The 111,213-nt window shown below is 71.6% G+C and carries 111 protein-coding genes, 1 pseudogene and 1 riboswitch (2 of these 113 cut by a window edge); of the genes and pseudogenes, 54 read left to right on the top strand and 58 right to left on the bottom strand.

What is annotated here, in order from left to right; all coding sequences use genetic code 11:
- Both QRT05_RS02235 and QRT05_RS02230 read right to left on the bottom strand, forming a co-directional pair.
- Positions 1-894: the 5' end (the start) of a DUF6049 family protein gene (locus QRT05_RS02235; RefSeq protein ID WP_289444843.1), read on the bottom strand. The gene continues 1,227 nt to the left of window position 1, outside the view; 894 of the gene's 2,121 nt are visible here — the first part of the coding sequence; it begins with the start codon at positions 892-894; its stop codon lies off the left edge, out of view.
- Complete coding sequence (locus tag QRT05_RS02230; protein WP_289444841.1) at positions 891-1,442, bottom strand: NUDIX hydrolase; 552 nt, start codon at positions 1,440-1,442, stop codon at positions 891-893. The genes QRT05_RS02235 and QRT05_RS02230 overlap by 4 nt, the downstream gene beginning before the upstream one ends.
- On the opposite strand from QRT05_RS02230, the gene QRT05_RS02225 reads away from it, so the two are divergent.
- A complete protein-coding gene (locus tag QRT05_RS02225; RefSeq protein WP_407650281.1) occupies positions 1,425-3,044 on the top strand; it encodes a CCA tRNA nucleotidyltransferase in 1,620 nt (539 codons plus the stop codon). The two genes, QRT05_RS02230 and QRT05_RS02225, sit on opposite strands and share 18 nt — an antisense overlap.
- On the opposite strand, the gene QRT05_RS02220 is transcribed toward QRT05_RS02225, so the two are convergent.
- A complete protein-coding gene (locus QRT05_RS02220) occupies positions 2,930-4,699 on the bottom strand; it encodes a SpoIIE family protein phosphatase (protein ID WP_289444838.1) in 1,770 nt (589 codons plus the stop codon). The two genes, QRT05_RS02225 and QRT05_RS02220, sit on opposite strands and share 115 nt — an antisense overlap.
- Before the next feature lie 174 nt (positions 4,700-4,873).
- Between QRT05_RS02220 and QRT05_RS02215 the strand changes: the two genes are divergently transcribed.
- Positions 4,874-5,149 carry a hypothetical protein gene (locus QRT05_RS02215; protein WP_289444836.1) on the top strand — a complete coding sequence of 92 codons (276 nt, stop codon included), beginning with the start codon at positions 4,874-4,876 and terminating at the stop codon, positions 5,147-5,149.
- On the opposite strand, the gene QRT05_RS02210 is transcribed toward QRT05_RS02215, so the two are convergent.
- The 4 genes from QRT05_RS02210 to QRT05_RS02195 all read right to left on the bottom strand — a co-directional run bounded on the left by QRT05_RS02210 (position 5,130) and on the right by QRT05_RS02195 (position 9,846).
- Positions 5,130-6,437 carry an MFS transporter gene (locus QRT05_RS02210; protein ID WP_289444834.1) on the bottom strand — a complete coding sequence of 436 codons (1,308 nt, stop codon included), beginning with the start codon at positions 6,435-6,437 and terminating at the stop codon, positions 5,130-5,132. The two genes, QRT05_RS02215 and QRT05_RS02210, sit on opposite strands and share 20 nt — an antisense overlap.
- Positions 6,438-6,658: 221 nt before the next feature.
- Positions 6,659-7,624, bottom strand: a complete 966-nt coding sequence (locus tag QRT05_RS02205; protein ID WP_289444832.1) for a type IV toxin-antitoxin system AbiEi family antitoxin domain-containing protein — start codon at positions 7,622-7,624, stop codon at positions 6,659-6,661.
- Between the two features lie 486 nt (positions 7,625-8,110).
- A complete protein-coding gene (locus tag QRT05_RS02200) occupies positions 8,111-9,202 on the bottom strand; it encodes an inositol-3-phosphate synthase (RefSeq protein WP_289444830.1) in 1,092 nt (363 codons plus the stop codon).
- Positions 9,199-9,846 (bottom strand): PadR family transcriptional regulator, encoded by a 648-nt coding sequence (locus QRT05_RS02195; protein ID WP_289444827.1) that lies wholly within the window; start codon positions 9,844-9,846, stop codon positions 9,199-9,201. The genes QRT05_RS02200 and QRT05_RS02195 overlap by 4 nt, the downstream gene beginning before the upstream one ends.
- Before the next feature lie 552 nt (positions 9,847-10,398).
- Between QRT05_RS02195 and QRT05_RS02190 the strand changes: the two genes are divergently transcribed.
- From QRT05_RS02190 to rplI, 5 genes are all read left to right on the top strand, one after another.
- A complete protein-coding gene (locus tag QRT05_RS02190; protein WP_289444825.1) occupies positions 10,399-12,714 on the top strand; it encodes a transglycosylase domain-containing protein in 2,316 nt (771 codons plus the stop codon).
- Positions 12,715-12,892: 178 nt separating this feature from the next.
- Entirely contained in the window at positions 12,893-13,186 is a 294-nt protein-coding gene (gene rpsF, locus QRT05_RS02185; RefSeq protein ID WP_123371858.1) for a 30S ribosomal protein S6, read from the top strand.
- 90 nt (positions 13,187-13,276) lie between these two features.
- Positions 13,277-13,786: a single-stranded DNA-binding protein gene (locus QRT05_RS02180; protein WP_289444818.1), complete on the top strand. Its 510-nt coding sequence runs from the start codon at positions 13,277-13,279 to the stop codon at positions 13,784-13,786.
- A gap of 83 nt (positions 13,787-13,869) precedes the next feature.
- Positions 13,870-14,106, top strand: a complete 237-nt coding sequence (rpsR, locus tag QRT05_RS02175) for a 30S ribosomal protein S18 (protein WP_028051084.1) — start codon at positions 13,870-13,872, stop codon at positions 14,104-14,106.
- A gap of 14 nt (positions 14,107-14,120) precedes the next feature.
- A complete protein-coding gene (rplI, locus tag QRT05_RS02170) occupies positions 14,121-14,570 on the top strand; it encodes a 50S ribosomal protein L9 (protein ID WP_289444812.1) in 450 nt (149 codons plus the stop codon).
- A gap of 77 nt (positions 14,571-14,647) precedes the next feature.
- Here the strand turns inward: rplI and QRT05_RS02165 are convergent, their stop codons facing one another.
- The 6 genes from QRT05_RS02165 to QRT05_RS02140 all read right to left on the bottom strand — a co-directional run bounded on the left by QRT05_RS02165 (position 14,648) and on the right by QRT05_RS02140 (position 21,530).
- The gene (locus tag QRT05_RS02165) at positions 14,648-15,367 is read right to left on the bottom strand and encodes an ABC transporter ATP-binding protein (protein WP_289444810.1); all 720 of its coding nucleotides are present in this window, start codon (positions 15,365-15,367) and stop codon (positions 14,648-14,650) included.
- Positions 15,354-16,349 (bottom strand): ABC transporter ATP-binding protein, encoded by a 996-nt coding sequence (locus QRT05_RS02160; RefSeq protein WP_289444808.1) that lies wholly within the window; start codon positions 16,347-16,349, stop codon positions 15,354-15,356. Before QRT05_RS02160 ends, QRT05_RS02165 begins: the two co-directional genes overlap by 14 nt.
- Positions 16,346-17,572: a branched-chain amino acid ABC transporter permease gene (locus QRT05_RS02155; protein ID WP_289444806.1), complete on the bottom strand. Its 1,227-nt coding sequence runs from the start codon at positions 17,570-17,572 to the stop codon at positions 16,346-16,348. Before QRT05_RS02155 ends, QRT05_RS02160 begins: the two co-directional genes overlap by 4 nt.
- On the bottom strand, positions 17,569-18,606 hold the full coding sequence (locus QRT05_RS02150; RefSeq protein ID WP_289444804.1) for a branched-chain amino acid ABC transporter permease: 1,038 nt from the start codon (positions 18,604-18,606) through the stop codon (positions 17,569-17,571). The genes QRT05_RS02155 and QRT05_RS02150 overlap by 4 nt, the downstream gene beginning before the upstream one ends.
- 76 nt (positions 18,607-18,682) lie before the next feature.
- Entirely contained in the window at positions 18,683-19,924 is a 1,242-nt protein-coding gene (locus tag QRT05_RS02145) for a branched-chain amino acid ABC transporter substrate-binding protein (protein ID WP_289444803.1), read from the bottom strand.
- 262 nt (positions 19,925-20,186) lie between these two features.
- The gene (locus tag QRT05_RS02140; protein ID WP_289446094.1) at positions 20,187-21,530 is read right to left on the bottom strand and encodes an MATE family efflux transporter; all 1,344 of its coding nucleotides are present in this window, start codon (positions 21,528-21,530) and stop codon (positions 20,187-20,189) included.
- Positions 21,531-21,880: 350 nt separating this feature from the next.
- Here QRT05_RS02140 and dnaB point away from each other — a divergent pair, with 350 nt between their 5' ends.
- Both dnaB and QRT05_RS02130 read left to right on the top strand, forming a co-directional pair.
- Entirely contained in the window at positions 21,881-23,257 is a 1,377-nt protein-coding gene (gene dnaB, locus QRT05_RS02135) for a replicative DNA helicase (protein WP_289444801.1), read from the top strand.
- A 109-nt stretch (positions 23,258-23,366) separates the two neighbouring features.
- Positions 23,367-24,041, top strand: a complete 675-nt coding sequence (locus QRT05_RS02130) for an alpha/beta hydrolase (RefSeq protein ID WP_289444799.1) — start codon at positions 23,367-23,369, stop codon at positions 24,039-24,041.
- Positions 24,042-24,186: 145 nt separating this feature from the next.
- On the opposite strand, the gene QRT05_RS02125 is transcribed toward QRT05_RS02130, so the two are convergent.
- Complete coding sequence (locus QRT05_RS02125; RefSeq protein ID WP_289444797.1) at positions 24,187-24,573, bottom strand: winged helix-turn-helix transcriptional regulator; 387 nt, start codon at positions 24,571-24,573, stop codon at positions 24,187-24,189.
- 146 nt (positions 24,574-24,719) lie between these two features.
- Here QRT05_RS02125 and QRT05_RS02120 point away from each other — a divergent pair, with 146 nt between their 5' ends.
- Both QRT05_RS02120 and QRT05_RS02115 read left to right on the top strand, forming a co-directional pair.
- A complete protein-coding gene (locus tag QRT05_RS02120) occupies positions 24,720-25,580 on the top strand; it encodes an SDR family oxidoreductase (RefSeq protein WP_289444795.1) in 861 nt (286 codons plus the stop codon).
- Positions 25,581-25,960: 380 nt separating this feature from the next.
- The gene (locus QRT05_RS02115) at positions 25,961-26,716 is read left to right on the top strand and encodes a hypothetical protein (protein WP_289444793.1); all 756 of its coding nucleotides are present in this window, start codon (positions 25,961-25,963) and stop codon (positions 26,714-26,716) included.
- A 132-nt stretch (positions 26,717-26,848) separates the two neighbouring features.
- Here QRT05_RS02115 and QRT05_RS02110 read toward each other — a convergent pair whose 3' ends face one another.
- The 3 genes from QRT05_RS02110 to QRT05_RS02100 all read right to left on the bottom strand — a co-directional run bounded on the left by QRT05_RS02110 (position 26,849) and on the right by QRT05_RS02100 (position 28,846).
- Positions 26,849-27,643, bottom strand: coding sequence for a DinB family protein (locus QRT05_RS02110; RefSeq protein ID WP_289444791.1), 795 nt, complete (start codon positions 27,641-27,643; stop codon positions 26,849-26,851).
- Positions 27,644-27,753: 110 nt separating this feature from the next.
- Positions 27,754-27,981, bottom strand: coding sequence for a DUF6480 family protein (locus QRT05_RS02105; protein ID WP_289444789.1), 228 nt, complete (start codon positions 27,979-27,981; stop codon positions 27,754-27,756).
- Between the two features lie 214 nt (positions 27,982-28,195).
- Positions 28,196-28,846, bottom strand: coding sequence for a hypothetical protein (locus QRT05_RS02100; protein WP_289444787.1), 651 nt, complete (start codon positions 28,844-28,846; stop codon positions 28,196-28,198).
- 216 nt (positions 28,847-29,062) lie between these two features.
- Between QRT05_RS02100 and QRT05_RS02095 the strand changes: the two genes are divergently transcribed.
- Positions 29,063-29,512, top strand: a complete 450-nt coding sequence (locus QRT05_RS02095) for a hypothetical protein (protein WP_289444785.1) — start codon at positions 29,063-29,065, stop codon at positions 29,510-29,512.
- A 138-nt stretch (positions 29,513-29,650) separates the two neighbouring features.
- Here QRT05_RS02095 and QRT05_RS02090 read toward each other — a convergent pair whose 3' ends face one another.
- Positions 29,651-30,250 carry a YdeI/OmpD-associated family protein gene (locus QRT05_RS02090; protein WP_289444782.1) on the bottom strand — a complete coding sequence of 200 codons (600 nt, stop codon included), beginning with the start codon at positions 30,248-30,250 and terminating at the stop codon, positions 29,651-29,653.
- Positions 30,251-30,373: 123 nt separating this feature from the next.
- Positions 30,374-31,276: an alcohol dehydrogenase catalytic domain-containing protein gene (locus QRT05_RS02085; RefSeq protein WP_289444780.1), complete on the bottom strand. Its 903-nt coding sequence runs from the start codon at positions 31,274-31,276 to the stop codon at positions 30,374-30,376.
- A 251-nt stretch (positions 31,277-31,527) separates the two neighbouring features.
- On the opposite strand from QRT05_RS02085, the gene QRT05_RS02080 reads away from it, so the two are divergent.
- The gene (locus tag QRT05_RS02080; RefSeq protein ID WP_289444777.1) at positions 31,528-32,280 is read left to right on the top strand and encodes a class I SAM-dependent methyltransferase; all 753 of its coding nucleotides are present in this window, start codon (positions 31,528-31,530) and stop codon (positions 32,278-32,280) included.
- Positions 32,281-32,301: 21 nt separating this feature from the next.
- Here QRT05_RS02080 and QRT05_RS02075 read toward each other — a convergent pair whose 3' ends face one another.
- The 6 genes and pseudogenes from QRT05_RS02075 to QRT05_RS02050 all read right to left on the bottom strand — a co-directional run bounded on the left by QRT05_RS02075 (position 32,302) and on the right by QRT05_RS02050 (position 36,287).
- Entirely contained in the window at positions 32,302-32,736 is a 435-nt protein-coding gene (locus QRT05_RS02075; RefSeq protein WP_289444775.1) for a GNAT family N-acetyltransferase, read from the bottom strand.
- A gap of 233 nt (positions 32,737-32,969) precedes the next feature.
- Positions 32,970-33,323 (bottom strand): annotated as a pseudogene (locus QRT05_RS02070) (alpha/beta fold hydrolase); the annotation flags it as partial.
- A 54-nt stretch (positions 33,324-33,377) separates the two neighbouring features.
- The gene (locus QRT05_RS02065) at positions 33,378-33,641 is read right to left on the bottom strand and encodes a lipase family protein (protein ID WP_289444773.1); all 264 of its coding nucleotides are present in this window, start codon (positions 33,639-33,641) and stop codon (positions 33,378-33,380) included.
- A gap of 45 nt (positions 33,642-33,686) precedes the next feature.
- On the bottom strand, positions 33,687-34,499 hold the full coding sequence (locus QRT05_RS02060) for an alpha/beta hydrolase (RefSeq protein ID WP_289444771.1): 813 nt from the start codon (positions 34,497-34,499) through the stop codon (positions 33,687-33,689).
- Between the two features lie 12 nt (positions 34,500-34,511).
- Positions 34,512-35,345, bottom strand: coding sequence for an alpha/beta fold hydrolase (locus QRT05_RS02055; RefSeq protein WP_289444769.1), 834 nt, complete (start codon positions 35,343-35,345; stop codon positions 34,512-34,514).
- 123 nt (positions 35,346-35,468) lie between these two features.
- Positions 35,469-36,287 carry a helix-turn-helix domain-containing protein gene (locus tag QRT05_RS02050; RefSeq protein WP_289444767.1) on the bottom strand — a complete coding sequence of 273 codons (819 nt, stop codon included), beginning with the start codon at positions 36,285-36,287 and terminating at the stop codon, positions 35,469-35,471.
- 316 nt (positions 36,288-36,603) lie between these two features.
- Between QRT05_RS02050 and QRT05_RS02045 the strand changes: the two genes are divergently transcribed.
- Complete coding sequence (locus QRT05_RS02045; protein ID WP_289444765.1) at positions 36,604-36,804, top strand: hypothetical protein; 201 nt, start codon at positions 36,604-36,606, stop codon at positions 36,802-36,804.
- Between the two features lie 125 nt (positions 36,805-36,929).
- Here the strand turns inward: QRT05_RS02045 and focA are convergent, their stop codons facing one another.
- Positions 36,930-37,805 carry a formate transporter FocA gene (focA, locus tag QRT05_RS02040; RefSeq protein WP_289444762.1) on the bottom strand — a complete coding sequence of 292 codons (876 nt, stop codon included), beginning with the start codon at positions 37,803-37,805 and terminating at the stop codon, positions 36,930-36,932.
- A gap of 84 nt (positions 37,806-37,889) precedes the next feature.
- The gene (locus QRT05_RS02035; RefSeq protein WP_289444760.1) at positions 37,890-38,081 is read right to left on the bottom strand and encodes a hypothetical protein; all 192 of its coding nucleotides are present in this window, start codon (positions 38,079-38,081) and stop codon (positions 37,890-37,892) included.
- A 145-nt stretch (positions 38,082-38,226) separates the two neighbouring features.
- Here QRT05_RS02035 and QRT05_RS02030 point away from each other — a divergent pair, with 145 nt between their 5' ends.
- Positions 38,227-39,147, top strand: coding sequence for a cation diffusion facilitator family transporter (locus tag QRT05_RS02030; RefSeq protein ID WP_289444759.1), 921 nt, complete (start codon positions 38,227-38,229; stop codon positions 39,145-39,147).
- A gap of 45 nt (positions 39,148-39,192) precedes the next feature.
- Complete coding sequence (locus QRT05_RS02025; RefSeq protein ID WP_289444757.1) at positions 39,193-39,969, top strand: class I SAM-dependent methyltransferase; 777 nt, start codon at positions 39,193-39,195, stop codon at positions 39,967-39,969.
- A gap of 12 nt (positions 39,970-39,981) precedes the next feature.
- On the opposite strand, the gene QRT05_RS02020 is transcribed toward QRT05_RS02025, so the two are convergent.
- The 4 genes from QRT05_RS02020 to QRT05_RS02005 form a co-directional block, all read right to left on the bottom strand.
- Positions 39,982-40,746 carry a glycerophosphodiester phosphodiesterase gene (locus QRT05_RS02020; RefSeq protein WP_289444755.1) on the bottom strand — a complete coding sequence of 255 codons (765 nt, stop codon included), beginning with the start codon at positions 40,744-40,746 and terminating at the stop codon, positions 39,982-39,984.
- Positions 40,739-41,362 (bottom strand): MBL fold metallo-hydrolase, encoded by a 624-nt coding sequence (locus QRT05_RS02015; RefSeq protein ID WP_289444753.1) that lies wholly within the window; start codon positions 41,360-41,362, stop codon positions 40,739-40,741. The genes QRT05_RS02020 and QRT05_RS02015 overlap by 8 nt, the downstream gene beginning before the upstream one ends.
- On the bottom strand, positions 41,359-41,973 hold the full coding sequence (locus QRT05_RS02010; protein WP_289444752.1) for a dihydrofolate reductase family protein: 615 nt from the start codon (positions 41,971-41,973) through the stop codon (positions 41,359-41,361). The genes QRT05_RS02015 and QRT05_RS02010 overlap by 4 nt, the downstream gene beginning before the upstream one ends.
- Before the next feature lie 76 nt (positions 41,974-42,049).
- Entirely contained in the window at positions 42,050-42,853 is an 804-nt protein-coding gene (locus QRT05_RS02005; RefSeq protein WP_289444751.1) for an NAD-dependent epimerase/dehydratase family protein, read from the bottom strand.
- Between the two features lie 104 nt (positions 42,854-42,957).
- Here QRT05_RS02005 and QRT05_RS02000 point away from each other — a divergent pair, with 104 nt between their 5' ends.
- Together QRT05_RS02000 and QRT05_RS01995 are read left to right on the top strand one after the other, a co-directional pair.
- On the top strand, positions 42,958-43,158 hold the full coding sequence (locus QRT05_RS02000; protein ID WP_289444750.1) for a DUF2510 domain-containing protein: 201 nt from the start codon (positions 42,958-42,960) through the stop codon (positions 43,156-43,158).
- Positions 43,159-43,183: 25 nt separating this feature from the next.
- Positions 43,184-44,344, top strand: coding sequence for an epoxide hydrolase family protein (locus QRT05_RS01995; RefSeq protein WP_289444748.1), 1,161 nt, complete (start codon positions 43,184-43,186; stop codon positions 44,342-44,344).
- A 64-nt stretch (positions 44,345-44,408) separates the two neighbouring features.
- On the opposite strand, the gene QRT05_RS01990 is transcribed toward QRT05_RS01995, so the two are convergent.
- The 3 genes from QRT05_RS01990 to QRT05_RS01980 are packed head-to-tail and all read right to left on the bottom strand — an operon-like array spanning position 44,409 to position 46,758.
- Complete coding sequence (locus tag QRT05_RS01990) at positions 44,409-45,245, bottom strand: ABC transporter permease (RefSeq protein ID WP_289444745.1); 837 nt, start codon at positions 45,243-45,245, stop codon at positions 44,409-44,411.
- Entirely contained in the window at positions 45,242-46,048 is an 807-nt protein-coding gene (locus tag QRT05_RS01985; protein ID WP_456064478.1) for an ABC transporter ATP-binding protein, read from the bottom strand. The genes QRT05_RS01990 and QRT05_RS01985 overlap by 4 nt, the downstream gene beginning before the upstream one ends.
- 47 nt (positions 46,049-46,095) lie before the next feature.
- On the bottom strand, positions 46,096-46,758 hold the full coding sequence (locus tag QRT05_RS01980) for a DUF4097 family beta strand repeat-containing protein (protein ID WP_289444743.1): 663 nt from the start codon (positions 46,756-46,758) through the stop codon (positions 46,096-46,098).
- 227 nt (positions 46,759-46,985) lie between these two features.
- Between QRT05_RS01980 and QRT05_RS01975 the strand changes: the two genes are divergently transcribed.
- Positions 46,986-47,735: a GbsR/MarR family transcriptional regulator gene (locus QRT05_RS01975; protein ID WP_289444742.1), complete on the top strand. Its 750-nt coding sequence runs from the start codon at positions 46,986-46,988 to the stop codon at positions 47,733-47,735.
- On the opposite strand, the gene QRT05_RS01970 is transcribed toward QRT05_RS01975, so the two are convergent.
- Together QRT05_RS01970 and QRT05_RS01965 are read right to left on the bottom strand one after the other, a co-directional pair.
- Positions 47,674-48,606: a serine hydrolase gene (locus QRT05_RS01970; RefSeq protein WP_289444741.1), complete on the bottom strand. Its 933-nt coding sequence runs from the start codon at positions 48,604-48,606 to the stop codon at positions 47,674-47,676. The two genes, QRT05_RS01975 and QRT05_RS01970, sit on opposite strands and share 62 nt — an antisense overlap.
- Complete coding sequence (locus QRT05_RS01965) at positions 48,603-49,430, bottom strand: LysR family transcriptional regulator (protein ID WP_289444740.1); 828 nt, start codon at positions 49,428-49,430, stop codon at positions 48,603-48,605. The genes QRT05_RS01970 and QRT05_RS01965 overlap by 4 nt, the downstream gene beginning before the upstream one ends.
- An 82-nt stretch (positions 49,431-49,512) precedes the next feature.
- Between QRT05_RS01965 and QRT05_RS01960 the strand changes: the two genes are divergently transcribed.
- Complete coding sequence (locus QRT05_RS01960) at positions 49,513-50,403, top strand: hypothetical protein (protein WP_289444739.1); 891 nt, start codon at positions 49,513-49,515, stop codon at positions 50,401-50,403.
- Between the two features lie 48 nt (positions 50,404-50,451).
- Here the strand turns inward: QRT05_RS01960 and QRT05_RS01955 are convergent, their stop codons facing one another.
- Positions 50,452-51,543, bottom strand: coding sequence for a GntR family transcriptional regulator (locus QRT05_RS01955; RefSeq protein WP_289444738.1), 1,092 nt, complete (start codon positions 51,541-51,543; stop codon positions 50,452-50,454).
- Positions 51,544-51,700: 157 nt separating this feature from the next.
- Here QRT05_RS01955 and QRT05_RS01950 point away from each other — a divergent pair, with 157 nt between their 5' ends.
- A complete protein-coding gene (locus QRT05_RS01950; RefSeq protein ID WP_289444735.1) occupies positions 51,701-52,879 on the top strand; it encodes a glycoside hydrolase family 76 protein in 1,179 nt (392 codons plus the stop codon).
- 85 nt (positions 52,880-52,964) lie between these two features.
- Here QRT05_RS01950 and QRT05_RS01945 read toward each other — a convergent pair whose 3' ends face one another.
- Positions 52,965-53,366 (bottom strand): RidA family protein, encoded by a 402-nt coding sequence (locus QRT05_RS01945; protein ID WP_289444733.1) that lies wholly within the window; start codon positions 53,364-53,366, stop codon positions 52,965-52,967.
- Positions 53,367-53,413: 47 nt separating this feature from the next.
- A complete protein-coding gene (gene rnhA / locus QRT05_RS01940; RefSeq protein ID WP_289446092.1) occupies positions 53,414-53,842 on the bottom strand; it encodes a ribonuclease HI in 429 nt (142 codons plus the stop codon).
- A 106-nt stretch (positions 53,843-53,948) separates the two neighbouring features.
- Between rnhA and QRT05_RS01935 the strand changes: the two genes are divergently transcribed.
- Complete coding sequence (locus QRT05_RS01935) at positions 53,949-54,560, top strand: VOC family protein (protein WP_289444731.1); 612 nt, start codon at positions 53,949-53,951, stop codon at positions 54,558-54,560.
- 13 nt (positions 54,561-54,573) lie between these two features.
- On the opposite strand, the gene QRT05_RS01930 is transcribed toward QRT05_RS01935, so the two are convergent.
- Together QRT05_RS01930 and QRT05_RS01925 are read right to left on the bottom strand one after the other, a co-directional pair.
- Positions 54,574-55,452, bottom strand: coding sequence for an RNA polymerase sigma-70 factor (locus tag QRT05_RS01930; RefSeq protein ID WP_289444729.1), 879 nt, complete (start codon positions 55,450-55,452; stop codon positions 54,574-54,576).
- Complete coding sequence (locus QRT05_RS01925) at positions 55,449-56,039, bottom strand: carboxymuconolactone decarboxylase family protein (protein ID WP_289444726.1); 591 nt, start codon at positions 56,037-56,039, stop codon at positions 55,449-55,451. The genes QRT05_RS01930 and QRT05_RS01925 overlap by 4 nt, the downstream gene beginning before the upstream one ends.
- A 102-nt stretch (positions 56,040-56,141) precedes the next feature.
- Here QRT05_RS01925 and QRT05_RS01920 point away from each other — a divergent pair, with 102 nt between their 5' ends.
- The 4 genes from QRT05_RS01920 to QRT05_RS01905 all read left to right on the top strand — a co-directional run bounded on the left by QRT05_RS01920 (position 56,142) and on the right by QRT05_RS01905 (position 59,680).
- Positions 56,142-56,699, top strand: coding sequence for a hypothetical protein (locus QRT05_RS01920; protein ID WP_289444725.1), 558 nt, complete (start codon positions 56,142-56,144; stop codon positions 56,697-56,699).
- The gene (locus QRT05_RS01915; protein WP_289444723.1) at positions 56,696-56,980 is read left to right on the top strand and encodes a transcriptional regulator; all 285 of its coding nucleotides are present in this window, start codon (positions 56,696-56,698) and stop codon (positions 56,978-56,980) included. The genes QRT05_RS01920 and QRT05_RS01915 overlap by 4 nt, the downstream gene beginning before the upstream one ends.
- 67 nt (positions 56,981-57,047) lie before the next feature.
- Positions 57,048-58,058, top strand: a complete 1,011-nt coding sequence (glsA, locus tag QRT05_RS01910; RefSeq protein ID WP_289444719.1) for a glutaminase A — start codon at positions 57,048-57,050, stop codon at positions 58,056-58,058.
- Entirely contained in the window at positions 58,055-59,680 is a 1,626-nt protein-coding gene (locus tag QRT05_RS01905) for an MFS transporter (RefSeq protein ID WP_289444717.1), read from the top strand. Before glsA ends, QRT05_RS01905 begins: the two co-directional genes overlap by 4 nt.
- Here QRT05_RS01905 and QRT05_RS01900 read toward each other — a convergent pair.
- On the bottom strand, positions 59,670-60,755 hold the full coding sequence (locus tag QRT05_RS01900; RefSeq protein ID WP_289444714.1) for an AI-2E family transporter: 1,086 nt from the start codon (positions 60,753-60,755) through the stop codon (positions 59,670-59,672). The two genes, QRT05_RS01905 and QRT05_RS01900, sit on opposite strands and share 11 nt — an antisense overlap.
- A gap of 210 nt (positions 60,756-60,965) precedes the next feature.
- Here QRT05_RS01900 and QRT05_RS01895 point away from each other — a divergent pair, with 210 nt between their 5' ends.
- On the top strand, positions 60,966-61,343 hold the full coding sequence (locus tag QRT05_RS01895) for a VOC family protein (RefSeq protein ID WP_289444711.1): 378 nt from the start codon (positions 60,966-60,968) through the stop codon (positions 61,341-61,343).
- Positions 61,344-61,381: 38 nt separating this feature from the next.
- A complete protein-coding gene (locus QRT05_RS01890; RefSeq protein ID WP_289444708.1) occupies positions 61,382-61,660 on the top strand; it encodes a DUF1905 domain-containing protein in 279 nt (92 codons plus the stop codon).
- Here QRT05_RS01890 and QRT05_RS01885 read toward each other — a convergent pair.
- Together QRT05_RS01885 and QRT05_RS01880 are read right to left on the bottom strand one after the other, a co-directional pair.
- The gene (locus tag QRT05_RS01885) at positions 61,647-61,994 is read right to left on the bottom strand and encodes a PGPGW domain-containing protein (protein ID WP_289444705.1); all 348 of its coding nucleotides are present in this window, start codon (positions 61,992-61,994) and stop codon (positions 61,647-61,649) included. The two genes, QRT05_RS01890 and QRT05_RS01885, sit on opposite strands and share 14 nt — an antisense overlap.
- Positions 61,995-62,117: 123 nt before the next feature.
- Entirely contained in the window at positions 62,118-62,270 is a 153-nt protein-coding gene (locus QRT05_RS01880) for a hypothetical protein (protein WP_289444703.1), read from the bottom strand.
- A gap of 115 nt (positions 62,271-62,385) precedes the next feature.
- Between QRT05_RS01880 and QRT05_RS01875 the strand changes: the two genes are divergently transcribed.
- Positions 62,386-62,805 (top strand): GNAT family N-acetyltransferase, encoded by a 420-nt coding sequence (locus QRT05_RS01875; protein ID WP_289444700.1) that lies wholly within the window; start codon positions 62,386-62,388, stop codon positions 62,803-62,805.
- Positions 62,806-62,885: 80 nt separating this feature from the next.
- Positions 62,886-64,799: a M3 family metallopeptidase gene (locus QRT05_RS01870; RefSeq protein WP_289444698.1), complete on the top strand. Its 1,914-nt coding sequence runs from the start codon at positions 62,886-62,888 to the stop codon at positions 64,797-64,799.
- Between the two features lie 120 nt (positions 64,800-64,919).
- Here QRT05_RS01870 and QRT05_RS01865 read toward each other — a convergent pair whose 3' ends face one another.
- From QRT05_RS01865 to QRT05_RS01855, 3 genes are all read right to left on the bottom strand, one after another.
- Positions 64,920-66,137 (bottom strand): MFS transporter, encoded by a 1,218-nt coding sequence (locus QRT05_RS01865; RefSeq protein ID WP_289444697.1) that lies wholly within the window; start codon positions 66,135-66,137, stop codon positions 64,920-64,922.
- Positions 66,130-66,888 carry a DeoR/GlpR family DNA-binding transcription regulator gene (locus QRT05_RS01860; RefSeq protein WP_289444694.1) on the bottom strand — a complete coding sequence of 253 codons (759 nt, stop codon included), beginning with the start codon at positions 66,886-66,888 and terminating at the stop codon, positions 66,130-66,132. Before QRT05_RS01860 ends, QRT05_RS01865 begins: the two co-directional genes overlap by 8 nt.
- Positions 66,889-67,057: 169 nt before the next feature.
- Complete coding sequence (locus QRT05_RS01855) at positions 67,058-67,903, bottom strand: C40 family peptidase (RefSeq protein ID WP_289444691.1); 846 nt, start codon at positions 67,901-67,903, stop codon at positions 67,058-67,060.
- A gap of 585 nt (positions 67,904-68,488) precedes the next feature.
- Here QRT05_RS01855 and QRT05_RS01850 point away from each other — a divergent pair.
- The 11 genes from QRT05_RS01850 to QRT05_RS01800 all read left to right on the top strand — a co-directional run bounded on the left by QRT05_RS01850 (position 68,489) and on the right by QRT05_RS01800 (position 83,178).
- A complete protein-coding gene (locus QRT05_RS01850) occupies positions 68,489-69,721 on the top strand; it encodes an ROK family transcriptional regulator (RefSeq protein ID WP_289444689.1) in 1,233 nt (410 codons plus the stop codon).
- 135 nt (positions 69,722-69,856) lie between these two features.
- On the top strand, positions 69,857-71,221 hold the full coding sequence (locus QRT05_RS01845) for an extracellular solute-binding protein (RefSeq protein ID WP_289444687.1): 1,365 nt from the start codon (positions 69,857-69,859) through the stop codon (positions 71,219-71,221).
- Between the two features lie 4 nt (positions 71,222-71,225).
- Positions 71,226-72,158, top strand: a complete 933-nt coding sequence (locus QRT05_RS01840) for a carbohydrate ABC transporter permease (RefSeq protein ID WP_407650275.1) — start codon at positions 71,226-71,228, stop codon at positions 72,156-72,158.
- Complete coding sequence (locus QRT05_RS01835) at positions 72,158-73,060, top strand: carbohydrate ABC transporter permease (protein WP_289444685.1); 903 nt, start codon at positions 72,158-72,160, stop codon at positions 73,058-73,060. Before QRT05_RS01840 ends, QRT05_RS01835 begins: the two co-directional genes overlap by 1 nt.
- Before the next feature lie 33 nt (positions 73,061-73,093).
- Positions 73,094-76,105, top strand: a complete 3,012-nt coding sequence (locus QRT05_RS01830) for an alpha-mannosidase (protein WP_289444682.1) — start codon at positions 73,094-73,096, stop codon at positions 76,103-76,105.
- Between the two features lie 22 nt (positions 76,106-76,127).
- The gene (locus QRT05_RS01825; protein ID WP_289444679.1) at positions 76,128-77,063 is read left to right on the top strand and encodes an aldo/keto reductase; all 936 of its coding nucleotides are present in this window, start codon (positions 76,128-76,130) and stop codon (positions 77,061-77,063) included.
- Between the two features lie 80 nt (positions 77,064-77,143).
- The gene (locus QRT05_RS01820) at positions 77,144-78,550 is read left to right on the top strand and encodes a basic amino acid/polyamine antiporter (protein ID WP_289444677.1); all 1,407 of its coding nucleotides are present in this window, start codon (positions 77,144-77,146) and stop codon (positions 78,548-78,550) included.
- 85 nt (positions 78,551-78,635) lie between these two features.
- Entirely contained in the window at positions 78,636-79,646 is a 1,011-nt protein-coding gene (locus QRT05_RS01815; protein WP_289444674.1) for a LacI family DNA-binding transcriptional regulator, read from the top strand.
- A 116-nt stretch (positions 79,647-79,762) separates the two neighbouring features.
- Positions 79,763-81,148, top strand: a complete 1,386-nt coding sequence (locus QRT05_RS01810) for an ABC transporter substrate-binding protein (RefSeq protein ID WP_289444672.1) — start codon at positions 79,763-79,765, stop codon at positions 81,146-81,148.
- 111 nt (positions 81,149-81,259) lie between these two features.
- Positions 81,260-82,249, top strand: a complete 990-nt coding sequence (locus QRT05_RS01805) for a carbohydrate ABC transporter permease (RefSeq protein WP_289444670.1) — start codon at positions 81,260-81,262, stop codon at positions 82,247-82,249.
- Positions 82,246-83,178 carry a carbohydrate ABC transporter permease gene (locus QRT05_RS01800; RefSeq protein ID WP_289444668.1) on the top strand — a complete coding sequence of 311 codons (933 nt, stop codon included), beginning with the start codon at positions 82,246-82,248 and terminating at the stop codon, positions 83,176-83,178. The genes QRT05_RS01805 and QRT05_RS01800 overlap by 4 nt, the downstream gene beginning before the upstream one ends.
- A gap of 49 nt (positions 83,179-83,227) precedes the next feature.
- Here the strand turns inward: QRT05_RS01800 and QRT05_RS01795 are convergent, their stop codons facing one another.
- Together QRT05_RS01795 and QRT05_RS01790 are read right to left on the bottom strand one after the other, a co-directional pair.
- Positions 83,228-85,513 carry an exo-beta-d-1,3/1,6-glucosidase gene (locus QRT05_RS01795; protein WP_289444666.1) on the bottom strand — a complete coding sequence of 762 codons (2,286 nt, stop codon included), beginning with the start codon at positions 85,511-85,513 and terminating at the stop codon, positions 83,228-83,230.
- Between the two features lie 147 nt (positions 85,514-85,660).
- Positions 85,661-86,365, bottom strand: a complete 705-nt coding sequence (locus QRT05_RS01790) for a DUF5701 family protein (protein ID WP_289444664.1) — start codon at positions 86,363-86,365, stop codon at positions 85,661-85,663.
- A 134-nt stretch (positions 86,366-86,499) separates the two neighbouring features.
- Here QRT05_RS01790 and QRT05_RS01785 point away from each other — a divergent pair, with 134 nt between their 5' ends.
- The 3 genes from QRT05_RS01785 to QRT05_RS01775 are packed head-to-tail and all read left to right on the top strand — an operon-like array spanning position 86,500 to position 88,802.
- Positions 86,500-86,793, top strand: coding sequence for a DUF4287 domain-containing protein (locus QRT05_RS01785; protein WP_289444663.1), 294 nt, complete (start codon positions 86,500-86,502; stop codon positions 86,791-86,793).
- A 33-nt stretch (positions 86,794-86,826) separates the two neighbouring features.
- On the top strand, positions 86,827-87,951 hold the full coding sequence (locus tag QRT05_RS01780) for an aminopeptidase P family protein (protein WP_289444662.1): 1,125 nt from the start codon (positions 86,827-86,829) through the stop codon (positions 87,949-87,951).
- A gap of 41 nt (positions 87,952-87,992) precedes the next feature.
- A complete protein-coding gene (locus tag QRT05_RS01775) occupies positions 87,993-88,802 on the top strand; it encodes an MBL fold metallo-hydrolase (protein ID WP_289444661.1) in 810 nt (269 codons plus the stop codon).
- A 15-nt stretch (positions 88,803-88,817) separates the two neighbouring features.
- On the opposite strand, the gene QRT05_RS01770 is transcribed toward QRT05_RS01775, so the two are convergent.
- Together QRT05_RS01770 and QRT05_RS01765 are read right to left on the bottom strand one after the other, a co-directional pair.
- Positions 88,818-89,627 carry an arylamine N-acetyltransferase family protein gene (locus tag QRT05_RS01770; RefSeq protein ID WP_289444660.1) on the bottom strand — a complete coding sequence of 270 codons (810 nt, stop codon included), beginning with the start codon at positions 89,625-89,627 and terminating at the stop codon, positions 88,818-88,820.
- Between the two features lie 63 nt (positions 89,628-89,690).
- Positions 89,691-91,625: a discoidin domain-containing protein gene (locus QRT05_RS01765; RefSeq protein WP_289444658.1), complete on the bottom strand. Its 1,935-nt coding sequence runs from the start codon at positions 91,623-91,625 to the stop codon at positions 89,691-89,693.
- 121 nt (positions 91,626-91,746) lie between these two features.
- On the opposite strand from QRT05_RS01765, the gene QRT05_RS01760 reads away from it, so the two are divergent.
- Positions 91,747-92,766, top strand: a complete 1,020-nt coding sequence (locus QRT05_RS01760) for a LacI family DNA-binding transcriptional regulator (protein WP_289444657.1) — start codon at positions 91,747-91,749, stop codon at positions 92,764-92,766.
- Here the strand turns inward: QRT05_RS01760 and QRT05_RS01755 are convergent.
- Together QRT05_RS01755 and QRT05_RS01750 are read right to left on the bottom strand one after the other, a co-directional pair.
- On the bottom strand, positions 92,753-92,965 hold the full coding sequence (locus QRT05_RS01755; protein ID WP_289444656.1) for a helix-turn-helix domain-containing protein: 213 nt from the start codon (positions 92,963-92,965) through the stop codon (positions 92,753-92,755). The two genes, QRT05_RS01760 and QRT05_RS01755, sit on opposite strands and share 14 nt — an antisense overlap.
- Complete coding sequence (locus QRT05_RS01750; protein ID WP_289444655.1) at positions 92,962-93,624, bottom strand: hypothetical protein; 663 nt, start codon at positions 93,622-93,624, stop codon at positions 92,962-92,964. Before QRT05_RS01750 ends, QRT05_RS01755 begins: the two co-directional genes overlap by 4 nt.
- 318 nt (positions 93,625-93,942) lie before the next feature.
- Between QRT05_RS01750 and QRT05_RS01745 the strand changes: the two genes are divergently transcribed.
- Complete coding sequence (locus QRT05_RS01745) at positions 93,943-95,859, top strand: adenylyl cyclase (protein ID WP_289444653.1); 1,917 nt, start codon at positions 93,943-93,945, stop codon at positions 95,857-95,859.
- 81 nt (positions 95,860-95,940) lie between these two features.
- Here QRT05_RS01745 and QRT05_RS01740 read toward each other — a convergent pair whose 3' ends face one another.
- Both QRT05_RS01740 and QRT05_RS01735 read right to left on the bottom strand, forming a co-directional pair.
- Positions 95,941-96,279 (bottom strand): YciI family protein, encoded by a 339-nt coding sequence (locus QRT05_RS01740; RefSeq protein WP_289444651.1) that lies wholly within the window; start codon positions 96,277-96,279, stop codon positions 95,941-95,943.
- Positions 96,280-96,343: 64 nt separating this feature from the next.
- On the bottom strand, positions 96,344-97,177 hold the full coding sequence (locus QRT05_RS01735; protein ID WP_289444649.1) for an aldo/keto reductase: 834 nt from the start codon (positions 97,175-97,177) through the stop codon (positions 96,344-96,346).
- A 176-nt stretch (positions 97,178-97,353) separates the two neighbouring features.
- Here QRT05_RS01735 and QRT05_RS01730 point away from each other — a divergent pair, with 176 nt between their 5' ends.
- The 3 genes from QRT05_RS01730 (at position 97,354) to QRT05_RS01720 (ending at position 101,210) form a co-directional block, all read left to right on the top strand.
- The gene (locus tag QRT05_RS01730; protein ID WP_289444647.1) at positions 97,354-98,262 is read left to right on the top strand and encodes an SDR family oxidoreductase; all 909 of its coding nucleotides are present in this window, start codon (positions 97,354-97,356) and stop codon (positions 98,260-98,262) included.
- Positions 98,263-98,420: 158 nt separating this feature from the next.
- Complete coding sequence (locus QRT05_RS01725; RefSeq protein ID WP_289444645.1) at positions 98,421-100,343, top strand: penicillin-binding transpeptidase domain-containing protein; 1,923 nt, start codon at positions 98,421-98,423, stop codon at positions 100,341-100,343.
- A gap of 18 nt (positions 100,344-100,361) precedes the next feature.
- Entirely contained in the window at positions 100,362-101,210 is an 849-nt protein-coding gene (locus QRT05_RS01720; protein WP_289444643.1) for an NAD-dependent epimerase/dehydratase family protein, read from the top strand.
- A 50-nt stretch (positions 101,211-101,260) separates the two neighbouring features.
- Here QRT05_RS01720 and QRT05_RS01715 read toward each other — a convergent pair whose 3' ends face one another.
- Positions 101,261-105,358 (bottom strand): CARDB domain-containing protein, encoded by a 4,098-nt coding sequence (locus QRT05_RS01715; protein ID WP_289444641.1) that lies wholly within the window; start codon positions 105,356-105,358, stop codon positions 101,261-101,263.
- A 312-nt stretch (positions 105,359-105,670) separates the two neighbouring features.
- Between QRT05_RS01715 and QRT05_RS01710 the strand changes: the two genes are divergently transcribed.
- From QRT05_RS01710 to QRT05_RS01695, 4 genes are all read left to right on the top strand, one after another.
- Entirely contained in the window at positions 105,671-106,243 is a 573-nt protein-coding gene (locus QRT05_RS01710) for a 1-acyl-sn-glycerol-3-phosphate acyltransferase (RefSeq protein ID WP_289444639.1), read from the top strand.
- A 69-nt stretch (positions 106,244-106,312) separates the two neighbouring features.
- Positions 106,313-106,483 (top strand): CsbD family protein, encoded by a 171-nt coding sequence (locus QRT05_RS01705; RefSeq protein WP_289444638.1) that lies wholly within the window; start codon positions 106,313-106,315, stop codon positions 106,481-106,483.
- A gap of 312 nt (positions 106,484-106,795) precedes the next feature.
- Positions 106,796-106,870, top strand: a riboswitch (cyclic di-GMP riboswitch).
- A 17-nt stretch (positions 106,871-106,887) separates the two neighbouring features.
- Positions 106,888-107,019: a hypothetical protein gene (locus QRT05_RS01700; RefSeq protein ID WP_289444636.1), complete on the top strand. Its 132-nt coding sequence runs from the start codon at positions 106,888-106,890 to the stop codon at positions 107,017-107,019.
- 226 nt (positions 107,020-107,245) lie between these two features.
- On the top strand, positions 107,246-107,629 hold the full coding sequence (locus tag QRT05_RS01695; protein WP_289444635.1) for an SHOCT domain-containing protein: 384 nt from the start codon (positions 107,246-107,248) through the stop codon (positions 107,627-107,629).
- Positions 107,630-107,697: 68 nt separating this feature from the next.
- Here the strand turns inward: QRT05_RS01695 and QRT05_RS01690 are convergent, their stop codons facing one another.
- A complete protein-coding gene (locus QRT05_RS01690; protein ID WP_289444633.1) occupies positions 107,698-110,316 on the bottom strand; it encodes a lysylphosphatidylglycerol synthase transmembrane domain-containing protein in 2,619 nt (872 codons plus the stop codon).
- A 179-nt stretch (positions 110,317-110,495) separates the two neighbouring features.
- Between QRT05_RS01690 and QRT05_RS01685 the strand changes: the two genes are divergently transcribed.
- Positions 110,496-111,092: an HdeD family acid-resistance protein gene (locus QRT05_RS01685; RefSeq protein ID WP_289444630.1), complete on the top strand. Its 597-nt coding sequence runs from the start codon at positions 110,496-110,498 to the stop codon at positions 111,090-111,092.
- Between the two features lie 69 nt (positions 111,093-111,161).
- On the opposite strand, the gene QRT05_RS01680 is transcribed toward QRT05_RS01685, so the two are convergent.
- On the bottom strand, positions 111,162-111,213 hold the end of the coding sequence (locus QRT05_RS01680) for a CPBP family intramembrane glutamic endopeptidase (RefSeq protein WP_289444628.1). 749 nt of this gene lie beyond the right edge of the window; the window shows 52 of its 801 coding nt (coding positions 750-801); the start codon falls outside the window, past its right edge — the gene reads right to left on this strand; it ends in the stop codon at positions 111,162-111,164.

Below are 111,213 nucleotides of genomic sequence, written 5' to 3'. Positions count from 1 at the left end.
GGGTCGGTCGGCCTGGGCGAGGGCCGAGACGTCGGGGTCCGCCCAGGGGAGCGTGAACGTGTCGTGCTCCGCGGCGGCCGCCGAGACCCGGGCCGCCCACGCCTCGGAGGCGCTGCCGCCGGCCTGCGCGCGCCCGACGAGCGAGGGGTCGACGACGAGCCCGATCGCGGGGTCCACCTCCGCCGCCTGCAGCGTCCGCCCGAGCGGCCCCTCGGGCGCGCTCGCGGCCTCGAGCGCGGTGTCCGGCTCGGTGGACAGCGGGTCCTCGGGCGGGCCGGTGAGGGGCAGCAGCACGGAGACGGGCACGGGGGTGACCGACTCCTCGGGGTACCAGAGGACGAACGTGCGCTCGAGGCCGACCCGCGTGCCGGAGTTCGTCGCCTCGACCGCCAGTCCGCGCGGCCCCCAGACGCCCGGCAGATCGAAGAAGGGGATCCGGGCGGCCGGGAGCGTGAGGACCACGCTCGCGCTGGCGCCGGGAGCGAGCGGGTCCTCGAGCGGCTCGACGATCTTGGACTGGCCCGCCAGGTCCGTGTCCGCCCGCTCTGCCCAGGCCCCGACGTCCTCACGGGTGCTGATGCGGAAGCTGTTGATGCGGAGCGCGGCGGCCGCGTGCTCGAGCGCGGTGGCCCCGTCGTTGTGCAGCGTCGCCCGGACTACCAGGTCCTCACCCGGGCGGAGCACGACGGGGGCGATCTGCGTGATCTCGACGCGGACGGGCATCACCGGATCGGCCGCCACGGCGCTCGCGGCGGGGCTCGTGGCGGCGCTCGCGGTGTCGCTCGTCGCCAGGGCGACCGCCGGCGACGCGGTCGCGGCCGCGGGGATCAGGAGGCCCCCCGCGACGAGCGCGAGCACCGCACTGCGCGCCCAGCGGCCCAGGCGCCTGCTCATGCCTCGCCGACGAGCACCACGAGGGCGGCCTCGGCGAGTCGTCGTTCGTTCGGGTACGCCAGGCGCTGCGGCAGGTCGGCGACCGCCACCCACTCCGCGTCCTCGGCCTCGCCGTCGGGGTCGCCCTCCACCGAGATGGTGCCGCTCACGGCACCGAGCAGGAAGTGGTGGACCACCTTGTGCACGCGCCGGTCGTCGCCGCTGAACCAGTAGTCGATGACGCCGAGGCGGCGCAGCACCTGGCCCACGATGCCGGTCTCCTCGGCGATCTCGCGGACGGCCGCCTCCTCGGGCGTCTCGTCACCCTCGAGGTGTCCCTTGGGCAGGCACCACTCGAGGCGGCCCGCGCGGTTGCGGCGGGCGATGACGGCCGCGTGGTACGTCCCGTCACGCTGGCGCACGACGAGCCCTCCGGCGCTCGTCTCGTCGACGACGGGCAGGTGCGGCACGGCCGCGCGCGCGATGGGCCGGGGGTCGATGCGCAGCGGATGGCCCCCGGGAGGCGCCGGAACACCCCGCGACGGCGAGGGATGGGCCGGACTGGACATGCAGGCCACTGTATCTACTGCATCTGCGCGACCCGAACCGGCGCGACGGAGCCGGTGGACTCGCGCCCTAGACTCGGACGAGTGCCCGCCGGACCGCTGAACACCCCACCGTCGACGTCGACCTCTCTGGTCGCGCTGCAGAAGCGCGCGATCGGCGTCCTGGCCGGGCTGCCCGCCGACGCCATCGAGCTGGGTGAGCTGTTCCGCGCCGCGGGGCACGAGCTCGCGCTCGTGGGTGGGCCGGTGCGCGACGCGTTCCTGGGCCGGTTGAGCGCCGACCTGGACTTCGCCACCTCCGCGACACCGGACCAGACGCAGGCGATCCTCGCGCGGTGGGGCGACGCGCACTGGGACATCGGTCGCGAGTTCGGCACCATCGGCGCGCGGCGGTTCGCCTCGCGGCGCGGGTCGACCGACGACGTCGTCGTCGAGGTGACCACGTACCGCACCGACGCCTACGACCCGACGTCGCGCAAGCCCGAGGTCGTGTTCGGCGACTCGCTGGAGGGCGACCTGTCCCGACGGGACTTCACGGTCAACTCCATGGCGGTACGGCTTCCCGAGCTCACCTTCGTCGACCCCTTCGACGGCCTGTCGGACCTGGCCCGCGGGCAGCTGCGCACCCCGGTGGACCCCCGTCAGTCCTTCGACGACGACCCGCTGCGCATGATGCGCGGCGCGCGGTTCGCGGCCCAGCTCGGTTTCACCCTGGACCCGGCCGCCGAGGCGGCGACGATCGACATGGCCGAGCGGATCACCATCGTCTCGGCCGAGCGGGTGCGCGACGAGCTGTCGAAGCTGCTGGTCGCCGCGCAGCCGCGGCTCGGCCTCCAGGTCCTGGTGGAGACCGGCCTTGCGCAGCACGTGCTCCCCGAGCTGCCGGCGCTGAGGCTCGAGATCGACGAGCACCACCGGCACAAGGACGTGTACGAGCACTCGCTCACGGTGCTGGACAAGGCGATCGCGCTCGAGACCGGCCCCGACGGGCCCGTGCCCGGACCCGACCTGGTGCTGCGACTGGCCGCCCTGCTCCACGACATCGGCAAGCCCAAGACCCGCCGGTTCGAGGAGGGCGGCGGCGTGAGCTTCCACCACCACGAGATGGTGGGCGCCAAGCTCGTCGCCCGGCGGTTGCGCGAGCTGAGGTTCGACAAGGCGACCGTGCAGGCGGTGGCGCGCCTCACCGAGCTGCACCTGAGGTTCCACGGCTACGGCGACGGGGAGTGGACCGACTCCGCCGTGCGGCGCTACGTCACGGACGCGGGGCCGCTGCTCGAGCGCCTGCACCGGCTCACACGCTCGGACTGCACCACGCGGAACGTGCGCAAGGCGGCGCGCCTGTCGGCGGCCTACGACGACCTCGAGGCGCGCATCGCGCGGCTCAAGGAGCAGGAGGAGCTCGACGCCGTGCGGCCGGACCTCGACGGCACGCAGATCATGGAGATCCTCGGCCTGCGGCCTGGGCGCGAGGTCGGCGCCGCGTACCGCTACCTGCTGGAGCTGCGGATGGAGCGCGGACCGCTGGGACCGGCGACCGCCCGCGAGGAGCTGCTCGCGTGGTGGGCGGCCCGGACCACGAGCACGCAGACGTCGTCCTCCTGACGGTCGACGAGCATCGCGTCGACGAGCGCGTCGCGCACGTGCGTCGCGTCGAGGTCGTCGTCCAGGCCCGCGAGGGTCTCGACGAGCTCGGCGATGCCCTCGCGCAGCCCGCGGTCGCGCCGCTCGATGAGGCCGTCGGTGTACATCACGAGCGTCGCGCCGTGCGGGATCTCGATCGCTCCGCTGATGCCGGGGCCGCCCGGGAAGAGCACGCCGAGCGGCGTCGTCGCGCCGTCCGCCAGCTGCCGGACCTCGCCTCCCGGTAGCCGGACCAGGGGCGGCGGGTGACCGGCACGCGCGTAGGTGAGCCGCGCACCGACCTCGCAACCCTCCCACCTGACGTAGGCGCAGGTGGCGATGTCCGCGATCTCGAACGCGCGGACCATCGCGTCCACCCGCTCCAGCGCCAGGCCCGGCTGGGCACCGTCCCACGCGGTCGAGCGCAGCAGCGAGCGGAGCTGACCCATCGCGGCGGCCGCGTGCATGTCGTGCCCCACCACGTCTCCGACCGCGAGGCCGACCGACCCGTCCGGCAGCGGGAGCACGTCGAACCAGTCGCCACCCACCTCGGCGAGCCGCGTGGAGGCGATGTAGGCGGCGGCGACGTCGACGCCGGGAAGGTCAGGGATCTCCGGGAGCAGGCTGTGCTGCAGCGTCAGTGCTGCCTCCCGCTCGGCGAGGAAGAGCCGGACGTTGTCCAGGGCGAGGCCGGCCCGGCGGCCGAGGTGGGCGGCGGTCACGACGCTCTCGGCGTCGAAGCCGTCCACCTCGCGCTGGACGAGGCACAGCACGCCGATCACCCGGTCGCGGGCGCGCAGCGGCACCACCAGCGCGGTTCCGAGTCCGAGCTCGAGCAGCGCCGCCGTCTGCGGTGCCGTGCTCCTCGAGGGGACCGCGGCCACGTCGATCGTGTAGGGGGCCGGGACGAAATCCGGCGGGCTGGCCAGCGCCTCGGCCATGCGGGGCGAGCGGATCAGCCACTCGACGCCGTGCTTCTCGAGCGTCCGGGCGGCCTGGGCGTGCGCCGGGTCGGTGACGACGACGTGGACGTGCTCGAACCGCCCGCGATCGTCGGTCACGGCCACGTAGCCCCACGATGCGAGCGCGGGCACGGCGATGTCGGCGAGCGAGTCCACGGCGGCGGCGTAGTCCAGGGTCGCGACGAGCTCGTCGGTCACCCGTGCCAGCAGGTCGAGCCGGGCGGTGGCCTGGCGCGCGGAGTCGAGCGCCGCGTCCTTCGCGCGGTCCGCCTCCACGCGCTCGGTGACGTCGGCCTGCACGCCCACGTGGTGCGTGATCGTGCCGTCCGCCGCGCGCACGGGGCTGATGAGCACCTGGTTCCAGAACGGTGAGCCGTCGCGCCGGTAGTTCAGCACCACCGCCGCGACCGTCCGGCCCGCTTCGACGGCCTCCCGCATCGCCGCGCGGGTGCGCGGGTCCGTGCCCGGACCCTGCAGGAGGCGGCAGTTGCGGCCCAGCACCTCGTCGGGCTCGAAACCGGTCAGCGCGGTGAACGCGGGGTTGACCCAGACCAGCGGGTGATCGGGGTGGAGCGCGTCGACGATGCTGAGCGAGACGCCGCTGTCCTGCACCACGCGGCCGTACTCGTCGTCGACCGACTCCACGCGCGCCTCACGCGCTGCCCCACGGCCCATGCCGTCTCCGTTCGTGCCTGCACTGCTCGTGTCTGCGCGGCTCGGCTCTGAACCACTCATGTCTGCACCGCTCGTGCCTGCACTGCTGTGACCTGCACTGCTGTTGCCTGCACTGCTGTGACCTGCACTGCTGTTGCCTGCAGTGCATATGGTCGCATCGCTCGGGGCGGCGGCGTGACGCGCGCGCCGCTCACGCCCCCGCTGCTCGTGCGCGGGCCGCTGGTTCGCGTGCGGATGGTGCGCGTGCCGCTCAAACCCACGTCGCTCGTGCGGGTGCCGCTGGTGAGCATGCCGCTCAAGCCCGTGCCGCTCAAACCCACGTCGCTCGTGCGGGTGCCGCTGGTGAGCATGCCGCTCAAGCCCGTGCCGCTCAAACCCACGTCGCTCGTGCGGGTGCCGCTGGTGAGCATGCCGCTCAAGCCCGCGCCGCTCAAGCCCGCGCCGCCGTGACGGGTCGCGGTTCGGGTACGCGTCGCGCGGCGGTGCCGTAGACGACGGCGCCGGCCGCGTACCCCAGCGCCAGGGTCGCGAACATGACGCGCTGGTAGCCCGTGTCCGGCAGCGTCACGGCCGCCAGCGCAGCCGCGGCGACGAAGGCCGCGTTGTAGAGGACGTCGTACAGGGCGAACGCCCGCCCGCGGTAGGCGTCCTCGGTGTCGCGCTGGACGATCGTGTCCACCGCGATCTTCGCGCCCTGCGCGGCCAGCCCGAGGAACACGGCCGCGATGACGACGATCGGCAGGTTGATGGTGACCACCAGCAGCACCTGGCTGAGGGCGGCGATCACCAGGCACGTGACGATCCACCCGTTGGGGCCGATGAGCGGCGTGATGGTGGGAGTGGCGATGACGGCGAGCGCGAACCCGACGACGGTCGCGGCGAGCACCGTGCCGAACGTGCGCAGGCCCGCGTCGGTGTCTTGAGGGTCGGAGAGCAGGTTGCGGCTGATGAGCAGGCTCGCGACGAACACCACGCCGTAGAGGAAGCGGTGCACGGCCATGATCGCGAGCGCACGTGCCGGGGTCCGTCGCGCGATCAGGTAGCGGCCGCCCTCGACCAGGCCGCGCGCGAGCACCCCCAGCTCGGTGCGCAGCCGGGCGGCGTCGGAGCGCTCGTCGGGCCCGAGCCGGTCGCGGTCCAGCCGGGTGGCGAGCGCGCTCGCGGCCGTCATGAGGAGCGCGGCCAGGACGAGCGACCACCCGTCGTGGGCCTGTCCGGCGGGCACCACGAGCCCGACGACGAAGCCGAGTCCCGCGCCGATGCCGGCCGCCGCGGTGCCGAGCGTCGGGGTGACCGAGTTGGCCGTCAGCAGCAACGGCCCGTCCACCACCTGCGGCAGCGAGGCCGACATCGCCGCCAGCAGGAACCTGTTCACGGAGAGGGTGACCAGCGCCAGGGCATACACGGCCGGCCCGACCCCCGCCGTCATGAGCAGGGCGGCGACCGTCAGGGTGAGCACCACGCGCAGCGCGTTGCCGTACAGGAGCACCTGCCGGCGCCTCCAGCGGTCCAGCAGCACACCGGCCCACGGGCCGACGATCGTGAACGGCAGCAGGAGCACCGCGAAGGCGATCGCGACGCCCGTGGCGGTGCTCGCGTGCTCCGGGGAGAAGAAGAACAGGGTGGCGAGGCCTGCCTGGAAGGTGCCGTCGGCGGTCTGGCTCACCAGCCTGACGGAGAGCAGGCGGCGAAAGTCCCGGACCGGCGCGAGCGCCTTGAGATCCCCGATCACCTGCACTTCGTCATCCTCGCATCCGGCGCAGACGTCTCGAGGTGATGCGACGGACCAGTCTGCAGCCGGCCCTGCGCAGACGGGCTGTCGTGGGCAGCGCTGTTCCCGCTCCACGGGCAGAACGCTGCCCACGGCGTCATGGGCCATGGTGTGACCGCCCACAGCGTGAGCGAGCCACGGCGTCATCGACCAGAGCGCCATCACTCGCGGCGCCAGCGCCCATGGCGTCAGACGGCGCAGCCGTCCGAGCACGGGCGGGGGTTGCCCGGCCAGCCCCGGCGTCGCAGCGCCGTGGCGACCTGTACCGCGGTCGTGCACGGGCTCACCGCGACGTGGGTCCAGCGGTAGCGCAGCGTGATCTCGTCGTGCGCCAGGACAACGGAGTTGTCGCGCCAGACGTCGTCGTCGGTGGCGCCGAACGGGTGCGCGAGCTGACCGTCCAGCTCCACCCGCACACCCTTGCCGGTGTAGACCCGGTCCGCGCGGATCCATCGGCCGGCGACGACCTGCCGCACCTGCGTCGCTCCGCGGGGCAGCCGGTGTGCGCGCTCGACGTCACGCCCGTACCGGAACTCGAGCGGGGACTCGATCGCGTCGCTGCCCGGCCCGAGCAGCTCAGCGAGCAGGCGTCGGTGTCGCAGCTGGGTGCGGCTGGCCGCCTCCGTCAGGATGCGGTCCGGCAGCAGCCCTTTGAGCACCGCGCCCGCGACGACCTGCACGGCAGCGTCGGTTCCTCGCGCTCGGTGCAAGAGGTCGACGACGGTGGCGTCCTCGCCGACGGACCTCAGACGGCCGACCGCGAACGGCATGCGCCGAGGTCGGTGGATCACGACGCCCGCCGTCGGCCGGATCCATCGCTCGTGCGCCACGCTGACCTCGACGAGCGGGCCCGGACGAGGCAGCAGCCCGTGCACGAAGGCCGCCGACGAGTGCGACAGCGCCGCCCCCGGACCGACGTACAGCAGCGCGGCATGCGCCAGCTCCCGCCACGACTGCGGCCCCGAGTGCAGGAGCACGACGCCCCTGTGGAGTCGCTGCCACTGCCCGGAGGATGTCTTCCGCGAGATGGCGCTCGTGGACCATCCCCAGGAGACGAGCTGACGCGCAGTGGCTACGCCGCCCTGGCGTGCGACGACCGCCGCGGCAGCTGACTGCACCGCCGCGGGCGCGGAGGGCGCGGCGTAGCTCACCATCGTGGTCGGCTGCCCGGTCCCGACGGCGTTCCGGCGAGGGTTGCGCGGTCGGCGCGGGACCCGACGGCGCGCCCGGCCCGGATCGGGCTGTCTCTCGCGGCTGGTCGCATGCCGCGATCGTCGTGGTTTCGCGCCCGGGCCGCTGGGCCCTCGCCGCTGCCTGTGGACAGCCGAGCTGCTCCGCGGGTTGTCAGCGCCTCGACGCGGGGAGGTTACGGTGCCGCAACGGCTCCGTGGGCAGCAAACGTCCCGTCAGGCGGGAACAACGCTGCCCACGACGTCGCGTGCGGCGCCCGGCCACGGCGGCGCGGGCGGTGGCGGCTCGGTGGGCAGCAAACGTCCCGTCAGGCGGGAACAACGCTGCCCAGTGGTGGAGGAGGCCCAGGGGCTCCGCTCGGGTGCGGCGCGCGGGTGGGTGTCCGCCTCGGGAACGGCGAAGGGCCCCTGCCGAGTCGGCAGGGGCCCTTCGTCACGCGGTGACTGGTGTCAGCGCTCGTTCTCACCAGCGATGAAGGCCTCCAGCTGGGCGCGGCCCAGGGTGTCCTCCATCTGGACCGGCGGGGACTTCATGAAGTACGTCGAGGCCGACAGGATCGGGCCACCGACGCCGCGGTCCTTGGCGATCTTCGCGGCGCGCAGGGCGTCGATGATGATGCCGGCCGAGTTGGGCGAGTCCCAGACCTCGAGCTTGTACTCGAGGTTCAGGGGCACCTCGCCGAACGCGCGACCCTCGAGGCGCACGTAGGCCCACTTGCGGTCGTCGAGCCAGGCGACGTAGTCCGACGGGCCGATGTGGACGTTGCGGTCCTCCTTCTTGCCGCCCAGCGGGCCGGACAGGTTGGAGGTGACGGCCTGCGTCTTCGAGACCTTCTTGGACTCCAGGCGCTCGCGCTCGAGCATGTTCTTGAAGTCCATGTTGCCGCCGACGTTGAGCTGGTAGGTGCGGTCCAGCACGACGCCGCGGTCCTCGAACAGCTTCGCGAGCACGCGGTGCGTGATGGTCGCGCCGACCTGCGACTTGATGTCGTCGCCGACGATCGGGACACCGGCGGCCTCGAACTTCGCGGCCCACTCGGGGTCGGACGCGATGAAGACCGGCAGGGCGTTGACGAACGCGACGTTGGCGTCGATCGCGGCCTGCGCGTAGAACTTCGCGGCCTGCTCCGAGCCGACGGGCAGGTAGCAGATGAGGACGTCGACGCGGGCCTCGCGCAGGGCGGCGACGATGTCGACCGGCTCGGCGTCCGACTCCTCGATGGTCTGCGCGTAGTACTTGCCGATGCCGTCGAGCGTGTGGCCACGCTGAACGGTCACGCCGAGCGGCGGGACGTCGGCGATCTTGATGGTGTTGTTCTCCGAGGCGCCGATGGCCTCCGAGAGGTCGAAGCCGACCTTCTTGGCGTCGACGTCGAACGCAGCCACGAACTCGATGTCACGCACGTGGTAGTCACCGAACTGCACGTGCATGAGACCGGGGACGGTCCCGTTCGGGTCGGCGTCGGCGTAGTAGTGGACGCCCTGGACGAGCGACGCGGCGCAGTTGCCGACGCCGACGATGGCGACGCGGATGGAGGTCATCCTCGCTCCTTCTCGGTGGTTCGCGCCGGGACGCTCGGGTCCGCGACGGTGGAAGCGGCATCGGTCGGGTGACCGTTGCCAGTGGGACGCACGCGGCGTCGGCCGCGCTCGTTGTCGATGAGCCCGTCGAGCCAACGGACCTCACGCTCGACCTGGTCCAGGCCGTGGCGCTGCAGCTCGAGCGTGTACTCGTCCATGCGCTCGCGGGTGCGGGCGACGGACTGTCGGACCGTCTCGAGGCGTTCGGTCAGGCGCGTGCGCCGACCCTCGAGGATCCGAAGCCTGGTCTCCGAGTCCGTCTGCGCGAAGAAGGCGAACCGGACGTCGAAGTTCTCGTCCTCCCAGGTGGAGGGGCCGGACTGCGCGAGCACCTGCTGCAGGTGCTCCTTGCCGTCGGCCGTCAGCTGGTAGACGATGCGGGCGCGCTTGCTGACCCCGTGGCCGCCGTCCGCCGACGACTCGGTGCCCACGATCCACTGCCGCTCGACGAGCGACTTGAGGCAGGGGTAGAGCGAGCCGTAGGACAGTGCACGGAACGAGCCGAGCACCAGGTTGAGGCGCTTGCGCAGCTCGTACCCGTGCATGGGCGACTCGTGCAGCAGCCCGAGGATGGCCGGCTCGAGCACGTCGGAACGACCGCGCACGGGGCACCTCCTCGGATGGGGCTAGAGTCTGCCGACGGCCCGGACGGGGCGCGGCGTGAGTCGATGTATCAACTCGATACATCCGCAGACTATGTCGCATGCGCGTCCCAGAACAAGTCCGCCGCGCCGTGGTGCGCGTCTCAGGACCGAAGTCCAGGCCTCTGACGTGCAGAAAGTGGCCCACGCCACATCGCGGCGCGTCTTCTGCGGCGGTGTGTGGCCAAGCCGGTGCCGATCGTGTGAAGGCGTCGCCCTGGCCAGGAAGTCGTCGAGGTCCCTCCCCCATACTTGGGCTCGCGGCTGCTTGCTGCCCGGACTCGACCGGGCGCGCGGCCCCCCGGTCGTCGTCAGGAAGGCAGCACGTTGGCAGGCTCGTCGAACTCGAGGTCCGCTCCCCCGCGGTCCCGTCGCAGCTCGTCCCGCGGCGCCCGCACGGCTGCACCGGCGGCCGCGGCGGGCGCAGCCGGCACAGCTCAGGGGAAGCGACGCTTCTTCGACTACCCGCGCTCCGGGCTGCACGGCCTGCACCGTTGGCTCCCGTCGTGGCGCGTCGTGCTCGGCACGATCCTGGGCGCGGCGTTCCTGGGGCTGGGCGCGGTGGTCGCGGCCTACGCGACGATCGACGTGCCGGAGCCCGGCGAGGACACCAACGCGCAGACGTCGACCATCTACTACGCGCCGAACGCGGACGGCTCGCGCGGTGCCGTCATGGGCACGTACGCGATCCAGAAGCGTCAGATCGTCGACTACGACACGCTCCCCGCCCACGTGGGCCGCGCGGTCGTGGCCGGCGAGGACCGGTCGTTCTTCGAGAACTCCGGCATCTCGATCACCGGCATGGGCCGCGCGCTGCTGCACAACGTGACCAGCAACGACGGCACGACCCAGGGCGGGTCGACCCTGACGCAGCAGTACGTGGAGCGGTACTACGTCGACAAGACGACGACGGACTACGTGGGCAAGGCCCGCGAGGCGCTGCTCGCGGTGAAGATCGCGCGCACGCAGTCCAAGGAGGAGATCCTCGGCGGCTACCTCAACACCATCTACTTCGGCCGCGACTCCTACGGCATCCAGTCGGCCGCGCAGGCGTACTTCGGCGTCGACGCCAAGGACCTGACCCTCTCGCAGGCCGCGCTCCTGGCAGCGGTGATCCCGTCGCCCAACAACTGGGACCCGGCGGTCGACGCCGCCAAGGCGGAGCAGCGCTGGAACATCGTGCTGGACGGCATGCAGGAGAAGGACTGGGTCACCGCCGCGGAGCGCGCGAAGCTCACCTTCCCCGAGACCGTGGAGTACAAGCGGACCGAGCTCTACCGCGGTCCCAAGGGCTACCTGCTGACGATGGTCGAGAAGGAGCTCGCGGCCGGTCCCATGCACCTCACCAAGGACGAGCTGATGCGCGGGGGCTACTCCGTGGTCACCACGATCCAGAAGCCGGTGCAGGACGACATGAACTCCACCGCGAAGGACTTCTTCACGGGCAAGCTCGTCGACGGCGACTCGAAGAAGGACCGCACGCCGAACAAGCGCACCAAGGTCGCGATGGCCTCGATCGACCCGTCCAGCGGCGCGATCGTCGGCCTGTACGGCGGCCGGGACTTCATCAAGGACCAGGTCAACCGCGCGACGGTCGACCAGATCCAGGCCGGCTCGACCTTCAAGCCGTTCACGCTCATCGCGGGGCTCGAGAACGGCAAGACGCTCACCACGCGCTACAACGGCCACAGCCCGCAGACCTTCCCCGAGTGGGAGAACGGCACCAAGCCGGTCCAGAACTTCGGGAACCAGAGCTTCGGCTACATCGACCTCTCCACGGCGACCGCCAACTCGGTCAACACGGTCTACGCCAAGCTCAACATCGACGTCGGCGCGGACAAGACGGTCGACGTCGCCGACCGCGCCGGGGTGACGACCCCGATCCCGGCCGTGCCCTCCAACGTCCTCGGCACCGCGACCGTGCACCCGATCGACATGGCGGGCGCCTACGCCACGCTCGCCGCGCGCGGCGTGCACCACGACCAGTACATCGTCGACTCGGTGGAGAACAGCGACGGCTCCGTCGCGTTCACCGCCAACCCCAAGGCCACGAAGGCGTTCAAGAAGGACGTCATCGCCGATGCCACCTACGCGATGACGCAGGTGGTCGAGCGTGGCTCGGGCGAGAAGTGGGTCAAGCCGCTCGGCCGTCCGATCGCCGGCAAGACGGGCACGACGACCGACAACCGTGCCTCGTGGTTCGTGGGCTTCACACCGCAGATCGCGACCGCGGTGGCGCTGAGCCAGGTGGGCGTCGACGGCAAGGCGCAGGACTCGATCTCCCCGGTGGGCTACGAGACCCTGGCGCAGGGCGAGGTCACCGGCGGCACGCTCCCGGCACAGATCTGGGCCACCACCATGGGCAAGGTCTTCGAGCTGCCGCAGTACTCCAAGATCGTGCAGTTCCCCGAGCGCGCCAACGTCGGACCGACGCCGACGGCACGTCCGACGCCGACGAGCACGCCGTCGAGCACGCCCACGCCGACCGAGACCGCCGAGCCGACGAGCGTCACGGTGCCCAGCGGCCTCGTGGGCAAGCTCCAGTCCGACGCGACGAGCCTGCTCGCCGCTGCCGGCCTCGTCCCGGCGATCTCCTCGGAGTACTCCGACACCGTGGTCGTCGGCCGCGTGATCCGCACCGAGCCCGGCGAGGGCTCGAAGGTGGAGCCGGGCGGGACGGTCACCATCGTCATCTCGACCGGCCCCAAGCCGAAGCCGACGCAGAAGCCGACTCCCACCCAGGAGCCGACGTCCGCCCCGACGCAGACGCCCAAGCCCACCAAGAAGCCGGATCCGGACCCGTCGCCCACGCAAGAGGCCGACGCCCCCTGACCCCACGATTTCGGGCTGACCGGCCCTGCCCGGTAGGCTTGAACACTGCTGTGCCCGCATCACTCGTCCGCCATCGGTCGAGCGCGGGAGCCCGACGAGGTCTCCTCGTCCCGCAGCGACGCACGAGAACCCTCCTGTCACGGATCGACCGTGACCGCGAAGACCAGAGGAGGTGGGTATGAGCCTGCGTCCGTACGAGATCATGATCATCCTCGACCCCGAGATCGAGGAGCGCACCGTCGCTCCCTCGCTCGACAAGTACCTGTCGGTCATCACGACCGACGGTGGCTCCGTCGACAAGGTCGACATCTGGGGTCGGCGCCGCCTGGCGTACGACATCAAGAAGAAGTCCGAGGGCATCTACGCCGTCGTCGACTTCAAGGCTACGCCCGCCACTGCCAAGGAGCTCGACCGTCAGCTCGGCCTCAACGAGGTCGTCCTGCGGACCAAGGTCCTTCGCGCCGACGCCTGAGTCTGTGCGCAACCGCTCCCGCGTGTCAGCCGACCCGGATAGCGTGCGCATCGACCACACACGACGTAATCGAACGAACGAGGAGATGGCATGGCCGGCGAGACCGTCATCACGGTGATCGGGAACCTCACGGGGGACCCTGAGCTGCGCTTCACCCCGTCGGGGGCAGCGGTGGCCAACTTCACCGTCGCATCCACTCCCCGCACGTTCGACCGCCAGAGCAACGAGTGGAAGGACGGCGACACGCTGTTCATGCGCTGCTCGATCTGGCGGGAGGCGGCCGAGTCGGTCGCCGAGTCGCTCACCAAGGGCACCCGCGTCATCGTGACCGGCCGGCTCGTCCAGCGTTCGTACGAGACCCGTGAGGGCGAGAAGCGAACCGTGGTCGAGCTGCAGGTCGACGAGGTCGGCCCGTCGCTCCGCTACGCCACGGCCAAGGTCACCCGGACCCAGCGTTCGGGTGGCGGCGGCTTCGGCGGCGGCGGTGGCTACGGCGGCGGCCAGGGCGGCGGCAACTCCGGTGGTGGCAGCCAGCAGGACGACCCGTGGGCCACGCCCGCGGGTGGTGCCGGCGGCTACTCCGACGAGCCCCCGTTCTGATCCCTCGGTAACCCCCAGACAAGACCCCCATCCCCGGGCACGGCAACGCCCGGGGCTCCACTCCACCAAGGAGGAGCACCACGATGGCTAAGGCCGTGGTCCGTAAGCCCAAGAAGAAGCAGAACCCGCTCAAGGCGGCGAAGATCGACGTCGTCGACTACAAGGACACTGCGCTGCTGCGCAAGTTCATCTCCGACCGCGGGAAGATCCGTGCGCGTCGAGTGACCGGTGTGTCCGTCCAGGAGCAGCGTGCGATCGCGCGCGCTGTCAAGAACGCCCGCGAGATGGCCCTGCTGCCGTACTCGTCGTCGGCTCGCTGAGGAAGGGGACTCTCATGGCCAAGATCATCCTGACCCACGAGGTCACCGGACTCGGTGCCCCGGGTGACGTCGTCGAGGTGAAGGACGGGTACGCCCGGAACTACCTCATCCCGCGCAGCCTGGCCACGCCGTGGACCAAGGGTGCCGAGAAGGACATCACCGCGATCCGTCGTGCCCGCAAGGCGCGCGAGATCGCCACGCTCGACGACGCCAAGGCGATCCGCGACTCGCTGCAGTCGAAGCCCGTCGTCGTGAGCGCCAAGGCCGGCGAGGCCGGTCGCCTGTTCGGTGCCGTCACCACCGCCGAGATCGCTGCCGCGGTCAAGGCGTCGGGCGCGCCGCAGATCGACAAGCGCAAGGTCGAGATCGGTCAGCCGATCAAGGCCCTGGGCGAGTACAAGGTCTCGGTCCGTCTGCACGCAGACGTGGCCGCGACGGTGACCGTGAAGGTCGTCGCCGCCTGAGCTGAGCTCTGACCGACGTGAAGCGCCCCGCCCCGGAGTGATCCGGAGCGGGGCGCTTCGTCGTACGTGGTGGCGACTCAGGCGACGCCGAGATAGGCCTGCTTGACGGCCGGGTCGGCGAGCAGGTCCTTGCCCTTGCCGGAGGTGGTGACCTCACCGGTCTCCAGGATGTACGCGCGGTCGGAGCGGGACAGCGCCTGCTGCGCGTTCTGCTCGACGAGCAGGATCGTGGTCCCCTCCTTGTTGATCTCCGTGATGATCCGGAAGATCTGCTGGATCACGAGCGGCGCGAGGCCCATCGACGGCTCGTCGAGCAGCAGCAGCCGCGGGCGGGCCATCAGCGCGCGGCCGATGGCGAGCATCTGCTGCTCGCCGCCGGACAGCGTGCCGCCCACCTGGCTGCGTCGCTCGAGCAGGCGCGGGAACAGGTCGAACACGCGCTCGACCGTCGAGTCGTGCTCCGCCTTCGTCTTGAACGTGCGCGAGTACGACCCCATCTCCAGGTTCTCGACGACTGTCATGCCGGGGAACACCCCGCGGCCCTCGGGCGCCTGGACGATGCCCGCCGTGACCCGCTCGTGCGCCTTCATGCGCGTGATGTCCTGGCCGTCGAACCAGACCGACCCGCGCGCCACCGGGCGAATCCCGGAGATCGCGCGCATCGTCGTCGTCTTGCCGGCGCCGTTGGCGCCGATCAGCGTGACCAGCTCGCCGTCCTCGACGGTGAGCGAGATGCCACGCACGGCCTCGATGCGGTCGTAGGAGACCGTCAGGTCCTTGAGCTCAAGCAGTGGCATCGTCGGGCACCCCCAGGTAGGCAGCGATGACGGCGGGGTCGGACGCCACCTCGGACGGCAGTCCGTCGGCGATCTTGCGGCCGAACTCCAGCACCACCACACGGTCGGTCACGCCCATCACGAGGCGCATGTCGTGCTCGATGAGGAGCACGGTGAAGCCGTCGTCGCGGATCTTGCGGATCAGGTCCATGAGGGCCTGCTTCTCGGCCGGGTTGAACCCCGCGGCCGGCTCGTCCAGGCAGAGCAGCTTGGGCTGCGTGGCGAGCGCGCGGGCGATCTCGAGCCTGCGCTGGTCGCCGTAGGACAGGTTGCGCGACTTCTCGGTGGCACGGCTGCCGATCCCCACGAACTCGAGGAGCGCCATCGCGCGGTCGAGGGCGTCGTGCTCCTCGTGCCGGTGCCGCGAGCTGCGGAAGATCGCTCCCGGCACCGAGGTGCGGTGCCGGGCGTCCGTGCCCACGACGACGTTCTCGAGCGCCGTCATGTCGGAGAACAGGCGGATGTTCTGGAACGTGCGGGCGATGCCGAGCCGCGTGATCTGGTTGCGCTTGACGGCGCCGATGGGCCTGCCGTCGAACAGCACGTTGCCGGACGTGGGGCGGTAGATGCCCGACATCGTGTTGAAGCACGTCGTCTTGCCGGCGCCGTTGGGCCCGATCAGTCCGAGGATCTCACCACGCCGGATGTCGAACGTGACGTCGTCGAGTGCCGTGAGGCCGCCGAACTTCACCGTCACGCCCTGCATCTGCAGCAGCGGCTCGCCCACGGACGCGTGGATGGTCCGGTCCGAGGCCACGACCTCCGCGACGTGCGAAGCGTCCGCCAGGCCGGGGTCCACGGCGGCGAGGTCGATCTCCACGCCCTCCTCGACACCGCCGTCCGGCAGGTACTCCTCGGCGATCGAGCCGCCGACCATCTCCTCGGTGCTGCGGAACTCCTCGTCGTGCTCGGAGCCGGCCCCGATGCCTCCGGGGTTGCTCATCGGGCACCTCCCTTGGTCTCGACGGCGGGCTTGCGCGAGAGCGCGAGCGCCGCCTTGCGCGTGGCGACGTAGATGGGCCGGCCGTACGCGAGCAGCTTCTGCCTCGCCGGGATGAGTCCCTGCGGCCGGAAGATCATGAGCACCACGAGGGCGATGCCGAAGAACAGGTACTTGTAGTCGGCGATGTCGTCACCGTTGATCGGGATGCCGAGCAGCTCCGTGCGACCCAGGAAGAAGTTGGGCAGGTACACGATGATGAACGCGCCCAGGATCACGCCCAGCTTGTTGCCCTGGCCGCCGAGGACCACGGCGCACAGGAACAGCATCGAGTTGATGACGTTGAACGAGCCCGGCACGACGAACTGCACCTGCCCCGCGTAGAGCGCGCCGGACAGGCCGCCGATCGACGCGCCGATGATGAACGCCCACAGCTTGAACTTGAACGTCGGCACGCCCATGATCTCGGCCGCGTCCTCGTCCTCACGGATGGCGACCCAGGCGCGTCCGACGCGGGACCGCTCGAGGTTCCCCACGATGAGCAGCACCACGATGATCAGCACGATGCTCAGCCAGAACCACCACGTGCCCGAGTTGAGCGGCGCGATGGTGTTGCCCGCCGAGAAGATGCCGTTGGGCCGCTCCTCGGAGACACCGACCACGGGGTAGGCGACCTGGGTCAGGCCCTGGCCGCCGCGCGTGATGTTGGTGAGGTTGTCCGCCAGCAGGCGCACGATCTCGCCGAACCCGAGCGTGACGATGGCGAGGTAGTCCCCGCGCAGACGCAGCGTCGGCGTGCCCAGGATCAGGCCCGACACCGCGGTGAACGCGATCGCGACCGGGACCGCGAACAGCCACGCCCAGTCCTGCGCGAGCCAGTCGTCCGTGAGGTTCCACGGGCTGACCGGGCTGGTGACCAGGGCGACGGTGTAGGCACCGATGGCGTAGAAGCCGACGTAACCGAGGTCGAGCAGGCCCGCCTGGCCGACGACGACGTTGAGGCCGATGGCGAGCAGCGCGAACATGCCGAACTGCGCCAGGACGCTGCCGAAGTCGGTGCCGACCGTCGTGAGCAGCGGTGGCTTGATGATCGGCAGCAGAGCGATGAGGATGATGAAGGGAACGCCGACCGCCCACTGCGTGGGCCGAGCGAGCGCGTCCCACCACAGGCGCAGCTTGTCGCTGAAGCTGAGCTGCAGAGCGGGTCTGGTGGAGTCGGTGCTCATGCTCGTGCCCTCCCGAGGGACTCGCCCAGGATGCCGGTAGGTCGGATCATCAGCACCAGGATCAGCACGACGAAGGCGACGACGTCGCGCCACTCGGTGCCGAACAGGGCCTGCCCGTAGAGCTCCATGACACCCAGCAGCAGGCCGCCGAGGAGTGCGCCGCGCAGGTTGCCGATGCCGCCGAGCACCGCGGCGCTGAACGCCTTGATGCCGAGGATGAAGCCTCCCGAGTAGATGATCCCGCTGGGGACCCGCAGCGTGTAGAGCATGGCGGCCGCACCGGCGAGCAGACCGCCGATGAGGAACGTCAGCATGATGACGCGCTCACGGGACACGCCCATGAGCGTCGCGGTGACGGGGTCCTGTGCGACGGCGCGGATGCCGCGGCCGAACTTGGTGAGAGTCACGAAGCGCTCGGTGGCGACCGCCAGGACGATCGCGGCGACCACGATCACGATCTCGACGTTGGTGACGTCGGCGCCGAACACGCTGAACTGGACCGAGGGCACCACGAGCCGGATCGGCTGCTGGGCGTTGACGCCGCCCAGCTTGTCGTTGGTGAGCTTCGGCAGGATGAAGTGCACGAACTCCTGGATGACGAACGAGGCGCCGATCGCGGTGATCAGGAAGACCAGCGACGGTGCACCGCGCTTGCGCAGGGGTCGGTAGGCGACGCGCTCCAGCCCCACCGCCGCGCTGCCGGAGACGATCATGCCCCCGATCATGGCGAGCAGCAGGTAGACGACGGTCAGGACCGTGCCCTCGTCGTACGCGTCACCGCGAGGGGTGAACCCCAGCAGCATGAGAACCGCGTACTGCCCGAACATGCCGAGCATGAAGATCTCGGAGTGGGCGAAGTTGATGAGTCTCAGCACGCCGTAGACGAGCGTGTAGCCCACGGCGACCAGGGCGTAGATCGAGCCGTAGGTGAGCCCGTCGATGGTGAGGGCCCAGAAGTTGCGGCCCAGGGAACCGATGTCGAAATCGATCACCCCGTCGGCCATGACCTGGCCGACCGTTTGAACGGCGCTCATGTTGCTCCTAGCAGTGTGGAAGGGGCGGTGCAGCACGGCGGCCGGGCCCCGTAGGAACCCGGCCGCCGTGTCGTCATCACTTGACCTGGTAGATCCAGATCAGCGCCGAGGCGAGCTCGCCGTCAGCGTTCCACTTGTAGTGGCGGGCAAGGCCGTCACCGTCGTAGTTCTTGACGAAGTCGACCAGGCCGGCACGGTCCTTGACGCCCGAGTCGATGCCCTTGAGCATGATCGTCGCGAGGTCGTAGGCCTCGACGGAGTACACGCCCGAGTCCTGGTTGAACTTGGCCTTGTAGTCGGCCGCGAACTTCTCGGGCGCCGGGCCGCACGGGCAGCTGAGGTAGGCGTCCTTGGCCGCCGAGCCGGCCTGCTTGACGAACTGCGGGTCGTTGGTGCCGTCGGCCGAGACGAAGGCCGCCGTCACGCCGCTCTCCTTGAGCTGTGCCGCGAACGGCGCGCCCTCGGCGTAGTAGCCGGCGTAGAACACCGCGTCGGGCGACTCGCCCTTGATGATCTGGACCGTGGCGGAGAAGTCCTTGTCACCGGTCTTGACCTTGGCGGCGCAGTTCGCGTCCGCCGCGGCGCCGAGGCCCTTGGTGATCTCGGTAGCCAGGCCCACGCCGTAGTCGGAGTCGTCCTGGACGACGCAGACCTTGGCGTACTTGAGGGTGTTGACCATGTAGGCAGCGACGGACGGACCCTGGACGGCGTCGTTGGCGAGACCGCGGAAGAAGTTCGTCCAGCCGTTCTTGACGAGGTCCGGGTTGGTGGCCGAGGCCGTCAGCGAGAGCAGGCCGGCCTGCGAGAAGACGGGGCCGACGGCCGCGGTCTCACCCGAGAACGCGGGGCCGAGCAGTCCGATGATGCTCGCGTCGCCGACGATCGTCGGCGCCACCTGGGTGGCCTTCTGCGGGTCACCCTCCGTGTCGAACTCCTTGACGGTGACCTGGCAGTCGGGGTTCGCGGCGTTGTGCGCGTCCACGGCCAGCTTGGCGCCGTTCAGGATGTTGATGCCGAGCGCGGCGTTCGGGCCGGTGAGGGCGCCGGCCATGCCGATCGAGACCGGGTCGCACTTGGCGGAGCCGTCGCCGGCCGGGTCGGCGGCGTTCGACGTGTCCGCGGCGGGGACCTCGGCACCCTTGGTGTCGATCTGCACCTGGGGCTGGATGCTGAGCGCGCCCGACGGCGCCTCGGCGCTGGTGCTCCCCGAGGGTGCCGCTGCGTCCTTCGAGTCGTCCTTCGAGGAACAGCCAGCCAGCACAAGGCCGGCGACGAGCACGAGCGCTGCGCCCGTCATCGTCGGGGTGGATCTACGCATGAGCTACCTCCGTGGGGGTGTGCACAGGTCACCGATGCCGACGCCTGTGTCCCGGCTGCGTGCGTGCCAGGGCTGGCTGCACCGTAGGGCGACAGAGTTACCGGCTAGTTACGTCTGGCGCAAGCAAAGTCACGATCAGGCACCGACGACGTCACGGATGAGTCACGACGACCACGCGGTCGGGTGAGCACGGATCGTGCCGGCGGCGCTGCCATGCACGTACTCTGACGGCTCGCCGCGGATCTCGCGCGACCCGGGCCCTTCAGCGTGTCGCGCTTCCCGTGACCATCCAGGCGGACCCGCGCGCCCGCCACCCCGTGGTGATCGCCCGGGCGGCCATGAACACGCCCGCGAACGCGACCCACAAGCACACCAGGCCGGCCGACCCGGCGGGGGCCCACGCGCGCACCGCCAGCGCCGCCGGCACGTACACGACGAGGGTGGCGATGCCGGCCCACGCCAGGAAGCGCCCGTCGCCCGCACCGATCAGCACACCGTCGAGGACGAAGACCCACCCGGCCATCGGCATGGTCACCGCGGCGACCAGCAACGCCGCGACGGCGGCGGCCCGGACGTCGTCGTCGGCCGAGAAGAGCCGCACGTACGCCCACGAGGCACCCCCGACGGCAACCCCCAGGACCGCTCCACCCGCCACTCCCCACTGGAGGGTGCGCCGCAGCACGGCACGCGTGCGGGCGACGTCCGCGGCTCCCAGCGCGTGCCCGACGAGTGCTTGCGCGGCGATCGCCAGCGCGTCGAGCGCGAAGGCGGCCAGCCCCCACACGGCGTTGACCACCTGGTGACCGGCCAGGCTGACCGCGCCCAGGCCCGTGGCCACCCACACGGTGACCAGGATGGCAAGGCGCAGGCTCAGCGTGCGCACCAGCAGCGGGCCGCCCGCGCGCGCGTTGGCGGCGATGCCGCGCGCGTGCGGGGGCAGCCGGGCGCCGGCCGCGCGGGCGCCGCGGCCGACGACGACGGCGAGGAACGCCCCCATCCCCAGCTGGGTCACCGCGGTGCCCAGACCCGAGCCGCCGATGCCACGGTCGAGCCCGTACACCAGCAGGACGTTGAGGGCCGCGTTCACCACCGCGCCCACCGCCGCGACGCCGAGGGGCGTGTGAGTGTTCTGCAGGCCGCGGAGCGCACCCGTGGCGGCGAGCACGACGAGCATGCCGGGCAGTCCCGGGGCGGACCAGTGCAGGTACGTCACGGCCTGGCGCGCCACCTCGTCGTCGGCCCCCAGCGCCGCGACCAGCGGCTCCGCGCCGAACCACAGCGCCGCGCCGAGCACCACGCCGGTCGCGAGGCCGAGCCACATCCCGTCGACGCCCATCTGCATCGCGCGCGATCGGTCGCCCGCGCCCAGCTGCCGTGACACCGCCGCTGTGGTGGCGTACGCGAGGAACACGCACAGGCCGACGGCCGTCACCAGGATGGTCGAGGCGAGCGCGAGACCGGCCAGCGCGGCGGTCCCGAGGTGGCCGACGACCGCCGAGTCGACGAGCACGAACAAGGGCTCCGCGACGAGCGCGCCCAGGGCCGGGACCGCGAGCGCGAGGATCTGCCGGTCGACGGTGCGGATGGGGTGTCCACCAGATGAAATGGGGCCGAACTCTCCGCTGGATCCACACCCGGTTGACGACGAACGTGCGGGTGACGGCCGCTTTCCGCCGCGGACGCGTCCCCTAGTATCCACATCGCTGTCCACGGTCTGTGGAAAGAAACGGACATCGTCCACAGCGCTCCCCACACCTGTCCCGGGCCGTATCCACAGCCTTCGCGCGGGTTTCCCCAGCGTCGCGCGTCGCTGTGCACAGGCGCACGACGAGGTTTGGATCCCGGCCCCGGGGCGCCTAACGTCGCGACCGCGAGGCGCCGTCCTGTGGACCGGCGAGCGGGGAATGTCAGACCCTCTCGGGAACATGTGTTCGAACGGCGACGATAGGGGCCCTGGTGACGATCGAAGATCTCGAGTACGGCATGCCTGCCGACACGAGCCGCGGTGGCGGCGGGTTCGACCGCACCCCCCCGCAGGACCTCGACGCCGAGCGGTCCGTCCTCGGCGGCATGATGATCTCGAAGGACGCGATCGCCGACGTCGTCGAGCAGCTGCGCGGCACCGACTTCTACCGCCCGGCGCACGAGGTGGTCTACGACTCGATCCTCGACCTGTACGGCCGCGGGGAGCCCGCCGACGCCATCACGGTCGCCGACGAGCTGACCAAGCGCGGCGAGATCGGCCGCATCGGCGGCGCGCCCTACCTGCACACGCTGATCTCGTCCGTGCCGACCGCCGCCAACGCCGGCTACTACGCGCGGATCGTGCGGGAGCGCTCGATCCTGCGCAAGCTCGTCGAGGCGGGCACCCGCATCGTGCAGCTCGGCTACGGCACGGACGGCGGGGACGTCGACGAGCTGGTCAACAACGCCCAGGCCGAGGTCTACGCGGTCACGGAGCGCCGCTCGTCCGAGGACTACGTCATCCTCGGCGACATCATCGGCGGCGCGGTCGACGAGATCGAGGCCGCGGGCCACCGCGGTGAGGGGATGATCGGCGTGCCCACGGGGTTCGCGGACCTCGACCGGCTCACCAACGGCCTGCACGCGGGGCAGATGATCGTCCTGGCCGCGCGGCCGGCCATCGGGAAGTCGACGATGGGTATTGACATCGCGCGTTCCGCCTCGATCAAGCACGGACTGACGTCTGTCGTCTTCTCGCTCGAGATGAGCCGCAACGAGATCACGATGCGTCTCCTCTCGGCGGAGGCACGCGTCCACCTGCAGAAGCTGCGCAACGGGCAGATGGGCGAGGACGACTGGGCGAAGATCGCCACCACCATGGGCAAGATCTCCGAGGCGCCGCTGTTCATCGACGACTCGCCCAACATGTCGCTCATGGAGATCCGCGCCAAGTGTCGCCGGCTCAAGCAGCGCCACGACCTGAAGCTGGTGGTCATCGACTACCTGCAGCTGATGACGTCGGGCAAGCGCGTCGAGTCCCGCCAGCAGGAGGTCTCCGAGTTCTCCCGAGCCCTCAAGCTGCTCGCCAAGGAGCTCGAGGTCCCGGTCATCGCCATCTCGCAGCTGAACCGTGGAGCCGAGCAGCGCACCGACAAGCGGCCGCAGATGAGCGACCTGCGTGAGTCGGGCTCCATCGAGCAGGACGCCGACATCGTGATCCTGCTGCACCGCGAGGACGCCTACGAGAAGGAGTCGCCGCGCGCCGGCGAGGCGGACGTCATCGTGGCCAAGCACCGAAACGGGCCGACGGACACGTTGGTCGTGGCGTTCCAGGGGCACTACTCGCGATTCGTGGACATGCAGGCTTAAGCCGCCGAGCGGCACGTCCGGCAGGTGTCGAGCAGCTGTCGAGATGCAAAATACTTCGTTCGACTATTCAGGCCAGCATCTGCCCCTACGTTCGAGGGAGCGCGCGCCGATGTCGTCTACTGCGGGCGAGCTCGTCACCGAGACGCTGGATTACGACGGAGGGCGGCAGGTCACCGCTTTCGTCCCCGCGGCTGAGGCCGAGGCGGTTGTCTTCGCTGGCGACGGGCAGCTGATCTCGTCGTGGGGAGAGGTTCTGGAGGCTGCCGATCTGCCCCCGACGATGATCATCGGCGCGCACCGCGTCGAGGACGAGACGCAGCGGCTGCACGAATACTCGCCAGGAGATAGCACGGCGGCGTTCGCCTTCGACCCCGAGCGGTTCGCCGCTCACGAGAGATTCTTCGTCGAGGACGTCCGGCTGTGGGCGGCGACTCACCTCGCCGTCAAGCTGCCGGCCGACCGAACCGCGGTGTTCGGTGTCTCGGCCGGTGCGGAACTCGCGCTGGCTATGGGGCTGCGACACCCCGACATCTATGGCGCGGTCTTCTGCGCTTCGCCTGGGGCAGGGTATCGACCGTCGACCGCGCTGCCGCGTCGGCTTCCGCGGACCTACCTCGTCGCGGGCACACAGGAACCGTTCTTCCTCACGAACGCGACCCGGTGGGCGGACGCGTTACGCGAGGCGGGTGGGGACGTTGTGATGTCCGAACGGGCCGGCGCTCACGGCGACGCCTTCTGGAAGCGTGAGTTTCCGTGGATGGTGGCGTGGGCGTTCGGACACTGACCTTCGAAGTACGGACCGGCGACGTCCGAGGTGAGGACGTCGACTCCGCACTCGGGGTAGCGGTACTACCGACCCCCGCGATGCCGCTGGTGACGCCCGGCTATCAGTGGTCTTCGCCGCCCGTCATCGCTGCGCGAGGCTGGTGTCAGGCGCCCTGCTCGACGCGCGCGGCGTACGCCGCCCGGGCCGCGAGGACCTCGTCGGTGTGCTGCAGGGACCACTCGGTCAGCGCCCGGAGCGGAGCGCGCAGTGTCTGCCCGAGGGCCGTCAGCTCGTAATCGACGCGGACCGGCACCCTCGCGTGCACGGTTCGGAGGACCAGCCCGTCGCTCTCGAGCGCGCGCAACGTCTGGGTGAGCATCTTCTCGCTGACGCCCGACAAGCGGTTGCGCAGCTCCGTGAACCGGGACCTCCCGTGCTCGCCGAGCTCGCCCAGGACGAGGATCGACCACTTGTCGCCGATCCGGTCGAGCAGGTCGCGCGACGGGCAGCCGCGCTCGTACAGGTCCCACGAGGATGTGGTTCCGATCACAGTCTCTACCGCTGACACTGCCACCACCTCGTTTCTTTCACGTCGGTGGTCAACTTACCAAAAGGTGGCTACTTACGATTGGAGAGCGCACAGGTCAGAGTAGCGGCGTGCCGCGGAGAGGCCGTGGCGGGAACGGGGTAGCTCGCATGTCGATCGTCGTCACCGGAGCCACGGGCCAGCTTGGCCGGCTCACCGTCGAGGCCCTCCTGCGGCGCGGTGTGCCGGCGGCGGACATCGTCGCCACGGGCCGGGACACCACGGGGATCAAAGACCTGGCCGACCGCGGTGTCGTGACCCGCCGGGCGGACTTCGCCGACCCCGAGAGCCTCGCCGCGGCCTTCGCGGGCGCAGAGAAGATGGTGCTCGTCTCGGCTTCCATCCCTGTGGACGAGCGCCTGGCGAATCACCGCCGTGCGATCGATGCCGCACTCGCCGCAGGGGTTTCCCAGATCGCCTACACGAGCATGACGCAGGCGAACACCGCCGGCACCACCCTCGCCGACTCGCACCGGGCCACCGAGAGCTATCTGCGCGAGCGCGGCGCTCCTGCCGTCGTGCTGCGCAACAGCTGGTACCTCGAGAACTACACCAGCCAGCTGCCGATCGTCCTTCAGCACGGCGCCTTCGTCGGCGCGGCGGGCGACGGCAGGGTCAGTGCCGCGACGCGCGCCGACTACGCCGAGGCGGCCGCGGTCGTCCTGACCACCGAAGGCCACACCGGGGCCATCTACGAGCTGGGCGGCGACCAGGCGTTCAGCCTGGCCGAGCTGGCCGCCACCGCGTCGGCGGTGGCCGGGCGGCCGATCACGTACACCAACCTGTCCGCGGACGAGCTGGTCGAGCTGCTGGCGGCGGCCGGCGTGCCGGCCGAGCTGGCCGGGGTTCTCGCCGACTCGGACCTCGGCCTGAGCCGGGGCGAGCTGTTCACCGACAGCGGCGACCTGCGCCGCCTGATCGGACGGCCGACCACGACTCTCGCCGACGCGATCGCCGCTGCCCTGAACTGACACGCGAGGGCCCTGACTGGAGGCGTGCGGGCGCCCCGCCGGAGGACGCCTGCCCTGCTCGGTCCTCCCGCCGGCTGCGGCTGGAGGACCGAGCAGCGGTGGCCCAGACGGCGTCGAGTGCGCCGGGCGCAGCGGACCGGTCTGGTCGAGGCGGCTCAGAACGCCGCAGAACCGCCCTCGCGGGTTACCGTGGAGGCACCCGCAGCAGGCGGTCGACGACGTGTCTCCGGCGATGGACGTGATGGATCGGCCCACGACCGAGGCCACGTGGTCGACGAAGCAGGCTGTGACGGTGCTCGAGGGACACGCCACCGCGCCCCGCACGGTGGAACGCCCCGCTGCTCGAGCGCCGCCACAGCGGAGCTCGAGAGGAGCGAACGGTGTCGCGGCTGACGCTCGGCAACGTCGTCAAGGTGACGGCCGTCTTCGTCTTCTGGCCCCTGCTCGCCTATCTGGTGCTCGTCATCGGCGCGGTGCGGAAGGACCTCAGGACCGCGCTCGAGGGCCTGCTCTACGCCGGGGCCTTCTCGATGGCGGTGTTCGTCCTCGACTTCTGGGGCCCACCCGCCCTGCTGGCGCTGACAGCCATGGGTGCCTCGGGCGTCCGCTCCTGGCACCTGCGGGACCTGTGGCTGCCTGCGCGTCGCCGGTGGTGGAAGCCCGAACCCAGGGAGGCATCCACCGTCGTCTATCCCGCCCACGCCCAGCGCACCATCCCCGCCGAGGGGTCGGAGCATCTGCCCTCGGCGGTTGCCTGGGTGCGCACGCATGCCGACGAGAACCGGCGCCGCCTGCCCGGGGACACGCACCGGACCGTTCTGCAGACCTGCCAGGTGCTGGACGCGCTCATCGCGGCCGAGGAACGGCAGCCCATCGGGGACCCGCGGTTCGAGTACGAGCTCGACGCCATGGCTCGGGAGTACCTGCCTGCCGTCCTTCGGGAGTACCTGGCGATCCCGCCCAGCAGAGTGCGTGAACTCCAGCCGAACGGGCGCACTCCCGACGAGGAGCTGACCGAGCAGCTGCGGCTGCTCTCACGGCAGAGCGACGCCCTGTACGCAAGCCACGACCGGCGGGCGGCGGCGGAGCTGAGCACCACCGGCAACTTCCTGCGGGACAAGTACGGGCACCTATAGCCCGCGGATGCGCGAGGGTCCGTTCGCCTCCTCGATCCCCTCGTCGTGCGAAGTGAGCGTGCCGGCGTCGTGACCTCCGGCTGCGTCCTGCGGCGCCCTGCCCGGAACTTCTGGCCGTTCGCGGGTCGCGCCTCAACTTTCGGATTCGGCCGGCTTACCCGAGGCTGGCACTGGCCCGGCGGCGCCGAGCTGAATGGCGTCGAGGTCGCGGACCGCGAAGCGATGGTGCTCCCACTCCTCCTCGAGGATGGTGTGCAGGCAGGAGCGGACGGTCTCCGGGTACTGCGGCGCGTGCGGGTTCCTGCGCTCCTCGGCCACCTGCTCCGCGGTCAGGCCGGCGAGGAAGTCGCGGACCATCCCAACCCGGTTCGCACGGGCAGCAAGCACCTCGTCGTAGGACGGCGCCTCCGTCGTGAAGACCGACAGGTCGACGTCGTCGGCCGCTGTGCCCACGTCCAGCTGACCGAGCGGGTGGAAGGGCTGGTCGAGCCCCAGGATCGCCTTGCCCAGCCAGGTGTCCGTGGCGAGGACCAGGTGCCGGAGCGTCTGCGCGAAAGTCCACTCCCCGTCGACGGAGACGTCCACCGTTCCTTCCGGCATCGCCGCGGCCCGGTCCAGCGTGGCGGCCCAGGTCTGCTCGAGCACGGCCCACGCCGCGCGCAACCCGTCGGGGTCCGCCGCCCGGCGCTGCGACCGCCCGGGGAAGCGTCGGTTGAGCTCTGCCTCGACGTAGGGGATGACGTCGACCCCGTTGACGCGGAAGTAGTCACCATGGGGCAGCCAGGGCGCGTCGATGTCCCCGTGGGCCACCTCGACCCCGCGCATCACGACGCCGGACAGGTCCGACTCGACGAACCGGGCGCCGCGCAGGTTCGTGCCGACGAAGGTCGACCCCTGCAGGTCGTCGGAGTGGGTGAAGGCTGCCATGAGGTGCTCCCCGTCGGTCCAGTCCGGTTGCCTCCATCGTTCTCGCGCCCACTGACATCCGCGACCAGACGGCGAAGCAGCGGCGGGCGTCGTGCGAGCGCTGAGGCGTTCTAGAAGAGCCCGACGACGTATCCGACCCCGAACAGCACGACGAGCGCCAGCACGATGCCGATGAGCACGAGGGCGAGCCCGTTGCCCCCGCCTCCGCGCGCTCTGGGTTGCCGCGTGGACAGCCCTTCGGTCGTGCTCGCCTCGCCCGGAGGCGTGTGCCCGACTGGGACGCCCCCGCCGGGCTCGAGGCCAGGCGTGGTGGCCGGATCGGGATCGGGACTCGACATGCTGGGCCTCCCTGGACCACCGTCGGTGGCACCGGGACCGGGCACCCGTCTGCTGCGGGAGCGGCCCCGGACCAGGTCCGGCTCTCAGCGTGCGCTGCGAGCCCGCGGCCCGCATCCCAGAGGCGGTAGCCACCGCTCGCGGGCACCGGCGATGGCGATCGGAGCGCCGGATGCGGTGGCCTCCACCGCCAACGCGCATTCCGGCTTTGCCGCGTCACCTCACTCGGGTGCGTCTGCTCTCCCTGCGATGCTTGTCGACGAACGCCCACACGACGACCACCGCGAAGAAGCCCACGATGGGTAGGCCTTCGGGCGCGACGGCAGCCATCGCCGGCCGGAAGTCGTCGCGCCCGTCCCCGGCGGCGTCGGCGGCGAAACCCAGCAGCACACTGATCGCCAGACCGGGCGCGATGGCCGCACCGATCCACGACGGCAAGGCCGCGTAGGAGATGAAGCCGCGTGGCGGACGGATCCACATGAGCAGCACCGAGATCTCTGCGAGCGCGGCGGGCACGAGCTGGACCGCCCGCGCGAACCGCCACACGTCCTCGGTTGCGACATACCGGTAGATCGTCTTGTGCGAGTACTTGCCCGCGATGCCGATCATGTAGCGCAGCTCTGTACCCGAGTACCCGGACGCGATCCGCGCGGCGGCCGCAGCGACGACGAGCGCCAGGACGAGCGAACCAGCGAGGATCAGCAAGGCGGTGCGTCGACGCCTCCGTGCCTGCGCGTCCCGCTGACGCTCCATCTGCTCGGCGTACTGGATGCCGAACTGCCGCGCTCGCTGCGCCGCTGATTCCTGCTCGGCGCGCCGCTTGGCCGCTGCCACGCGTCGCTGCCTGTTGACGCTCGCCGTGCTCACGCGGGACATCCTGCCCGGTCGGGCGGCCGCAGCGCCCGATCAACCGAGCGCCCCCGGGTGGTGCGACGGTCCCGGGAGAGGAGCTGTGCATCGCCAGCCCTGTGGCATGACCCGCGGCTCGGTGCATGCTGGCCGTTCAAGCTCGTCGGCCGCGCGCGCCGAGGGCAGAGTCCGGGCGCTCCCGCCGCGAACCACCTCACTCGAAGGGTCGACCCGATGCGTGACGTCCTCGCGCAGACACCGAAACCCACCGCGGGGCAGTACGCGCTGCTCATCCTCTGCGCCGTCCAAGCGGTGTACTGGACAGTGAGAGCCATCGCCGGGGACGACGCCGGCTTCGCGCTCATGCTCGGCATCGGGTCCGCGAGCGTGGCGGGTCTTGGCGGGGTCCTCATCGTCCGCGCGATGCGGATGGTGACTCTGGTGCTGACGGACGACGCTCTGCTGCTCGAACAGCGCTCGTCCACCACCACCGTCCGGCGGTCCGACATCCGAGCGGTCAACGGGGACATGCCGCACCGGCCAACCTGGTCCCAGTTCGTCATCATCGAGCTAGCCGACGAGGCGGCCAGCAAGCTGCCGCGCCTGAACAAGGCGCCCGGAGTGCTCATCCCGCGGATCCAGCGCTGGGCAGGTGTCGGGGAGGAACCACCCGCTCCGCTGTGAAGCCCACGAAGCCCACGAAGCCCCACGCCGAGCAGGCGAGCCGCGCTTCCGGGTCGAGCCGCGCCTCGGGACCTGCAGGGGGCGTCGTTGAACCCGTCGACGCAGTTTCCTTCGGGAGTGCGCGCGCCACCCCGGCCCCTACCTCCCGGACTTGGCCGTCGGCGCCGGGTACGGCGTCTTGCCCTGGGCGAGGGCCTCGGTGAGCTGTGCGATGCGCCGTGCGCGGGTCTCTGGGCGCACCGCCGTCTGGATGCGGTTCAGGACGGCGAACCGGTTGCGGCCGTCCAGCGCTGCGAAGACCGCCGTGAGGCCGGCCGCGGCCAGGGCGGCGGCGAGGTCGTCGGGTACCGCTGCGGTCGACGGGCTGTCGTAGGCGGCTTCCCAGCGGCCATCCGCTTTCGCTCTCTCCACCTCGGCCAGGCCCTCGGGGCGCATCCCCCCTACTGATGTGAGGCGCTCGACGCGCTCGCGGTTGATCTTGGACCAGAGACTCTTCGGCCGCCGAGGGGTGAACCGTTGCACGTACCACTCGTCGTCGACCCGGCGGGAGATGCCATCGATCCAGCCGAAGCAGAGCGCGACGTCGACCGCGGTCGTCCAGTTGATGGACGTGACGCCGGTGCGCTTCTTGGCCATGCGAACCCAGAGGTGCGTGGCGGTCGCCGCATTCTCGACGAGCCACGCCTCGAACGCCGAATCGTCCTCGAAGAACACGGCTTCGGAGTGGTCCATCGACATGGCGGAAGCCTAGGACTCGGCGTGGTCAGCGAGCCTCGGGCACCTGCTTGAGCCGCGCGAGGTCGCCGCGCACCGGGCCCGCGTCGCGCTCGTGCACGGGTGCCGGGCCTGTCGGCAAGGGCTTCAGGGCACGAGCACGACGCCACCTCGGCGGCCGGTGCCGCCCTCGACCTCGGCGTACGCGGCGGAGGCATCCCGGAGCGGATAGGTGGCGGCCACCCGCGGAGTGATGGTGCCGTCGGCGGCGAGGACGGCGAGCGCTTCGGTCGCGGCCGCGTCGCTGACGACGGCCAAGGTGGTGACACGGATGCCACGCTCGGGTGCGGGGGTCGCCGGACGGGTGACCGCGACGAACGCGCCACCGTCACGGACCGCGGCAAGAGCCGGCGCACCGAGCACCGCGGAGTCGAGGAGGCCGTCCGCCTGCAGCGCGTCGAGGGCGGTGCCGCGGACCGCGAGCGTGGCGCCCGTCCGTTCGACGAACGCGCGGTCTGCCTCCCGCGCGACGGCCAGGACGTCGAGGCCGCGGTGCCGGGCCAGCTCGATCGCGAACCCGCCGACGCTCCCCGCGGCGCCGGTGACGGCGAGCGTCGCGCCGACGGGCAGGTCGAGGAGGTCGAGGGCCCGGGCGGCGCTCAGCGCGTTGAGCGCGACGACGGATGCCTCGGCGGGCCCGAGGGCCGCGGGACGCCGGCCGACGGACGTCCGGGGAAGGACGACGGAGGAGGCCTGCGTACCCGTGAGCGTCTCGAACCAGTCGGACATCGCGAGCACGGGGTCGCCCGGCTCCAGGTCGTTGACGTCGGCGCCGACCGCATCGACGACACCAGCCAGGCTCCAGCCCAGCACGTACCGGTCGGCGGGCCGCAGGGGGAGGCGCCCCCGCAGTGCGGACACGTCGGTGGCGGTCACCGGGGCGGCCTCGACGCGGACGCGCACCTGCCGGGGTCCGGGTTCCACGACCGGGACGTCGACGACGTCCACCACGGCGTCGGGCCCGGGCACGGCGACGGTGACGGCGGGCATGGCATCTCCTCGGCTCGGTGTCCTCAGGCGTCCTCATCATCGTCCACGAGGCCGGCGAAGCTCGAGGTGCGAGGCTGGGGTCGCTGATGCCGGGGCGGCCAGGGCACCCCGGATCCATGTGTCGCGGCGAGGTGCGCCCGGTCCAGGTCCGCCGACCAGTCGTGCGTCGTGACGGTCCACTCCGCGCGGTCGTCGTCCACGGCCCCGATTTATGGCGGCGTCCCACCGCGGCTCGTAGGAGGATGCGCTCCGTGGGCGAACCCTTCTACTCGGACGCGGGGCTGTACGACCGGTTGTTCGCGAGCGGGAAGCCGGCTGTCGACTTCTACCGGGCCGCGGCCGATCGGCGCGGCGGATCGGTTCTGGAGCTCGGGTGCGGCACCGGCAACAAGCTGATCCCCATCGCGTCCGACAGCCACCCGAGCGTGGGCCTGGACCTCTCGACGGACATGCTTGCCGAGGCTCGGCGCAAGGCGGACGAGCTCGGCGTGGACGTGGACTGGGTGCACGGCGACATGCGGCAGTTTGATCTCGCCCGCACGTTCGACCTGGTGATCGTCGCGGCCAACTCGCTGCTCCACCTGCACGACGCGCAGGACCTGGTCGGCTGCTTCCGGTCGGTGCGACGGCATCTGGCTCCCGGAGGACAGCTCGTCTTCGACGTGTTCAACCCAAGCGTGCGCATGCTCGCCCAGGCCGACGGAGTCCGACGCAGGCGTGACGCGCTGTCGTTCGTCGACCCCGGTCGTGGTGCCGTGCACGTAGACGTCGCGGAGACGTACGACGCGGCCGCGCAGGTCACCCGCGGGACGTGGTACTTCTCGACCGAGTCCGAGGCGGACTTCACCGTCCTGCCGCTGGAGATCAGGAGCATCTTCCCGCAAGAGCTGCCGCTGTTGGTCTCGCGGGGTGGGCTCCGGCTCGTCGAGCGCCTCGGCGACTGGTCCGGTGGACCGTTCACGGCGGACTCTGCGGTGCAGCTCTGCATCTGCGAGCCGGACTGACGCGACGGAGACGGCGAGCGCCTACCCCCGGCGCAGGACCAGCTGCATCCCCGTCTGGTCGGCGGTGAAGGGCGTGAATCCCGCCTGCGCATACAGCCGCCGCCCAGCGTCGTCGGCGGTGAGGGTCACGTACGGCTCGCCAGGCGCCCGCTGGCGGATATCCGCGAGCAGGTGCGCCAGGACCACGCTGCCTAGCCCGCGCCGCTGGTGGACCGGCTCGGTGGCCATGTCGGCGACAAGGAAGTACCAGCCACCGTCGCCGATCACCCGGCCCATCGCCACGGTCGCGCCGGCGGCCGTCACGACGTGGCAGCACGACCAGCTTCCGCGGAGGGCTGCCCGCGCTTCGGCCGTCGACTTGGGCCGGAGGCCGGCCGCCGTCCTCAGGTGCACGTAGTCGTCGACCGGAGGGGGCTCCGCACGCAGCGCGTACCCGGCAGCGAGGCTCGTCTCCACCTGCCGATGGTGGCACCGGTGCGAGGTGTGCCGGAAGCCACGCACCTCGCACCGGTGGACATGGTCCGCGCTACTTCGCCGCCGCCCGGATCAGCGCGATGACGGCGAGGGGGTGGCTGATCATCGGGACGTGCGAGCTGTTGATCTCGACGGTGTGCGCCCCGGCGCGGGTGGCCATGACGCGCTTCGGCCTGCGGAGGGATGATCCTGTCCTGCTTGGCGACCATGTACCAGCTCGGGATCGTGCGCCACGCTGCCGGCCCCGACGGGGTGACGAGCGACGCGTACGACCCCGGCCGCTGGGAGGCGGCCATGTTCCGAGCGAGGGCCTTCGGCACGTCTCCCGCGAACAGCTGCGGGAAGAACACCGGGTCGATGTACGCGTCCGCGTCGCCCGGTCCGGCTCCGGGGAACGGCCGGGTGACCAGGTGGTCGGTCACCTCCGCGTGACCGCCGCCGAGGGAGTTGGCTGCCTGGACCGACTCACCTTCGTCCAGGGCGTAGGCGGCGATGTAGACGAGGGACTTGACGTGCGGGTTGCCCGTCGCGGCGTTGGTGATGACGGCCCCGCCGTAGGAGTGCCCCACCAGGACGACGGGACCGTCGACGGTGCTCAGGAACTGCCGCAGGTAGTCGCCGTCCTACAGCGGTCCCCGCAGGGGGTTCGAGAAGGCGAGGACGGGGAAGCCGTGCTTCCGGAGTCCGGTGGCGACCCGGTTCCAGCCGCTGGAGTCGGCGAACGCGCCGTGCACCAGGACGACGGTGGGCTTGGCCGCCTTGGTGGTCTGGATCTGCGCCGCCGGTGCGGAGGCGGACGCGGGGAGCACCCCGCCGAGCACGGCGACGGAGAACGCGGCCGCGAGGGCGAGTGCCGCCACGGCACCCTTGCGCTTGAGCAGGGTCATCATCGTTCCTCTCGATTCAGCTTCCTGGGGTGGTCGCCGGTCGGCTCACGCCGAGGGGACCGAGGTCGGGCGGGCGTGCGTGAGCGCCCAGTCGAGGGCGAAGTCGGCGACCTCCTCCCACCCCGGTTCGGCGCAGATCCAGTGCGACCGGCCGGGGAACTCGTGGTACTCGGTGACGGCGGGCGACTTGGCGTAGTGCTTCGCGTTCGACCGGTTCACCGACGGGGGCATGATGTGGTCCATCTCGCCGCCGATGAACAGCAGCGGGGCCCGGTCCGCGTCGTAGTCCACCCACGTCTCCTGGTGCCCGGGGCGGAAGTTCGCGATGAGTCCGTAGGCCCACACCCAGTGCCCCGGAGCGGGGATGGCGAACTCGCGCCACACGGCGTCGGACTCCTCGCGCGAGAGGGTGTTGGCGAACGCGTAGTGGAACTCCTCGGGCGTGAAGCCGACCGCGCGGTGGTAGTTGGCCGGGTTCTTCAGAGCCGGGAACAACGACTTCGCCTGTGACAGCGGGGTGACCCGCACGCCCTCGGTCGGCGCGGAGTCCACGACCACGCCGGCCGAGCCCAGTCCACGGGCGAGCAGCAGCTGGGTCAAGGTGCCGCCGAAGGAGTGCCCGATGATGATCGGCGCCTCGGGCAGAGCCTCGATCCGGGCGGCGATGTGGTCGACGGTCTCGGGCACGGTCAGCGTGGCGATGAGGTCGGGGTTCTCCCGCAGGGCCTCGACCTCGATCTCGAAGCCGGGGTAGCCCGGCACCAGGACGGTGTGCCCGAGGGCCTCGTAGCGCTGCTTCCAGCCGCGCCAGCTCCGGGGGGTCATCCACAGGCCATGCACGAGCACGATGGTGGTCATGGGGCGGTCCTCTCAGGCAGTCAGGGAGTCGATGAAGGCGAGCAGGTCGGTGTGGAGGCGCGCGCGCTCGGTGTCGGGCAGGCCGTGGGCGCTCCCCTCGTAGACCGTGAGGGTCGCGCCGGGGATCGCAGCGGCGGATCGCTTGCCGCCGACCTCGAACGGGACGATCTGGTCGTCGGACCCGTGGATGACGAGGGTGGGGACGTCCACCTTCGCCAGGTCCGGCCGGAAGTCCGTGGCCGAGAAGGCCGCGATGCACTCGTAGGCGCCGCGGTGGCCGCTGGCCATGGACTGCAGCCAGAACGCGTCCCGGACGCCCTGCGAGACGTCGTTCGTGCGGTTGTGGCCGAAGAAGGGCCCGTCGGCCAGGTCGCGGTACAGCTGGGAGCGGTCGGCGTTCTCGCCTGCCCGGATGCCGTCGAAGACCTCGACGGGCAGTCCCTCCGGGTTGTCGTCGGATGCGAGCATGAGGGGCGGCACGGCCGAGACGAGCACGAGGCCGGCCACGCGCGAGGTCCCGTGCCGCCCGATGTAGTGCACGGCCTCACCGCCGCCCGTGGAGTGGCCCACGAGCGTGATGCCGGTGAGGTCGAGGTGGGTGATCAGGGCGGCGAGGTCGTCGGCGTAGGTGTCCATCTCGTTGCCGTCCCAGGTTTGGCTCGAGCGGCCGTGCCCGCGCCGGTCGTGGGCGATGACGCGATGCCCGTGCTCGGCGAGGAACAAGGCGGCGGCGTCCCAGGCGTCGGCGTTCAGCGGCCAGCCGTGGCTGAGGATCACCGGCGTGCCGCCGCTGCCCCAGTCCTTGTAGAAGATCTGCGCGCCGTCCGCGACGGTGACATGGGGCATCGACGGTCCTCCTCGAAGTCGGGGCGGTCCGTCCCGCGGACCTGGACGCCACCGTGTCAGGGCGGAGTGGTCCGACTTCTCCCTGCGTGCACCGGTTCGTGCCTGTGCGTGCCGGGCGCAGGCTCAGCGCTGCGAGCGCTGCCACTCGCGCGGCGTGACGGCGGACCTGGCCCGAAAGCGCCGGCTGAAGTGCGCAGGCGTGGAGAACGCCCACTGGTGCGCCACCGCCGCGATGCTCTTGTGACGTCCTACGGGCGAGGCGAGCTCTCGCCGCGCGCCCGCCAGACGCTCGTCGATGATCCACTGCTCCAGCTGCAGACCCGCGTCCGCGGCCACGCGGTAGAGGAGCCGGACAGAGATGTGGTGGGCGGTGGCGATCATCTGCGGGCTGAGTGCCGGGTCGCGCAGGTGCTCCCTGACGAATGTCTGGACCCTCGGCAGCAACGAGTCGTGGAGCGCCTCGCGGGTCTGGGTGACGTCCCCCGCGGCCGAGGAGATCACCGCGCGGGACAAGGCGACGGTGGCCCCGCCGAGGTCAGCGGCGCCAGGGTCTTCCGTCAGTGTGGTCGCCGACCGCGTGAGCATCGCGAGGTGGCTCGCGTAGACGCGTTGCAGCGGAGTCGTCGCCAGCGCGGGCCGCGCGCGCCGGACGATCGCCGGCGCCAGCATCAGCGCATCGACGGGGATCTTCACGCACCACCCGTCCCGGCTGCTGTGGTTCCAGGTCTTGTGCGGGTGGTTGAGCTCGATCATGTCGACTGACCCCGGGCGCTGATCGATCCGGTGCCCGAACTGCTCGCGCGAGGCCTGGGCACGTGTGCCGAGCATCATGGCGACCACCGGTGCACAGTCGTCCCGCTCCCGCGAGACCTCGATGAAAAGGCCGGACCGGCGGACGTGGACGAGCTGGACGGCGCCGAGCTCGTGGACGCTCGTCGCCATGAACGCGCGCCCGGGGTCGTGCAGACGACCCTGGAGGCCAGGGCGATCTCCCGCAGGTGCGTGATGATCGCATCCGCGCGGTCGCGGACCGGCAGCGTGTCGGTGTCGAGTGCCTCCACCAGAGCTCCTTCGTGCTCTGCGACGCGTTGGCTCGAATGCTGGTCCACCAGCAGCCCTGCAGGCAAGACCCCGACGCCCGCGAGCGGTGCGGATCCTGGGCGACCGCCGCTCGGCCATCCCGATGGCGCGGCGCGGGGCGCGCGCTGATGATGGACCGACCGGTCGGGAGACGGTCGGGGGCGGCAGGAGGGCAACCATGAGCGAGACACCGCAGGATGGCACTGTCGAGGAGGGTGGCTACGGGTCACCGACGCTCGAGCAGGAGGTCACCCCGGAAGTGCTGCACCCGGGTGCCCGACCCGACGAGAACGACGAGCCCGACGAGGACGGCGAGGACGCCGTGCCCCCGCCCGGCGAGCTCCTGGACGACCCGCCGGCGGTCGAGCCGACCGACTGAGCGGGGTGGCCCCGGCCCACACCAGGGGCTCGTGGCGCGTAGCGCGCCCAGGACGAGACGCGGGGCCACGGCCAGCGCCAGCCGCTCGTCGGTCGTCGGTCGTCGCACGCGCCCGCCCGGTGGCGTCACCGCTGAGGAACGGTCTTGCTGACGCGGCTGAAGACCGTCCAGTAGAAGATCCCGATCATGAGCCCGCCGCCCACGATGTTGCCGAGCGTGACTGGCAGCAGGTTGTGCACGAGGAACCCGGGAATGGTCAGGTCGGCGTACGCCTGCTCGTCGAGCCCGGACGCGGCCCAGAAGTCGGCCCCCGCGGTGGATCTGATCAGCACCGCGAGCGGCACCAGGAACATGTTGGCCACGCAGTGCTCGAAGCCGGCGGCGACGAACAGGGCGATCGGCAGGGTCACGGCGACGACCTTGTCGGTGACGGTCCGACCGGCGTAGGCGGCCCACACGGCGAGGCACACCAGCAGGTTGCAGAGGATCCCGAGGGCGACGGCCTCGAGGAACGTGTGGTGCATCTTGCCGAGCGCGGTGTCGAGCACGACGGTGCCCCACGCTCCACCCGCGGTGTGCCACGTGCCCCCGAGGTAGACGAGGGCGGCGACCGTGAGAGCGCCCACGAAGTTCGCCCCGTACACGACACCCCAGTTCGTCAGCAGCTGGGCCCAGCTGATGCGCCCGCTGGCTCGGGCGGTCAGGGTCAGCGTGGACGACGTGAACAGCTCGGCGCCGGTCAGCACCACCATGGCGAGCCCGGTGGAGAACACCACGCCGCCAAGCACGCGAGCCACGCCGTACGGCAGCTGGTCGGCGCCCACCTGGCTCGTGACGAAGAAGACGAAGCCCAGGGCGATGTACCCGCCGCCGGTGAGGCCCAGCATGAACGACTTGAGCGGCCGCCCGGCCGCCTTCGCGTGCGCTGCGTCCTCGGCCGCCTCGGCCATCTGGGCAGGCGTGAGCATGGCGAGCGGCTGGGGCTCGGGCAGGTCGGGCATCACAGCTCTCTCGGTCGAGGTGTCAGGGTGCTCGCACCACGCATTGTCGACCCCTCGGACCCCCGGGACCAGGGTCGGTGGAGGTCAGACGGCGCACTCGCAGACGAGGTTGTACTCGACGACGCGATCGCCCTGGTCCGGCCGCGCCCATGCCTCGGCGTGCTCGCGAGAGTCGAACCGCCTCCCGGCGAGCCGCCCGTTCGCCATCAGGACGCTGAACTCCACCATCGTGCGGGGGTCGTCCGGATCGACCGCCGGCTCGCTGACCGTTCCCATGGGGCACCTCTCCTCGGCGTCGGATGCTGCCTCTGCCCAACACCGGTCCGCGCGGCGATCTTCCGCGAGGTCCCGCGCGGTGCTGGGCGTTCGCTCCTCCGAGCGGAAGACTGGGGGACGACACCGCACCGAGAGGCCACCACCGATGGGGCACGACCACGATCACGCGCCGCCCGGCGTCGGCGAGCACCGAGCCCGGCTGGCGGTCGCGTTCGGGATCACGACCGCCATCCTGGTCGCGCAGGCCGTGGGCGCGCTCATCACCGGCAGCCTGGCGCTGCTCGTCGACACCGCGCACATGCTCACCGACGCGGGCGGCCTCCTGCTGGCGCTGTTCGCGGCGTCGCTGTCGATGCGCCCGGCGAACGAGCGCCTCACGTGGGGCTACCGCCGCAGCGAGGTGCTCGCCGCGCTCGCTCAGGCGGCCGTGCTGCTCGCGGTCGGCGCGTACGTGCTGGTCGAGGGCGTGCAACGGCTGTTCGCGCCGCCGGAGATCGCGTCCGACCAGCTGGTCGTGTTCGGGATCATCGGCCTGGTCGGCAACGTCGCCTCCATCCTGGTGCTCGCCGCGGGTCGGTCGGCCAGCTTCAACATGCGCGCCGCCTTCCTCGAGGTCGTCAACGACGCCCTGGGGTCGCTCGCCGTGATCGTGGCCGCCATCGTGATCGCGACCACGGGCTGGTACCAGGCCGACGCTGTGGCCGGTCTGGTGATCGGCGCGCTGATCCTGCCGCGGGCCTTCACGCTGATGCTCGAGACCAGCGCCGTGCTGCTCGAGTCCACCCCTCCGGGCCTGGACCTGGCCGCGGTGCGCCAGCACCTGCTCGGCCTCGAGCACGTGCGCGAGGTCCACGACGTCCACGCCTCGCTCATCGCGACCGGGCTGCCGGTGCTGAGCGCGCACGTCGTCGTGGCCGACGAGTGCTTCGTCGAGGGTCATGCGGGGCGGGTGCTCGACCAGCTCCTGGTGTGCGTCGCGACGCACTTCGACGTGTCCGTGGAGCACTCCACCTTCCAGATCGAGCCCGCGACGCACCGCGCGCACGAGCACGCCAGCCACGCCTGACCGGGTCGGCCACCACACGCGCGCGCCCGTCGGTAGCGTTCGCACATGGGCGTGCGACAGCTGGGCTGGCGGCTCTGCTACGAGCTGCTGGGCGCTCGCGTCCGGCGACCCGAGTGGGCGTTCATGAACTACGGCTACGCGCCCGTCGAGCCGGGCGCAGCGCAGCTGGTCCTGGACCCCGCCGACGAGCCGGACCGGTACTGCATCCAGCTGTACGACCACGTGCTGGGCGGTGTCGACGTCGCGGGTGCCGACGTCCTGGAGGTCGGCTCCGGGCGCGGCGGCGGCGCGTCGTGGATCAGCAGATGCCGCGGCTCGCGGTCGACGACGGGGGTGGACCTCGCGTCGTCGGCCGTCGCCCTCGCATCGCGTGACCGCAGCGGTCCCGGCCTGCGGTTCGTCCAGGGAGACGCCCAGCACCTCCCGTTCCCCGACGCGTCGTTCGACGTCGTGATCAACGTCGAGTCCTCGCACTGCTACGCCTCGATGGAGGGTTTCGTCGCCGAGGCGCACCGCGTGCTGCGACCCGGGGGTCACCTGGTCTGGGCGGACCTGCGGGGCGCGGACGCGGTGCCCCGGACGCGTGCCGAGCTCACGTCGACGGGGCTCCTCGCGGTGCACGAGCGGGACATCACCGCCGAGGTGCTGCACGCGCTGCGGCTCGACGACGAGCGCAAGGCGGGCCTGGTGCAGGCCTGGATCCCACGCCCGTTCCGGCCGCTCCTGCGACCGTTCGCGGGGCTCGAAGGCACCCGCAACCACGAAGGCTTCGCCGCAGGCACGCTGCGCTACCTCAGCGCGCGGCTGCGGCGGCCCGACTGACGGCGACCGAGGTCAGCCGCCGCCTTCCAGTGCCCGCAGGACGGCGGCCGCCTCGGGAACCTCGTCGGTGCAGAACCCCGTCACACCGGCGCCCGCCAGCTCGCCGATCCGGCCGATGCTGACGTCCCAGCACCACACCCGCACGCCCGACCGGGCCGCGACCTGCCATCCCCAGGCCAGGTCACGCGCATCGCCCGCCTCGAGGGTGGTGAGGCCGTGCACCACCACGGCGTCCACCCGCAGGTTCGCGGCGGCCATCACGGCCTCGTGCAGCGGGTATTTCTGGCGCGTGATCCAGGCGGAGCGGAGCCCCGCGTCACGGCCGGTCGCGGCGATGGCGGGATCGAAGGACGACCAGAGCACCGGTCGCGTCTGCGCCATGGCGAGCACCTGCTCCAGGATGACGCGCTCGCCGTGCCTGCCCGGTCCCGCGGTGACGGGCAGCGGCTTGATCTCGACGTCCACGCCCAGGCCGGGCGGCAGGTCGGCGGACAGGTCGGCGAACCGCTCGATGCCGAGCTCGTCGAGCTCGCGGGCCGGCACGGTGTGGACGGGCCTGCCGCCCGCGTAGTGGTTGTGCCAGAGGAACGGCACGCCGTCCTGGGACGCGACGACGTCGAGCTCGACCCACTGCGCGCCGGCCTCGTGGGCCGCGACGAACGAGGCCCGGGTGTTCTCGACGAGCGCGTGCGCCGGCGGCCGCAGGGGTGCGAACGACCGCCCGCGCCCCCGGTGGCCCACCACAACGGGACGGGCGGGCAGCGCCGTGTCAGTCACGCGGCGGGCGCCACGGCTCGTGCGTGTGCGAGAGCCACACGGCCTGCGGCTCGAGCGCGCGCACCAGGCGCTGGCCCTCGGTCTGCGGGTCGTCGAGCTCGCCGAACCAGACCGCCATGTCGCCGCCGATGACGATGGGGCGCTCGCCCGTGTCGATGACCACCACCTGCGTCCCCCGGGTGTGGCCCGGTGCGGGCACCAGTCGGATGCCGGGAAGCAGCTCGAGCTCGCCGTCGACCGGCACGTACTGCACGCCGGGCGCGTCCACCCAGTCGCGGATCGTGTAGTCGTCCTGGGTGCGGGCGTCGGTGAGCTCCTGGCGCTGCACGTAGGTGGGCGTGCCGGCGAACAGGTGGTTCCCGCCGCAGTGGTCGAAGTGCAGGTGCGTGTTGACCACCAGGTCGATGCCGGCCACGTCGAAGTCCTGCTGGTCGAGCGGGTACGGGCGCGGGTCGAGGTCGGCCGCGAGGGGGTGGGTCTGCGTCAGCCCGGTGTCGACGAGCACCCGACCGTCGGGATGGTCGATGACGTGCACGTACACGGGCATCAGCTCGCCCTCCGCGACCAGGTCGGCGACGTGGACCGGCGTCACGGTGATCGGGGCGGGGGTGGTCATCGCGTTCCTCCTGGGCGGGTGCTGCCCAGAACCGGGTAGCGCAGGTGCGTGACGCCGTCACCGGCGATGACGGCGGGGTTGCCCAGCCTCGCAGGCACGTCCGACAGATCGTCGAAGAGCCGCACGCCCGCACCCAGCAGGACGGCCGCCAGGTCGATGGTGAGCTCGTCGAGGAGGCCCGCATCGAGGCACTGCCGGATGGTGTCGGCGCCGTGCACCCCCACGGCCTTGCCCCCGGCCGCCGCGCGCGCCTGGGCCACCGCGCTCTCGATCCCGTCCGTCACGAAGTGGACCGACGAGTCGGGGCGCGGCCACCCGGCCGGCACCGCGTGGCACAGGACGAAGGCCGGCCCCCACGCGTGGTTGCCGCCCCAGCCGCCGGCGACCTCGAAGGTGCGCCGGCCGGTGAGCACCGCCCCCAGCTCGGAGGTCAGGGCGCGGAAGTGCTCGGCGCTGGCCGGCGACAGCCGGAACGTCATCGGGTCCGAGCCGCCCGTGCGGAGCTCGACGTCGCCCGCGGTGTACCAGTCGAAGACCTCCGCGACGCCGTCGTCGGGATCGGCGACGTACCCGTCGAGCGACATGGACATGATGGCGATGACCCTGGACATGTGCGCTCCCTCGTCCTCGGCAGACCGCGACCAGCCTCCACCCGCGGGCGGTGCTGCGCCACGTGGCGATACCGGCTCACAGGTCGAGCTGCCGCCAGTCCTCGCCGAGGGGGTGGCTCGCGAGGGTGAAGTCGCCGCCGAGCCTGTCGGCCGTCGCCGGCGTGGGCAGCCCGCCGAGGGTGTCGGCCCAGTGCTCGGCGTCGTCGACCGGTTCGAAGCCGATGGCCGCCCCCGGGCCGAGGTCGACCACGCGGCGCGTGTTGCGCGAGACGCCCCACACGACGTGGTGGCCCGCGTTCGGCGTGGTGAGTGCGGCGAGCACGAGCCGCGTCGCGTCGTCGGGCGACAGCCAGCCGCCGAGGTCGTACGCGGCCTGGGGCTCCGTCGTCGCGTGCATGATCCGGGCGCTGATGACCGTCATGCCGAACCGGTCGGCGTAGAGGCTGCCGAGCGCCTCGAGCGCGGCCTTGCTCACGCCGTAGTAGGTGTCCGGCCGGGGTGCCGGGGCCCCGACGACCGCCGGGTGGGTGGGCAGGAACCCCGCTGCGTGCACCGAGCTGGCCAGCAGCAGGCGGGTGACGCCCGCCCGGCGAGCCGCCTCGCAGACCGCGCGAGTGCCGTCGATGTTCACGGCGAGGATGTCGGGCCACTCTCGCTCCTGCGCGTGCCCGGCCAGGTGGACGACGAGGTCGGCGCCGGCGAAGGCCGCGGCGAGCGCGTCCAGCTCCCGGATGTCGGCCGTGACGGCCTCCTCCCCAGGCGCGAGCTCGTCGGGCTCCGCGCTGTCGACCAGGACGAGCCGGTGCCCGGCGGCCCGCAGCCGGGGCCGGAGGAAGCCGCCGATGGCGCCGGACGAGCCGGTGATGGCGATGCGCGACACGTTGCTCCGATCGACGACGACCCGTGGCGACAGCCTGCCGTGCGCGCCGAGAATTCGCAGCCGCGCACTCCCGCTCGCACCCGCTCAGGCGTACGGTGCGAGCTGTGAGCACAGCGCCCGCCGGCTGGTACCCCGACCACGCCAACGCCGCGCGCCTGCGGTACTGGGACGGCGAGCGGTGGACCGGGTACCTGGTGGACCGCGACCGGCTGGACGTCGTCTACCAGGAGCCGGCCCCCTGGACGCCCGCGGTGCCGGGCTCGCTGAACGTCCCGATGTCCATCAGCCTGTCGCTGTTCAGCTAGGCGTGCCCTCGCGCCGCGCGGTCGCGTGAGCCCGGCCGCCGGACTCGAGCCGTTCCGGTTCGTCGCCGACGCGGCGGACCTGGCCGATCTGCGCGACCGCCTGCGCCGGACGCGGTGGCCGGAGCCGGCGACGGTCGGCGGCTGGGAGCAGGGCATGCCGCTCGACGCCCTGCGCACGCTGTGCGGCCGGTGGGCCGACGGCTACGAGTGGCGGCGCGCGGAGCGCTGGCTCAACGAGGCGGGCGCTCGGCGCACCCGCATCGACGGGCTGGACCTCCACCTGCTCCACGTCCGGTCGCCACACCGGGACGCCACGCCGCTCCTGCTCACGCACGGCTGGCCCGGATCCGTCCTGGAGTTCCGGCACGTCATGGCGCCGCTGGCGGACCCCACCGCGCACGGCGGCCGGGCCCAGGACGCGTTCCACGTGGTCGCTCCGTCCCTGCCCGGGTACGGCTTCAGCGCTCGGCCCGACCGGCCGGGCTGGGGCATCCGCCGCATCGCCGCGGCCTGGGCCGAGCTGATGACCCGCCTGGGCTACGAGCGGTTCGGGGCGGCGGGCGGTGACTGGGGGACGTCGATCACGACCGTGCTCGCACTGACCGTGCCCGAGCGGCTGATCGGCATCCACCTCGCGCCGCCGCTCGTCGCGCCGGACCCGGCGACGTTCGACGACCTCACCGCCGCCGAGCGCGCCGCGGTCGCGTCGCTGGCGCACGCACGTGACCAGGAGGACGGCTACACGGCCGAGCAGGCGACCAAACCTCAGACCATCGGGTACGCGCTGCTCGACTCCCCGGTGGCGCTCGCGGCCTGGGTCGGCGAGAAGTACGAGACCTGGACGGACGGCGGGCTCGCCTCCCTCCCGACGGACGAGCTGCTCGACACGCTCACCCTCTACTGGCTGACCGGCACGGGCGCCTCTGCCGCGCGGCTGTACTGGGAGTCGATCGCCGAGGTGCAGACATGGTTCACGTCGGGCGCCGGCGACGTCGTCACGGTGCCGACCGGGTGCTCGGTGTTCCCCGCCGAGACGATCCGACCCTCGCTGCGATGGGCGCGGCGACGGTTCGCCGACATCCGCTGGTGGGGCGAGCCGCCCCGGGGCGGCCACTTCCCCGCGTGGGAGCAGCCCGCCCTCTACGTCCACGAGCTGCGCTCGGCCTTCGCGGCGTTCCGCGGCTGACGGCACCAGGCACGACGAGCCCCCCGGTGGAGGACCACCGAGGGGCTCGAGGACGTGCGGCCGGTCAGACGCGGCGCTCGCGGCGGTAGAGCGAGCGGGCCCACAGGTAGCCCGCGACGCCGATGAGCACGCACCAGACGACGGCCTTCGCGACGGTGGCGCCGTCGAGCCCGACCCCGCCCGCGAGCAGACCGCGCACGGTGTCGATGATCGGCGTGAACGGCTGGTGCTCGGCGAACCAGCGCACCGGCCCCGGCATTGTCTCGACCGGGACGAACCCGCTGCCGAGGAACGGCAGCAGCAGGAGGATCAGCGGCGCGTTGCTCGCCGTCTCCACGCTGCGGGCATTCAGACCCAGGGCCACGCACAGCCAGCTGATCGCCACCGCCAGCAGCAAGAGCACCCCGAGCAGGGCGAGCCAGTCGACAGCGTCCGCCTGAGGCCGGTAGCCGATGGCGACCGCGGCGCCCAGGACCAGGACGAGCGCGGCGATCGACTGGACCACGGTGCCGAGCACCTGGCCGGACAGCGCCGACCCGGGCGAGATCGCCATCGTCTTGAACCGGGCCATGATGCCGCCGGCGGCGTCCATGGCGGCACTGATCGCGATCGACTGGCCGGCACCCACCACGGTCAGGACGAGCAGGGAGGGCGTGATGTAGGTGAGGTACGCCGCGCGTCCCTCGGCACCCGGCGCGACGCCGGGCGCCACGCCGGCTCCGAAGGCTCCGCCGAAGATGTAGACGAACAGCAGCAGCATCACGAGCGGCCCGACGACGACGAAGAGGGTCAGTCCGGGGTAGCGCACGGCGCGCAACAGGTTGCGCCGGAACATGGTCCGGACGTCGGCGAGGGGCTTGCCGCCCGCCCGGGCCGGTGCGGTGACGGTGATCGCGGTCATCGGACGGTCTCCTCGTCGGTCTCGGTGCGGGGGTCGGTCTCAGGTCCGGCAGGCGGCTCGGTGAGCGCGAGGAACACGTCGTCGAGCGAGCCGGCTGCGTGCACGGCCTTGAGCTCGGCGGGCGTGCCCTCGGCGACGATGCGGCCGCCGTGCAGCACCGCGACGGAGTCGGCCAGCTGGTCGGCCTCCTCGAGGTACTGGGTGGTCAGCAGGATGGTGGTCCCGTCGGCGACGAGCGCCCGGACCTCGTCCCACAGCGTGCGGCGGCTGCGCGGGTCGAGGCCCGTGGTCGGCTCGTCGAGGAAGACGACCGACGGGGTTCCGACCAGCGTCATGGCGAGGTCGAGCTTGCGCTTCATGCCGCCGGAGTAGGTGGCGACCGGCTTGTCGGCCGCGTCGGTGAGCCCGAAGCGCTCCAGCAGCTCGGCCACGCGCTGTCTGCCGGCCGCGCGGCCGAGGTGGTGGAGGTCGGCCATGAGGCGCAGGTTCTCGGCCCCCGAGAGCAGGTCGTCGACCGCGGTGATCTGGCCCGTGACGCCGATCGAGGCACGCACGGCGTCGGCCTCGCGGGCCACGTCGTGACCCGCGACGCGAGCCGTTCCCTCGTCGGCCCGCAGCAGCGTCGACAGGACGCCGACGGCGGTGGTCTTGCCGGCGCCGTTCGGCCCGAGCAGTGCGGTCACGGTGCCCGCCGGGACGACGAGGTCGACGCCGTCGAGCACCACCTGGGAGCCGGCCTTGGACCGGTAGGACTTGCGCAGGCCCGCGACCTCGATCGCCGGGCGGGTTGCTGGGATGGACACGACTGCTCCTTCGTGGTCTGCGTGCGATCGGGGGTGAGCGGATCGGCTCAGAGGCTGTGGGCGGCGATGTCGCCGGAGGACGTCGTCGCGTGGATCTGCACGTCCGGCGTGCCGCCCGTGTTGCGGAGCCCGTTCTGGATGCGCCCGTAGGCGGTGCCGGCGTCGAGCGTCGCGCTGGATCCGGCGGCGACGCCCACCGTCACGCTGCCGGCGGCGGTCCGCAGCACCAGGGAGCCGCGCTCCGCCTCGGCGATGCTGATGTCGCCCTGCGTCGTGGTGATCTCCGCGGCGCCGGTCAGGCGTCCGACCGTGATGTCTCCGGTGGCCGCGTCGAGGTGGACGTCGGCGGCCTCGTCGAGCTTCACCGTGCGGTACGAACCTGTCGTCCGCACGTCGCCCAGGCGTCCGACGCCGCGGACCTCGGCCGCGCCGATCGCCTCGACGTGCGAGCCTGCGGGGAGCTGGATCGTCACCTCGACCTCGCCGCTCGGCCCGATGAGCCGGTGCTGGACGGGGATGGACATGCGCAGCACACCGTCGCGGAGCTCGACCTCGGTGCGGTCGGCCGCCTTGACGTCGCGGCTCTTGCCGGCGTTCGCGGGCAGCACCTCGACGGTCGTGCTGACGCGCTCGGCGGCGATCAGCCGCAGGTGTGCCCCCGGCAGGTCGAGGACGGCTCGGATGGGGGTGGGTGTCTCGAAGGTGGTCATGGTTCTCGGCTCCTGAACTCAGTCAATCGTGATTTCCAATGCCCGAAACGCTACGACGGCTCGTGCACTGCGAGCAACAGGCATTTTGCAATGAGCGGATATCCCCGCAGATCAAAAGCGCTAAATCGTTGCAACGGAAGCGCGCGCAACGCAATATTCGCGATGTAACGCGTTGCATTCGGTGGCAGGTGAACGCTACGGTGGCGGGAGATGAGAGGAGGCATCACGTGCCCGGAGGCAGGCTCACCCAGCAGGAACGGCAGCAGATCGCGCTCGGCCTGGCCGAGGGGCTCGCGTACGCCCAGATCGCGCGGCGTCTCGACCGCCCGACGTCGACCGTCACGCGCGAGGTGATGCGCAACGGCGGCCCCACGTCGTACCGCGCCGACCTGGCGCACCGCGCGACCGAGCGGCGTGCGCACCGGCGTCGCGTTCCCACGACGAGCCGGACGCAGCAGGCACCCGGCACCCGCGACTCGGCGGCCGTCCGCGAGTACCAGGAGACGTTCACCACGCTGTTCATGCAGTCGGGGCTGCCCCGCATGGCCTCCGCCGTGCTGACCTGCCTCTACACGAGCGACGACGGCAGTCTCACGGCCACCGAGCTGGTGGATCGCCTGGGCGTCAGCCCGGCGTCCGTGTCCAAGGCCATCACCCTGCTCGAGTCGCAGGCGCTGGTCGTCCGCGAGCGCGGTGAGGGGCGCCGCGAGCACTACGTCGCGGACAGCGGCGTCTGGTACCAGTCGATGATCGCCGCCGCGCGGTCCAACGCGGAGCTCGCCGAGACGGCGCGGCACGGCGTCGCCGTCCTGGGCCGTGACTCACCGGCCGCCATGCGCCTCGAGAACATGGCGCGCTTCCTGGACTTCGTCGGCGAGAGCATCGAGCGCGCGGCCGAGCAGGCCCGCGAGCTGCTCATCCCCGAGACTGCGACCGGCCCCGCGCAGGACGAGAGCCCGGCGCTGGCGCCCGGCTGACCGCCAGCCGCAGCGGGTGCACGGCCGTGCGTGCCAGCTCGCCGATCGCCGCGTCCACCCGGGGCAGGTGCCGCTCGGCGCGCGCGGAGCGCGTGAGGACCGCCACCGCGACGGGGAGCTCACCGGGGAACGTGACCACGGCGGCCTCGTGCCGCAGTCGGCCCAGCGTCCCCGTCTTCCCGTGGATCGCGACGTCGTCGTGCGGGAATCCGGAGCCCACGCGGTGCCGCCACGCTTGGTGCGCGAGGGCATCGCGCACCACCGCGTGCGCCGGGTGTCGACGTGACCAGAGCAGCGCCAGGACCGCGCACAGGTCGGACGCCGTGGACGAGCTCGCGAGCGCGGCGTCGTACTGGCTCGTGAGCACGTCGTGTTCCACGTCCGCGAGTGCCCGCTCGGCGAGCGCCGTGCTCGAGGCGCCGGTGTCGCGCTGAACGAGCCGCAGCGTGTCAGCCGACCCGCGCAGCACAGACGTGTCGTGCAGCCCGTGGGTCGCGAGCCACTCGCGCAGCCACGCCGTACCCGTCCGCGCCAGGATGGCGTCGCCCGCCGCGTTGTCCGAGACCGCGATCATGAGCCGCACGGCGTCACGCATCGAGATCGACACGTCGTCGAGGAGCATCGCGATGCCCGTGGGTCCAGGCACCCGGCCGGCGGAGAGCGTGAGCCGCTCCCACGGGTCGAGCTCGCCCGCCGCCACGCGGTCGGCCCACGCGACCGCCAGGGGAAGCTTGTAGAGCGAGGCGATGGCGACCGGATGATCGCCTCCCAGGGTGATGGAGCCGGGTGGCCCGTCGAGCCGCTCGGCGTGGACCCACACGCTGATGCCGGCGTCGCCGGCGATCTCACGCAGCCGGTCCTCCGTGCTCACAGGCCCGCCTCGAGCGCGACCGCACACCTTTCGAGGTCGACGTGCGGTCGCCGGTCCGCGGGAACGGGCAGCACGACGCGCACGCGCAGCGGGATCACGCTCGCGCCCGACCCGCCGACGGCATCTCCGACGGACAGTCGCACCGCGCGCCCGGCCGCCACGTAGGCGGCGCGCGCCACAGGGTCGGCCTCCTCGATGACGGCGCCGCTGTGGCCCGCACGACGCAGGGAGTCGACGAGCTGGTCGTGGGCCGCTGGGTGATGGCGGCGAGGCGGTACGACGACAGGCAGGTCGATCCGCGCCCAGTCGTCGAACCCGTACCCGCGCGGCGCCTCCAGGCGAGTGGCGAGGGTGCGGACCTCCCGCGGGCGTGTCCCGTCCACCACGATCGGGTGCCTGAGCACGGCGAGGTCCAGCTGACCGTCCCGCACGCAGTCGGCCAGTGGGACGCTCCCGTCGACCGTCGGTGCCACGGTGAAGCCGGCATGTCTCAGGCGCGCGACGAGCGCCGGCACCTGCGACTCCAGGTCGGCGGCGAACCCGATGCGGATCTCGTCGGGCTCAGTCCATCGCCCCGCGTGCGCCCTCAGCTCCGCGGCCTCCTCGAGCATCGACTCTGCTCGCGGCAGCAGAGCCGAGCCGGCCGCGGTGATCCTCACGCCGCGCGCATCGCGATCGAACAGCCGGACGCCGAGCTCGCGCTCGAGACGCTGGATGCCCTGCGACAGCGGCGGCTGGCTCATGCCGAGTGAGACGGCGGCCTGGCCGAAGTGGCGCGCCTCGGCGACAGCGACGAAGAACCGCAGGTGCCTGAGCAGGTCCATGATCAGACCATACGCGTTTGCTATCGCTCCGGGACCATAAGACTCTTTGACTCTCGTCGCTGCGGATCGCAGGATCGACGCCATGTCCGTCCTGCGCCGCAACCTGCTGCTCGCCCTGGCCGCTGGCACCCTCTGGTGGGTGGCCGGGTTCCTGCCGTGGATCGTCCACGGACTGCGCACCGCAGTGCTCACGGGGGGCCCGTTCGCGCCGGACCAGGGTGTCGCGGTGCTGCGGATGGCCGTCCCCCTGGTCGCCGAAGCCCTTCCCTCGCTGGTGACCATGGCGGTCCTGGGTGGGGTCGTCGCAGGCCTGGTGGCGCGGCGCGGTGCCGGTTCGCGCGTCGCGGCGTCCGGTGCAGCGCTCGGAGGTGTCGCCGTGGCCGCCACGATCGCCCTCGCGCAGTCCCGCTCCGCCGCCGGCTCGGCCGCCGGTGCGTTCGCCTCGGACCCTCGTGTGGTGGCGGCCCTGACCGTGATCGCCGTGCTGGCGACCACGTGCGGTGTCGTGGCGGGTCTTGCCGCGGCGTTCGGACCGGTCTGGTTGCGTCCGATCGTGCTCGTCGCGCCCGCGGTCTTGCTTCCCGGGTGGATCGAGCAGCTGCTGCCCGGCGACCAGTCGGCCGCGGCTCCGTGGCTCTTCGCCGTCGCGGTGGGCCTGCTTCTCGGGACCTCCGTCACGCGCGGGCGGGACGCGCTCTCATGGGCGCCCGCGGCGGCCGTCGGCTGGGTGACGCAGGCCGCGCTGCCTGCCCTCGTCGTGGTCAGCAGCAGCATCAGGCCTGGGTACGGGCTGGACGACAACCCGTGGCTGCCCGCGCAGATCGGCCGGGAGGTCTTCCGCGCCGCGCTCACCGAGCCGACCGCTCACTGGCCGGCCGCGTGGGCATGGGCCCTGCTCCTGGGCGCCGCGGTCGCGACAGCGCGAGTGTCTGGGTTGCTCGGTGGCCGCCGAGAGCCAGCCGTCGCGGAGTGAGTGTCGCCGACGCGGCGGCAGCCGGCGAGCCTGCCCGACGGGCCGCGACTAGGTCAGCGGTCGCGTCGTCTCGCCCAGCACGAGCGTCGTCGCCAGGTTCGACTTCACGACCGACCCGGGCGTGGCGATCTGCGCCAGGATGCCGTCGAGCGCGGCCTGGCCCAGCCCGTGCTCGTCCTGCGCGACGTGCGTGAACGCCTGCAGCGCGTCGTCGTACGCGTTGTCGGGGGAGTCGAGGGAGACGATCGAGACGTCCTGGGGCACGCGCATGCCGAGCTCGAGGCATGCGCGACGCAGCAGCAGGCTCACGGAGTACTCGCCCCCGACGAACGCGGTCAGGTCCGGGTTGTCCTTCACGAACCGCTTGAGCCTGGCGACGTCGTCGTCCATCGAGGCCTGCGAGTGAGGCACGGTGGACCGCACGTCGCGGAACTCGTGCCGGGGGTCGAACGCCCGCCCGCGCGCGGCATGCGCGTAGACGAAGCCGGTGTGGCGGTCGTCGAGCGAGGTGACCCGACCGGCCGACGTGACGAGGCCGATGTTGCGGTGCCCGAGCTCGAACAGGTGCGCCGCTGCCTGCCGGCCGGCCCCGACGTGGTCGGAGCACACGGTCGCGATGGGCAGGCCCACCAGGTCTCGGTCGAGGATCACGAGCGGGCGTTGCTGGTGGACGAGCTCGAGGATGGCGGGCGGGATCCAGTCCGAGGAGCTGGGCAGCAGGATCAAGCCGTCCAGGTGCTCGTACTGCGCGATGAGCTGCTGCTCACGATCGTGGTAGCCCTCCGTGCGCGACAGCGCCACGTTGGCGGTGCCGATGCTGGCGTCGAGCAACCCGTGCAGCACGCGCGTGCCGAAGCTGTCGTCGAAGTTGGTCAGGATGCAGCCGATGGTCGGCAGGGCCTGCCGCGGCCGCGGCGACGTGCTCGACGCGCTGATCACGACCGAGCCGATGCGGGGTCGGCGCGCGATCAGTCCCGCCTCCTGCAGGAGCGCGAGCGCGTGCTTGACGGTGATCACCGAGACGCGGAACTCGGCCGCGAGGTCGCCCTGCGTCGGGAGCTTGTCGCCCACCGCCAGCTCGCCCGACTCGATGCGCGCGCGCAGGGCCTCGAACACCTTCGCGTAGAGCGCTACGTCCACGATCTGCCATCCCTGTGCACCGACCGCCCGGCGAGCCGTCCTTGGGTATATCTAGCACATGCTGCTCGGATCCAGGTCTAGATATATTCAGACATACAGGGCATGCTCAGTCGGGTCGGCGAGTCTCGTCGGCGCCCTCGACAACGGAGTGGGAGCAATGAAGCTGACACGACTGTTCACGACCACGGCCTTGGCCACCGGAGCGGCGCTCGTCGTCTCGCTCGGCGCCGCGGTGCCTGCCACGGCGTCGGCGAAGCACGACCGGAACGTCGAGCACGCCCAGGCGGCGTACGCCGCGATGCAGCAGTACCTCTACACGGTGGACGGCTCGAGCCTGTACCTCGAGCGCACCGTCCCCACCGAGGAGGACCAGAAGTACTCCTACGAGTGGCCCTTCTCGCAGGCGCACGTCGCGACGCTCGACCTCACCGGGATCCCCGGCCGGGTGGGCCGGTCGTTCACCGACGACCTCGCCGATCGCAAGGTCGGCCAGGAGCGCTACTGGAACGCGGGCGGCGGCAGCACCGGCCTGCCCGGCTACGACTCCTACGTGCGCCCCCCGCGAGGCCAGGGCGGCGACATGTTCTACGACGACAACGAGTGGGTCGCGCTCGCGAAGGTGCAGGAGTACCTCGCCACGGGTGACACCGCTGCGCTGAACCGCGCGAAGCGCCTCTTCGACCTCGTCGCCTCGGGCTGGGACACCGACGCGTCGCACGCGGCGCCCGGCGGCGTCTTCTGGACGCAGGCGCCGTGGAGCCAGGACCGCAACACGGTCTCGACGATGCCCGGGGCCGAGCTCGCCACGCGGCTCTACCTGATCACCAAGAAGAAGTCCTACCTGGACTGGGCGCAGCGCAGCGTCGCGTGGACGGACAAGCACCTGCTGGCGCCGAACGGGCTCTACTGGGACCACATCGGTCTCGACGGCACCATCGAGAAGACCCAGTGGTCGTACAACCAGGGCGTGTCGCTGGGTGCGCACGCCCTGCTGTACCAGGCCACCGGCGACCGCGCCTACCTCAAGCAGGCGAAGGCGATCGCGTCGAAGTCGCTGGCCTTCTACGCCCAGGACGGGCGCCTCGAGCGGCAGCCGATGTTCTTCAACTCGATCTACTTCAAGAACCTGCTGCTGCTCGAGTCCATCACCGGCGGCCACGTCTACCGCGACGCGATGCAGGCCTACGCCGACAACCAGTGGGCGGACGTGCGTGACCCGGCCACCGACCTGTTCCCGGTGGACGGCGCACCGACGACCCTGCTCGACCAGGCGGCGATGACGCAGATCTACGCCACCCTCGCCTGGCCGAGGGGCAAGGCGTCGATCCTCTACTGAGAACGGGGCAGGTCAGGACAGCGCAGGACGAGGGCGGGCGGTGACCGCAGCACGCGGAGCCGCCCGTCCTCGCGTCCCGGCGGTGCTACGCGGGCACGGTCGCCGCGACCGCGCTCACCTCGATCAGCGCGCCCGGTACGCCCAGGGCGGCGACGACCGCCGCGGTGACGAGCGGAGGCTTTCCCGGCCCCGCGAGCCGGGGCGCGACGGCGCCGTAGGCGGCCCGAAGGTCGGCGTCGGCGGCGATGAGCACCGTCCACTGCACCACGTCCGCGAGCGTGGCACCGGCCGCCTCGAGCGCGACCGCGACGTTCTCGACCGCGCGGACGGACTGCTCGGCGACGTCGTCCGAGACGACCGCGCCGGTGGCGTCGACGCCGTTCTGGCCGCCGACGTAGATGGTCGTCGCGCCCGCGGGGACGACGGCGACGTGGCTGAACGCGGGGCTCTGCACGAGCCCGGGAGGCTGTAGCCGTGTGATCTCCATCGATCCACCGTGGCACGGGCCGCCCACACGACCGACCCGAGGGTGGTTCAGCCCCGCGCGCGCACCAGCTCGACGCCGCGGTTGGCGAGCTGGTCGGCCCGCTCGTTGCCCGGGTCGCCGGCGTGGCCCTTGACCCACAGCCACGTCACGGTGTGCCGCGCGACCTCGGCGTCGAGCGCCTGCCACAGCTCCTGGTTCTTGACCGGCTTCTTGTCCCCGGTGCGCCACCCGTTGCGCTTCCAGCCGGCGAGCCACTTGGTCAGGCCGTTCATCACGTAGGTGGAGTCGACGTGGAGGACCACGTCGCACGGGCGCGTCAGCGCGCGCAGCCCCTCGATGACGGCCGTGAGCTCCATGCGGTTGTTGGTGGTCAGCTCCTCACCGCCGAACAGCTCACGCTCGTGGTCGCCGTAGCGCATCCACGCCCCCCAGCCGCCGACGCCGGGGTTGCCCTTGCAGGCCCCGTCGGTCCACATCTCCACGGTGGGCCGCTCGGTGCTCGTCACGTCCACACCCTAGTCAGCGCGAACCGAGCAGGATCGAAGAAGCGTCGCGCACGGGGCCCCACCTAGCGTCATGGACATGACCTCCATCGACTCCATCACCCTTCACGTCGACGACATCGACGCGGCCCAGCGGTTCTACGACGCGGCGTTCGGGCTCGGCCCGCGCGTCCGCCTGCAGCCCGCGGACGCGTCCACGACCGGCTTCCGGGCCTACACGCTCTCGCTCAGCGTGTCCCAGCCCGCGGCGGTCCGCAGGCTCGTCGCCTCCGCGCTCGCGGCCGGCGCCACCGAGCTCAAGCCCGTCCAGAAGTCCTTCTGGGGGTACGGCGGCGTCGTCCAGGCGCCGGACGGCGCCATCTGGAAGATCGCGACCACCTCCAAGAAGGACAGCGAGCCCGACGACGGGACCATCGAGAAGGTGGTGCTGCTGATCGGCGCGGACGACGTGGCGGCGAGCAAGAAGTTCTACGCCGACCAGGGGCTGACGGTGGCCAAGAGCTTCGGCAAGAAGTACGCGGAGTTCGACACCGGCACGAGCCCCATCGCCTTCGCGCTCTACGGCCGCAAGTCCCTGGCCAAGGACGCCGGCGTGGCACCCGACGGCGCGGGCTCGCACCGCCTGACCATCGGGGGCGACGCGGGGCCGTTCGTCGACCCCGATGGCTTCGAGTGGGCGGCCGCGCGCTGAGCGCACTGCTCGGTCACCTGCTCAGCACGGTCTCGGCGTCGAGGCGGCTCATCTTGTGCGGGTTGCGCACCGCGTAGATGCGGCTGATCCGCCCGTCCTCGATCACCAGGCTCATCACGGTGTTGAGCTCGCCGCCGAGGTCGACCCGCGCGGACGGGCTGCCGTTGAGCCACACGGGCGCGGCCTCGAACGCGCTGTTGAGCTCGGCCAGCTTGCTCAGGAACGTGGCCACCTTGGTGCTCCCGACGATCGGCCGGAGCGCCGCCGAGACCACGCCGCCACCGTCGGCCACGATCACGACGTCGGGCGCCAGCACGTCGAGCAGCTCCTGCAGGTCGCCGCCGCGCACGGCGGCGAGGAAGCGGTCGACCACGGCGGCCTGCTCGGCGGGGCTCACCCGGTGCCGCGGTCGACGTGCCGCGACGTGCTCACGGGCACGATGGGCGATCTGCCGCACGGCGGCCGGCGACTTGCCGACCGCCTCGGCCACCTCGTCGTAGGGCGCCCCGAACGCCTCGCGCAGCACGAACACCGCGCGCTCGGTCGGCGCCAGCGTCTCGAGCACGGTGAGCAGCGCGAACGACACGCTCTCGGCGAGCTCGTGGTCGTCCGCCACGTCGGGACTGGTCAGCAGCGGCTCGGGCAGCCATTCGCCCACGTAGTCCTCGCGCCGTCGGGCCAGCGTCCGCAGCCGGTTGAGCGCGAGCCGGGTGACGATGCGGACCAGGTACGCGCGGGGCTCGAGCACCCGGCCCCGCGCCGCGTCGTCGAGGTCGGCCCACCGCAGCCACGCCTCCTGCACCACGTCCTCGGCGTCGGCGGCCGACCCGAGCATCTCGTACGCGACGGTGAAGAGCAGGCTGCGGTGGGCGACGAAGGGGTCCTCGCTCATGCGCGCGACGCTACGCCGCTCGGCTGCGCGAGCGGGGCGAGGTCGCACGACGCGGCGAAGCCCTGCGACTCGATGCCGAGCGCGACGTTGGTGCGCGAGTAGAGGTTGGCGAGCGAGATCCACTCGGTGAGCTCGACGAGGGCGGTGGCGCCGAGCTGCTCGAGCAGCCTCGCCGAGAGCGCGTCGGTCACCGTGGGTGGCGTCTGGGACATCGCCTCGGCGTACTCGAGGACGTCGCGCTCCAGCCCGGTGAACACGTCCGACTCCCGCCAGCGCGGCACCTCGCGCGCCTTCGAGACGTCCAGGCCCGCGTTGTGCGCCTGGAAGTAGCCGAAGTCGAGGCACCACGTGCAGCCGATGAGGGACGCCACGGCCATGTGGGCGTACGACTTGAGGTCCTCGTCGCAGGCCTTCCACCGCGCCGACCTCTGGCCGAGGCCGAGGCTGAACTTCAGCACCGGCTTGCTGTGCCACAGCACGCCGAGCGCCTCGGGCACCTGGCCGAGCATCCTGGTGCTCACTCGCTTCACGACGGCGCCGTACAGGCCGGTGATCTCCGCGGCAGGGATCCGGGTGGTGCTGGTCATGTCTCCTCCTTCGTCGGTGGGTCGGCATGAAGACACCGGCCGGGCCGGATGTGTGACACCCGCTACTTGCCAAACTGGAAAGCACGGGTCTAACTTTCCACTATGGAAACGGGTCCTCGACCGCAGGATGCCGCGGAGGCGCTCCGGGCGTCCGAGCAGGCGCGTGCCGGCCTGGCGCACTCGTTGGTCACCCCGCCCGGGCACGACGTGGTCATCGGCGCGGCCGTCGCGGTGCAGGTCGCGACCATGGCGCTCGGACTCGCGGTGGCCGACGCGTGGGCGCGTGGGGTCCTCGTGGCCGGCGTCCTCGTGTTCGGCGTCGCGGCGGCGGTCGAGCTGGTGCGCTTCCGCCGTCGCAACGGCGTCCGGCTGGACGGCTTCACGAGCCGGGCGGTGCTCGGCACCGACGCCGCGGCGTCGATCGCCTACGCGGTCGGCGCCGCCACGACCTACCTCGCCGCGAGCCGCGAGGTGTGGTGGCTCGTCGGGCTGCTGGCGCTCGCGGCGGGCACGGCGTACGCCCTGGCGGGGCGGCGGTGGCTGCGCCGCTATCGGGACCAGCCGGCGGAGCGGGCGGGTGCGGAGTCGACCGCCCTGCTCGTGCTCGTCGGGCTCGTCGCCGTCGTCGGGCTCGTGCTCCTCGTGGTGTCCTCGTCGTGAGCGCGATCGACCCCCTGATCAACCCGCCTGCCCGACTCGTGCTCATGACCACGCTCACCGCCGTCACCGAGGCAGAGTTCGCGACGCTCCGCGACCGGCTGGACGTGAGCGACTCGGTCCTGTCCAAGCACGTCTCCGCCCTGGGGACGGCCGGGTACGTGACCAGCCGCAAGGGCACCCACCGCGGACGGCGCACCACGTGGATCGCGCTCACGTCGCGCGGCCGGGGCGCCCTCGCGGAGCACGTCGCCGCGTTGCGCGCGTTGATCGACGGGATCTGAACGGGACCCTCGACGCAGATCGGACTTCTGTGGTCGGATCAGGAGTGCCCGAGCCGCAGGCGTGCCGATGAACCTGGATGTCGACGACGTCGACCAAGCCGTCTCCACCGGCCTGCTGCCGGGATGGGACCGGGTCGACGAGCACGTCGCCGCGGCGTACGAGCGCAGCCGCGAGAACCACGACGGCGTGGTCGCCGACTACATCCCGGCGCTCGCCGCCGTCGATCCCGCGCTGTTCGGCGTCTCGGTGATCGAGGTGGACGGCGGGACGCACGTGGCGGGCGATGCCGACGTCGCGTTCTCCGTGCAGTCGATCTCCAAGGCGTTCGTGTACGCCCTGGTGTGCGAGGAGCTCGGGCACGACGCGGTGCGCGAGCGCGTGGGCGTCAACAACACCGGTCTGGCCTTCAACTCGGTGGTCGCCATCGAGCTGAACGACGGCCACCCCATGAACCCGATGGTCAACGCGGGTGCGCTGGCCACGACGGCGATGGTGCCGGGGTCGCCCGACGAGCAGTGGGACGCGATCCACGCGGGGCTCTCGCGGTTCGCGGGCCGCACGCTCGTTCTCGACGAGGAGGTCTACGCCTCCGAGGTGCGCACCAACCAGCGCAACAGGGCCATCGCCCGGCTGCTCGAGAGCTACGGGCGCATCCAGACCGACCCGGCGCGCGTCGTCGACACCTACACCCGGCAGTGCAGCCTGCTGGTCACGGCCCGCGACCTCGCCGTGATGGGCGCGACGCTGGCCGACGGCGGGGTCAACCCGGTGACCGGCGAGCGGGTGGTCTCGCCGGCCGTCTGTCGCGACACGCTCGCCGTGCTGGCCGCGAACGGCCTGTACGAGCGCTCGGGCGAGTGGCTGTTCGAGATCGGCCTGCCGGGCAAGTCCGGCGTGGCGGGTGGCATCGTCACGATTGCGCCGGGCAAGGCGGGGATCGGCACGTTCGCCCCGCGGCTCGACGCCGCGGGCAACAGCGTGCGCGGTCAGCGCGCGACCGCCTACCTCTCGCGCGTGCTGGGCCTCAACGTCTTCGCCTCCGCGGCGCACGTCCACCTCGGAGGAGGAGCACGATGACCTCGTCGCCGACGCCGGTCCGCACGTCCTGGGTGCCGATGGTGGGCCTGTTCCTGGCCCAGATGCTGATGTCGTTCAACGTGGCCGCTCTGCCCGTGTCGCTCGGCGGGATGGTCGAGGACTTCGACGTCGCGCCGACCGCCGTGAGCACCGCGATCGTCACCTACGGGCTGGCCGTGGCCGCGCTCGTCATGGTCGGCGCGAAGATCGGCGCGAAGATCGGCTGGATCGTCGCGTTCCGCATCGTCGTCGCGATGTTCGCCGCGTCGGCGCTCATGATGGTCCTCGCGCCCTCGGTCGGGTGGGTGATCGGCGCACAGGCGGTGGCGGGCGCCTCGGCCGCGATCATCGTGCCCTCGCTCGTCGCCCTCATCGCGGAGAACTACCGGGGCGACCAGCAGGCGACCGCAATCGGCTCGCTCGGCTCGGCCCGTGCCATCAGCGGCGTCAGCGCGTTCTTCATCGGCGGCGCGCTCGGCACGCTCGTCGGCTGGCGCCCGGTGTTCGGCATCGTGCTCGGGCTCGCGGTCGCCGTCTTCGTGCTGAGCTTCCGCCTGCGCTCGGACAAGGGCGACCCGGGCATCCGGATCGACGCGGTGGCGGCGGTGCTGATCGGCGCCGCGATCGTGCTGCTGACGCTCGGGTTCAACAACCTCAACGGCTGGGGCATCCTGCTCGCCCGGGACGCGGCCCCGTTCGACGTCCTCGGGCTGTCGCCGGCGCCGGTGTTCATCGTGGTCGGCATCGTGCTGGGCCAGCAGTTCTTCGTCTGGACCCGACGGCGGACGCGGGCGGGTCACATCCCGCTGGTGAGCCTGTCCGTGCTCCGGTCCTCCCGCGAGCGTGCGGCCGTGTACGCGATGTTCATCGTCGTGGCGATGGAGGCGGCGCTGAACTTCACGGTGCCGCTCTACATCCAGATCGTGCAGGGCCGCAGCGCGTTCGACACCGCTCTGGCGATGATGCCGTTCAACCTCACGGTCTTCGTCACCGCGACGCTCATCGTGCGGTTCTACAAGCGGTTCCCGCCGCGGACCATCGGGGTCTTCTCCTTCACGCTCACCACCGTGGCGCTGGTGTGGCTCGCCTTCGTGGTCACCAACAACTGGGAGACGCTACCCACCATCCTCGGGCTCTTCGTGTTCGGCGTGGGCCAGGGCGCGCTCGTCACCCTCGTCTTCAACGTCCTGGTCACCGCGTCACCGCGCGAGCTGGCGGGCGACGTCGGCTCCGTGCGCGGGACGACGCAGAACCTCGCCTCGGCCGTCGGCACGGCGTTCGCCGGAGCCCTGCTGGTCACGATCCTGAGCCTCAACGTGGGCCAGGCGGTGCTCGCGCACCCCGACCTGACCCCGGAGCTCGTCGCGCAGGTCAACCTCGACGACATCAACTTCGTGAGCAACGACAACCTTCGCACCGTGCTCGAGGGGACGGACGCCACCCCCGCGCAGGTGGACGCGGCCGTCCAGGTCAACACGGACGCCCGGCTCGACGCGCTCCAGCTGGGGCTCCTGGTGCTCGCGGGGCTCAGCGCGATCGCCATCGCGCCGGCGAGCCGGCTGCCGCGGTACCGCCCGCACGAGATCCCCGACCCCTCCCCGCCGTCGCCCGTCAGGCCGTAGCGGGCGGCTCGGGCACGGGCCCCGGGTCGGCAGCGGGCTCCAGACGGGCCACCTCGTCGCCTGTCAGCCACGAGTACCAGGCGCTCGAGGGGCCGCTCGGGAGCAGCACGGCGCGGGCCAGCAGCGTGAGCGGCACCGCCAGGATCGCTCCCAGCGGGCCGATGATCAGCGTCCAGAAGATCACCGACGCGAAGCTCAGCGTCACCGTGATGTTGACCGCGTCCGCGACGAACTTGGGCTGCACCAGCACCTGGAGCACCACGTTGACCGCGCTGTAGACGGCGATCACGGCGAGCGCGAGCGGCCAGCCGCCCACCACCAGGGCGAGCAGGGTGGGCGGGATGACGCCGATGACGAAGCCGATGTTCGGGATGAAGTTGGTGACGAACGCGAGCACCGCCCAGACGGCGGGCGCGGGCACGCCGAGCGCCCACAACGCGAACCCGTCGATCACAGCGACCACGGCCCCGAACGAGGCGCTCACCACGAAGTAGCGGCGCACGCCGCGGTCGAGGGTCGTCGCGCGCGCCAGCACGTCGCCGTGCGTCGCACCGAACAGCGCGTGGGCGTCCTCGTACCGCGCCGCGTCGACCGCCACGAAGATCACGTAGCTGACCACCACGAACAGGACGCCCAGGACGCCCACCACCGCGCTGCTCAGCGTGGTCGCCACGCCCAGCAGCTGCGCGGGCTCGAGCGCGGACGTGGCTTCCTCGACCGACGAGCGGGCGACCCCGAGATCGCCGAGCCACGACGCGACGTCGGCGACCTGCGCACGCAGCTCAGGCAGGTAGTCGGTGACCAGCGCGCCGAACCGGATGCCGGCGAACACCAGCATCGCGACCAGCGCGAGCAGGATCAGGTACACCACCACGATGACCACGGTGGTGGCGGCCCAGCGGGGCCAGCCGCGCCGTTCGAGCGGGTGCCGGACCGGGTGCACGATGATGACGAGCACCGCGGCGAGCAGCAGCGGCGCGAGCACGTCCCGCACGGCGTGGACGCCCGTGAGCACCACCACCGAGGCGGCGAGGAAGAGCAGCGTGCGGGTGGGGGCCGGCAAGGGTGAAGCCATCGGGCGCGCGCTCTCCTTCGGCGGTGCCCGGCGGTCCGGGCGGGTGGTCGCACAGTAGCGCCGGACCTAGCCCCGCAGGGGCACCTCGAAGACGGGGCTTGCAGGGCGAGTGGGCGGCGGTCGCCGCGGAGGCCTCGCGCGGGCGGGCACGACGGGCCACGCTGTGAGGACGGCGGCCACGGCCGCGACCCGGGACGAAGGAGCACGACCATGGCGGGGTTCACCGAGTCGTTCAGCGGCTTCTCCACCGACGACGTTCCCGCCGCCGCGGCCTTCTACGGCGACGTGCTCGGCATCGACACCGAGCAGGCCCACGGCATGCTCACGCTCCGCTTCGCGGACGGACACCACGTGCTCGTCTACCCCAAGGGCGAGGCGCACGTGCCGGCGACGTTCACGGTGCTCAACTTCCCGGTCGACGACGTGGCTGCCACGGTCGCGGAGCTGCGCGGCCGGGGCGTCCGGTTCGAGCGCTACGAGGGGACGCCCGGCGAGACCGACGAGGACTTCGTCTTCCGCAAGGGCGGCCCGGAGATCGCCTGGTTCACCGACCCCGCGGGCAACGTCCTGTCGGTCATCGCCCGGTGAGCCGCGGCGGCACCCGGTCCGCCGGGATGGACGTGAGCGTGACGGGCCCGATCTTCTACTGGCGGGGCCCGGCGCCGTACCACTTCGTCACCGTGCCGGACGAGGAGAGCGCCGACATCCGTGCCATCGCGTCCGAGGTCACCTACGGCTGGGGCATGATCCCCGTCGTCGCGCGGATCGGTGGGACCGAGTTCGAGACCGCGATGTTCCGCAAGGACGAGCTCTACGTGGTGCCCGTCAAGCAGGCGGTGCGGCGGGCGGAGGACGTCGAGGTCGACGACGAGGTGACCGTGCACCTGCGCATCACGCGCCGCTGACGGCCCCGTCCTTGCCGCGTCGGGCCTTCCACCAGGCCCACATCCGGCGTACCTGGGTGCGGAGCCAGTCGTTGATGCGACGGGCGAAGCTGAACTCGGTGCCGAGGATGGCGAGCCCGAGGAAGATGGTCAGCCACCCGGGGCCCGGCAGGACGAGCATCGCGGCACCGGCGAGGATGAACGCCCCGCCGACGCACGCCACCAGCACGCGCAGCGCCGTCCGACCGCCGGGGAGGTGGTCGACGCGCCGGTGCAGCGCGTCCACGCGGCGCGCGATGGCGCCGTGGTGGTGCTCGGCGGCGGCGATCTCGTCTGTCGCCGGTGTGTCTGTCACGACGTCTCGCTCCCTCGTACCTCCGACGTGCGGAGGTCCAACCTACGTCGTCGGGGCGAAGAGCTGCTGGCGCCGTCGGTCTCGCGGCGCGTGAGCGTGGGGTCGCGGGACCGACGCCCGCCGTCAGGCGCCCTCGGCCGCGTCGGTCGCGCCCTCGGCGGGATCCGTCGAGTGCTCGCGCGCGACGTCGCCCTCGACGTCGGTGATGTCACCCTCCGCGGGCTCCTCGGTGTGGGCGCGGGGGTCGTCGGGGATCGGGGTGCTCTGCTCGGTCATGGTGTCTCCCTCGTGCCGTGGGCTCGTCTGAGCTCGTCCGGTGAACTCGGTTCGATGATGCGCCGGAGCCGGGCCGACGGCACGTCGGGGGAGCGCCGATGAGAGGCTTGCTGGCGTGGAGAACGGGTACAGCCTGGTGATGGGTCCGCCACCGCTCGCGGACTACCTGCATCTACGTCGTGCTGCCGGGCTCTCGTCGCCCACCGAGGACCAGGCTCGTGCCGGTCTCGACGGGGCGTGGGCGGCCTGCCACGCGGTGCACGACGAGTCGGGCGCCGTGGTCGGCATGGGCCGGGTGCTCGGGGACGGCGGCTGGTACTTCCACGTCATCGACATGGCGGTGCTGCCCGCCCACCAGCGCCGCGGCATCGGTGACGCGGTGCTGAGCGCGCTGCTCGCGCGGGTCCGCGCGGACGCCCCGCCGGGGGCCTGGGTCAACCTGCTGGCGGACGCGCCGGGTCGCCGCCTGTACACGCGGCACGGGTTCACCGAGACCGCGCCCGACTCCCTGGGGATGGGGCTGCGGCTGGCGTGACGGCGGCCCGGCGCGCACCGCCGGACAACATCGCCGGATAACACCGTGGCGACCTCGGCGGCCGGCACTATCGTCGGACCATGCCGCAGCCCACCGACTTCCCCGTCGACGCCACCGCCTGGTCCGCCTTCCTCGCCACGAGCGTCGACGCAGGTCTCGAGACGGGTCGTGAGCTGATCGCTCGGCTCAAGGACGGCAGCCCGCGGAGCACCGCCGAGGTGCTCGCGCTGTGGAACGACACCGACATCGCGATCGGGACCGCCTCCGCCCGCGCCCACCTGTTCGCCGAGGTGCACCCCGACGCGGCCGTCCGTGAGGCCGCCGAGGCCAGCGCGCAGGCCGCCGAGGACCTGCTCACCGAGCGCGGCCTCGACCACGAGCTGTGGCAGGTGGTGGCGGCGACGGACGACGCCGGCCTGGACGCCGATGCGGCCCGCGTGCGCGAGCACGTGCTGCGCGACTTCCGTCGAGCGGGCGTCGACCGCTCGCCCGAGGAGCGCGAGCGGCTGCGTGCGCTCGCGCAGCGGTGCACCGAGATCGGCCTCGAGTTCTCCCGCAACATCCGGGACGGCGTCCGCACGGTCCGGCTGCGGCCCGAGCAGCTCGCCGGCCTCCCGGACGACTTCGTCGCCGCTCACCCGGCGGGCGACGACGGCCTCGTCGCGCTCACCACCGAGTACCCCGACATGGTCCCCTTCCGCACGTACGCCACCGACGCCGAGGCGCGTCTCGCGCTGACCCGCGAGTACCTGCAGCTCGCGTACCCCGCCAACGAGCCGCTGCTGGCCGAGCTGCTGGCCCTGCGCGCGCAGCGAGCCCAGCTGCTGGGCTACGCGGACTGGCCGACGTACGACACCGAGCCGAAGATGATCGGCACGGGGGCGGCCATCGCGGAGTTCATCGAGCGTCTCGACGGTCTGACCGCCGAGCCGGCCCGCCGTGACGTCGAGCAGATGCTGGCGCGGTTCCGCCAGGACGACCCGTCGGTGCAGGCCGTCACGTCGGCGGACAACCTGTACTACGACCAGGTGATCCGCCGCGAGGACTACGACGTGGACTCCCAGGCGGTGCGGCAGTACTTCAGCTACCCGGCGGTGCGCGACGGCGTCCTGGCCACCATCGGCACCCTGTTCGACCTGACGTTCGCGCCGGTCCACGCGCCCACCTGGCACGACGACGTCGCGGTGTACGACGTGACGGACTCCGGCGAGCGGATCGGCCGCATCTACCTGGACATGCATCCGCGGGCCGGCAAGTTCAACCACGCCGCGCAGTTCTCGCTGACTCCGGGCATCGCGGGCCACGCGCTGCCCGAGGGCGTGCTGGTGTGCAACTTCCCGACGGGCCTCATGGAGCACGACGACGTGGTGACGTTCTTCCACGAGTTCGGGCACCTGGTGCACGAGATCCTGGGCGGCCACCAGGCGTGGGCGATGTTCACGGGAGTGGCCACCGAGTGGGACTTCGTCGAGGCGCCCAGCCAGCTGCTCGAGGAGTGGGCCTGGGACACCGGCGTGCTGCAGTCGTTCGCGAAGAACGAGGCGGGCGAGCCCATCCCGGCCGACCTCGTGGCACGCATGCGGCGCGCCGACACGTTCGCCCGCGGCGCCTGGACCCGCCGCCAGCTGAACTTCACCGCGCTGTCCTACGGGCTGCACGCCGATGCGCCGGCCGACCTGGCCGCCTACACCGCGGCGGTGGACGAGCGGTTCGGGCCCTACGCGCCCATCCCCGGCACGCACCAGTACGCCGGGTTCGGGCACCTCGAGGGCTACGGCTCGGCGTACTACACCTACCTCTGGAGCCTGGTCATCGCGAAGGACCTGCGGTCGGCGTTCGGCGACGACCTCATGAACCCGGTGGTGGGCCGCCGCTACCGCGACGCGATCCTCGCGCCCGGTGGGTCCGCCGACGCCGCGGACCTGGTCGAGCGCTTCCTGGGCCGCCCCACCGCGTTCGAGCCGTTCGAGTCCTGGCTCGCCGAGGGCGCCTGACCCGCCCCATCCGACGACCGCCCGACGACCGCCCGACGACCCGGTGGTTGTTGTCCACGCTCCCGGCGCGCGAACCGTGGACAACCACAGGGTCGGGGTACCGAGTGGCGGGCGACCGGGTCAGGCGACCTCGACCGGTTCGCGGACCGACGTGCGGCGGGTGGTGTCGAGCACCTGGGAGGCGATCACGACGAGCACGCCCGCGACGGGCACCACGAGCAGTCCCGCCCGCAGCGAGGTCGCGTCGGCGATCAGCCCGACGATCGGCGGCGAGAGCAGGAAGCCGAGCCGCATGAGCCAGCTCAGCACGGCCAGCCCGGTCCCGGGGCGCAGCCCGGGCAGGCTGTCGGCGCCGTGCATGGCCGCGGGCACCAGGGTGGCGATGCCGAAACCCGCCGCGGCGAATCCCACGATCGTGCCCGGCACGGAGGGGACCGCGAGCGCGAGCCCCATGCCGACTGCGGTGAGCGCGCCTCCGGTGCGGGCCATCGCCCGCTGCCCGAACCGGTCGACCAGGCGATCCCCGAGCAGCCGCCCCACGAACTGTGCGCCGATCAGTGCGACGAACCCGAACGCCGCCACCGAGAGCGGTGCGTCGAGCGACGTCGACAGGTACACCGCGGCCCACGTGCTGCCGGAGTCCTCGACGATGCTGCCGCTCGCCGCGATGACCACCAGCGCGGTCATCGTCACGACGAGAGCCAGCCTGCTCATCGGGGGGCGGGCCGCGGTGGACGCACCGTCCTCCTCACGCTCCGCGTCCTCCGGCCCGGGCAGCAGGAAGCGGTAGCAGCCCAGGGCCATGAGCGAGAACAGGAGGCCCGAGACCGCGAGGTGGGCGGCGCGCGACATGCCGAGCGAGACGGCGAGCGCCCCCATCAGGCCGCCGCTCACCGCCCCGATGCTCCACACGGCGTGGAACGAGTTGAGGATCGAGCGGCCGTACCGACGCTGGACGCGCAGCCCGTGCGCGTTCTGGGCCACGTCGGTGATCGCGTCCATGGCGCCCGCCACGAGCAGCCCTGTCGCCAGCATCGCCCAGGTGGTCGACACGCCGGCCAGCAGGATCCCCGCGCCGGTCACGATGGTGCCCGCGACGGCCACGCGCGAGGAGCGGAACCGACGCACCAGCACCCCCGCCGCGAGGCCGGCCAGCAGGGCGCCCACCGGGAACGCGGCGATCGCCGCCCCGTACTGGGCGTTGCTCAGGCCCAGCTCGGCCTTGATGGCCGGGTACTCGGGGAAGAGGTTGGCGAAGATCGCGCCGTTGGTGAAGAACAGGCCCGCCACGGCCACCCGCGCGCGGCGCAGGGCGACGTCAGGAGTCGACTCAGGCACCGAGCACCTCCACGCCTGCGTGCCGGAGCTGCGCGATCGGTCCGGCGGGCGCGTCGGAGTCGGTGACCAGCACGTCGAAGTCCGTCATCGAGCACACCACCGACAGGGCCGTGCGACCGAACTTCGCCGCTTCCCCCACGAGGATGGTCCGCCGCGCGCAGGCCATCGCCGCACGCTTGACCGCCGCCTCGACGTCGTCGTACGCGGTCACGCCGTCGTCGACGGACATCCCGCAGCACGTGATGACGGCCGTGTCGACGCGCAAAGAGCGCAGGGACGCCTCGGTCATGGGACCCACGAGCGAGCCCTCGCCGAACCGGGAGGTCCCGCCGGGCACCTTGAGCGTGGTCGCCGCGCTGCTGGACAGGACGTGCGCCGCGGGCAAGGAGAGCGGGACGACGGTCAGGCGCCGGCCGACGAGCGCGCGGGCGACCGCGAGGCCGCTCGTGCCGCTGTCCACCACGACGGCCTCACCGTCGCGCAGCAGTCCCGCGACCACCTGCGCCATGGCGTCCTTGGCGGCCGTCGACTCCACCGACCGGAGCGCGAACGGCAGCTCCTCACCGCGCAGCAGCAGGCTGACCGCGCCGCCGTGCACCCGCCGCAGGGCACCGGCCGCGGCGAGCGCGTCGAGGTCGCGGCGCACGGTGACCTCGGAGGTCTGGAGCGCGAGCGCCAGGTCGGCCACGTCGACCCGCTCTGCCACCCGGAGCCGGTCGACGATGCGCTGCTGCCGTGTGCTGCTGTCCATGGAGCAAACATACACCGCAGACTTTCGAACGAAAGCACGTGATGATCGAAACGCCATGACAGATGCAGACGACCCCGCCGTCCTCCCGCCCGCCGGAGCGGGAGGGGACGGCGGGGTCGTGCGTCCGTTGCGCCCGGTCGGGGACCGGACCGGACGGGGGGATCGTCGATCAGACGGAGATCGCGGCCTTGTTCACCCGGATGAAGGTGGGGCTGCTCTGCCAGATCGAGCGGACCTGGATCGTCTTGCCCGGTCGCGGTGCATCGATCTGCTTGTTGCCACCCAGGTAGATCGCGACGTGCCCGGGCGTCCAGATGAGGTCGCCGGGCTTGGCGCTCTTGCGCGAGACCTTCTTGCCCACGTGGTGCTGGGCGGAGGAGGTGCGCGGCAGGTTCTTCACGCCGGCCTTCTGGTAGACGTACTTGGTGAAGCCGGAGCAGTCGAAGGCGCGGGGGCCGGACGCGCCGCTGCGGTACGGGGTGCCCACGTAACGCTTCGCGACGGACACCACCTTGGGCGTGCCCCTCTTGACCCGGAGCACGGTCGTGTCGGCCGAGCGCTTCACCGTGGTGGTGCCGCGGTAGACCGTCGTGATGCGGTGCTTGCCGGCCGAGATCTTCTTGGGCAGGCGCACCGCGGCCGTGCCGTGGTGCAGCGTGAGCGTCTTCCAGTTCTTGCCGCTGATGCGCACGACGACTTTGCCCCGGGCGGGCGAGGAGCCGACGTGCACCGTGGCGCGCACGCGGGCCGCCTTCTTGCCGCGCGTCTGCGTGTGCTTGGAGAGCTTGATGGTGGTGGTCGAGTGCTTCTTCGCCACGGGTGCGGGCGTCGACGTCGTCGCAGGAGCAACCTGCGAGCTCGCCGTGGCCGCCGAGGCGCCCGTGCTCGTCGCGAGCGGCGCCGCGACCACGAGGGCCAGACCGCCGGCGAGCACCGCGAGACGGCGGGAGATCCGCCGGGGACGTGCGGGGGTGGAGGGGACGGACAGGACGTGACCAGGGGTAGTGGTCGTCATGGGTGACCTCGAACGCCTACGAGCTGAGCTGTCGGACGCTCCGGCGCGAGTGTGCGGCCGGCGCGGGGCGAGGCCCCGTCGTGATGCGCCCCAAGTGCGGGAGAGCCGCACGTCAAGAGTGGGTCGCCCGTCGCTGCCGGGGGTATGGGGATCCGGGGCGGCGGCAGCGCTCGGCGTCCGTCCCGGAAGCTCGTCGGGTGGAGCCCCACGAGCCGCAGACGACGCTAGCCCAGCCGATGTGAAGGTCACGATCCGATCACGGGCGCTCAGGTGAGGGAGATGTGGAGATCGACGGACAAATCGGTCGAAAGCGGGCCGCCTGTGACCGCGGCCACGTCCCGACCTGCGCGGCACGGGCTGCCCGAGCGGCCGGAGCGGGGCCGTGCTGCCGCCGATCACCCGGCGCGCTCGCTCGACCCGGACAATTCATCCATTATCTTGATGAAGTGCCGCCACCCGACTGGGCCGGGCTGGCGCCAGGCACACGGACAAGGCGATGATGTCCACGCTCAGCCGGTTGTCGCGTCGGTGCGACGCGGCCGGTGATGCGGGGCGTGCGCCGCCCGACGACTCTCAGGGAGTGCGATGCGCCGAGGCACCAACCTGCCGCGCATGGCCGGGTTCAACCAGACCGTGATCCTGGACGTGGTCCGGCGGGCCGACGCAGGGCTGTCACGCGCACAGCTGGCGCGGCGCACCGGCCTGTCCGCGCAGACGGTGACCAACGCGACGCGGCGGCTCCTCGAGCAGGGCCTCGTGCGCGAGGAGGGCGAGACCTCCCGGCCGGGGCCGGGGCGTCCGGGCACGCTGCTCCACCTCGACGCGCGCGGTCGGTACGCGATCGGCGTGCACCTCGACCCGGCGGTGATGACGTTCGTCGTGCTCGACCTCGCCGGGAATCCGGTGGCCCAGCTCCAGGAGCCCACGCCCGTGCCCGACCAGCCGGAGCGCGTCGTCGCCGGCCTGGTCCGCGCGATCGAGGAGCTCGTCGACTCGAGCGGCATCGACCGCACGCTCATCCTCGGCGTCGGCATCGCGACACCGGGGCCGATCGACGTCGAGCAGGGCGTGGTCATGGACCCGCCGCACCTGCCGGGATGGCACGGGGTGCCGCTGCGCGACGCGGTCGCCGAGGGGACCGGCCTGCCGGTGATCCTGGACAAGGACACGATCGCGGCCGCCTCCGCGCACCTGTGGAACCCGGGCGTGCACCGGTCCACGGACTTCATGTTCTTCTACCTGGGCACGGGCGTGGCCATGTCGCTGGTGATCCGCGACGACGTGGTGCGCGGATCCTCGGGCAACGCCGGAGAGGCGGGCCACTTCGTCGTCGACCCCGGCGGTGAGACGTGCGAGTGCGGCAAGCGGGGCTGCCTGGGCGCGGTGCTCCGGGCAGAGACCCTGGTGAACCAGGGGGTCGAGGCCGGCGTGATCTCCCACCCGGGGAGCCTGTCCGACCCGCGCGAGATCGACACCGCCTTCAGCGCGCTCTGCGCGGCCGCCGACGCGGGCGACACGCGGGCCGTGAGCGTGCTCGAGGTGGCGGGCCGGCGGCTGGGCATGGCCGCGGTGGTCATCACCGACCTGTGCGACCTCGACACCGTGATCGTGGGCGGCCCGCTCTGGTCGCGCATGGAGCCGCACGCGATGCCCGCGCTCGAGAAGCACGTCGCCGCGCACCAGGTGCCCGGAGGCGCGCACTCCATCGCCGTGCTCACGTCACCGCTAGGCCCGCAGGTTGGGGCCGTCGGGGCGGGCTGCCTGGTGCTGGGACAGGCGTTCACGCCGCGTCCGTCGGACCTCATGCTCGACGCCTGATTCGTCCCGGATGATCGTTACCTCCCTGTGATCCGACATCGTTGACATTAATAAGTCCAATCGCGTTAATATGCGGGAACGGCGTGCGGCGACGAGGCCCGGCACGCGTTGCAGCACTGGAGCAAAGGAGCATCCATGCGTGGCAAGCCCGCACTAGGCATCCTCGGCGTGGTGGCGTTGACCGCCCTCGCCGGCTGTAGTGACGACGGCAGCTCGAGCGGTGACGACGCGAGTGGCGGTGCGACGACGGTCAAGGTCGCGTACCAGAAGACGACCGCGTTCCACCAGCTCGACGACATGCTGCAGAAGGCCAAGACCGAGTTCGAGGCCGCCCACAAGGGCATCACCATCGACCTGCAGCCCATCGAGGCCGAGCAGGACCAGTACTTCACCAAGCTCGCGCTGATGAACGGCTCCGACAAGACCGCCCCGGACGTCATCTACGAGGACACGTTCCAGATCCGCTCCGACGCGGCGGCGGGCTACCTGCTCCCGATCGACGAGTACCTGGGCAAGTGGGAGGACTGGGGCCAGTTCTACGAGAACGCCAAGCAGGCCGGCCTCGGCGACGACGGCAAGACCTACGGCGTCTCGATGGGCACGGACACCCGCGCGCTGTTCTACAACAAGGACATCTTCGCGAAGGCCGGCCTCCCCGCCGACTGGCAGCCGAAGAGCTGGGACGACGTCCTCGCGGCCGCGCGGGCGGTCAAGGAGAAGGTGCCGGACGTCACCCCGCTGAACGTCTACGCGGGCAAGGCGGCCGGCGAGGCCACCACCATGCAGGGCTTCGAGATGCTCCTGTACGGCACGGCCGACACGCTGTACGACACGGACCAGAGCAAGTGGGTGGTGGGCTCGCAGGGGTTCAAGGACTCGCTCGGCTTCCTCGAGACCATCTACAAGGACAAGCTCGCGCCGCCGCTCGACCAGGCGCTCGACGCCTCCATCGGCAGCCGCGTCAGCACGGAGCTTCTCCCGCAGGGCAAGCTCGCGATCGCGCTCGACGGGTCGTGGCTGCCGGGCGGCTGGATCTCCGGCGAGAACGCGTGGCCCGAGTGGGACAAGACGATGGGCTTCGCCAAGATGCCCACGCAGAACGGCGACGCACCGGGGGCCACGTCGATGTCGGGCGGCTGGACGCTCGCGGTCGGGTCGCACGCCAAGAACCCGCAGGCGGCGTTCGACTTCATCACGACCGCGCTCAACAAGGAGAACACGTTCAAGTACGACACCGAGAACAGCCAGATCGCGGTGCGCAAGGACGTGGCGGAGGACCCGGCCTACACGGCGTACAACCCGTCGTTCGAGTTCTTCTCCTCGCTGGTCGACGTGACCCACTTCCGCCCGGCGACCCCGGACTACTCGCAGATCTCGTCGAACATCCAGGTGGCCGCCGAGGCGATGGCCACGGGCCAGCAGTCGCCGGAGGACGCCGCCAAGGCGTACGACACCGCGGTCAAGGGCATCGTCGGCGACGACAAGACCACGACGGGCTGAGCCCGTGGTCGATGTCGCGCTGAAGCCGCGCGCGGGCCGCGGCCGGGGGACCACCACCCGGCCGCGGGCCAGGCGGGGGTTCGGCCGCAAGGTGCTTCCCCTCGTGCCGGCCGTGGCGCTCCTGATCGTGTTCCTGGCCGGCCCGATCGGCTACTCGCTGTACGGGTCGCTGACCAACACGGCCCTCACCGGGTACAAGGCGGCCAACCCGGACTTCATCGGGTTCGACAACTACACCGAGCTGTTCGCCAGCCCGGACTTCTGGAAGTCCGTGTGGCTGACCGTGCTGTTCGTCGGCGCGTCCGCCGTGATCGGGCAGAACGTGCTCGGGATGCTCCTGGCCCTGGTCTCCCGCTCGGCGGCCAAGCCGTTGCGGGCCGTGGTCGGGGGACTGGTGGTCACCGCGTGGGTGCTGCCGGAGATCGTCGCGGCGTTCGCGCTGTACGCGTTCTTCTCGACCGACGGCACCCTGAACGCGGTGCTCGGCTGGTTCGGGATCGACGAGACCACCTGGCTCATCTCCTTCCCGATGTTCGCCGTGATCGTCGCGAACATCTGGCGCGGCACCGCCTTCTCGATGCTCGTCTACAACGCCGCGCTCGCGGAGGTGCCGCCCGAGATCTCCGAGGCGGCAGAGATCGACGGAGCCGGGCCCGTGCAGCGGTTCTTCCGCATCACGCTGCCGATGATCCGTCGGTCCATCTCCACCAACCTCATGCTCACCACGCTGCAGACCCTCGGGGTCTTCACGCTCATCTGGGTCATGACGGGCGGCGGACCCGGGACCAACAGCTCGACGCTGCCCGTGCTGGCCTACCAGGAGGCCTTCAAGTTCTCGCAGGTGGGCTACGGCACCGCGATCGCGACCGTCACCCTGGCGGTCGGAGCGATCTTCTCCATCGTCTACATCAAGGCGCTGAAGCCGGAGGTGGACTGATGTCCCTCGTCAAGAACGTGACACCCGCCGCGGAGGCGGTGGTGGCGCCCACGCGCCGGCAGCGTGCGGCACTGGCCTCGCCCCGCCGCGCGCCGTCGCGGTGGATCTCGACGGCGGCTCTGGTGCTGATCGGCGTCGCCTTCCTGGTGCCGCTCGCCTGGATCCTGCTGTCGGCGTTCGACCCGGCCGCGACCGTGGGCATCAAGATCCCTGAGGACGCGACGTTCGACAACTTCAGCTCGGTGTTCACCGTCGACCAGACGCTACGCCCGCTGTGGAACTCGACGGTCATCTCGCTCGGCACGGCCGTCATCACCGTGGCCGTCTCCGTGCTCGCGGCCTACCCGCTGTCGCGCTACCAGATGCGCTTTCGGCGCTCGTTCCTGTACGGGATCCTGTTCGCCACCTGCCTGCCGATCACGGCGATGATGGTCCCGGTCTACTCGCTGTTCGTGTACCTCAACCTGCTGGACTCGGTGCCCGGAACCATCTTCTTCATGGCGGCGACGTCGCTGCCCATGGCCATCTGGATGACCAAGAACTTCATGGACTCGGTGCCGATCTCCCTCGAGGAGGCGGCCTGGGTGGACGGCGCGAGCGCCATGCGCGCCCTGGTGCGCATCGTGCTGCCGCTCATGCGCCCGGGCATCGCCGTGGTCTTCATCTTCGTGTTCACCATGGCCTGGGGGAACTTCTTCGTGCCCTTCGTGCTCCTGTACAGCCCGGAGCACCAGCCGGCCGCGGTCGCCATCTTCAACTTCTTCGGCACCTACGGCTCCGTCGCGTACGGCAAGCTCGCCGCCTTCTCCATCCTCTACGCCACTCCTGTCCTCGTCCTGTACCTGCTGGTGCAGAAGCTGTCGGGCGGCTCGTTCGCCATGGCCGGCGCCGTCAAGGGCTAGGCCCCCACCACCACCTCAGAGAAGAGGAGCACGATGCACGGCAACCCCTTGCTCACCGAGGAGCGGATCGACCGCTTCGTCCGCGAGCGGATCGTCCCGGCCGTCTACCGCGAGCGTCTGCCGCTGCGCCTGACCGCGTGGGACGCGCCCGGCGAACCGGTCCCGTTCGCGCAGGCCCTGGAGCAGGAGTACCGGCCCGTCGAGGTCGGGCTGGCCTGGGGTGCGCCGTGGAGCACGACGTGGTTCCGGGTGACGGGCGAGGTTCCCGACGGCTGGCCCGTCGCGGGCACGGCGGTCGAGCTGGTGATCGACCTCGGGTTCAACAAGGACAACCCGGGGTTCCAGGCGGAGGGCCTGGTATGGCGCACCGACGGGACGACCATCAAGGGTGTCTCGCCGTTCAACCAGGCGGTGCCGTGGTCCGACGGGACGTCGATCGACGTGCTGGTCGAAGCCGCGGGCAACCCGAACATCGCCAGCAACTTCGGCTTCGTCCCCACGCCGTACGGGGAGCTCGCGACCGCCGGCACCGAGCCCCAGTACGAGCTGCGGTGCGTGGACGTCGCGCTGCGGGACGTCGCGGTGTGGGAGCTGTGGCAGGACCTGACCGCGTTGGTGGGCCTGATGAAGGCGCTCCCCGCCACCTCGACCCGGCGGGCGCAGCTGCGCCACGGGCTGGACCGCGTGGTCGACGAGGTGGACCCCGAGGACGTCGCGGGAAGCGCCGAGGCGGCCCGGGAGCTGCTGCGCCCTCTGCTCGACGCGCCGGCCGCCGCGAGCGCCCACCAGGTCGTGGCGGTGGGCCACGCCCACATCGACTCGGCCTGGCTGTGGCCGCTGCGCGAGACGGTGCGCAAGTGCGCCCGCACGTTCTCCAACGTGCTGGCCCTCATGGACGAGGACCCCGACTTCGTGTTCGCGTGCTCGTCCGCTCAGCAGTACTCCTGGATGAAGCAGTTCTACCCGGACCTGTTCGACCGCATCCGCAAGAAGGTGGCCGCCGGACAGTTCGTGCCCGTCGGCGGCATGTGGGTCGAGTCCGACACCAACATGCCCGGCGGCGAGGCGATGGCGCGGCAGATGGTCGCGGGCAAGCGGTTCTTCCTCGAGGAGTTCGGGGTGGACACCCAGGACGTGTGGCTGCCCGACTCGTTCGGCTACTCGGGCGCCCTCCCGCAGATCGTCAGGTCGGCGGGGTCCCGCTGGTTCCTGTCCCAGAAGCTGTCCTGGAACGACACCGACCGCATGCCGCACCACACGTTCACGTGGGAGGGCATCGACGGGTCGAGCGTGCTCACGCACTTCCCGCCCGTGGACACGTACAACTCCGACCTCTCGGCGAAGGAGCTCCTGCACACGGAGGCCAACTTCGAGGAGAAGGGTGTCGCGGGCTCGTCGATCGCCCCCTACGGGTGGGGCGACGGAGGTGGCGGGCCGACGCGCGAGATGGTCGCGTCCGCCCACCGGTTCGAGAACCTGGAGGGCGCGCCCCGGGTGGAGCTGGGCAGCCCCAACGCGTTCTTCGAGCGCACCGAGCAGCAGTTCGAGCACCCGCCCGTGTGGACCGGGGAGATGTACCTCGAGTTCCACCGCGGCACGTACACGTCGCAGGCCCGCACCAAGCAGGGCAACCGCCGCACGGAGCACCTGCTGCGCGAGGCCGAGCTGTGGGCGGCGACGGCCGCTGTACAGAACGACACCGACTATCCGTACGACGAGCTCGAGACGCTCTGGCACACCGCGCTGCTGCACCAGTTCCACGACATCCTGCCCGGCAGCTCGATCGGCTGGGTCCACCGCCAGGCCGAGGAGACGTACGCCAAGGCGGCCGCCGAGCTGGACGCACTCATCGACGCAGCGGCGAGCAGCGCCCTGGGCAGCGGTGACACGCCGTTCCTGCTCAACGCGGCGCCGCACGTGCGCCAGGGGGTCGCGCCGCTCGCAGCCGCCGAGCCGCAGCCCGCCGAGGGCGACCCCGTGCGCCTGGTCCGCGAGCCCGACGGCACGGTCCGGGTGCAGAACGGCCTGATCGACGTGCACCTCACGGCGGGTGGGCAGATCGACTCGCTGCGGGACCTGGTCGCCGACCGCGAGGTCATCCCGGCGGGAGCGCTGGCCAACCTGCTGCAGCTGCACCGCGACCTGCCGGCCAAGTGGGACGCCTGGGACATCGACAAGGAGTACCGGCGGGTCGCCACCGACCTGCTGGGAGCCGACTCCCGCGAGGTCGTCGAGGAGTCCGCCGACGCGGTCGTCGTGCGCACGACGCGCGACTTCGGGGAGTCGCGACTCGTGCAGGAGATCACCTTCCGACGGGGGTCGGCGGCGATCGAGATCGTGACGGACGTGGACTGGCACGAGCGGCAGAAGCTGCTCAAGCTCGCGTTCCCGCTCGCCGTGCAGGCCGACCGGTCGGCCGCCGAGACGCAGTTCGGTCACGTGTTCCGGCCCACGCACGCCAACACGTCGTGGGACGCCGCGCGGTTCGAGACCTGCGCGCACCGCTGGGTGCACGTGGGCGAGGCCGGGTACGGCGTGGCCGTGGCGAACGACTCCACCTACGGGCACGACGTGACGCGCACCCCGGGCGCCAAGGGGACCGTGGTCCGCCTGTCGCTGCTGCGCGCGCCGATCTTCCCCGACCCCGAGGCCGACCAGGGCCGTCACCGCCTGACCACCGTGCTGCACCCCGGGGCGAACATCGCGGCCGCCATCGAGGACGGCTACCGCACCAACCTGCCCGCGCGGGTGGTCCGGGGCGCCCGTGCCGTGGAGCCGCTGGTCACCGTGTCGAACCCGGCGATCGTCGTCGAGTCCGTCAAGCTGGCGGAGGACCGCAGCGGCGACGTCATCGTGCGCCTGTACGAGTCGCTGGGCGGGTTGGCCCGTGGCACCGTGGTTCCCACGTTCGCGGTGGCCGGCGCTCGCACGGTCGACCTGCTGGAACGGGCCGTCGAGGTGCCGGAGGCCGACGTCTCCGACGCAGGGGTCACCCTGGCCCTGCGGCCGTTCCAGATCGTGACGCTCCGTCTCCCCCGGGCCTGACGGCCCCTCTCGAGAGGTCAGCATGAAGACGTTCACCTTGCCAGGGACCGACATCGTCGCGCCCAACGTCGTCCTCGGGCTCATGCGCATCGCGGAGAAGTCCGACGACGAGGTGCGAGAGCTGGTGCGCGCGGGGCGCGACGCCGGCATCGACTTCGTCGATCACGCCGACATCTACGGCCCGTCGCTGCACGCGTGCGAGCGGCGGTACGCCGAGGCCATGCAGCTCTCGTCGTCGGAGCGCGCGGCGACGACCATCCAGACGAAGTGCGGGATCGTGCCGGCGGCCGGCATGTTCGACTTCTCCTACGAGCACATCATCGCCTCGGTCAACGGCTCGCTCGAGGCGTTGCAGACGGACTACATCGACATCCTGCTGCTGCACCGGCCGGACATCCTGGTCGAGCCGGAGGAGGTGGCGCGGGCGTTCGACGAGCTCGAGTCGGCCGGCAAGGTGCGGGCGTTCGGGGTCTCCAACCAGACGCCCGCGCAGATCGACCTGCTGCGCAAGCACGTGCGCCAGCCGATCGTGGCGAACCAGCTGCAGCTCTCCATCACGCACGCGCCGATCCTGGCGCAGGGCGTGGCCGTCAACATGCTCGCCGAGGACCAGGCGGTCGTGCGCGACGGCGGCGGGATCGTGGAGTACTGCCGGCTGCACGACATCACGATCCAGGCGTGGTCGCCGTTCCAGGCGGGCTTCTTCACCGGGGTGTTCCTCGGTGCACCGGAGTACGCGGAGCTCAACGCGGTGATCGACCGCCTCGCGGCGGCGTACGACGTACCGCCCATCGCGATCGCCACCGCGTGGATCACGCGGCACCCGGCGAACATGCAGGTGGTGCTCGGCACGACGACCCCCGACCGCGTGACGGGTGCGGCGCAGGGCTCGGAGCTGCCGCTCACCCGGCAGGAGTGGTACGAGCTGTTCCGGGCGGCGGGTCACCTGCTGCCGTAAGCGCTCGGACCCCGGCGTCGCCCCGCACCGCCGCACTCGATAGCCTCGCGGCACGGGGACGGCGACCAGGGCAGGCGGCGATGGCGACGGTGCACGACGCGGTCAGGCCGGCGACGCTGGGGGTCGCCAGCCTGACCGCGGTCGTGGTCGGCTCGATGGTGGGCGCCGGCGTGTTCTCCCTGCCGGCGCAGTTCGCGGCCGAGACGGGGGTGCTCGGGGCGCTCGTCGGCTGGGCGGCGGCCGGGACCGGCATGTTCATGCTCGCGCTGTGCTTCCAGCGGCTGGCCGTCGTGCGCCCCGAGCTGGACGCCGGCATCTACGCCTACGCGCGGGCCGGCTTCGGGCGCTATCCCGGGTTCTTCTCGGCCTTCGGGTACTGGGCCAGCGCCTGCGTGGGCAACGTGACGTACTGGGTGCTGATCATGTCGACGATCGGCGCCGCCGTCCCGGCGCTCGGCGAGGGCGACACCGTGCTGGCGGTCGCGCTCGCGAGTGCCGGGTTGTGGGGGACGTACGCGGTCATCCGGCGCGGGGTTCGCGAGGTCGCGGCCGTCAACCGCGTCGTGACCGTGGCCAAGAGCGTGCCGATCGTCGTGTTCGTGCTGATCGCGGCCTTCGCCTTCGACCCGGCGGTGTTCGTGGACAACCTGCGCGGCGACCCCTACGCGGGGTCGTTGTTCGAGCAGGTGCGGGGCACGCTGCTCGCGACGATCTTCGTGTTCCTGGGCGTGGAGACCGCCAGCGTCTACTCGCGGCACGCGCGCAGCCGGCGAGACGTGGGCCGGGCGACGATCCTCGGGTTCCTCAGCGTCTTCGCGGTGTTCGCCTCGGTCACGATCGTCTCCTACGGCATCCTGCCGATGGCTGACATCGCGGCGCTGCGCGAGCCGTCGATGGCCGGGGTGCTGGAGGCGGCGACCAACGGCTGGGGCAGCGCGTTCATCAGCGTCGGGCTCGTCGTGTCCGTGCTCGGTGCCTACCTGGCCTGGACGCTCGTGGCGGCCGAGGTGATGCTCGTGGCGGCCAAGGACGACGACATGCCACGCTTCCTGAGCCGCACGACCGCGAACGACGTGCCCGTGAACGCGCTCACGCTGACCACGGCGCTGTCGCAGCTGGTGCTGGTGCTGACCCTCCTGTCGCAGGACGCCTTCACCTTCGCCCTCAGCATGACCAGCTCGCTGGTGCTGATCCCCTACGTGCTCGCGGCGGGGTTCGCCCTGAAGCTCGCGTGGGCCTTGCGCACGGGGCGCCTCGTGGCGCTGCTGGCCACGTGCTACACGGTGTTCCTGCTCGTGGCGGCGGGACCGCAGTACGTCCTGGTCTCCTCGATGCTCTATGCGCCCGCGACGGTGCTGTTCGTCCGGGCCCGCCGCGAGCAGGGGCTGCGGGTGTTCACGCGCGGCGAGCTGGCGCTGTGCATCCTGTCCGTGGTCGCGGCGGTGGTCGCGCTCGTCGCGCTCGCGGCGGGGTGGATCACCCTCTGAGGCTCGCGCCTCGCGCACGCGCCCTCAGGGACGGTTCCGACCCGACGTGGGCCACCTGCGGACCCCGGCGTGAGAGCCTGCTGCCGTGGCACACGGCATCGAGGACGTGGCTCGGGTAGCGGGGGTCTCCACCGCGACGGTCTCGCGCGCCCTGCGCGGGCTGCCCAACGTCGCGCCCGCCACGCGCGACCACGTCCGCGAGGTGGCGTCGCGGCTCGGCTACTCGGCGTCGCCATCGGCGGCGTCTCTCGCGTCCGGCCGCACCCGCACCATCGGCGTGCTGTCGCCGTGGATCAGCCACTGGTTCTTCGCCAACGTGATCGAGGGTGCCGAGCGCGCGCTGCGGGCGTCCGACTTCGACGCGCTCCTGCACACGTTCGAGCTGTTCCGCGGGGGGCCGCGCCGGCGGGTCGACCCGGTGGTGCTGCGGCGGCGGGTCGACGGCATCCTCGTCGTCGGGCTTCCGCTGGCCGCCGACGAGGTCGCCGACCTGTCCGGGCTCGACGTGCCCATCGTCTTCGTCGGCTCCGGACCGCCCGGGCAGATCCTGGTGCGGCTGGACGACCGCCTGGCGGCGCGCACCGCCACCGAGCACCTCATCGAGCTGGGCCACCGGCGGATCGCGCACGTCACGGGCGACCCGGGCGACGTGCTGCCCTGGTCGCCGGCCGAGGAGCGGCTGGTGGGCTGGCGGAGCGCGATGACCGAGGCCGGCCTGCCGGTGCCCGACGAGCTCGAGGTGCACGGCTACTTCGACGTCCCCGGCGCCCGCGAGACGGCGACCCGCCTGCTGACGCAGCACCCGGACATCACGGCGGTGTTCGCCGCGTCCGACGAGATGGCGATGGGCGTGGTGCTCGCCGCCGCGGACCTCGGGCTGCGGGTGCCGCAGGACGTCTCGGTGATCGGCATCGACGGGCACGACCTGGGCGACCTGATCGGCCTGACGACGGTGGCGCAGGACGCCGCGGAGCAGGGCGTGCGCGCGGCGACCATGCTGCTCGACCTCGTGGCGGGGGGCGTGGTTCCGCAGGTCACGACGTTCCCGACGCGCCTGGTGATCCGGCGGACCACGGGGGCGGTCCCAGTTCGGTGACCCAATCGTTACGCGGCTACGGTTGTGATTCGACGCCGTAAGCGCTTACATCGGGTGCACGGGTTCCGCCCAGAGCGGTACCAATCGCCTGCCACCCCAACGATGTGGAGTGCACGATGAGAAGTGTGCGTACGCGCGGCCTCGTGGTCGCGACGACGGGGGCCGCGCTCGCGCTGACCCTTGTCGGATGCTCGAGCGACGGCGACGACAACTCGTCCGACGGCGACTCGCCCGCTGCCTCGGCCGACTGCGCCGACTACACCCAGTACGGCGACCTCAAGGGCAAGTCGATCTCGGTCTACACCTCGATCGTCGAGCCGGAGGCCAAGCAGCAGACGGACTCGTACAAGCCGTTCGAGGAGTGCACGGGCGCGACCATCAAGTACGAGGGCTCGCGCGAGTTCGAGGCCCAGCTGCCGGTGCGGCTCAAGGCGGGCAACCCGCCGGACATCGCCTACGTCCCGCAGCCCGGCTTCCTGAAGTCGATGGTCGCGGACTACCCGAACGTCGTCGTGCCGGCTCCCCAGGAGACGGTCGACAACGCGAAGAAGTACTACAGCGAGGAATGGGTCAACTACGGCTCGGTGGACGGCAAGCTGTACGCCACCCCGCTCGGTGCCAACGTGAAGTCGTTCGTCTGGTACTCGCCGCAGGCGTTCGAGGACAACGGCTACACGGTCCCCAAGACGTGGGACGACCTGACGACGCTGACCGCCAAGATCGCCGCGGACCACCCGGACGCCAAGCCGTGGTGCGCGGGCATCGAGTCCGGTGACGCGACGGGCTGGCCGGCCACCGACTGGCTCGAGGACGTGGTGCTGCGCACCGCGGGCCCCGACGTCTACGACCAGTGGGTCAACCACGAGATCCCGTTCAACGACCCGCAGATCCTCACGGCGCTGCAGGCCGTCGGGAGCATCCTGAAGAACCCGGCCGACGTCAACGGCGGCCTCGGCGAGGTCGCGTCGATCGCGACGACGCCGTGGAACGAGGCGGGCAACCCGATCCTCGACGGCGCGTGCTTCCTGCACCGCGCGGCGAACTTCTACCAGGCCAACTGGGACGAGGACGTCAAGGTCCAGGAGGCGCCCACGGACAACGGCGTGTACGCCTTCTACCTCCCGGGCAAGAGCGAGTCGGACAAGCCCCTGCTGGGTGGCGGCGAGTTCGTGACCGGCTTCTCCGACCGTCCCGAGGTCGCGGCGTTCCGCACCTTCCTCGCCAGCCCGCAGTGGGCCAACGAGAAGGCCAAGGTCACCGGGCAGGGCTGGTTCTCGGCGAACAGCGGCTTCGACTCCTCCCTGCTGAAGAGCCCGATCGACCAGCTCTCGTTCAAGCTGCTGACCGACCCGAGCTACACGTTCCGGTTCGACGGCTCCGACCAGATGCCCGGCGCCGTGGGTGCCGACGCGTTCTGGAAGCAGATGACGGCGTGGATCGGCGAGGACCAGGCTGACCAGACCACTCTCGACAACATCGAGAAGGCCTGGCCGGCGTCCTGACGCACGAGGCGTGGGAGGAGTCGCCGAGTCCGGTGGCTCCTCCCACGCCTGTCCTCGAGGATTGCTTGCACCGCCGACCGCACGACGACGTGCCGACGAGAGGTTGATCGGATGGACTGGCTGCTGCACGCCGACACCACGGGGCACAAGCTCGCGCTGATGGTGGTCGCCATCCTGCTGTTCGTGGCAGTGATGAGCGTCCTGCTGTTCGGCGTCGACCGGATCAAGCGCGCGCCGACCTGGCTCGTGGTCACCGGCTTCCTGGGTCCGACGCTGCTGTTCCTGGCGTTCGGTCTCGTCTACCCGGGGCTCAACACGATCCGCCTGTCGTTGTTCGACGCCAAGAGCCGGAACTTCGTGGGCGCCGACAACTACGTGACCGCGTTCACCGACCCGCAGTTCCAGATCGTCCTGCGCAACACGGTGCTGTGGGTGGTCCTGGTGCCCCTGTGCGCCACCGCGATCGGGCTGGTCTACGCGGTGCTGATCGACCGGGCCCGGTTCGAGTCCTTCGCCAAGACCCTGATCTTCCTGCCTATGGCGATCTCCCTGGTGGGCGCCTCGATCATCTGGAAGTTCGTCTACGAGTACAAGCCGAACCAGGGCAACATCCAGCAGATCGGCCTGGCCAACCAGCTGCTCGTGTGGCTCGGCTTCGAGCCCCAGCAGTTCCTGCTCCACCAACCGTGGAACACGCTGTTCCTCATCGTCGTGATGATCTGGATCCAGGCGGGCTTCGCCATGACGGTGATCTCGGCCGCGGTCAAGGCCATCCCCGACGACATCGTCGAGGCCGCGCGCCTCGACGGCCTGCACGGGCTGGGCATGTTCCGGTACATCACCGTGCCGTCCATCCGGCCGGCGCTCGTGGTGGTGCTCACCACCATCGCCATGGCCACGCTCAAGGTGTTCGACGTGGTGCGCACCATGACCGGCGGCAACTTCAAGACGTCGGTGGTGGCCTACGAGTTCTACACGCAGAGCTTCCGGGCGGAGAACGCCGGGCTGGGCGCCGCGCTCGCGGTGATCCTGTTCGTGCTCGTGATCCCCATCGTCGTCTACAACGTCCGACAGCTGCGGCTCGCGGAGGAGGTCCGATGACCGTCATCCCGCCCACCGACCTGCTGGACTCGCAGGTCGGCGACTCACGCAAGGAGAGCAAGCTCTCGCGCGCCGACAAGCGCGCCATCGCCGTCAAGGGTCGGCTGTCGTCGCCGTGGGCCTCCGCGCTCGCCATCGTCATCGCGCTGCTGTGGACGATCCCCACGCTCGGCCTGCTGGTCACGTCGTTCCGCCCGCGTTCCGACATCCGCCGGTCGGGCTGGTGGACCGCGTGGCAGGACCCGAACTTCTCGTTCGACAACTACACCGAGGTGCTGTTCGGGTCCTCGACCAAGCTGTCCACCTACTTCATCAACTCGCTGGTCATCACACTGCCCGCGGTGGTCATCCCCATCTCGCTCGCGCTGCTGGCGGCCTACGCCTTCGCCTGGATCGACTTCAAGGGCCGCAACATCCTGTTCGTCGCGGTGTTCGCGCTCCAGGTGGTGCCGATCCAGGTGACGATGATCCCGCTGCTGACGCAGTACAACCGCTCCGGGGTGAGCGGCACGTTCTGGGTGATCTGGCTGTCGCACTCGATCTTCGCGCTGCCGCTCGCCATCTACCTGCTGCACAACTTCATGAAGCAGATCCCGCGCGAGCTGGTCGAGGCCGCCCGCGTCGACGGCGCCGGGCACGTGAAGATCTTCTTCCGCGTCCTGCTCCCGCTGCTCACGCCCGCCATCGCGTCGTTCGCGATCTTCCAGTTCCTGTGGGTCTGGAACGACCTGCTGGTCGCGCTGGTGTTCGGCGCGCCCGACACCGCGCCGCTGACCGTGCGCGTGGCCGAGCTCGCGGGCACGCGAGGCTCGCAGTGGCACCTGCTGTCCGCCGGCGCGTTCGTCGCGATGGTGGTGCCGCTCATCGTGTTCCTGGCGCTGCAGCGCTACTTCGTCCGCGGGCTGCTCGCGGGCTCCGTCAAGGGGTAGACGGGAGGACGGTGCTGGGCCCTCGCTGCGGAGGGCCCAGCACCGGGGCTCAGGCCTTGATCGTGAACCCGCCGCGCAGCAGCGACTCGTCGCGCGACGACGGCCCCACCAGCAGCTCGAACGCGCCCGACTCGACGAGGCGGTGGCCGTCGGCGTCCACGAGGGTGCAGTCCGCCGCGGCGACCTCGATCGCGACCGTGCGGGTCTCTCCCGGTGCGAGGACCACCTGCTGGTACGCCTTGAGCTCCTTCTCGGCCCACGTGACCGAGGAGACGACGTCGTGCACGTACACCTGCACGGTCTCGAGCGCGGGGCGTGAGCCGATGTTGCGGAGCGTCACCTGCGCGGCGATCGTGTCGTCGGCCGTGACGGTGGGCGTGAGGACCACGAGGTCGTCGTAGGCGACCGTCGTGTACGTCAGGCCCTCGCCGAACGCGAACGCCGGGCTCTGGGTGAGGTCCGCGTAGCGCTGGCCGTGCTGGCCGGGCAGCTGGTTGTAGAACGTGGGCTGCTGGCCCACGTGACGCGCGTAGGAGATCGGCAGCCGGCCCGAGGGCTCGATCAGGCCCAGCACCAGCTCGGCCACGGCCCGCCCGCCGCGCATGCCCGGGTTGGCGGCGTGGATGATCGCGGCCGCGTTCATCGCCGACGGCGGCAGCACCAGCGGCTTCGAGGCGATCACGACGACGACGAGCGGCGTGCCGGTCTCGGCGAGCGCGTCGAGCAGCGCCACCTGGCCGCCGATGAGGTCGAGCGTGGCCGTGGAGCGCCCCTCGCCGACCAGCTCGATGCAGTCGCCGACGACCGCGACCACGTAGTCGGCGTCCCGCGCGGCCGCGACGGCCTCGGCGATCAGGGCCTCGTCGGGCTCGGACGGCACGACCACCTGCGGTCGCGGCTGGCCGTCGGGGAAGAACGCACCCTCCGGGTCGGGTCCGACGGTCAGGATGTCGGCGCCGCGCGCGTGCGTCACGGTCCAGCCGGTGGGGACGTGGTCGCGGAACCCGTCGAGCACGGTCTGGGTCATGTGGCGCGGGTGGCCCTCGGGAAGCCAGTCGGCCTGGCCCGAGGCGCCGGCCCAGTCGCCCAGCTGCGCGTGCTGGTCGTCGGCGTTGGGGCCGACGACGGCCACCGTGCGGGAGGGGGCCGTCCCCGTCGCGCGCCCGTCGGGACCCGCGGTGAGTCCGCCCTCGAGCGGGAGCGTCCCGTCGTTGCTGAGCAGCACGAGCGAGCGGCGCGCGATCTCGAGGTTGAGTGCGGCGTGCTCGGCCGAGCCGATGTGCCGCTCCTGCAGCGCGACGTCGGGGTGGCGCGGGTTCTCGAAGAGGCCGAGCTCGAACTTGAGCGTGAGGATGCGTGCGACGGCCGCGTCGACCGTGGCCTCGGGCACCATGCCCAGCTCGACCGCCTCCTGCGCCCCGGCGAAGAAGTTCGGGGTCGTCATGACCATGTCGTTGCCCGCCTTGATGGCGCGAGCCGAGGCCTCGGTGTAGTCGGCGGCGATGTGCTGCTCCCACACCATCCGTCCGACGTTGTCCCAGTCGGTGACGAGCGTGCCGGTGTAGCCCCACTCGCCGCGCAGCACGTCGTTGAGCAGCCAGTTGTTCACCGTGATCGGCACGCCGTCCATGGACTGGTAGCCGAGCATGAACGTGCGGCAGCCCTCCTTGGCCACGCGCTCGAACGGCGGCAGGAACCACGAGCGCAGCTTGCGGCGGGAGATGTCCGCCTCGCTCGCGTCGCGTCCGCCCTGCGTCTCCGAGTAGCCGGCGAAGTGCTTGGCCGTGGCCAGGATGGCCGTCGGGTCGTCGAGGCCGTCTCCCTGGTAGCCGCGGACCATGGCGGAGGCCAGCTCGCCGATGAGGAAGGGGTCCTCGCCGAACGTCTCGCTCACGCGGCCCCATCGCAGGTCGCGCGTGATGCACAGGACGGGCGAGAACGTCCAGTGGATGCCGGTGGCGGCGACCTCGACCGCCGTCGCCCGCGCGACCTGCTCGACGAGCGCGGGGTCCCATGTCGCGGCCATGCCCAGCTGGGTGGGGAAGATGGTGGCGCCCACCCAGAACGAGTGGCCGTGGATGCAGTCCTCGGCGACCAGCAGCGGGATGCGCAGCCGGGTCTTCTCGGTCAGCGCCGCGGCCTCGCGGACCCGCTCGGGGGAGGCGTGCAGGATCGAGCCCGCGTGCATCTCCTCGATGGCTGCCCGGACGCCGTCCTTCGCGTTGAGCTGCAGCATCTGGCCCACCTTCTCGGCCAGCGTCATGCGGCTGAGCAGGTCGGCGACGCGGTCCGGCACCGGGAGCGTCGGGTCCTGGTACGGCATGTCGGCACTCATGGCGGTGCCCCCCTCTAGCGTGCGCCACGGCGCTGTGGTCGATGGTCGAAACGATTCGGAGAGCAGCGTAAGCCCTTCACCTACCGAACGGTAAGCGTTGGGATGATCTCGATGCTGCCGTCGCCGTCCGCGACCGACCGCCCCGCGTCAGGCGGCTCGTCGCCCCGCTGCCGACGCCGCGCCGAGCCAGGTGTGCGGGTTGCGGTCCCAGCACCAGCCCAGCTTCGCCCGACGCTCGCTGATCCAGACCGCGGGCACCCGCTGGTTGGTGCCCGTGCGGGAACCCATCAGCGAGAAGCAGCGGTTGGGACGCAGCATGTCCGGCCGGACGATCGCCAGGGCCACCCCCTCGTCGATGGTCAGGGGCGTGCGGCCGCGGGACGTGACGGCCGCGAGTGCGTCCTCGGGGCGCTCGTTGCAGAACTCCGACCCGGTGTCGATGCCCCACAGCAGGTAGGGACCGCGCGGGATCTCGAGCCCGGCGAGCGGTCGATAGGTGGCCGCCTCGTCGCGATCGATCACGCTGACGCCCACCTTCGACCCCCGGCGCATCGCGGGCGCGAGGTCGTTGACGTCGGGCACCGGCACGACGAGGAGGACGTCGACCGCGTCGTCCGGCCGGGACGCCGCCGCGGGCGGGAGGCCCTCGGCGGACAGCGGCGCGACGAGTGCGCGGAAGCCCGCCTCATCCAGGCCGAGGACCGCGGGCACGCCGAGCTCGACGTACGTGGTGACCTGGCGCTCGAGCTCCTGGGCCGGCGTCGCCGAAGGGTCGAAGGCCGTGGCTGCTTGCGACGGAGGTGCGGCTGCCGTGGGGAACGCGGGGTCGACGACCGTGACGGGAACGCCCATGGTGAACTCCTTGCGCGGTGGCGTACGGGGCTTGTACTCAACGCCCGTGCGAGCAGGCGGGTTCCCGCGCGCGGCGCGGTGTCGGCATCCTCCGCTAGCGTGCGTCCCAGCCGGCTGCCACGAGGAGGACCAGCATGTCGTTCCAGGCGTACCTCGACACGATCGAGGACAAGACGGGCCTGACGCCGCGCCAGCTCGTCGACCAGGCGCACGAGCGCGGGTTCGACGACCCCTCCGTCAAGGCCGGCGTCATCCTCGAGTGGCTCAAGTCCGACTACGGGCTCGGCCGGGGGCACGGCATGGCGCTGGTGCACGTCATCCGCAACGGCCCGACGATCGACGCGAAGTTCGTCGGCACCGAGGGCGTGCACCGCGACGAGTCCGACACGCTGTGGCTCGACGGCAAGGCCACGAAGCCCCGGGCGTAGCCCCGGCCGCGGGTCGGTGGCAGGCTGGCGGCCATGAGGCCGTTCGCGCCGCAGGACTTCGTCGTCAGGCGCCGCCGCGCGGCCGCCCAGGCGCGCGCCGCCGGGCTGGCCGGGATCCTCGTCGCGCCCGGTCCCGACCTGGCCTACTTCACCGGCTACGTGCCGACCGCGATCCTCGAGCGGCTCACGATGCTGGTGCTGCCGGCCGACGCCGACCCGGTGGTGGTCGTCCCCCTGCTCGAGCGCGGTGACCTCGAGGCGTCCCTCGGCAGCGGCCTCGAGGTGGTCGCCTGGAAGGACGGGGACGACGAGTACGCCACGGTGGCCCGGATGCTGCAGCCGGACGGGCGCTACGCGGTGTCCGACGGGCTGTGGGCGCTGCACGTGCTCGGGCTGCAGCGCGCTCTCCCGGGAGCCGGCTTCGCGGCGTTCACCGACGTGCTGCCCATGCTGCGTGCGGTCAAGGACGCCGAGGAGCTCAGCAGGCTCTCGGCGGCGGGGATGGCGGCGGACGCGGCGTTCATCGACGTCCTCAGCACGCGGTTCTCGGGACGTCGCGAACGTGACGTCGCCGACGACCTCGCCCAGCTCCTGCGCTCGCACGGGCACCAGCACGTGGACTTCACGCTCGTGTGCGCGGGCGAGAACGGCGCGAACCCGCACCACGACGCGGGGGACCGCGTGATCGAGGTCGGCGACATGGTGGTCCTCGACTTCGGCGGTCTCATGCACGGGTACGGGTCGGACACCAGCCGCACGGTGCACGTGGGCGAGGACGTCACCGCCGAGGAGCGCGAGGTGCACGACGTGGTGCGCGCCGCGCAGCAGGCCGGCTTCGAGGCCGTCCGGCCCGGTGCCACGTGCCAGGACGTCGACCGCGCGGCGCGGGCGGTGATCACCGACGCGGGCTACGGCGAGCGGTTCATCCACCGCACCGGCCACGGCATCGGCACCACCACGCACGAGCCGCCGTACATCGTGGAGGGCGAGGAGCGGCCGATCGAGGCGGGCATGTGCTTCAGCGTCGAGCCCGGCATCTACCTGCCCGGCCGGTTCGGCGTGCGGATCGAGGACATCGTCGTCGCGTTCCCGCCCGGGCACCCGCAGCGCGCCCTGCGGCTGAACGACAGCCCGCGCGAGCTGCTCGTCGTCGCCTGACGGGCTTGCCCCGTCCTGATCACGACGGCACGCTCGGGTGCATGTGGATCTGTGCGACCTGCGCGGTCGAGCACGACGAGCAGCCCGACGTCTGCGCGATCTGCGCGGACGAGCGGCAGTGGGTGCCCGCCTCGGGACAGGCGTGGACCACGCTGGCCGAGCTGCACCACGCGGGCGTGCGGATCGCGGTGCGTGAGCTCGAGCCCGACCTGTTCGCGCTGCACGCCAGCCCCGGGGTCGGCATCGGGCAGGAGTCGAAGGTCGTGCGCACCCCCGCCGGGCTCCTGCTGTGGGACCCGCTCGGCTACGTGGACGACGAGGCGGTCGCCGCCGTGCGTGCGCTCGGGGAGGTCACGGCGGTGGTCGCGAGCCACCCGCACATGTTCGGCGTGCAGGTGGAGTGGTCGCACGCGCTGGGGGACGTCCCGGTGCTGGTCGCTGAGCCGGACCGGCACTGGGTGGCACGCGAGGACCCGGTGATCGCCGCCTGGCAGGGCGACCTGGAGATCCTGCCCGGCGTGATGCTCTCCCAGCCGGGCGGGCACTTCCCCGGCAGCGCGGTGGTGCACTGGGCGGCCGGGGCGCAGGGGCGGGGCGTGCTGCTGAGCGGCGACACCCTCTTCGCCAACCCCGACCGGACGTCGGTCAGCTTCATGCGCAGCTACCCCAACCGCATCCCGCTGTCCGGGGCCGTTGCCGAGCGCGTCGCCCGCCACGTCACGCGGCGCCCGTTCGACCGGCTCTACAACAACTTCGACGGGGTGATCCCGGCCGATGCGACGGCGGTGGTGCTGCGCTCCGCGGCCAGGCACGCCGCGTGGACGCGCGGGGACCACGACGCGCTCACGTGAGACCGGGAGCGCGGTTCAGGCCGTCCGGGCGGGCGGAAGGGTCGCGACCAGGGCGGTGACGTCCGCCGCCGGGAGGTGCAGGCCCAGGTCGTCGAGGACCTGACCCAGCTCACCGTCCTCGACGGTCCGCTCCAGGAGGGGCTCGTCGGGCGAGTCGATGTGGAGCACGCGGCCGGTCAGCCAGCGCAGCACCTGGGAGTCCTTGCGCTGCACGCGGATTCCGTGCGTGAAGTGCGAGGTGGGGCTCGTCGAGGTCACGTGGTTGGCGCCCACGACGTCCACGAAGTAGGTCGTCTCCGGCGGCACGGTGTACAGCGCGACCCACTCGCCCCTGCGCCGCTCGGACAGCCGCCATGCACCCGCCACCAGGTCGGTGCGGAACGACCACGCGCCCTGCTGCACCACCGCGCCGTCGCGCAGCGGCACCGGCTCGAGCAGGCCGCCACCGAAGCCGGTGTCGGCGAGCCACGTCTCGCCGCCCTCGCGCACCAGCAGCACCAGGTGCGACCGTGGCCGTGGCTGCACGGCGGGGTCACCGATCCGGGCGAGGCGCCGCTCCACGTCGTGACCGAGCAGTTCGAGCGCCGCGCCGAGCAGCAGGGCGTGCTCGTAGCAGTAGCCGCCGCGCCCGTCGTCGACCACCTTGCGCGCGATGTCCGGCAGGTCCACGCTCACGCCGCGGCCGAGCATCACGTCGAGGTTCTCGAACGGCACGGCACCCAGCTGCGCCCGGTGGATCGCGGCGAGGTCGTTGTCGGCCGACGCCCCCACCCGCGTCAGGTACGCGTCGAGGTCGAGCCGGTCCGCACCCCACTCGTCGTCCACCTGGGCAGTGTGCCCGCGAACCGGGGCAGCCGGCGACCTCACGATCGCCGGCTGCCTGCGGGCTCAGTGGTAGAGGCGGAGGTCTGCCAGCGACCACCAGCTGCCCGTGGTGCCGGTGGACGTGACGCGCAGGTACCGCGCGGTCGCGTGTCGCACGTCCACCTGTGTGAGCTGCCCCGTGCCGGACCCGCTGGCGAGCGTGTGCCACGTGCGTCCGTCACGGCTGGCCGTCAGCGTCCACGCGCGCGCGTAGTCGCCGAGGTTGTCGCCCGAGTCGATCGCCACCTGCCGGAAGGGCGTCACGCGGCCGAGATCCACCTGCACGTACTGGCCGGGCGCCTGCGCGGTCCCGCTCGACCAGCGAGTGGAGGCGTCGCCGTCCACGGCCAGCGCTGCGTCGGAGGCGGCGTGCGACGCCGTCGCCGTGGCGCCGGTCAGCGGGACCTGGTGCAGCGCCGGCCGCAGCGCGTGGGACGCCGGCCACGTGAACGTGGCCAGGGCGCCGCCGGGCAGCGTGTACTCGAACGAGCGGTTCCCCACCTGCACCGCGAAGGAGCGCGGGTCGTCGTTCTCGTTGTGCACCACGAGGGCCGTCGAGCCGTCGGGGTTCCGGAACGCGACGTCCATGATCTGCCCGTTCCACCCCGTGGTCCCGAAGGACGTGGACCCGATGCGCACGGCGCCGGGCTTCACGAACTTCGAGAGGTGCCCGATCGTGTAGTACTCCGCGTCGGGGCGCACGCTGCCGTCGTCGGTGACGGTCACCAGACCCGTGCAGGTGTCGCAGCCGCCCAGGTGCGGGCCGCCGTCCTCGCGCAGGGCGATGTTCCAGTTGACCACCGACTTCGCCCAGTTGCGGGTCGCGCCGATGGTCAGCGTCCGGGCGTGCCAGGTGAGCGTGCCGCGGAAGATCTGCTCCGGGGTGTCGGTCGCGCCGTGCGAGCCGGAGCACTCGGTGAACCAGATGCCCTTGTTCGGGTAGGCGTCGTGCAGCGCGGTCTGCGCCGAGGGGTCGCCGTAGTAGCAGTGGTAGGCCGTGCCGGCGAGCCACCGCGAGGCCGAGCTGTCGAGGAGCTGGTAGGGGTAGTCGGTGCCGGGGTCTTCGCCGGGAGGCGTGTTCGCGGCGTCGTTGGGGTGCGTCTGCCAGTTGTGGTCGTAGCCGAGGATCCGGGTCCGGGGGCTCGCCTTCTTCAGCAGCGGGCCCAGCGCGTCGATGACCTTGATCTGCTGCGCGACCGGCATGTCCGTGCCCGGGTAGCCGCTGGGCGTGCGGTTCTGCGGTTCGTTCTGGACGGTCAGGTAGTCGACCGGGACGCCCGCGCGGGCGTACGCCTGGACGAACTTCACGAGGTAGCGCGCGTAGGCGTCGTACACGGCCGGGTCGTCCTTGAGGCGCCCACCCACGAGGGAGTCCGTGGTCTTCATCCAGGCCGGCGGGCTCCACGGCGTGGCGAGGACGGTGAGCTCCGGGTTGAGCCGCTTGGCCTGGCGCAGCAGCGGGAGCACCTGCTTCTCGTCGTGCGCGATGCTGAAGTGCTCGAGCGGGAAGTCGGTGTGACCGGGCGCCACGTCGTCGAAGGTGTAGTGCTGGTTCGCCGCCGTGAAGTCCGACGAGCCGACCGGCTGGCGCAGGAAGCTCACGCCGATCCCACGCCGCGGGTCGAACAGCTTGGCCATGGTCGCCTCCCGCTCGGCGCGCGGCAGGGCCGCCAGCAGGGACGCCGAGGAGTCGGTGATCGAGGCGCCGAAACCGTCGACGGTCTGGAAGCGCTGGGTCGGGTCGACGACGATCGTCGTGAGGTCGGACGTGCCCGCCTCGAAGGGGACCGGCGCGCGCTGGTGGAGCAGCTCGGCGCGGTCGACGGTGGTCACCCAGACCTGCGCCTGGGGGTCGTGCGGGGCGGGCCGGCCGTGCGCGGCGGCCGGGGTGGCCATCGCCACGACCACCGCGAGTGCGGCCGACGCTGCGGTGGCCGCTGCGAGTCTGGTTGTTCTCATCGCACTCTCCGTCGAGTCGTGTAACATCCTGAAACAGCGGGCGAACCGCCCGCAATCAGACAGAACACCGCGCGTTTCGACGCCTGTCAACTCGAAGGCCGCTGAAACAAGGGATGTAACAATGGAACGCTCCACGGTCCGGGACGTCGCCGCGCAGGCGGGCGTCTCCATCGCGACCGTCTCGCGCGTGCTCAACGGCCACGACAACGTCGCGCCCTCGACGCGGGCTCGCGTGGAGGCCGCACTGGCGTCGCGCGGCGCGTCGGCGCCCTCGCCGCGAACCCGGCCCGACCCCTGGTCCGGCACGCGGTCGGGTCCGGTGTTCGTCCGCTGCCCCTACGTCCTGTCCGACTACTTCGGGCCCATCGTCTCGGCGATCGGCGAGGCCCTCGACCTGCACGGCCGGGCGATGCTGCTCGACGCCGGGGAGTCGGCGCAGTCCACGCACCCGCTGACCACGGTGCAGGCGCGGGAGGTCGCCGGTGCGGTCCTCGTGCTGCCGCCGGAGGACGGCGACGAGCTCGTCGCGCTGCGTCGCCGAGGGTTCCCCTTCGTCGTCGTCGACCCGCGCCTGACGCCCCCCCGCGACGTCGCCGCCGTGTCGGCTGCGCACTTCGCCGGCGCGCGCCAGGTCACCCAGCACCTGCTGGCGCTGGGTCACCGGCGGATCGGCGTCGTGGCCGGTCCGCGCGAGTGGGTGGCGGGCAACGACCGCTACGCGGGGCACGCGGCCGCGATGGTGGACGTCGGCGTGCTGCCGCCCCCGGAGCTGGTGCGCTTCACGCACGCGACCGCCGCCGACGGCGAGCGCGCGGCCGGGGAGCTGCTGGACCTCGCCGACCGGCCCAGCGCGCTCGTCTGCTTCAACGACCAGAGCGCGGTCGGGGCGCTGCGCGCGGCCGCCGCGCGCGGGCTCGCCGTGCCGGACGACGTGTCCGTGACGGGGTTCGACGACCTCGAGCTCAGCCGGGCCACGGCGCCACAGCTCACCACCGTCCGGCAGCCGCTCGCCGAGATGGGGCGGATCGCGGTGAGCCTGCTGGTGCGGCTGCTGGAGCGGCACAAGCTCGACGCGCTGCACGTGGAGCTCGCGACGGAGCTCGTGGTCCGCGGCTCGACCGGGCCGGTCAGTGGACGCTGAAGAGGTCGCCCGGCTGGCAGGCCAGCGCGTCGCACAGCGCGGTGAGGGTGCTGAAACGGACGGCTCTGCCGCGGTCGTTCTTCAGGACGGAGAGGTTGACCACGGTGATGCCCGTGAGCGCAGAGAGCTGGACGAGGGTGAGCCCGCGCGCGGCGAGGAGGCGGTCGAGGTGGCAGACGACGCGGTGCTCCTCCGTCACACGAGCCCCTGAAGGTCGGCGGCCATCTCCTCGGACTCGCGCGTCAGTCGTTCCCCGGCGCGGAAGGCCGCGGCAACAGCCAGGACGAGAGCGCCGGTCAGGAGCGGGGCGAGCGGGACGGTGACTCCGTGCACGAGCTCCGTCTCGAGCCCGGTGCGCTGTGCGATGCGGAGCCCGGCGAGCTGGGACGGCAACGGGACGAGCACCCCCGTGACCGCGACCGTCACCGCGACCAGCGTGATGCGCCGTGCGTTGCCTCGGCGGAACGGCCGGCCTTCCGACAGCGCGACGAGCACCGGCCGGATGAGGAGCGCCCCGAGCAGGAAGCCGACCCCGCCCACCAGCAGCTCTGCGTTGGCCAGCGCCTGCTCGGGCGCGGTCGATCCCCACGCCTCGATCCGGAGCTGCCCGGCGGAGGGGCTCGCGGAGAGCCCGTCGGGCCCGTTGGCCGGGAGGAGCCACCCGTCGGCAAGCGTCACGCCAGGGAGCTCGACCCGGGCGTCCCCGCAGCATCCCGACGGCGCGACACGGACGGTCGCCTTGACGCTTGCCGAGACCTGCGTCAGCGCGTTGACGAAGTCCAGCACCCCGAGCGCTGCGCCGATGACGCCGATCGCGACCAGCAGGTTCGCCAGCCGCCGCACCCATGGACCTGTCATGTCCGCCCCTATCGATGATCGATATGGGGACCGTAGCGTACCGGGGTATGGGCGTCTACGACGGACCCGGCCGGACGTTCCCGCACGCGTTCCGACGCTGCGTGCAGCAGCCCTGGAAGCGCGACCAGTCGTGGACGCGATTCCCACGACTGACTCACCCGTCAGTGACGGTTGACACGCGCCGTCCGCCAGGTACGTTTTGTCCTATCTCACGGCCGACCGGCCGTCGTGACGGGGGGCGCCAACGTGGGCGCCCCCTCGCGCGCGGCAGGTCGCTCGAGCGAATCTCGACTGACCTCCAACGCTGAAAGGTCATCCATGCTGCCTCTCCCGCGCCGCTCGCACCGGCGGACGCACAGCCCCCGCACCAGCACCTCCGGCCGTCGCCTCGGTGTCGCGGCTCTCGCGGTCGCGCTCGCGACCACGGTTTCCGCCGCCGTCGCGACCCCTGCAACCGCTTCCAGCAAGCCCGACCCGGACCTCGGCCCGAACACCGTCGTCTTCGATCCCAGCATGTCCGTCGACGACATCCAGAAGACCGTGGACGCCATCCACGCCAAGCAGGTCGACGCCGAGATGGGCGACGGGCGCTACGCCATCCTGTTCAAGCCGGGCACCTACGGCACCGCCGAGCACCCGCTGCGCTTCCAGGTCGGCTACTACACCGAGGTCGCCGGCCTCGGGCTCAACCCGGGCGACGTGAAGATCAACGGCGCGGTCGAGGTCTACAACCGGTGCCTTCCGCCCGCGCCGGACCAGGAGAGCAACTGCATCGCGCTGGTGAACTTCTGGCGGTCCCTGTCCAACCTGTCGATCAACTTCGTCGGCGGCAGCGACGGCTGCCGCAACTCCGCGAACTTCTGGGCGGTCTCGCAGGCCGCTCCGATGCGTCGCGTCGAGCTCACGGGCGCGAACCTCTCGCTCATGGACTACTGCACGGCCGGCCCGCAGTACGCGAGCGGCGGCTTCATCGCCGACTCCAAGCTCCCGTTCGTGGTGAGCGGCTCCCAGCAGCAGTTCCTCACGCGCAACAGCTCGGTCGATGGCTGGAGCAACTTCGTGTGGAACCAGGTGTTCTCCGGCGTCGAGGGCGCCCCGGCCGGTGGACCCTTCACCGACGACAACAAGTACACGACCCTCGCCGCCACCCCGGTGTCGCGGGAGAAGCCGTTCCTCTACGTCGACGGCAAGGGCAAGTGGAACGTCTTCGTGCCGGACGCGGTGAAGGACTCCGCGGGCACGTCGTGGAAGAGCGGTACGACCGCCGGCTCGTCCATCCCGCTCAACCGCTTCTACGTCGCGAAGCCGGGTGACAGCGTGAAGAAGATCAACCAGGCGCTGTACGCCGGCAAGCACCTGCTCCTCACGCCGGGGATCTACCACAACAGCAGCCCGCTGACGGTGGTGCACCCCAACCAGGTGGTGCTCGGCCTCGGCCTGGCCACCATCGTCCCGGAGAACGGCTCGGTGGGCCTGCGCACGCTCGACGTCAAGGGTGTCAAGATCGCGGGCCTCATGTTCGACGCCGGCGCGACCAACTCGCCGTCGCTCCTGACGGTGGGCACGCGGTTGTCGAAGCTGGACGCGCTCGGCCGCAAGCCGCACCTGTCCGACCCGGCCAACCCGACGACGCTCAGCGACGTCTTCTTCCGGGTGGGTGGCGCGCACCAGGGCCGGGCCACGCAGTCCCTGGTGGTCAACGCCAACAACGTGATCATCGACCACACCTGGGCCTGGCGCGCCGACCACGGCACGGACGGCGTGGGCTGGACCGTGAACACGGCGGAGACGGGCGTGCTCGTCAACGGCAACGACGTGCTGGCCACGGGCCTGTTCTCCGAGCACTACCAGAAGTACAACGTGGTCTGGAACGGCGAGCGCGGCCGGACGATCTTCTTCCAGAACGAGCTGCCCTACGACGCGCCGAACCAGGCCGCCTGGCAGCACGGCAGCACGCTCGGCTACGCGGGCTACAAGGTGGGCGACAAGGTCACCACGCACGAGGCGTGGGGGCTGGGAAGCTACATCTACACCAACGTCGATCCGACGCTGCACGCCACGAACGCGTTCGAGGTCCCGGAGCGCAGCGGCGTCAAGCTGCACAACATGATCATCGTGTCGCTCAACAACGCCGGCACCATCGACCACGTCGTCAACGGCGTGGGCGGGCCGGCGGTCGCGGCACCGGGCGGCTCCACCACGGCCTACCTGGCCGAGTACCCCGTGGCTCCCTGACGGGCTCACGGGCACGGGCATGACGACGGGCGGGCACCGCCTGGGGTGCCCGCCCGTCGGCTCGTCGTGCCGTGCGCGCCCTCAGCGGAACGCGCGGACCTCCACGGGCAGCCGCGTCGCCTGGGCGAAGCGCCGCGCCCACGCCACCGCCTCGGCCTCGTCGTGCACCTCGACGACCGTGAAGCCGCCCACGTGCTCGGCCGTCTCGACGTAGGGGCCGTCGAGCACCACCAGCGCGTCGTCCTCGTGCCGCACGGTCTTGGCCCGGGTCGGTGGCTCGAGCCCGCCCGCGAAGACCCACAGCCCTGCCGTGCGGAGCTCCTGGTCGAGCGCGTCGACGTCCCGCATGATCGAGTCGAGGTCAAGGTCGGCCGGCGGGGGTCCGGCCGGCTCGACGATGGTCAGCGCGAACTTGGCCATGGTGTCCTCCTGGTGTCTCGGGTGATGTGGACATGACGCGCGAGCGTCCGCCGGATCGACAGCCTCAGGGCACGTAGTCGAACGTGTCCGGGTCGGGGCCCGTGCGCTCGTCGCGGTTCAGCGCGTCGATCGCCGCCATGTCCACGTCGTCGAGCTCGAAGTCGAACAGCGCGAAGTTCTCCCGGATGCGCGCCGCCGTGACCGACTTGGGGAAGACGATGTCGCCGCGCTGGATGTGCCAGCGCAGCGTCACCTGCGCGGGTGTGCGCTGGTGCGTCTCGGCGATGCGGACCACGGTCGGGTCGTCGAGCACCTTGCCTTGCGCGATGGGGGACCAGGCCTCCGTCGCGATGCCGTGCTCGGCCCCGAACGCGCGTGCCTCCGCCTGGGTCAGGTACGGGTGCACCTCGATCTGGTTCACCGCGGGCACCACGGTGGAGCCGTCGATCAGGCGCCGCAGGTGGTGCGGCTGGAAGTTGGAGACGCCGATCGACCGCGCGCGGCCCGAGCGGTAGAACTCCTCCATCGCGTGCCACGTCTCGACGAAGTCGGAGACCATCGCAAGCGGCCAGTGGATGAGGAACAGGTCCACGTGGTCGGTGCCGAGGGCGTCGAGCGTGCGCTCGAACGCCGCGGCCGCCGCCTCGGGGTCGTGCGAGTCGTTGTTGAGCTTGCTGGTGATGAACACCTCGTCGCGAGGCAGGCCCGAGCGACGCACGCCCTCGCCCACGCCGGCCTCGTTGCGATACATCTGCGCGGTGTCGATGTGCCGGTACCCGGCATCCAGGGCGGTGACGACGGCGTCGGCCGTCTCGTCGGGGTCGATCTGGAAGACGCCGAACCCGAGCTGAGGGATCGTCACGCCGTTGTTCAGGGTGATCAGTGGTGTGGTCGACATGCTGCCATTCGACCGCGCCGCGGCCCGGCGCGCACGGCGGCCGGCTGCCTGGCTCGCGCGGCCGCCTGTCGGGCTCGCGCGGCCGCGGGTCGAGCGGCCCGCGCAGCCGACGGTTGTGCCGCCCGCGCGGGCATGGCACCGTCGGCCGTCCCGCCCGTCGCTGCCTGGAGGCTCCCGTGTACGTCGTCCCCGACCAGAGCGGCCGCACGGCCGTCGTCACGGGCGCCAACAGCGGGACGGGTCTCGAGGCTGCCCGGCGACTCGCCGCGGCGGGGGCCCATGTGATTCTCGCGGTGCGCGACGCGGGCAAGGGTGACCGCGCCGCGGCGGGGCTGCGTGCCCGGCATCCGGGTTCCGTCGAGGTCCGGGTGCTCGACCTGGCCGACCTCGCGTCGGTGGAGAAGTTCGTGGTCGGTCTGGCCGACCTGCCGCACGTCGACCTGCTCCTCAACAACGCGGGCGTCATGGCCCCGCCCGAGCGGTTCGAGACCGTGGACGGGTTCGAGCTGCAGCTCGGCACCAACTTCCTCGGCCCGTTCGCGCTGACCAACCGTCTGCTGCCGCAGCTGCTCGCGGCGCCCGCCCCGCGGGTGGTCACCATGAGCTCGGTCGCCGCCCACTGGGGCCGCATCCGCACGCACGACCTGCACTGGACCACGCACTACGGCCCGCAGCGCGCCTACGGGCAGTCGAAGCTCGCGGACCTCTACCTGGCGAGGCACCTCGCCGCCGTGGCCGACCAGCGGGGGTGGGAGCTGCTCAGCGCCGCCGCGCACCCCGGCTTCACCCGCACCAACCTCCAGACCGCCGGCGCCTCCCTGGGCGGCCGCACGCCCCGGCGGTCCTTGCTCGACCTGCCGCTGGTCCCCGTCCAGGACCCGCCGCAGGGAGCCGAGCCGATGCTGTTCGCCGCCACCTCGCCCGACGCGCAGCGGGGCGCGTACTACGGGCCGAGCGGCGCCCTCAGCCTGGTCGGGCCCACGGGGCCGGCGTGGCTGAGCCGTCGCATGCGCGACGCGCGGGCCGCGGCGTGGCTGTGGGACGCCGCGGAGCGGATGACGGGGACCGGCCTGCCGGGGCGGTAGCCCCAGCAATCACCTCGTCCCATGTGGGTGGTCGCTTGCACACTTGGGGAGGAACGGTGAAGGGGTCACCCGAACGTCCACGCGCCCGGCCGGCGTGCGGCACGCTCGGGACTGGCCGCGCGTGACGCGCCCGCCACCACCGCGTTCGAGGGAGATCGATGGCGTCCGCCCGCAGAGCCTGGTCCGGTGTCGGCGCGCTCGTCCTGGTCACCGCGGCGCTGACCTCGTGCACGAGCGAGCCGCCGGGACCGCAGGCGGCGGCCGGCACGCTGGCGCAGGCGCTGGCCAGCGGGGACTTCAGCCGGGTCGCGCTGACCGCGACGGCCGACGCGGCGGCCGCGTCGAGCCAGCGCACCTCCACGTTCGAGGCGCTCGGCGACCGCCGGCCCGCGGTCACGGTCGCAGCCGTCGCGGTGGACCCCGAGGACGACGAGCGAGCCACCGCCACCCTCGCGTACACGTGGGACCTCGACGCCTCGGACGACGACTGGACCTACCGCGTCACGGCGCGGATGCAGCGCGACGACGACACGTGGCAGACGGCGTGGCAGCCGTCCCTGCTGGTCCCCGACCTGGTGGACGGGGAGGTGCTGTCCGTCTCGCGCGCGCGCGCCGCACGGGCGCAGGTGCTGGGCGCGGGCGACGAGGTCATCGTGGAGGACCGGCCGGTATGGCGCGTCGGCATCGACAAGACGCGCGTCGACGCGGCCGACACGAAGGCGGCCGCGCGGGCGCTGGCGACCGCGCTGGAGATGGACCCCGCGGCGTATGCGAAGCAGGTCGCGGCGGCGGGCCCCAAGGCTTTCGTCGAGGCCATCGTCGTGCGTGACGGCGACCCGGACTACGACGTCAAGGCGCTGGACAGGCTCGCGGGCGTGGACCCCGTCGCGGCGACCATGCCGCTGGCACCCACGCGGCTGTTCGCCCGGCCCGTGCTCGGCACGGTGGGTGACGCGACCGCGGAGGCGATCGCGAAGTCCGACGGTGCGATCGCGGCGGGCGACCTCACCGGGCTGTCCGGCCTCCAGCGCCAGTACGACGCGCAGCTGCGGGGCCTGCCCGGGCTCACGGTCGAGGCCGTGAGCGAGGACGGCTCGGCTCGTCGTGAGCTCTACGCGGTCGCGCCCACCCCGGGGACCCCGCTGCGCACGACGCTGGACGTCGGGATGCAGACCTCCGCCGAGAACGTCCTCGCGCAGGTACGACCCGCCAGCGCCATCGTGGCGATCCGCCCGTCCACCGGCGACGTGCTGGCCGCAGCCAGCGGCCCGGGGGGCGACGGCATGTCGACCGCCACGCTGGGACAGTTCGCGCCCGGCTCGACGTTCAAGGTGGCGTCCGCCCTGGCTCTGCTGCGCGCCGGCGCGACGCCGGACTCGGACGTCACGTGCACGCCCCAGGTGGACGTCGACGGCCGCGAATTCTCCAACTTCCCGGACTACCCGAGCGCGCACCTGGGTCAGATCCCGCTGCGCACGGCCTTCGCCAACTCGTGCAACACGGCGTTCATCGCCGAGCGCGACACGGCCACGCAGGACGCCCTCATCGACGCGGCCGGCTCGCTCGGCCTGGTGCCCGGCGCGGACCTGGGGTTCGCCGCGTTCCTCGGCGCCGTCCCGGCGGACTCGGACGGCACGGACCACGCGGCCACGATGATCGGCCAGGGCCGGGTCCTCGCCTCGCCGCTCGGTATGGCGACCGTGGCCGCCTCGGTGGCAGCGGGTTCGACCGTCACGCCTCGCCTCGTCGTGACGGACGACGAGCCCGCGCCGAGCCCGGACCCCACGGAGTCCGCGCGTCCGCTCGTGCCGCTCACGGGCGCCGAGGGAAGCACCCTGCGCGAGCTCATGCGCGGCGTCGTCACGGACGGTGGCGCGTCGTTCCTCGCGGACGTGCCGGGCGAGGAGGTGATCGCCAAGACGGGCACCGCCCAGTTCGGCCAGACCGAGGACCTGCGCAACCACGTGTGGATGATCGCGGCGCAGGGCGACCTGGCCGTGGCGGTGTTCGTCGACGAGGGCGACTACGGCTCGACGACCGCCGGCCCGCTGCTCGAGGAGTTCCTGCGCGCCGTCCGGTGAGCGGTTAGCGTGGCCGGCATGGGTCGCGTGGTGGTCACCGGAGGCAGCGGCAAGCTGGGGCGAGCGGTCGTCACGGAGCTCGCCGAGCACGGGTACGACGTGGTCAACGCCGACCTCGCGCCGCCTCCACCGGGCCAGCCCGCAGCGTTCACCCGCGTCGACCTCACCGACCTCGGCCAGGTGGTCGAGACGCTGCACGGCATCGACGACCGCTACCGCGGCGTCGACGCGGTGGTGCACCTGGCGGCGGTTCCTGCGCCGGGTCTGCGGCCCAGCGGGGCGACGTTCGCCAACAACGTGCTCAGCACGCACCACGTGTTCCTCGCGGCGCGCCAGGCGGGCATCCGCAACGTCGTCTGGGCGTCCTCGGAGACCGTGCTGGGCCTGCCGTTCGACGTGCCACCGCCGTACCTCCCGGTGGACGAGGAGTACACGGTGCGTCCGGAGTCGACCTACTCCCTCGGCAAGGCCGTCGAGGAGGAGATGGCTCGGCACTTCGCGCGGTGGGACCCGGAGGCGAAGTACATCGGGCTGCGGTTCTCCAACGTCATGGAGGTCGAGGACTACGCGCAGTTCCCCGCCTTCGCGGCCGACCCGCGCTCGCGGATCTGGAACCTGTGGGGCTACATCGACGCGCGCGACGGCGCGCTCGCCACGCGGTTGGCGCTCGAGAGCGACCTGACCGGCTTCGAGGCGTTCGTCATCGCCTCGCCCGACACCGTGCTCGAGCGCCCGACGGCCGAGCTCGTGGCCGAGTACCTCCCCGACGTCCCGGTGCGACGCCCGCTCGTCGGGAACGAGACGCTGCTGGGCATCGAGAAGGCCCGCCGCCTGCTGGGCTGGGAGCCGCAGCACACCTGGCGCTGAGCGCACCGACGGGCGGCCGGTTGACCCGACCGCCCGTCGCGCGTGCGCACTCAGTCCCGGTTGATGGTGAACGTGGACGTCGTGTTCTTGATGTCCTGGAAGTTCCCGGACATGCGCAGGTTGTGGAACGTCACCGACCCGACCGCCGGGCCCTGACCGGGTTCCGGCTGCTCGTTGGCCCAGATGCCGAACCCGGACTTGGCGTCCCACGCGTCGCCGCTCTTGCGGGCGCCGGTGATCGAGATGTTCGTGAACACCGTGTCGGTGATCGGGTTCTGCGGCGTGGAGCCCACGTAGTTCGTCTGGAACATGATCCCGGAGTACGTGGGATCGACGATGTCGACGTCGCTGACCCGGATGCCCTGGAACTTCTTCGAGGCGGAGAACACCCAGATGGCCGGGAACGTCTGGTTGCCCCAGAAGTGCCCGCCGGCGCGGACGATCGAGATGTTCTGGAACGACGTGGGTGACGCCGAGCCGAACTCGTCCATCGGGTAGCCGAAGTCCAGCGAGCTGATGGTGATGCCCGAGTAGACCAGGGTGTCCGCGATGTAGATGTTCCGGAACGTGTTGCCGTAGCCGCCGTAGACCGCGAGGCCCGCGGCGCGCCAGGTGACCAGCGAGGTGAGGTTCTCGTAGACGTTGCCGGTCTGGCCCAGTCCGCCGGAGTCGGTGGCGGCGAACAGGGCGAACGAGTCGTCACCGGTGCCGCGCGCCTCGATGTTGGCCACGCGGTTGTTGGCGCTGCCGTTGGTCATGTTGATGCCGTCGGCGAAGGTGTTGCGGATGCGCGAGTTGGTGATCGAGCTGTTGTCCATGTTGTTCGCCCAGAACATGCAGATCATGTGCTCGACCCACAGGTCGTCGACCGTCATGCTCGAGACGTTGGTGAAGTCCAGCACCTTGCCGGGACCGTCGATGCGCGACGTGTAGTTGCCCCAGTAGGAGAAGCTGCGGAACTTCGACCCGTTGGACGACGCCTCGGCCCGGAAGCCGATGTCGGTGTTCTCCTGGCCGCTCGGCGCGAAGAACCGGGTGAACCACGGCCCGGCGCCGACGATGTCGACCGCCTTGCCGTACACCTGGAACTTGCTCGCGGTGGAGTAGTCGCCGGCCGGCAGGTACACGCCCTTGAGCCTGCCCGTGGTGTCCTGACGGAACTTGTCGAGCGCGTTCTGCACGTCCTGGTGCGTGAAGCCGGCGGGCGTGATGTACGCGGCCGTGTCGGGGTTGGGCTTGGCCGTCGCCTGCTCGGTGTTGACGAAGTCCACGGTGACCGGGAGCGGGTTGCTCGCGGTCTTCTGCAGCCGGATGGTGGTCCCGGCCGGCACCGTGGTGCCGAGCAGCACATTGGCCTCGTCGTAGATGTGCCGCGGTCCGCCCGCGCTCGGGGTGTTGCCCGGGTTGGTCTCGTTGCCGTACAGCCACGCGAAGCGCGAGGTCAGGTCGAGACGCTTGAGGAACGTCCCGCCGGCGTAGATGTCGATCGAGCCGTTCTGACCCGTGCCCCCCGCGCTGTCCGGGATGGAGAACCGGGTCACGAGCGTGTTCGTCGAGCTCTTGAGCGTCCACTCGACGTAGGCGCCGTTGTCGGCGAGCGTGACCGCGCGACGCCCGGAGGCCTCGCCGGCGAGGTCGCCGACCGTGCGGTTGGCCGCGAGCACGGTGGCTCCGCCGCCGGTCCGGCCGTCCTCGGCCTCGTAGAAGTCGAACGGCATGCTGGCGCCGCGGCCGACGAAGATGCCGGCGGTCGCGGTGTTGTTGCCCTGCTTGCCGGCGACCTCGGTCGCGTCGGACGCTGCCACGGACGTCACCGTGTAGTTGCCGTTGGCGGCGGTCCACGTTCCCAAGGAGACCTGTGCACTCGTGGCGCCGGGGGCGACCGCGCCGCTCACCGCACCCGTGAACGTCTTGACGGTGGCGCCGGTGCCGTCCTTGAGCGTGACGGTGACGGCGTGCGATCCGCTGCCCGTCGCGACGTTGCCCGTGTTGGCGATCGCCGCGGTGAACGTGACGCTCGCGCCGGCCGACGGTGTGCTGGGGTTCCAGCTGACCACCGGGATGATGTCCGAGCTCGGCACGGCAGCCACCGTGAGCCTCGTCGGGTTGGTGAAGCCGTTGTTGGCCTCGTTCTGCTCGACCACGGAGTTGGCCGGGTCGACGAGGGCACCGATGGCGTAGCTGCCCGCCGCGCGAGCACCGGCGGAGGCGGAGACCGTGGCCTGGGCACCTGCCGCGAGCGCGCCGACGGCCACGGTGGCGGCGGCCTCGCCGTCGACCGTGAACCGCACGGTCGTCGCGGCCGACGCGAGCGTGCCGGAGTTGCGCACCACCGCGCTGAGGGTGATGGCGTCCGACTCGACCGGGCTGGCCGGCGACGCTGTCACCGCAGTCACGACCAGGTCCGGGTTGGGGGCCGGCGTGCCGACCACCTCGAGCTCGGCCACCTGCCCGTTGCCCGAGCCGGTGTTGCCGGTGAAGACGAGCCGCACGTCGCTGGCCGTGCCGCTGAGCGGGATCGTGACGCTGTTCCCGGAGCCGGGGGCGAAGGAGTACGACGCGGAGGCCTTGAGCGTCGACCACGAGCCGGTCCCGGTCCTGCCCTCGACCGCGAACGTCTGGGTGCGCGCGCCCCACGCCGCGTCGGGGTTGAGCCGGACCGTGACCCCGCTGAGCGTCGACGTCGAGGCGAGGCTCACGGCGAGCCAGCTCGGGTACTGGCCGCCCGCGCCTTCCCAGTACGTGGTGCGGCTGCCGTCCACGGCGTTGCCGGCCACGTACGTCCACTCGGTCGACGACGCCGTGGCCGGCCGGCCGAGCGCCAGGTTCTGCCCCTGCGGGGGCTCGACCGGACCGCTCGTGACGGTGAACGATCCCGAGGCCGCGTTGTTGGACTCGTTCGACTCGACGACCGTGTTGGCGGGGTCAGCGGTCGCGCCGATCGCGTAGGTGCCGGCAGCGCGCGCCCCGATGCTCGCGGTGACCGTGGTCTGCGCCCCCGCGGCGAGCACGCCGACGTTCACCGTGCCGACGGTCTGGCCGCCGACCGTGAACGCCAGGGTCGTGGCGGTCGACGCACCGTCGCCCGAGTTCCGCACGACGGCGGACAGGGTGACGTCGTCGCTCGGGGTGGGGCTACCCGGCGTTGCGGCGACGGAGCTGACCACGAGGTCGGGGCGGGCGGGCTGGGTGCTCGTCGTGCCCCAGACCTGGAGCTCGGCGACCTGGCCGTTGCCTGCACCCGTGTTCGCCGTGAACTGCAGGCGCACGTCGGTCGCGGAGCCCGTGACGGGGATCGTCACCTGGTTGCCGCTCGCGGGGCTGAACGTGTAGGCGGCCGAGGCCTTGATGGTCGACCACGCACCGGTGCCGGTGCGGGACTGGACCTCGAACGTCTGCGTGCGGCTGCCCCATGCGGAGTCCGGGTTCAGTCGCACGACGACGCCGGTGAGCGCGCTCGTCGCGGCGAGGTTCACGGCCAGAGTGCTGGGGTACTGCCCGTCGGCACCCTCCCAGTAGGTGGTCGCGCTGCCGTCCACCGCGTTGGCGGCGACGTAGGTCTGGGTGCTCGAGGACGCGCTCGCGGGCCGACCCTGCGCGAGGTTGCTCCCCGACGGCGGGTCCACGGGCGGGTTCATCGGGGCCGTGCCGAGGACCTCGAGCTCGGACAGCTGCGCGGCCGGCCAGCCGGAGTTGGCGGTGAACTGGACCCGGACGTAGCGGACGGAGGAGTCGGTCACGTCCACCGACACGGTGTTGGCGCTCGGCGCGAAGGCATAGGAGGCCTGGGCCTTGAGCGTCGTGAAGCTGCTCCCGTCGGCGGATCCCTGGACCGCGATGGTCTGGTTGCGCGCGCCCCAGCCCGAGGGCAGCTTGAGCGCGAGGTCGGTGACCGTGGCGGCGGCGCCGAGGTCGACCTGCACCCACTGGGGGAAGGCGTTGCTGCTCGACTCCCAGTAGGTGCCCTGGTTGCCGTCGGTCACGTTTCCCGACGCGTACGGGGCGTTGGTGCTGCTCGACGTCGTGGCCTTGCCGGCCGCGAGGTTGACGGTGGCCGCGTCGGCGGCCGAGGTCGCGATCGCGCCCAGGGGCACGACGAGCGCGACGGCGGCGGCGGCAACGACGGCGCTGCGGAACTTCCTTCTCATGAGACGTCCTCGTTCTCCCGCTCGTGGCGGGTGGAGCCGGGCACGCGTCGACGCTCCCGGCGGGATGGACTGCGATGGGCCAAGCAGGATTGCGTGGGCTGACGCGCGGCCGTCCGCGTGGGTGTGCGGGCGACGGTCGAAGGCGCTCGTTGAGCAGTTGCCGGTACCGCACAACTTTGTGCGGACCGACTGTCGAGTTCTTGCGAACTGCTGACCCGAGGCTACGAATCCGAAGCGGGCGAGTCAAGACGAACCGGCGATATCCGGCACGGGCGGTCGGAGGCGGCGCGCCGCATCGCCTACCCTCCAGCGATGAGCCTGCGCCGCACCCTCGCCCGCGCCTACTGGCGGGTCAGCCGCTGGAACCTGGTCACCGAGCGAGTCCCCACCGACCGGCCCGGCATCTTCGTCGGAGCTCCCCACACCTCCAACTGGGACTTCGTGCTGATGCTCGCCATCGGGGCGGAGGCGGGCCTGCGGTTCCGGTGGCTGGGCAAGCACACGCTGTTCAAGCCGCCGTTCGGCCCCCTCATGCGAGCGCTCGGCGGCATCCCCGTGGACAGGCGTGATCCCGCCGGGCTCGTGAACGAGCTCACCGCACGGATCGCCGGCGGTGACGTCTTCTCGCTCGTGGTCACCCCCGAGGGGACGCGGAGCGGCGACGGGTGGAAATCGGGGTTCTACCGCATCGCGCGGGCCACCGGACTGCCCGTGACGCTCGGCTACGTGGATCGCACCACCATGACCACGGGCCTGGGACCCACCATCCAGCTCTCGGGCGACGTGCGCGCGGACATGGACGTGGTGCGTGCGTTCTATGCGGACAAGGCAGGGTTCGCGCCGGAGCGCCGCACCGAGCCGCGGCTCCGGGAGGAGACCGCCTGATCCCTTCCGGATGCGCACTGCGTCGGACCGGGTTAGCGTCAAGACACAGCAAAGAGGCGGAGGTCAAGGATGGGTCTCGACGACAAGGCGAAGAACGTGGCAGAGGACGCCACGGGCAAGCTCAAGGAGGCGGCCGGCAAGGCCACCGACGACGAGCGGCTCGAGGCGGAGGGGAAGGCCGATCAGTCCAAGGCCGACCTGAAGCAGGCGGGCGAGAAGGTCAAGGACGCGTTCAGCTGAGACATCGGGCGCGCCGCAGCGGTGGGATGCAGCTGCGGTGCACACGCCCTACACGAGAGAGGGCCCTACCGCCTGCGGAGGGCCCTCTCTCGCGTCCGCCCGCCGCGGGGCTCCGGGTGCGTCGCGCAGCGCTCCAGGGGTGTGACCGCGGACACACTCGATGGGCTGACCTGCAGCGTTGTCATCTCACTCGCTCCTAACCGAGTCGAGGAGAGCGCGCACGCGCCGAGCGGGTGAAATGAACGGATGTCCGAATCACCCCGATTAGGACTCTTTCCTAACTAGGTGGTCAGTGGGTAATGTCCTACTTGTCAACGAAAACGGCAAACCCTCTGCAAGGAGGGGACGCAAAGCCACGGGACCTACAGGGTCAGCCGGGCTACCGAACAGACAGGACCCGTGTCATGGACACCACCGGATACCCCGCTGAGCCCATCGCCTTCCCCGCCAGCCGTACGGCGGCCTGGTCGGCGATCGCCTCCCGGCTCGCGGCCGTGAGCCACGTCCCCGCTCAGCGCGAGGACGTCGCGGCCTGACCGCACGCTTCACGACAGCCCCGCACGCCCCTCGGGCGGCGGGGCTGTCGTCGTCCGTGCCCCGTCACGCGCTCGGCAGCCGCTGCTGACGTCGCAGGTCAGCGCCCCATCATGGGAGGAATGACCCGATCGGGGTACATCGTGTCGAAACGGGCGGTTGTGGGCTAACCTCACACCACCGGGTCGCCAGCCGGGGCGACTCGACATCGTGAGAGAAGAACGCCGCATGGACAGCTTTTGGGACTGGTTCTGGCTCCTGATCTATTGGTTCCTCTTCTTCGCCTACCTCGTCATCCTCTTCCAGATCCTCACCGACCTCTTCCGGGACCGGGCGCTGAGCGGCTGGTGGAAGGCGGTCTGGATCATCGGTTTGATCCTGCTGCCATTCCTCACGGCGCTCATCTACGTCATCGCGCGCGGCAACAGCATGGCCGAGCGCCAGGTGTCGGCGATCCGGGCAGCCAAGGCGGACTCGGACTCCTACATCCGCGAGGTCGCCGGCAGCGGCTCGTCACCCGCGGCGGCGATCAGCGAGGCCAAGGCCCTGCTCGACGCCGGCGTGATCGACCAGGCGGAGTTCGCGCAGCTCAAGGCCAAGGCGCTCGCCTGACCTGACGCACCCGCGACGACGAGGCCCGGCTCCCTGGTGGGGGCCGGGCCTCGTCGTTCGTCAGCAGGTCAGAGCTCGCCGCTGCGCTGCAGGATGCGCATGGCCAACCAGCCCAGAGGGATGCGCAGCCAGTAGGTGACGACGCGGAACAGGATCGCGATCGAGGTCGCGATACCGAAGTTGATCCCGGTCACCGCCGAGAGCGACGCACCGAGCGCGGCCTCGATCGCGCCCATCCCGCCCGGGGTGGGCACCATGGCGCCGGCGGTGTTGCCGGCGAGGTACACGATTGCCACCTGGATGAGGCTGGCCTCCTGGCCGAACGCGTGCAGGCAGGCGTCGAAGGCGAGCACGTACCCGAGCGTCATGAGCAGGTTGCTGCCGACGGCCAGCGCGAGGCGCCAGGGCTGACCCAGCACCGCGATCAGGCGCGGCCACGTCTGGCGCAGGATGGGCAGGGTCTTCGCGACCACGAGCTGCCGCACGGCCGGGATGAGCAGCGTCGCCGCGACGCACGCCGCGACGATGCCGATGGCCAGCAGGACCGCCGGAGAGATCGGCAGCGCCGACTCCTGGTTGCCCGACGCCACGGTCAGCACGAGCAGCAGCGCCAGGGTCACCACGAACCCGCTCACCTGGACGAGCGCGACGGTGGCGCCGGCGAGGGTCGCGCTGACGCCTCGGCGCGTGAGCATGCGCAGGTTGAGCGCCGCCGGCCCGATGCCCGCCGGAGCCGCGAGCGCCACGAACGTCGCGGCGGTCTGGACCAGGACGGCCCTCCAGACGGGGATCTTGACGGGCGAGAAGGCGACGATGGCCAGCGCCGCCCCGAGCAGGGTGAGCAGCCCGAGCGCGAACGCGAGCACGCTCCAGCGCCAGTCGCTCTCGCCGACGGCCTGGGTGATCTCCTCGATGTTGATCTGCGTGACGATGAACAGCACCGCGAGGATGGGAACCACGATGGTGAGCACCGTCCGGGCCCCGAACCGCACCAGCTGCAGCGGCTCGACGTCGGCCTCGGGCAGGCGGCCCACGAGCGCGGTCCGCAGCTCGGCGAGCACCTGCTTGTGCGTGCGCATCTCCTCCCGCGTGCGGCGCGGGAGCGAGATCGTCTGCAGCAGGGGACCGATGGCCGCGAGGTCGTCGTCGGAGAGGATCCCGGCCGCGGAGTCGAGCGCGCGCGTCGCACCCACCCGCAGGGCCAGCAGGGCCAGCATCTGGCTGGCGTCCATGCGCCTGGCCAGCTCGGAGGATGCGACGTAGCCCTGCTCCCAGCCGGTCAGCCACACCACCGGGCTGCCGGCCACGGTCGCGACGAGCACGGTGTCGCTGGTCAGCGCACGGTGCGCGATGCCCGCCGAGTGCGCCAGGTTGAGCTGTGCCCAGACCTCAGCGAGCAGCTCGTCGGTCAGCTCGCTCGGATCCACCTCGGCGAGCGGGACGGCGTGCTCGGGGTGGCCCTGCACCAGCAGCATCGAGTCGTCGGCCTCGGACACCGCGAGCAGCTGAGGTGTCCTGACGCCGGCCGCGCGCACCGCGTACGCAAGCAGGGCCGCGCGCTCGGTGGCCTGCCGCAGGTTCACCACCGAGCGGCCCTCGAGCCCCCGCAGGCGTAGGGACCGCCACACTCGCGCGAGCATGCCGACCACCTGGCGGTCGCCGTCGATCACGACGAGGTCCAGGGCCGTGCCGTCGGTGGTGGTCAGGGCGTACGTGCGGTACCCGGACGAGCGGATCAGGGCCTGCGCCGCGGCGTCGGGATCGGGCCGTCGCGGGCTCGCGACCTCGCCCTCGACGACCGGGACCGGGGTGGTCTCGGCGTCGGGGTCGACGGGTGCCGCGAGCTCCGGCTCGGGCGCCTCCGGAACTCGGCGCAGCAACCTCGGCTCGAAGCCCGCCCGGCGCACGCCCGCCACGAGCACCTCGCCGAACGCCTGCTCCGAGCGCACCCCGGACAGGAACCGCACCGCGAGGCCGGCGACCCGGCCGAGGATGAGCGAGATCGCCAGACCCGGCAGGGAGACCTGGGCGGTGATGAGGAGCACGCCGATGGCGAACCACAGCAGGTTCCACGACCAGGCGACCGTGCGCCGACGCGAGCGCGGACCGGAGACCGTCAGGAGACCGGCGAGCATGGCGACGTAGCCGGGGAGCGTGACGGTCCACTCGCCGTCCACGCGGATGGACAGGCCGATGATGAGGTCGTCACTGCCCAGGTGGTGCACGAGCCAGAGCACGATCCCGTTGAGCACCACCGCGAGGACCGCGGCGCCCAGCGCGTCGAGCACCTGGCGACCGAGCCGACGGATCGCGAGCTCCGACAGCACGGCCAGCGGGACCAGCGTCGTGACCGCGCCCTCGAGCACCTGCACCGGCACGACGAGGATCTTGCGCAGCAGGTCCGCGAAGCCCTGGACGTCCTCCGCGACGCCCGTGGTGGTGTGCTGGGCGTAGGTGGCGAGCACCATCATGAGCCCGACGCCGAGGACGCCGATCGTGGCGCCGATCAGGTCGCTCGGGTGGTGGACGCGGGCCGGCGGGTCGTCGTCGACGATGATCTCGGCCGCGGACGGCGGGCCCGTGGGGCCGACGATCGTCGCCGTGCCGTCGACGGGGAGGTCGTTCGCCGCTGCGACGGCCGCGACGTCCGCGGCCGCGCGACGGGCAGGCGACGGCCTCGCGGACATAGAGGCGAGTCTAGGCAGCCGCCTCCTGCGAGGTGCGCCGATGTCGTTGTGCGTCGCACGACACCGCCGCCCGCGAACTCGTCCCGCCGTGTCGCGCCCTCGGCGTGATCTGTGCCACTAACGTGTGTTTCGCCCGTTCACGACGACGACCCAGGCCGCACGCACCTCGAGGAGATGCCATGACCGATCCCACAGCGACCGCGATCGCAGCCCAGCTGCGACGCTTCTGGTGGCTCCCCGTGCTCCGCGGCATCCTGCTGCTGGGGCTCGGTCTGTTCATGGTCTTCAAGCCCTTCGACACGCTCACCGCGCTCGTGTGGCTGATCGGTCTGTTCACGATCGTCGACGGCGTGCTGACGATCATCAGCGCGTTCCTCGACAAGCGGGACACCGGTGTGCTGTGGCCGGTCGTCGGCGGCCTGGTCACCATCGCGATCGGCGTGGTGCTGCTGGCGTGGCCCGGCCCGACCGTGAAGGTGCTGTTCTACCTGACCGCCTTCTGGGTGATCCTGCTCGGCGTGGTCGGGATCATCGGCTCGATCGTCTCGCACAAGCGCGACAACCCCACGTGGTTCTTCCCGCTGATCCTGGGGCTCATCAGCCTCATGATCGGCCTGCTGCTGGTGACGAACCCGCAGACGTCGATCGCCGTGGTCATGCTGCTGGTCGGGCTGTTCGCGCTGGTCGCCGGCGTGGTGCTCGTGGTCGGCGGGTTTGCGGCCCGGTCGATCGCGGCCACCATCGAGGACGACGCGAAGAAGGTCATCGAGCTCTAGCGCACCGTCTCCCGCCGCCGGGCCCTGCCGTGAGCGGGGCCCGGCGGTCGTGTGCGCGCGGCGCACCGGTCAGGTCAGACCCAGCGAGTCACGGACGTGCGCCGGGATCAGCGAGTACCCG

Source organism: Cellulomonas edaphi, from assembly GCF_030362815.1.
In the GTDB taxonomy this organism is placed as follows: Bacteria; Actinomycetota; Actinomycetes; order Actinomycetales; family Cellulomonadaceae; genus Cellulomonas; species Cellulomonas edaphi.
Note: the sequence above shows the minus strand (reverse complement) of the source record. Positions and strands in the feature narration are given on the sequence as shown.

Excerpts from the sequence above, each read along its gene's own strand:
- QRT05_RS01765 (WP_289444658.1), bottom strand. The coding sequence starts at position 91,625 with ATGAGAACAACCAGACTCGCAGCGGCCACCGCAGCGTCGGCCGCACTC.
- focA (WP_289444762.1), bottom strand. The coding sequence starts at position 37,805 with ATGCCCGACCTGCCCGAGCCCCAGCCGCTCGCCATGCTCACGCCTGCC.
- glsA (WP_289444719.1), top strand. The coding sequence starts at position 57,048 with ATGAACCTGGATGTCGACGACGTCGACCAAGCCGTCTCCACCGGCCTG.
- QRT05_RS02030 (WP_289444759.1), top strand. The coding sequence starts at position 38,227 with ATGGGGCACGACCACGATCACGCGCCGCCCGGCGTCGGCGAGCACCGA.
- QRT05_RS02015 (WP_289444753.1), bottom strand. The coding sequence starts at position 41,362 with ATGACCACCCCCGCCCCGATCACCGTGACGCCGGTCCACGTCGCCGAC.
- QRT05_RS02165 (WP_289444810.1), bottom strand. The coding sequence starts at position 15,367 with ATGCCACTGCTTGAGCTCAAGGACCTGACGGTCTCCTACGACCGCATC.
- QRT05_RS02050 (WP_289444767.1), bottom strand. The coding sequence starts at position 36,287 with ATGGCGACGAGCGTCCACGAGCTCGGCGCCGTCCAGCTCGTCCACGTC.
- QRT05_RS01750 (WP_289444655.1), bottom strand. The coding sequence starts at position 93,624 with ATGACAGGTCCATGGGTGCGGCGGCTGGCGAACCTGCTGGTCGCGATC.
- rnhA (WP_289446092.1), bottom strand. The coding sequence starts at position 53,842 with ATGTGGACCGACGGGGCCTGCAAGGGCAACCCCGGCGTCGGCGGCTGG.
- rpsF (WP_123371858.1), top strand. The coding sequence starts at position 12,893 with ATGAGCCTGCGTCCGTACGAGATCATGATCATCCTCGACCCCGAGATC.
- QRT05_RS01960 (WP_289444739.1), top strand. The coding sequence starts at position 49,513 with ATGTCCGTCCTGCGCCGCAACCTGCTGCTCGCCCTGGCCGCTGGCACC.
- QRT05_RS01690 (WP_289444633.1), bottom strand. The coding sequence starts at position 110,316 with ATGTCCGCGAGGCCGTCGCCTGCCCGTCGCGCGGCCGCGGACGTCGCG.
- QRT05_RS01795 (WP_289444666.1), bottom strand. The coding sequence starts at position 85,513 with ATGAGTGCCGACATGCCGTACCAGGACCCGACGCTCCCGGTGCCGGAC.
- QRT05_RS01780 (WP_289444662.1), top strand. The coding sequence starts at position 86,827 with ATGAGGCCGTTCGCGCCGCAGGACTTCGTCGTCAGGCGCCGCCGCGCG.
- QRT05_RS02145 (WP_289444803.1), bottom strand. The coding sequence starts at position 19,924 with ATGCGTAGATCCACCCCGACGATGACGGGCGCAGCGCTCGTGCTCGTC.
- QRT05_RS01855 (WP_289444691.1), bottom strand. The coding sequence starts at position 67,903 with ATGACGACCACTACCCCTGGTCACGTCCTGTCCGTCCCCTCCACCCCC.
- QRT05_RS02060 (WP_289444771.1), bottom strand. The coding sequence starts at position 34,499 with ATGACCACCATCGTGCTCGTGCATGGCCTGTGGATGACCCCCCGGAGC.
- QRT05_RS01720 (WP_289444643.1), top strand. The coding sequence starts at position 100,362 with ATGGGTCGCGTGGTGGTCACCGGAGGCAGCGGCAAGCTGGGGCGAGCG.
- QRT05_RS01685 (WP_289444630.1), top strand. The coding sequence starts at position 110,496 with ATGACCGATCCCACAGCGACCGCGATCGCAGCCCAGCTGCGACGCTTC.
- QRT05_RS01700 (WP_289444636.1), top strand. The coding sequence starts at position 106,888 with ATGGACACCACCGGATACCCCGCTGAGCCCATCGCCTTCCCCGCCAGC.
- QRT05_RS02010 (WP_289444752.1), bottom strand. The coding sequence starts at position 41,973 with ATGTCCAGGGTCATCGCCATCATGTCCATGTCGCTCGACGGGTACGTC.
- QRT05_RS02130 (WP_289444799.1), top strand. The coding sequence starts at position 23,367 with ATGTCGTCTACTGCGGGCGAGCTCGTCACCGAGACGCTGGATTACGAC.
- QRT05_RS02150 (WP_289444804.1), bottom strand. The coding sequence starts at position 18,606 with ATGAGCGCCGTTCAAACGGTCGGCCAGGTCATGGCCGACGGGGTGATC.
- QRT05_RS01900 (WP_289444714.1), bottom strand. The coding sequence starts at position 60,755 with ATGGCTTCACCCTTGCCGGCCCCCACCCGCACGCTGCTCTTCCTCGCC.
- QRT05_RS01805 (WP_289444670.1), top strand. The coding sequence starts at position 81,260 with ATGGACTGGCTGCTGCACGCCGACACCACGGGGCACAAGCTCGCGCTG.
- QRT05_RS02085 (WP_289444780.1), bottom strand. The coding sequence starts at position 31,276 with ATGCCCGCCGTCACCGTCGCCGTGCCCGGGCCCGACGCCGTGGTGGAC.
- QRT05_RS01775 (WP_289444661.1), top strand. The coding sequence starts at position 87,993 with ATGTGGATCTGTGCGACCTGCGCGGTCGAGCACGACGAGCAGCCCGAC.
- QRT05_RS02160 (WP_289444808.1), bottom strand. The coding sequence starts at position 16,349 with ATGAGCAACCCCGGAGGCATCGGGGCCGGCTCCGAGCACGACGAGGAG.
- QRT05_RS02095 (WP_289444785.1), top strand. The coding sequence starts at position 29,063 with ATGCGTGACGTCCTCGCGCAGACACCGAAACCCACCGCGGGGCAGTAC.
- QRT05_RS01980 (WP_289444743.1), bottom strand. The coding sequence starts at position 46,758 with ATGACCACCTTCGAGACACCCACCCCCATCCGAGCCGTCCTCGACCTG.
- QRT05_RS02200 (WP_289444830.1), bottom strand. The coding sequence starts at position 9,202 with ATGACCTCCATCCGCGTCGCCATCGTCGGCGTCGGCAACTGCGCCGCG.
- QRT05_RS01820 (WP_289444677.1), top strand. The coding sequence starts at position 77,144 with ATGGCGACGGTGCACGACGCGGTCAGGCCGGCGACGCTGGGGGTCGCC.
- QRT05_RS01705 (WP_289444638.1), top strand. The coding sequence starts at position 106,313 with ATGGGTCTCGACGACAAGGCGAAGAACGTGGCAGAGGACGCCACGGGC.
- QRT05_RS02225 (WP_407650281.1), top strand. The coding sequence starts at position 1,425 with ATGGGCCGGACTGGACATGCAGGCCACTGTATCTACTGCATCTGCGCG.
- QRT05_RS01860 (WP_289444694.1), bottom strand. The coding sequence starts at position 66,888 with ATGGACAGCAGCACACGGCAGCAGCGCATCGTCGACCGGCTCCGGGTG.
- QRT05_RS01845 (WP_289444687.1), top strand. The coding sequence starts at position 69,857 with ATGCGTGGCAAGCCCGCACTAGGCATCCTCGGCGTGGTGGCGTTGACC.
- QRT05_RS02035 (WP_289444760.1), bottom strand. The coding sequence starts at position 38,081 with ATGGGAACGGTCAGCGAGCCGGCGGTCGATCCGGACGACCCCCGCACG.
- QRT05_RS01895 (WP_289444711.1), top strand. The coding sequence starts at position 60,966 with ATGGCGGGGTTCACCGAGTCGTTCAGCGGCTTCTCCACCGACGACGTT.
- QRT05_RS01950 (WP_289444735.1), top strand. The coding sequence starts at position 51,701 with ATGAAGCTGACACGACTGTTCACGACCACGGCCTTGGCCACCGGAGCG.
- QRT05_RS02155 (WP_289444806.1), bottom strand. The coding sequence starts at position 17,572 with ATGAGCACCGACTCCACCAGACCCGCTCTGCAGCTCAGCTTCAGCGAC.
- rplI (WP_289444812.1), top strand. The coding sequence starts at position 14,121 with ATGGCCAAGATCATCCTGACCCACGAGGTCACCGGACTCGGTGCCCCG.
- QRT05_RS01925 (WP_289444726.1), bottom strand. The coding sequence starts at position 56,039 with ATGACCAGCACCACCCGGATCCCTGCCGCGGAGATCACCGGCCTGTAC.
- QRT05_RS02105 (WP_289444789.1), bottom strand. The coding sequence starts at position 27,981 with ATGTCGAGTCCCGATCCCGATCCGGCCACCACGCCTGGCCTCGAGCCC.
- QRT05_RS01850 (WP_289444689.1), top strand. The coding sequence starts at position 68,489 with ATGCGCCGAGGCACCAACCTGCCGCGCATGGCCGGGTTCAACCAGACC.
- QRT05_RS01835 (WP_289444685.1), top strand. The coding sequence starts at position 72,158 with ATGTCCCTCGTCAAGAACGTGACACCCGCCGCGGAGGCGGTGGTGGCG.
- QRT05_RS02180 (WP_289444818.1), top strand. The coding sequence starts at position 13,277 with ATGGCCGGCGAGACCGTCATCACGGTGATCGGGAACCTCACGGGGGAC.
- QRT05_RS01905 (WP_289444717.1), top strand. The coding sequence starts at position 58,055 with ATGACCTCGTCGCCGACGCCGGTCCGCACGTCCTGGGTGCCGATGGTG.
- QRT05_RS02230 (WP_289444841.1), bottom strand. The coding sequence starts at position 1,442 with ATGTCCAGTCCGGCCCATCCCTCGCCGTCGCGGGGTGTTCCGGCGCCT.
- QRT05_RS01710 (WP_289444639.1), top strand. The coding sequence starts at position 105,671 with ATGAGCCTGCGCCGCACCCTCGCCCGCGCCTACTGGCGGGTCAGCCGC.
- QRT05_RS01825 (WP_289444679.1), top strand. The coding sequence starts at position 76,128 with ATGAAGACGTTCACCTTGCCAGGGACCGACATCGTCGCGCCCAACGTC.
- QRT05_RS01945 (WP_289444733.1), bottom strand. The coding sequence starts at position 53,366 with ATGGAGATCACACGGCTACAGCCTCCCGGGCTCGTGCAGAGCCCCGCG.
- QRT05_RS01790 (WP_289444664.1), bottom strand. The coding sequence starts at position 86,365 with ATGGGCGTTCCCGTCACGGTCGTCGACCCCGCGTTCCCCACGGCAGCC.
- QRT05_RS02110 (WP_289444791.1), bottom strand. The coding sequence starts at position 27,643 with ATGGCAGCCTTCACCCACTCCGACGACCTGCAGGGGTCGACCTTCGTC.
- QRT05_RS02045 (WP_289444765.1), top strand. The coding sequence starts at position 36,604 with ATGAGCGAGACACCGCAGGATGGCACTGTCGAGGAGGGTGGCTACGGG.
- QRT05_RS02025 (WP_289444757.1), top strand. The coding sequence starts at position 39,193 with ATGGGCGTGCGACAGCTGGGCTGGCGGCTCTGCTACGAGCTGCTGGGC.
- QRT05_RS01725 (WP_289444645.1), top strand. The coding sequence starts at position 98,421 with ATGGCGTCCGCCCGCAGAGCCTGGTCCGGTGTCGGCGCGCTCGTCCTG.
- QRT05_RS02220 (WP_289444838.1), bottom strand. The coding sequence starts at position 4,699 with ATGGGCCGTGGGGCAGCGCGTGAGGCGCGCGTGGAGTCGGTCGACGAC.
- QRT05_RS01695 (WP_289444635.1), top strand. The coding sequence starts at position 107,246 with ATGGACAGCTTTTGGGACTGGTTCTGGCTCCTGATCTATTGGTTCCTC.
- QRT05_RS01800 (WP_289444668.1), top strand. The coding sequence starts at position 82,246 with ATGACCGTCATCCCGCCCACCGACCTGCTGGACTCGCAGGTCGGCGAC.
- QRT05_RS02055 (WP_289444769.1), bottom strand. The coding sequence starts at position 35,345 with ATGCCCCATGTCACCGTCGCGGACGGCGCGCAGATCTTCTACAAGGAC.
- QRT05_RS02065 (WP_289444773.1), bottom strand. The coding sequence starts at position 33,641 with ATGACCCTGCTCAAGCGCAAGGGTGCCGTGGCGGCACTCGCCCTCGCG.
- QRT05_RS01735 (WP_289444649.1), bottom strand. The coding sequence starts at position 97,177 with ATGTCGACCACACCACTGATCACCCTGAACAACGGCGTGACGATCCCT.
- QRT05_RS01830 (WP_289444682.1), top strand. The coding sequence starts at position 73,094 with ATGCACGGCAACCCCTTGCTCACCGAGGAGCGGATCGACCGCTTCGTC.
- QRT05_RS01870 (WP_289444698.1), top strand. The coding sequence starts at position 62,886 with ATGCCGCAGCCCACCGACTTCCCCGTCGACGCCACCGCCTGGTCCGCC.
- QRT05_RS02120 (WP_289444795.1), top strand. The coding sequence starts at position 24,720 with ATGTCGATCGTCGTCACCGGAGCCACGGGCCAGCTTGGCCGGCTCACC.
- QRT05_RS01965 (WP_289444740.1), bottom strand. The coding sequence starts at position 49,430 with ATGGACCTGCTCAGGCACCTGCGGTTCTTCGTCGCTGTCGCCGAGGCG.
- QRT05_RS01760 (WP_289444657.1), top strand. The coding sequence starts at position 91,747 with ATGGAACGCTCCACGGTCCGGGACGTCGCCGCGCAGGCGGGCGTCTCC.
- QRT05_RS01930 (WP_289444729.1), bottom strand. The coding sequence starts at position 55,452 with ATGAGCGAGGACCCCTTCGTCGCCCACCGCAGCCTGCTCTTCACCGTC.
- QRT05_RS01715 (WP_289444641.1), bottom strand. The coding sequence starts at position 105,358 with ATGAGAAGGAAGTTCCGCAGCGCCGTCGTTGCCGCCGCCGCCGTCGCG.
- QRT05_RS02205 (WP_289444832.1), bottom strand. The coding sequence starts at position 7,624 with ATGGTGAGCTACGCCGCGCCCTCCGCGCCCGCGGCGGTGCAGTCAGCT.
- QRT05_RS02090 (WP_289444782.1), bottom strand. The coding sequence starts at position 30,250 with ATGTCGATGGACCACTCCGAAGCCGTGTTCTTCGAGGACGATTCGGCG.
- QRT05_RS01745 (WP_289444653.1), top strand. The coding sequence starts at position 93,943 with ATGCTGCCTCTCCCGCGCCGCTCGCACCGGCGGACGCACAGCCCCCGC.
- QRT05_RS01935 (WP_289444731.1), top strand. The coding sequence starts at position 53,949 with ATGACCTCCATCGACTCCATCACCCTTCACGTCGACGACATCGACGCG.
- QRT05_RS01880 (WP_289444703.1), bottom strand. The coding sequence starts at position 62,270 with ATGACCGAGCAGAGCACCCCGATCCCCGACGACCCCCGCGCCCACACC.
- QRT05_RS01740 (WP_289444651.1), bottom strand. The coding sequence starts at position 96,279 with ATGGCCAAGTTCGCGCTGACCATCGTCGAGCCGGCCGGACCCCCGCCG.
- rpsR (WP_028051084.1), top strand. The coding sequence starts at position 13,870 with ATGGCTAAGGCCGTGGTCCGTAAGCCCAAGAAGAAGCAGAACCCGCTC.
- QRT05_RS01785 (WP_289444663.1), top strand. The coding sequence starts at position 86,500 with ATGTCGTTCCAGGCGTACCTCGACACGATCGAGGACAAGACGGGCCTG.
- QRT05_RS01920 (WP_289444725.1), top strand. The coding sequence starts at position 56,142 with ATGGAAACGGGTCCTCGACCGCAGGATGCCGCGGAGGCGCTCCGGGCG.
- QRT05_RS01810 (WP_289444672.1), top strand. The coding sequence starts at position 79,763 with ATGAGAAGTGTGCGTACGCGCGGCCTCGTGGTCGCGACGACGGGGGCC.
- QRT05_RS01990 (WP_289444745.1), bottom strand. The coding sequence starts at position 45,245 with ATGACCGCGATCACCGTCACCGCACCGGCCCGGGCGGGCGGCAAGCCC.